Raw genomic sequence first — 94,265 nt, forward strand, 5'->3', positions numbered from 1 at the left:
CTACTCGTCTTTCGTATTGCGGTTGCAAATATACGGCTGGATTATTCGTTTTTCCAAACATACTTTACTTTTATTTTACATTCTAATCTTAAGTCGCTGGTACAATGGAAAATATTTTTTGTTTTTTTTAGATATGAGAAGTGAGATACGAGGTTTTAAAAGATAAAAGCCCGTTTTTACCGCAGAAAATGATTAGACGTTTTGCTTTTCTTGAACAAAAGAAAAGCAAAATGGATACTTTTGAAGGAACTACTCGGGAGAAATTCTACGAAGTAGAATCTATTTATAAATAAAAAAAGCTCGAATAAATCGAGCTTCATATAATTATTCATTCCATAATATTATACGAGATGTTCCAAAATTGTATTTAATTCTTGTAATTCGACCAAGAAACCATCGTGTCCAAAAATAGAATCAATTTCGATGAATTTTGCATTTGAAATATGATTCGCTATAAATTTTTGCTCACTTGGCGGAAATAATATATCCGAAGATATACCTATAACTATTGTATTGGATGAAATTTGAGCCAATGATTTCTCTAAAGACTCTCTCTTTCGAGCCAAATTTTGTGAATCCATCGCTTTCGAAAGTGTCCAATATGAATGTGCATTAAATCGATTTGCTAATTTTTCACCTTGATATTTTTGATAAGAAGACGCTTTGAAATCGTTGTAAACAGAATCCTTGTCTTTTTGCTTCTGTTCATATATAATATAGGTACGATAAGACAACATCGCAATTGTACGCGCCGCAATCAATCCATTTCTTCCTCCATCCTCAATTTTATCGTTAAAAGTTGAATCGGCTTCGATAGCCAAACGCTGCGATTCGTTGAACGCAATTCCCCATGGAGAATGTACCGCATTTGTCGCCAACAAAACCAAATTATCCACTTTAACTTGATCAAGTAACGTAAATTCTAACGCTTGTTGACCACCGAGTGAACCACCTATTAATAAATGAATAGTTGAAATTCCTAAATGATCTGCCAACAATTGGTGCGCATTTGCCATATCTTTTATCGTAATTGTAGGAAAATCTCGATAATAAGGCGAATTTGTTTCAGGATTTGTAGACAACGGATTTGTCGTTCCATAATTAGAACCAATCACATTGGCGCAAATAATAAAATGATCTTTTGGATTGAATAATTCATTTTCTCCAAAAAGACCAGCCCACCAATCAAAAACATCCGAGTTTGCCGTTAAAGCATGACAAACCCAGATGATATTATTTTTTTCGGGATTCAACGTTCCCGCTGTATGATAAGCAATGGTTAAATTTTCGAGAATTTGACCATTTTCTAATTGAAATGGCTTTGTATAATTATATTGATAAAAATTCACTGAATTAATTTATAGCTAATAATACTTTGTTTACTTAATTTTATCAAAAGCTCGCTGAAGATCATTTTTGATATCATCAATATATTCAATTCCGACAGAAAGACGCAATAAACCAGGAAAAACTCCAGCAGATTTTTGTTCATCATCGCTCAGTTGTTGATGAGTTGTTGCAGAAGGATGAATAATTAACGATTTTGCATCGCCAACATTTGCCAAATGACTAATCAATTCTAAACTATCAATAAATTGATTCGCTTTGTCTGCATCACCTTTAATTTGGAATGATAAAACAGCTCCGAAACCATTTTTCAAATATTTTTTTGCCAAATGATGACTTGGAGAAGTAATTAATCCAGGATAATTCACTTTTTCAACTTGCGGATGAAGTTCTAACCAACGCGCAATTTCTAACGTATTGTCCAAATGTTTCTGAACTCTTAACGACAACGTCTCTAAACCTTGTAACAATAAAAAAGAATTGAACGGTGAAATTGCTGGACCAAAATCGCGCAAACCTTCGACGCGGGCACGAATAATAAACTGAATATTACCAAAAGGACCATTCACTCCAAAAACATCGGAAAAAACTAAACCATGATAACCTTCTGATGGTTCAGAAAATTGTGGAAATCTACCATTACCCCAATTATAATTTCCACCATCCACGATAACTCCACCGATAGAAGTTCCGTGTCCACCGATCCATTTTGTTGCAGATTCTACGACAACGTTTGCTCCATGCTCTAAAGGTTTGAAAATATAACCGCCCACACCAAACGTATTATCCACAATAAATGGAATGTTATATTTTTGTGCAATTGCAGCGATTGCTTCAAAATCTGGAACATTAAAACTCGGATTTCCTATCGTTTCTGCATAAATCGCTTTTGTATTTTCATCAATTAATGATTCAATTTTTGCTGGATCTGCATCTTCAGCAAAGCGAACATCAACACCTAAACGCTTAAAACCAACTTTGAATTGATTATATGTTCCGCCATAAAGATTAGAAGCCGAAACAAAATTATCTCCTGATTCTAAAATATTATTTAAAGCAATAAATTGTGCCGCTTGTCCCGATGAAACAGCTAATGCCGCAACACCACCTTCCAGCGCAGCAATACGTTTTTCGAAAACGTCAGTTGTTGGATTCTGAATTCTTGTGTAAATATTACCAAATTCTTTCAAAGCAAATAAATTTGCTCCGTGTTCGGCATCATTAAATACATAAGAAGATGTTTGATAAATTGGAACAGCGCGAGAGCCTGTTGATGGGTCTACTTCTTGACCTGCGTGTACTTGTAAAGTATCGAAATGTAATTGTTTTTCTGTTGACATAATAAAATTGTTTTGAATGTGACTACGATTAATAAATAGTAGGGTAGGTTAGTTAGCTAAAATTAGCAGCTGCACATTCGAATTTTACTATTGATACAATTATAGATGCTCTGAAGCAGGACGCCGTGTCCAAAAGAATGTTTTTTAGAATTGTACTTCATCTTTAAAAAAATTATTCATTTCTAACTACACTTTGTAGTTTTATATTTTATGTGAAATTAGAATAATTTTCTAAATAATAAAATTTATAATTAGTTTTTAGAAAATAAATCTATTAAATTGATTTAAAAAGAATATTCATGCCAAAAAGTTAAAAATATTTCTTTCGAAATCTATAAAAAGGATTTAAACAGAATAAAATTTGAAGTAAAAAAGAGAATATTAAGTAGAAAACATAAAAAAAGGAGATCAAAATTGATCTCCTTTTAAGTTTTATGATAAAAAAGTAATTAGTTTGCTAAAACGATTACTTTATTATTGCTCATTTCAATTGTTCCTCCTTTGATATCTAACAATAATGTAGATTCGTTTGATGGAGAAGTGTAAACTTTGCCAGATTGATTATCGAAATCTTCGAAAGTTTTTGTGTGAACTTTAATTTTAATTGTTCCTTCACCTAAAGTTGCAACGATAGGAGCGTGGTTATTTAATAACTGAAATTCACCATCTTTACCTGGTAAAGTAACAGCATCTACTTCTGCATCGAAAACTACGAATTCTGGCGTAATAATTTGTAAGTGCATAATCCTATTGTTTTTAAAAAAAAGAGTACTTAGCAACTTTCAAACAGAAAAGAAACGTAAGCACTCTTTATATGGTTAAATTATATTATTTAGCTTCTGCTAACATTTTTTCTCCAGCTTCAATCGCTTCTTCGATTGTACCACGTAAGTTGAATGCAGCCTCAGGATATTGGTCAACTTCACCATCTAAGATCATGTTGAATCCTTTGATTGTATCTTTGATATCTACTAAAACACCTGGGATACCTGTAAACTGTTCTGCAACGTGGAATGGTTGAGATAAGAAACGTTGGATACGACGTGCACGGTGTACAACTAACTTATCCTCTTCTGATAACTCTTCCATACCTAAAATCGCGATGATATCTTGTAAAGCATTGTAACGTTGTAAGATTTCTTTTACACGTTGTGCTGTTTCGTAATGTTCTTTACCAATAATTGCTGGTGATAAGATACGAGATGTAGAGTTCAATGGATCTACCGCTGGGTAAATACCTAATGAAGCAATTTTACGATCTAATACCGTTGTAGCATCTAAGTGCGCGAAAGTCGTAGCTGGCGCAGGGTCAGTTAAATCATCGGCAGGTACATATACCGCTTGTACAGAAGTAATAGATCCGTTTTTAGTAGATGTAATACGCTCTTGCATAGCACCCATTTCAGTTGCTAATGTTGGCTGATAACCTACGGCTGATGGCATACGTCCTAATAAGGCAGAAACCTCAGAACCTGCTTGTGTAAAACGGAAGATATTATCTACGAAGAATAATACGTCACGTCCTTGACCTTGTCCATCTCCATCACGGAAATATTCAGCTAATGTTAAACCTGTTAAAGCAACACGAGCACGTGCACCTGGAGGTTCATTCATTTGTCCGAAAACGAAAGCTGCTTTAGACTCTTTCATGTTTTCACTGTTTACTTTAGATAAATCCCAAGATCCACCTTCCATAGAGTGCATGAAATCTTCACCGTAATTAATTAATCCAGCTTCAATCATCTCACGCATTAAGTCATTACCTTCACGAGTACGCTCACCAACACCAGCGAATACAGATAAACCTCCGTGTCCTTTTGCGATGTTGTTCATCAACTCCTGAATTAATACTGTTTTACCTACTCCGGCACCACCAAATAAACCAATTTTACCACCTTTTACGTATGGCTCTACTAAGTCAATTACTTTAATACCTGTAAATAAAACTTCTGCAGATGTTGATAATTCTTCGAATTTTGGAGCTGGACGGTGAATAGGTAAACCATTTTCTTTGTCTAAATTCCCTAAACCATCAATAGCATCTCCAACTACATTAAATACACGTCCTTTGATGTTTTCTCCGATAGGAACCATAATTGGTTTTCCTAAAGCGATAACTTCTTGACCTCTTTGTAAACCATCAGAACTATCCATTGCGATACAACGTACAGTATCTTCACCGATGTGTTGCTCAACTTCAAGAATTAATGTTTCTTTTCCTTGACGAGGAACCTCTAATGCATCATAAATATTTGGAAGGCCTTCTGCGTTATCAAAAATAACGTCAATTACAGGTCCAATAACCTGTGCAATCTTACCTTTCTTTTGATTTGCCATTATATGAAATGATTTAGTTTATTTTATTTGGGTGCAAAGGTAAGTTAAAAACATTGTATAATTTATATACTTTTTAAGATTTTTGTCATAATATTTTGATTAGTAATCAGAATATTACAATCAAAGGAAATTAAAAATAGATTTGAAGTTCGATTTGAAAGCCTTAATTTTGTGCAAAATCATTTTTAGTGAACGTTTATCAATCCTTAGAAGAAATCAAACCAATCAAACGTCCTGTCCTTACTTTGGGCATGTTTGATGGTGTGCACATTGGACACCAATCTATTCTAAAACAACTCAATACAATTGCAAAAGAAATTGATGGAAAAAGTGTTTTGATTACTTTTAATCCACATCCTCGAATGGTTTTACAACCAAATTGTGATCTTAAATTTTTGAACACTTTAGAGGAAAAAGAAAATGTTTTGCGTCAATTTGGGTTAGAACATTTGATTATTCAAGCGTTTACAACAGATTTTTCGCAAGTAACTTCTGTCGAATTTGTCAAGAATTTATTGGTTGATAAAATTAATATTGATACGCTAGTGATTGGCTACGATCATCATTTCGGGAAAAATAGAGAAGGAAATTTTGAACAATTACAAGTTCTTTCGAAAAAATATGGTTTCAATTTGATTCAATTGCAAGCTGTCGAAGAAAATGATGTGGCGGTGAGTTCTACAAAAATTAGAAATGCACTTATCGAAGGAAATATCGCGTATGCGAATAAAGCGTTGAACTATCAATATCCGCTTTCTGGAGAAGTTGTTCATGGTGACAAAATTGGTCGTACACTTGGTTTTCCTACCGCTAATTTACAAGTTGATCCCAATAAATTAATTCCAAAAGATGGCGTTTATGCGGTTGATGTTTTTGTGGATGATCAGAAATATTTAGGTTTATTAAGCATCGGATTTAGAGAAACGGTTACCAATTCTCGTGAACATCGAGTAGAAGTGAATATTTTGGATTTTGATCGAGATATTTATGGAGAAACAATTCGCCTTGAATTTTTAGGACATTTGCGAGATGAAAAGAAATTTGATTCGTTAGATGATTTAATCATCGCGATGAATCAAGACAAAGAAAATGCAATAAATTTATATGGAAATAATTAAAAAAAGGTTCGCTAAAAGCGAACCTTTTTTTAATCTCTATTTATTATAATATTTAAATATTTCTTTTTTATTTTTTTCCAAAACTCCCAAAAGCGTCGCATCAACCTTTGGTTCGTTTGTTATTAAAACAATCTTATCATTTACTTTCTCAAATGTAATGACAAGATTATTCGTTGTACTTTCAAACGAAATTTTATCTTTTAATTTCTTTTGTAATTTAAAATTAGTACGTAAAATATCCGATTTTACTGTAAACTTTAAAGGTTTATAAACAATTGCAGATTTGTCAATTACAGATTTTTTTGGCGAAACTTCCATCACCGAAGCTGTTTCTAACGAAGCATTTGCAGCACGTGTTTCTGCAACAACCGTCATTTTCATCACATCAGAAGTATCTTTTAGCTTAGCATTTTGTCTGCTTACACCATTTGCAACTACAATACCAGAAGCTTTTCCAGCTAACTTATCCGAAATAACTGAATCTTTTATAGAACCCAAATTCTGATTACTTGTTTTAGCATATTGTCTTTCTTTTTCTATTGAATCTAAAACCTTAGAACGAGCTTCCATCGCTTGCGGTGCTGATAAAGTAACTGGAGCATTCGATGCAGAAGCATTAGATAATTGAGGAAAATATCCTTCGTCAGCAATTACACTAGCAGAATGTCCTTCAATTACTTTATAAACAGGCTGTTTTGTAACTTTATCATTCTTTACTATTTCTAGAGGTTTTTCCAAATCTTTATCTTTCGATTCCAAAACCACTATTTCTTCTTGTTCAGCAGGCGATTGCTCGATAACTGGGACATTTGTTTTGACAATTTCAAGTGAATTTTCTCTATTTTCAGTATTAATATTCTCGATAAAAAGCACAAAGTAAGGAATCGCAATCAACGCGAAAACGGCAGCAGAAAACCATACACTCGAAACAAATTCGCGAATAGGTTTCTTCTTCTTTTCCTCCTTCTGCAAACCAGATTCAATACGTTTCCACACCAAATCACTCGGCTTTTCGCCGACTGTTTCGCTACTTCTTGATCGAAATAAATCTTCTATTGGATCGTTTGTGTTCACGATAAATTTGATTTTATATTTTCATTCTTACTTAACATATCCTTCAATTTCGTCTTCGCTAAATTAAGTTGCGATTTAGATGTTCCTTCTGTAATGCCCAAACTTTCGGCAATTTCTTTGTGCTTATATCCCTCAATAACGTAAAGGGTAAACACGAGACGACAGCCTTCGGGTAGATAATCGAGGAGTTTCATCACATCATCTTCTTCGATTTGTTGCGAAGCTTCTTGATTAGATGAAATAGAAGAGGAGTAATCGTCTACATTAAGGTGAAAAATTTTATTTTTCCGCAACTCCATCAAACATTCATTAATCATAATTCTTCGCATCCATCCTTCAAAACTTCCTTCGAACGAATAATTTTCAAGATTCTGAAAAATCTTCAAAAAACCTTTTACCAACGCATCTTCCGCTTGTTGTATATCGGTAAAATAACGTTTACAAACCGCAAAAAATCGCGCATCATATTTTTCGTAAAGCAGCCGCTGTGCTTTCGAATCATTGTTGATACAAGCTTTTATGAGTTGTTTTTCGTCCAAAATACTTTTTCTTTCTCAGTGTTTAGATGCGAAAATTACGCTTATGGTTGCTTTGATAGCGTAAAATATTTGTTAAAGTTCTGAAAACTTATTCATTAAACATAAAAAAGTCGCTACAAGAGCGACTTTATATAAGTTTTTAATTGAAAATATTATCCAACTAAATTGTGTTTTACTAGATATTCTGCAATTTGAACCGCATTTGTAGCTGCTCCTTTGCGTAAATTATCCGCAACAATCCAACAATTTAATGCATTTGGTTGAGATAAATCACGACGAATACGACCTACAAAAACATCGTCTTTCCCTTCTGAATAGAAAGCCATTGGATAAGTATTTGTGTCTGGATTATCTTGTACTGTTACACCTTCCTGTTCTGCTAATAATTTGCGAACTTCGGCTAAATCAAAATCATTCTCAAATTCAATATTCACCGACTCCGAATGTCCTCCTTGCACAGGAACACGAACCGCAGTAGCTGTAATATTCATTTCATCCACACGCATAATTTTACGAGGCTCACGAGTCAATTTCAATTCTTCTTTTGTATAACCTGTTTCTTCATCAAACACATCACAATGAGGCAATGCATTTTTGAAAATTTGGTATGGATAAACTTTCGCTACATCACGTCCTTCAATTTCTCCATTCAATTGCTCCACAGCATCTTTACCTGTTCCCGTAACTGATTGATAAGTAGAAACAACTACACGTTTAATTCCGTATTTTTTGTGTAAAGGATTAAGAACCATTACCAATTGAATCGTTGAACAGTTAGGATTTGCGATAATTTTATCATTTGTTGTTAAAATATCTGCATTGATTTCTGGTACAATCAACGGACGATCTGGATCCATTCTCCAAGCCGATGAATTGTCAATTACAGTTGTTCCGACTTCTGCAAACTTAGGCGCCCACTGTTTGGAAGTTTCTCCACCTGCTGAAAAGATTGCGATATCAGCTCGCATTTCTACAGCATCCTGCATTGATACAATTTTGTATTCTTTTCCTTTGTATTCAATAGTTTTTCCTATTGATCTTTCTGATGCTACTGGTATAATTTCAGTGATTGGAAAATTTCTTTCTTCCAAAACTTGGAGCATAACTCTGCCGACCATTCCGGTAGCGCCTACGACTGCTATTCTCATTTGTTTATTAAATAATATATTAAAAAATTTCGAATTGCTAATTTACAGATTATTTTGATACATTTTTCTCTATTTCATAGGTTTAGCAATCAATTTGATATGATATATTTTATGTTATGATGTTAATTCAGGTTTTTAAACTTTTCCTCGAATTAAAATTTATAAAACTCTTTTTTATAAGAATTTTGAACACAAAAAAAGTGGAACAAATTGCTCCACTTTTTAAAATATTTTTGAAATAACCTTCAAATTTAGTCTTAAGCAAACTCGTTGTAAGCTGCTTTTAAATTTTCTGCGATAGCTGCTGCAGAGTGTCCTTCGATGTGGTGACGCTCTAACATATGTACTAATTCACCATCTTTGAATAAAGCAACAGCTGGAGAACTTGGAGGAAATGGAGCAAAAAACTCACGTGCTTTTGCTACAGCATCTTTATCAAATCCTGCGAAAACTGTTGTTAAATGTGTAGGAACTTTATCATTATCTAATGACATTACAACTCCTGGTCTTGCAGCACCTGCAGCACAACCACAAACACTATTTACCATTACCAAAGTTGTTCCTTCTTGTTTGATTGCTGCTTCTACTTGTTCTGGAGTAGTTAAATCTTCAAAACCATTAGAAGTCAACTGAGCCTTCATCGGCATTACTATTTCTGCTGGATACATATTGTTCTTTTTTTGTTTTAAATAAAAATAAATTATTTTCAAAGTTACATAATTCTAAAACTTTTTAGAATACTTACTTTTGCAGTTACAAATTTACGTAGAATTTAGCAATATGAAATTGACTTTTGGTAAGAATGAGAAACTTAAAAGCAGAAAAGCATTCGATGAATTGTTTTCTGATGGAAAAACATTTGTTTCTCATCCGATTAGATTTGTCTACAAAATCAAACCGAAAGCGGATTACAATATAAGAGTAGGAGTAAGTGTTGGAAAGAAAAAATTCAAACACGCGGTTGATCGAAATTTATTGAAACGTCGTGCTAAAGAAGCTTACAGATTGAATAAATTGTTACTTGAACCTAATGAAAATTATTCGGTTGATTTGGTGATGATTTATACTTCTACAAAACATCAACCTTTTGAGGTGATAGAACAATCTGTCAAAACTTTATTAGAAAAATTAAACGAAGCGATACAAACAAAAAAAGATTAATCCTAGGATTAATCTTTTTCATTTATTATAAGTTGTAAAACTGTTTATTTCTTAAGATTTGCTTGCAATCTGAAAAAACTAAAGTATACAGATACTAAAATTAATCCACAAACTGATGCTCCAATTCCTAAAACGCTACGAAAGTTTTCTTCAGCCATAAAACCAGCTTTATAATCCATCTCATATAGGTTGTAACCTAAACCTATCAACAAAACGATTGTCGCGATATAAATATATGTTTTCATTAGATAATGAATTTTTAAATTTTAATTTCATTCATAAACAATGCACCGATATTTGACGTAAATAATTTGATTGCGATTGACAATAAAATTACTCCAAATACTTTTTTCAGTACCGATAAAACGCCAGGTCCCATCCATTTTTCGAGTTTTCCTGCGAATTTCAGCACCAAATATACGATTAACATATTTAATATAATCGCTATCACAATGTTAATATCTGCAAACTGCGAACGAAGCGAAAGTACAGTTGTCAACGATCCCGCACCCGCAACTAACGGAAACGCAATAGGAACGATGGATGCAGAGTTAGATTCGACTCCTTTCTGGATCTCAATTCCTAAAATCATTTCAATAGCGATGATAAAAATCACAAATGCACCAGCCACAGCAAATGACTGAACATCAACACCAACTAATTTCAAAATTTTTGTTCCGAAAAACAAAAACGAAATCATCATAATTCCTGCTGCAATCGAGGCTTTTTCGGACTGAATATGTCCAACTTTGCTCCGAATTCCTACAATAATTGGAATACTTCCTAAAATATCGATAACTGCAAAAAGTACGGCGAAAGTTGTTCCGATTTGATTGAAAGAGAATTTCTGAAAAAATGATATTATATTTTCCATTCGTATTTAGTTATAATTAATTGGTTGATGCAAAAATAGAAGTTTTTATGAACAATTTTTCATAAAAAAGCAATAAATCAATTCTTAATCCAACCAATTCTTAAAATCTGCCACTTTTTCGCGACTCACAATCATATCTTGTTCATTGTAAGTATTCAAAATTATTTTTAATCTTGAATTAGAATACATTGTAATTTCTTTAATCGAATCGATTTGGATGATTTGACTACGATTAATTCTAAAAAACTTTTTCGGGTCGATTTGTTCTTCCACTTTATCCAACGAAAAATCTACCAAATAATTTCGGTTTTCTTTTGTATGAATATACGTTGCTTTGTTTTCGCTAAAAAAACATTCGATATTATCGATTTCTATAATTTTGATTGATGTTCCTATTTTAATCGAAAAACGTTCTTTAAATTTTTCTGTTTGATTATTCGAAAAAAGACTTTTCAATTCATTTAGATTGAAACTTGAAGATGCTTGCTGAAATTGTCTTTCAAATTTTTCAATAGCAAACTTCAATTCCTCTTCATCAACAGGTTTCAACAAATAATCAACCGAGTTTAGTTTAAACGCTTTCAATACATATTCGTCATAAGCAGTCGTAAAAATAATCGCAGACGAAACATCTACTTGATTAAAAATCTCAAATGATAACCCATCTGATAACTGAATATCCAGAAAAATTAAATCAGGATTTGGATTCGTTTTCAACCACGCTACACTTTCTTCTACAGAGTGCAACATTTCGTGTATTTGATAACCCAATTTTTCTACACGTCGCTTTAATAAACGCGCTGCAGGCTTTTCATCTTCTATAATTAGTATTTTCATAGTTTTTTTTAAGTTAATTCACGAATCGGTTTTCTTTCAAAAATTTTGTTCCAAACAAATAATAAAGCAAGTATAATGACAAAAATGATCAATGTTGCAAGATTTGTCTTAGCCATTAAAGCGTGAATTGTAGCTGGAACGATAATCGATTTTGTTCGAATTGTTGAAAAAGTTAATACAAAAGAAAAAACAATGCACAATAACATAAAAATTCCAAAACCTCCAAACTGATCGAAATCTTTAAAAATAAATAAGTGCCAAACTGCCCAAAATATTCCCGTTATAATGCTTTTTATTATCCAAAATATATTGCCTAAAGCATCATTCAAATAACCTCGCCACGTATATTCTTCCATAATATCATAAAGCAACGTAACAGAAATAAAAATCGCTGCCCACAAATGTTTATTAATTCCGTAATCGTTATTTATCCCATAAATTGAATAACCAACGAGTAATATAAATGGAAAAATCAATGTTTTTAAACTTTCTTTTCCTAAAAGAGAAACTTCTTTTTTAACCTTAGAGAATTTATAGAAAAGTAAACTAATCAGAAAAATAATCAACCCATGATTCATATTCCAAGGCAGTTGAAAATCAACTAAACCTCCAAAAATCAATTGTATAAAATTAGGACATTTACGAATCAGAAAAGTTCCTATCAATATCAATCCATAAAAAATGATTATTCTAATCCAATTTGTTTGCTTTATTTGACTTATAAAATTCATTTACTGCCACTTTTTATTTTGCTCTTTCTCCAAGATTTCTTTCGCTTTATTTTCTTCCCAACCAGAACCATACGCAAAAACTTTGACAGCATTTAGCGCAACTCCCAATCCCCAACCTAAAACTGGCCAATAAAACCACCAATGTCCATTACTTGTAACTAAATTCAGAATAAAAAAGAATAAACTCATTACAACATAAGTTCCTAAATGCGCATAAAACTTTTTCAATTCTTTTGCGCGTTCAATTGCACGTAAATAAGCCTGTTGTTCGTCAAAATTTTGTGTATTCATAGTTGTATTTTTTTGTGTTAATATGGGAAGTTCTACACGAAATAGTTGTTCATTTTTTTCGATATTCACTTCTCGATTAGAAATTAATTGATAACGATTAATAATATTTTTCAGTCCAATTCCAGTTGAGTCTTTAATGGTTTCTTTTGGTTGGAAAGAATTTTCAATGATCAAATAATTATCTTTTTTATAAATTTTAATTTTAAGAGGTTTTTGATCAGATACAATATTGTGTTTGATTGTATTTTCTAATAAAATCTGCAAAGAAAGCGGCACAATAAATTCGGTTTCAGAAAAAGTTGTTTGCTCAATTTCGAAATCGATGCTATTTTCAAATCTTAATTTTAGAAGGTTGACATAAGTTTTTGCAAAATTTATTTCTTCTTGAATCGACACAACTTCTTTGTCTTTTTGTTCTAAAACATAACGATAAATCTTGGAAAGCGATGTTGTAAAATCTATCGCATTATCTGGATTTTCTTCGATCAAACCAGTTAAAACATTCAGACTATTAAATAAAAAATGTGGATCTAATTGATTTTTTAAAGTTTCGAATTGTGCTGTTGCTGTTTCCGCTTTTGTTGATTCGATAACAATTTTACGTTCTAATTTATTTTTCTTTCGATCGATAATAAAGAATAAAAACAAAAAGAAAATCGTGATAACTGCAACTAAAAGATAATTTATCGTTTGGTCGTAAAAAATGTCTTTTTGTAAAAGAGTATTAACAAATTTCACGAACACGAAATACAAAACCATTGTATAAAAAATAGAACGTAAAAAATACTTTCTTATCACTTTATCTGGCTTCGGAGAATCTGGAACATCAATTCGATAATCATTAAAAACACTTGTATTTACAAAAGATGCTGCTATACTGAACGAAAAATATCCAATAAAATATTTGATGGCTTCTGGATGAAAAAATTGATTGAATGTTACATTTGGTGACGTAAAAAATATCACACTATAAATCATCACATTTACAACGAACAAAATCAGTAAATTTCGTAGAATCAACTTTTTGTCAGAAACGATAATACCATCTAAAAACTTATAAAATACAAGACCCAAGAATAAAAAATGTAAAGAATATCCTATAACGAGTCCAAATTCAAAACTTGATTTAACAGGTAAAGTAATTTGCTCTTTATCAAAAACAATTACAAAAACAGCAAACGTAAATACTAAAGAAAATAGTCTTAAGTAATTTTTATAATATTTATCCATATCAAGCAATTAAATTAATAAGCCAATAAATAACTTCGTGAATAAATTGTGCAACTAAAGCTATCATTATAGTACGTTTTTACATTCGTTATTCAACAAGGCTTCGGCACGATCTTTTCCCCATTTGGGTTCGTTATTCTTTGGCTTTTCAGCATCAAATAAAGCTAAAGATTTTTTTACATTTTTACAATCTTGTGTAATATCCATTCCACTATATTTTGCAGCATTGATATTGAACTCAGACAAACCTAAAACAGAACGTGGATTAGTAGGGTCTAACATCAACGATTTTTGATAGATTTGTACTACTTCTGGATAATAAATTGCTCCATTTTGCATTGGATTCTGCACAATTTCTGCTGTTAAATACAACGCTTTTAAATTTAGAATTTCTACATTTAATGGATTATTTCTGACTAAATCATCGATTTGAGTTTTTACATTCAAAAGAATTTCTTCATTTTTAGTAATATCTTTTGATTCGAACGTTTTCAAAACTTCAGAAAAAGTCAAGTAATATTTAGGCAACCATTCATTTGGATAATCATTTATTAATTGCTTAAAATTAGCTTCAGAAGAATGATTTCCTTTGTTCCATTCCGTTAAAGTTTTATTCATATCTGATTCAAAATTCTTTTGTGCAAAAGTTGATATAGCGAATAAAATTGAGATTGTTAAGAAAATTGTTTTCATCATTTGTGTTTTTTTATTTGTTGAGTCAAAGTTCTTACAAACACTTCTTGTTTGAAATTATATGTTACCGAATTGTCAATTTTTGAGGATGAGTTGTAAGGACAAAAATAAAAGGGACAACTCAAAACTGAGATTGTCCCTTTTACTATCTAAAAAACTTGAAATTTATTTTCGTAATAATTCTTCGGAAATATTTTGCGTAGCTTCGAAAACTTCTTCTAAATTTTGATGCAAACCACCAAAGGCATATTTAGCTTGTCGTGCGTTGTTCAGCAATAATTTCCATTGTTCTACGGCTAATTCACTAACACCATTTTCGATCAATTTATTTGCAATCACCTCGTCAGAAAAATGAGCTAAATCTGTATTCGTTTTTAATAGCCCGGCATTACACAAAATATTTTCTTGTAATTGATAAAAATCTTTTTGGTCTTCAACATTTATTTTTTGCTTCAATTCATCTAATTCAGCAGAAATTTGACTCGAATTTATCGTTGGTTTTTCAACAAAAGTAAACTTTTGGGTTTCTGTTTTTGGTTGATATGATTCAAAATTATTTTGCTCGTTAAGAGGTTTTATTTTTGGTTCAATTTTTTGTTTTTGTGTCGGGTTATTTTTCTTTCTCATCAAAAATAAACTTCCGGTACTCAATGCAATTACACCACCAGTTAACCACAACCAACCGCTTTTTCCTTCTTTCATATCGTTCGTCATTTCTTCTATTTTATCAGAAATTGTCGAATCTGGTGAATTAGAAGCCACAGCCGTTGCAGAAGAAGTTTTAGAACCTGAAACAGACAAATTAATCGAATCTGATTTCAAGGTTACATATTTCTCTTTAACAGGATCGAAATAACTAAATTCTACAGGCGAAATCGTATATTCTCCTCCAAAATTTGGGACAAGAACTGTTTGCTCAGCAACTTTTCCTTTCATTCCTGTATCATAGGTTTTATATGCATCGCGTTTTTTCGGTGCGAATTTTTCTAAATTTTTTGGCGTCGTAATTTCAGGTAAATTAATCGTATTAAAGTTTCCTGTTCCAATAATTTCAACATCAAAATTCACACTTTCATTGGTTGCAACTTCTTTTTTATCAACCGAAGCGTTCATTTTAAATTGACCAACTGCACCGCTAAAATTCTTTGGCTTTCCTTCTTCTGGAAGTGCTTTTGCATTAATCACAACTGGATTACTACGCACTTCTACAGGTTCCGCACCATACGTTGTTGGCAATACCACATCTACCGAAAACGGATCTATTTCTATCTTTCCTGGTTTTTGAGGAAAAACATAATAACGTGCAATTTCTTCAGAGAAATATTGTTTTCCTCCAACAATTTCTTGCTTGATATTTTCGGGAGAGCTTTTTACAATTTTAGGGCTTAATCCGTCTAAATTTCCTTGACGAAAGTTTTGTTTACGATTAAGATAAGATAAATCTTTTACGTATAATTTTACTGATAAACCAACTTGTTCGTTCACATAAGGATTCGTTTTCGAAACTTTACTTTGTAGAAAAACAGGCTGCGAAGTATTGCTTCTAAAATTGTTGTGCGTCAACCCCGTTCCTTTCACTACAACATCGACAGGTTTTGATTTATAGGTTTTTCCATTAATCACAATTTTAGCAGCTCCAATGCGATATTTACCTTCTTTTTCAGCAACAAAAGCAAGGATAATTCCTTCTTCTATCACTCCTTTTCCATTCACATAAGAAACATTTTGCGAGCGTTGTTCACCTACAATTTGTAATCCATTATGTGGAGGATATTTCATTGGTTGATCAATCGAATAACTATCTGTATTAGATTCGATAAAAAAGCCCACGTTAAATGCTTCTCCTAAACTGACCTGTGTTTTATCTGCATCAGATTTAAAAGAAATTTGTTGTGCTAACGCTGTGATAGACGTTAAGGCAAACACTAAAAAGCTATTTAAAACGCTTGTCGTTGTCATTACCAATCCTTAGATGTTGTTGTTCGTTGTTTTTCTGCTTTTTGTTGAATAATTTTTCGTTGGGTTTTGGCTTCCTGATTTTGCAATGCTTTTAGCAAACCGTCTCCCAAATTATTCTTTGCATTATCTTGTTCTTTTCCGTCTCCATTATTTCCTTGTTTGATTTCTGGAGATTGATTATTTCCTTGTCCTTTATTGTTTCCATTTTCACCACCAGCTTTCGGATTTCCTCCTTGATTTTGCTGTTTCTGCTGATCAGATTGTTGTTGTTGAGATTGATTCTGATTCTGATTTTGCTTTTGGTTATTTTGGTTTTGTTGATTCTGTTTATTTTGCTGCTGTTGTTGTTTTTGCTGATTATTTTGATCTTGTTTGTTTTGATCTTTATTATCCTTATTATTTTGATCTTTTTGTTTCTCACGTTCTTTTTCTAACATTTTTTTTGCTAATGCATAGTTGTAACGTGTTGCATCATCTTTTGGATCATTTCGTAAGGCTTGTTTGTAATTATCAACAGCATTTTGATAATCTTTTTCCTGCATAAAAGCATTTCCTAAATTGTGATAAGCCAAATGTTTATCATTATTCGTTTTAGATACTTCAGCAGAACGTTTGTAATGCGCTATACTTTCTTTGTAACGTTTTTGTTGAAATAAAGCATTTCCTAAATTGTAATTTGCTTTGACAGAAGTTGGATCTTCCATGGTAGCTTTCTTGTAGGCAACTTCTGCATTATCAAATTTTCCTTTTTGATAATACTCGTTTCCTTCAATAATGTAGCTTTTCGCTTTCGATTGACTATAACCAAAAACGGATAAAAGCATTATTCCTAAAAATCCTATTTGTTTTAAAAAGTACATCATTTTACCATACAAACTTACTATTTCTTTTTGTTAAAAATCTTATATTCAGATGTTAATAATTCCACAAAAAGTAAACAAACCGCAACCGCTAAAAACCACTGATAAATATGATTCATATCTCTTGTTGTAGAGTTAGCAATTTCGTTTTTATCTAATCGGGCTTTATACATTGATAATGCGGATAATGCATCTTGCGTATTATCCAAATGAATGTAAGTTCCGTTTGTATCTTGTGCTAATTCGCGAAGATTTTTATCTTCTAATTTTGTAATAACTATAGAACCTGCTTCGTCCTTTTTATAGTCTTCGGCGTAGCCATTATAATACATCGGAATTGGAGCTCCTTTATCTGTTCCAACACCAACTGATACAATATGAATTCCGTTATCTTTTGCTATTTTAGAAGCTTGATTAACTGTATTTTCGTTATCTTCTCCATCCGAAATTAACACAATTAATCTACTTGTATTCGCCGATCCTTTGAATGTTTTTGCAGCTTCCTGAATCGCATTTAAGTAATTTGTTCCTTGACTCGAAATTAACTCAGTATTAACATTTTGCAAATAACTTTCGATTGCAGCATAATCATTTGTCAATGGAGAAATTGTGTAAGCATTCGCTGCAAACGCAACCAAAGAAGCTCGATCTCCGCCTAATTGATGTAATGTTTCTGTGATTAATTTTGTTGCTTTTTCTAAACGAGAAGGAGCGACATCTTGTGCATTCATCGAACTTGATAAATCTAACAAAAAAACCATATCAATTCCTTCGCGTTTTACTTGCACATCTCGTTCACCATAAAGTGGATCCATCAATGCAATGACCATTAAAAATAAAGCCACACAAAATGCAATAATTTTGAAGCCATAACGCTTTGAAGATGTGATTGGAAAAACAAATGGAAATAATTCTTTATCTGCAAATGTTTTCTTTACACGTTCGCGCCATTGAAATACTGTTATCGATAAAAATATAACGATAAACAATAAAATCATCAACCAAATATTATGTAATTCTCCCCACTGCATTAGATTAATTCTTTAAAAACGGTTCTTCGTAAAATGGCTTCTAATACCAAAATGATGAATGCAGGCAATAAGAATCGTGCAAACAATTCGGTATAATTATAATATTTGACTTCGTTAATTTCTGTTTTTTCAAGTTTGTCAATTTCGTCATAAATGTTTTTCAAACTTTCATTGTTTGTTGCACGGAAATATAAACCTCCCGTTTTATCTGCAACTTCTTCTAACAATTTTTCGTCAATTTGTACAGGACGCATCTCAAAAACATAATCACCTAACATATCGTAACCAACAGGCATAGGTGCCATTCCGTTTGTTCCAATACCAATTGTATACACTTTTATTCCTTTCTCTGCTGCAATATCAGCGGCTTGTCTTGGCGAAACATACATTAAATCTCCAGAAGGATTTACACTTTCAACACCATCTGTAATCAAAATAACTACTTTAGATTTTGCCTTACTATTTTTGAGATGATTAACAGCTGTTGCTAAACCAACTCCAATTGCTGTTCCATCAGCCAAACTACCTGAATGTAACATTTCAATTTCTTGCGTCAAAACATCACGATCTGTTGTTAATGGAACACGTGTCAAAGCTTCTCCAGAATATTCGACCAAACCAACTCTGTCCGTTTTTCTTCCAAGTGAAAAGTCTTTTGCAACTTCTTTTAACGCAGTTAAACGATCTGGTTTCAAATCGCGCGCTAACATACTCAACGACGTATCTACAGTCAATAAAATATCAACTCCTTCGTCCGATTTTACTTTTGTTGTAACATCTACATAACGCGGACGAGCCAAGGCAACAATGCACAAAGCCATTGCGATAATTCGCATCAAAAATAAAAGTGGTTTGTACGTCGCTAACGAACTTTTTGCACCTCCAAATGCTTTGAGCGAAGGTAATTTTAAGGATGCTTTTTTCTGGCTCGTTTTGCGAATTTCTCTGAAAATAAAGAAAGGCAAAGCAAGCAATAAGAGTAAGATCCAAGGATTTTGAAACTCAAAATTTAGCATTCCTAATTGTTATTAAACTGTTTATATTTTTCTCCCGTCACTTGATCTTTTTTCAAATCTTCGTTCTCCGGAATTTCTAATGGTTTTACACGATCTACAAATTCATCTACCCAATTTCGGTGCGAAATATTTGTTGGTTCATCAAATTCTTGTTTTGCGAATTTTACCAAATCAGCATCGAACAAAAATTGTTTAAATTTCTGCACATCTTCTGGTAAAACATCTGGTTTTGTCGCAACATATTTTACCAAATCATCCGACAAAATTTCTAATGCCGAAAAGTTATAAATACGTCCTAAATATCGTCTTACAATAAATGATAATTGCGTGTAATATTCTTTTTGTTCACCACGTTTCAAATATTTCTTAGCATCCAAGGCTTTCAGACTTGCTTTCGCTTCGTCATAAGGCGTTTTGTACGAATCTTTGCCAGATAATTTCGATTTTGCGCGAACATATAATACAACCAAAACAATTCCGATAATAAATAAAATCAACGCAATAATGCCGTACAACCAATATTTATTCCAATAATCTCCAATAGAATATTCTTCTTCCATTACAGGTTTTATCGGGAAAATTGCATTTTTCGTTGTATCAACTGCAATATCTTGAATATCAATTTCAAGTTGTTTTGTTGTTAAATCTTTTCCATTTTTCTGAATGATAAATGACGGAATATTAAATTTACCTGCATCATATCCAGTCAATTCTAAATGTTGAACAATTTCAGATTTTCCATCCGTTTTTACAGTGTCAATTTTTTGACCTAAAACTTCGATGTGATGATTAATTGAATCTGAAATCGTAGGAAAAACAACTTTATCTCCTTCTTTGTAATCAATTTTCACTTCATATTGGATTGGCTCGCCAATTTTGATTGTCGTGCGATCTAATTTTGGCGTAATTTCTTGCGCAAACGAAAATTGAAGGATAAAAAAACTTACTAAAAGCAATAAATTCTTCATTAGGCTTTATGACTTTTAAAGTAGTTTAACAATGGGCGAACATAATCTTCGTCGGTACGAATACTGATTGCGCCTGAATGATTTTTTTTGAAAATAGATTGATAACGTTGATCTAAATCGCGATAATATTGCGCATATTGTTGACGCAATTTCTTCGATGAAGTATCAATCAAGCGGATTTCACCTGTTTCGTTATCTTGCACATGAACCAAACCTACATCTGGAAAAGATTGTTCTTTTTCATCATAAACTCTAATTCCAGTCACATCATGTTTTTTTGCCACGATTCGCAATGCTTTTTCATAATCAGACGAATCAATAAAATCTGAAAGAATAAAAACATTTGATTTTCGGCGAACCAAATTCATAAATGTTTCCAAAGTCGCTGCTAAATCAGTTTTCTTGCTTTTTGGCTCATACGAAACAATTTCTCTCACCAAACGCAACACATGTTGTTTTCCTTTTTTGGGTGGAATAAATTTCTCCACTTGATCCGAATATAATATCAAACCAACTTTATCATTATAGGTAATTGCCGAAAAAGCCAATGTAGCGCTCAATTCAGCAATCGTTTCCATTTTAATTTGTTTTCGTGTTCCAAAGTTTTCAGAATTCGAAACATCAACCAATAAAAACATGGTTAATTCTCGTTCTTCTTCAAAAACTTTTACATAAGGTTCGCTGTATCGAGCCGTTTTATTCCAGTCGATATTACGAACGTCATCACCGTATTGATAAGGACGAATTTCACTAAAAATCATACCTCTTCCTTTGAATGAACTGTGATATTCACCCATAAAAAGGTTGCTCGCTTTGCGCTTGCTTTTTAGCTCAATACGTTTTACACGTTTGATGATTTCTTTTGCATCCAAAGTTTAAATGATTTTGAATAGTGGTTTAAGGAACTGGAACAACATTAAGAATATTGTCGATAATTTCTTCTGGCGTAACATTTTCTGCTTCTGCTTCGTAGCTAATTCCGATACGGTGACGCAACACATCTTTTGCCATTGCACGTACATCGTCTGGAATAACATAAGCGCGTTTGCGTAAAAATGCATACACTTTAGAAGCTTGTGCCAAATTGATTGATCCACGAGGTGAAGAACCAAACGAAATCATTGGAACCAATTTTTCTAATCCAACTTTTTCTGGAAAACGAGTTGCGAAAATAATATCCAAAATATATTTTTCAATTTTTTCGTCCATATAAACTTGTTTCACCATTTCGCGCGCATCCAACAATTCTTGAATAGAAATTACTTTCTCAATTTTTGGAAAAGATTGATTAATCGAATTTCTTAAAATCAAACGTTCTGCTTCAAATTCTGGATAAGTAATAACAGTTTTCAACATAAAACGGTCAACTTGCGCTTCTGGCAAAGGATAAGTTCCTTCTTGTTCCACCGGATTTTGAGTTGCCAAAACCAAGAAAGGTTTTTTTAACGGATAGGTTTCATCACCAATTGTTACTTGACGCTCTTGCATTGCTTCTAACAAGGCAGATTGTACTTTTGCAGGCGAACGGTTAATCTCATCAGCTAAAACAAAATTGGCGAATATTGGTCCTTTTTTGATTCTAAAATCGTTTTCTTTTACATTGTAAATAAGTGTTCCCACAACATCGGCAGGTAACAAATCTGGTGTAAATTGTATACGAGAAAAAGATCCATCAACAGCATCAGATAATGTTTTAATCGCTAATGTTTTTGCTAATCCAGGAACACCTTCTAATAAAACGTGTCCATTTCCAAGTAATCCGATTAATAGACTTTCAATCATTTTTTCTTGTCCAATAATCGCTTTATTGATTTCCGATGTCAACCTTGCAATGCTTTCGCTTTTTGCTTCTATTTGTTGGTTTAGTTGTTGTATATCCAAAATTTCGTTGAAATTAATGTTTATATTATTGATTCAAATTTCATCTAAAATTAACAAATACAATTGATTTAGAAATTAAAACTTTCATACAATATTGTTAAACTTTGTTAAGACAAAAGTAGTGTACCAAACGATTTGATTATTGTTTTTAGAAAAATTTATCCAAGACTTACAAACTATTTATAAACAATAAACGTTTCTAAATAATATTTATATTTTTACTGAAATCTATTAAAACTATTATGAAAAACTATTTATTATTAATCATTATTGTATTCGGTTCTAACATTTATGCTCAAAAAGAGAAAGTAAAATCTGGTACTGTTGATTTCTTAAAAGGACAATCTAAAATGAAAGTTATTTTTGACTATTCAAATCTAAAAATTAATGCAGATAGCATTACAGAAGCAGAATATGTTAAAAAAAAGATTGTTGATCTAAATGGCAAAAATGCTGGAAATGGAGATATTTGGAATGATAAATGGACTGGTGCAAAAGAGTCTATCTGGGAACCAAAATTTATGGAGTTATTAACTAAATATGGTGCAAAATCTACTGGAATTTCATTCTCTGAAAACGCTACAGATGCTCCTTACACAATGATTGTTAAAGTTGATTGGATTTATCCAGGTTGGGATGCATTTGTAATGAAACAAGCTGCAAAAGTATCTACTACTATTTCTATTGTTGATTCTAATAATTTTGAAGATAAAAAATTTGTTGTCAATTATAAAGAAGCTCCAGGAACTCAATTCGGTAATAATTATAGTGATGAATCGAGAATTGGAGAAGGATTCGCAAAAACAGCTAAAACTTTTTCTAAAATGTTAGAGAAAAAAATAAAATAATCTTTCAAAAAAATATATCAAAATCCATTCGATAAAGAATGGATTTTTTTATTCAATAAATTTGACAATTTTGTTAAAAACTTTAATAAATCCTTTATTTCACCGCTACTTAACACTCGTTTACCTCAATATTTTTGACGTCTTTTTTTTGTGTTGCAACTTTGTTTCAAGAAAAATGAAAAGAATATAATTCTAACATTTAGTTGTAAACAAAAACATAGATTATGAAAAAAGCATTTTTATTAGCAAATATAATGATGGTTATGGCAGTTTCTGCTCAACAAAGACCACAACAAGGTGAACGATCTGGAAATAGAAAAGAGCAAAGAGAACGTCCGACTGTAGATCAACAATTGAAAAAATTTGATCAATATAATTTGAGTTCTGCTCAAAAGAAAAAAGTAAAATCGTTGTTAGAAAGTAGAGATTCTGACATGAAAAAAGAATTTGCGAACAGAGGCAAAAATACTACTCAAAAAGGAGAAAGAGGTTCTCGACCAGAAAAAGGTACAAACGATTTTGAAACTAAATTAGAGAAAATTTTAGACAAAAATCAGTTCAATCAATACAAACAAGATCGTGAAAAACGTATGAAATCTGATAAATTTAGTATGCACAAAAAACGTGATGCAAAAGGAAATAGACATTCGTCTAAATGTGCATAAAATCATAAAAAATAGGGTTAACCTACAAATTTTGATGGTTAACCTCTATTAATTTAAATTTTGAAAGAATATTTTAAAATTTGTGTGAGTTTAAAAATTATTATTGAATAGCACAATGTGTTATTTCATTTCATAAGTAAGTTTTTTTAAAGTAGTTTTTAAAATTCATTTTCATTCAATTATCAAGTGAAAAGCGAGCCGATTTAGCTCGCTTTTCTTTTTTTATTCTTCTGGCATTGCTTGCCATTTTTTGTAAAAATTGATAATGAAATAAAAACTAATTAAATATAAAATTGGATTGATGTAAAGAAAAATTTCTGCAAATTCTTGTAACATCAATAATTCTTTATTTGTTTGTCTAAACTCATAAATATTCATATGTTTATTTGCTTCATATAGCATTTCTTCACGCAAATCTGTGTAAAAACTAAGCATCACAATTCCAATAAAAATATTGGTCGCAACAAACCAATTAAGATTAACACCTGTCAAAACTTTATATTTTTTGGAACGTAAGCCAATTAGTGTAATCACTATAAATGTAATGTAAAAAACAAATAAAATAATATAAGGTGTGAATTGGGTATAACCAATACTCGCATCGATAGAAATTCCGAAAGCACTTCCTAAAATTGCCAAAATTCCTGCGCCAATTAATGAAATTAACCAAACTTTGAACGAACTAAATCTGAATGTAATAATCAAAACTGTAATGATTAAAGCAATTAATAAATAGTACTGAATATGTTCTAACCAAGTGGAACTATATTTCGAAAACTCAATATTTTCATACACTTTGTTTAAACTTGATTGGTTGATATAATCATTCAATTTTTTATCTACAGTTTGATAAGGATCAATATAATTCAATTTATGATCAATGAAATAATACGGATATTGAGGCAAATAATCAATCCACTTTTTATGTTTGAACTGATACCCAATTTCTTGCTTTTTTAATAAATCGGTATAATTATTCAATAAATTTTCAATTGCTTTTCGATCATTTTTTTGCAACAAAGCAATCCATTGTTCATCGTAAAATTGATGATTTAAAGTAGAATCTTTCGGGTTGTTAAAAGCCAAAACACTATAATTATACAAACTTGCTAAGTTGAAATACGTTTGTGGTTTTTCTGAAGCGTTTACAGGACTTGCATACGAAGCTGAATCTATACCTATTGCAACCGAATCTACAGCTGCTACATCGGGATACGCCGCTTCTTCATAAAGCTGATTTGTAGACGAATTATTCTTTTTTAGAGGTTGATATGTTTGATTAAAATTAATTTTAGAATAACTAAATCTCTCGGGAAAATAATCTCTTAATAAGGTTTCAAACTCAGGATTTCTGAAATACGGCTCCAAAAAAGGATTATACGAATCATGTGGATTTTCTCTTAAATATTCTCTCTCATTTTTTTCATACAATTCTCTTGTTTCTTTCTCCGAAACCAACGAATCAAAAGCTAGAACAGGCAAATTTCTCGAATAATTATCGTAACCAAATTCTGATCGAAGTGTAAAACCTTGTGTTCTGTTGATAATGTCGATATCTTTCAAATACTGTTCTTCACTCATATAATTTGAAACCCGAAATTTAAGACCAGTTTTGAATGAATTTGGCACATAAAACATCAAAAATATAATAAAGAAAACGGCCAGAAATTCTTTGAATAAATAATTTCTTGAGGTTGGATAATTTGATTTGAAACGATTATTTTTAATATAGAAATACAGCCAAATAACGCAAATAATGACACCAATTAATAGGTAATAAATTGCAATTCCTGAGTTGAAAAACACTTCATAAAGTCCAGTTACTTGCAGTTGAGATTTTTTAGTAAAAAATAGAAATCCGTTGATAAATGCAATCAAGTTGAAAACTAAAATCGTCAACAAAATCCAAATAAATTTTAGATTCCAAATCAGCGGATATTTTGTAATTAAAGTTTGATTTATTTTTTTGAACATAGTTGGTTAGTTTTAATTGACAAAAAAGCGACGACTTGATTTCGAAATATCTCGAATGTATTTTATCTTCAATGATGATTTTCCGATTTCGGACAGAATCATATTCATCGAAATTTCATCATCAAAATATGCGATATACGATCCTCCATTAAATTTTATTTGCTTAATTTCGATGTTAGATAAAGCTGTTAATAACTCTTCTTTTGTGTTTTCCACATCAATTTCAACAATCGTAAAATTACCTTCCAAATCATTTGTATCTCCTTGTATTTTAAGCTTTCCTTGCTCTAAAAAGAGAACTTCTGTCGATACTTTTTCAACTTCGTACAATTGTTGAGAACTCAAAATAACACCAAAAGGATTTCGGATTGATTGTGATAAAAATTTCAAATCTTCAAGAATAATTTGTTGTGCCAAAATATCTAAATTAGCCAAAGGCTCATCTAACAACAATACTTTTGGACGACGCAATAACGTTCGCGCGAGCTCGAATCGCATTTTATAACCAGACGACAATTGTCGCCATTGCAAATCCTTGTAAGGCCAAAGCCCCAAACGCGCCAACATAACATTCGCTAATAACCTATTTTCTTCGTTGTAAATATCATAACATGTCAAGGTAAATTGCAGATTTTCCATCAACGTACCATATAAAACTTCGATTCGTTGCGGCACATAAACTAATTTTGTTTTCAGCTCAAAACTAAACGGTTTTGCTTTAGAAAAATGATAAATTATTTCGCCAGAAGTTGGTTTCAATTCACCACAAATTAAACGTAATAAAGTCGTTTTTCCATTTCCATTCTCTCCAACTAATCCAACAACTTCTCGTGATTTCAAATCAAAAGTAATGGGATGGAGTTTAAAATTTCGACGATGATAAGCTTTTTCAACATTGTTGGTTGATATCAATGTTTCTTCTTTCTGAAAGGGAGGAGGAGAAGCTTGTTTTAACTTTTCCACCAATTGTAAAGCCTGCGTTATTTTATTTTCGTTCGTAGAATTTTCGGTGTAATAAAGATCCGAATAGGAGATAATCTCTTTGTAAAAAGATTTCTCACCCAAATCCAACACGCAATCAATTAATCGGCGATAGCCCAAATCAAGATCATTGTGCTGCAAATGATTTTCTACTTCGTTTAGTCGTTGGTTAAATTCATTCATAGATTGATTATTAAATCATTACGAATATAACAATCCTTTTCTATAAATAAAATGGCTAATTGTAGGGAGATTTCAGTTTCAACAATTTTTGATAAACTTTCTTAATTACTTTTTAATTCATTATTTATCAAGTTTTTATAATTAACAATTTTAACTTTATTAAATCAATTTAGTTCTAAAATCATCATTATTCACAAGTTTTAATAAAGTTTATTCATAACTTTTTAATTCATTTATATTGAATAGTTTACTATTAACAATTTGAGTAATTAATCAAGCTATAAACATTCTTTTTATAACTCAGTTGAAAAGTAGTTAATTTATTAAATAACAAGTGATTAATATTAACAATTTTAGAATCATTGAGATTCCTCCTAACGTTGGAATGGCAGAAAATTTGATGCTAAAAAAAAATGTCATTCTGAACGAAACGACAGCAAAGTGAAGAACCTAATCATTAAGATGAGAAGTTGAAATAAATTCAACTCAACAATTAAGACAAAAAAAGTCGAGCAAATGCTCGACTTAATTTTTCTACTATTTTAAGTATTTTTTTCCCTTTCTTATTTTAAAATTGCGGCAACTCCTGGTAATTCTTTACCTTCTAAAGACTCTAACATAGCTCCACCTCCTGTAGAAACGTAGCTCACTTTGTCGTCGTAACCAAATTGTTTTACGAATGCAACAGAATCTCCACCACCAACAAGTGAAAAAGCGCCGTTTGCAGTAGCTTCAGCAATTGCATCACCTAAAGCGATAGTTCCTTTTGCAAAATTTAACATTTCAAAAACACCTAAAGGACCATTCCAAAGAATTGTTTTCGAATTGTTAATTACATCTGCAAAAACTTTTGACGATTTTACACCAACATCCATTCCCATCCAACCATCTGGAATTTGATCAGAAGAAACTGTTTGAGTATTTGCATCATTACTAAAATTATCAGCAATTACATTGTCAACTGGTAAATAAACTTTTACGTTATGTTTTTCACATTCAGCCAAAATTTCTTTCGCTAAATCTAATTTATCATCTTCTACCAACGAATTTCCGATTTTTCCGCCATTTGCTTTTACAAATGTATACGTCATTCCACCACCAATAATCAAGTTATCAATAACTGGTAAAATATTGTTGATAATCGTAATTTTAGAAGATACTTTAGCACCTCCAAGTACCGCTGTTACAGGTTTTTCTCCGTCTGATAACACTTTGTTAATAGCTGTTAATTCTTGTTCCATTAACAAACCAAAACATTTATTTTCTGGAAAAAATTCGGCAATAATTGCAGTCGAAGCATGTGCGCGGTGTGCTGTTCCGAAAGCGTCATTCACATAAATATCTCCAAATTGAGCCAATGCTTTAGCAAAATCTTTATCTCCAGCTTCTTCCTCATTATGGAAACGAACATTCTCCAATAATAAAACTTGGCCTGATTTTAGATTACTAACTTTTTGTTTCGCATCATCGCCAATAACATCATTCGCAACGATCACATCAACACCAAGAATTTCTGAAACTTTTGATGCAATATGTTTTAATGAATATTTATCATTGAATTCGCCTTTAGGACGTCCCAAATGACTCATTAATACAACAGCGCCACCATCTTTCAATATTTTGTCAATCGTTGGTTTTGCAGCTCTAATACGTGTATCATCTGTCACATTTAAATTTTCGTCTTGCGGAACATTGAAGTCAACACGAATCAATGCTTTCTTGTTTTCGAAATTGTAGTCGTTGATTGTTTTCATATTTTGATTTGAAATTTTGAACTACACAAAAGTAATCAAACTTTCATTTTGAGACTTAAAATCATTCAATACAATTTTCAACTATTAACAATTCATAATAATATATATAGTTTAATTAATTTTTAAATTTTAAAAAAAGAAAAAAATGTTACTATTATTAGCACTGTTAATATGTGGATAACTAAAGTGAGATAAATTTTATTTAATAGCAATTAACAAGCTATTATTTGTAATTTTGTTTTGTAATGAAAGAGTTAGATATTCTATCAACAATTTATCATTTTGGTTGATAAACAACTTTTGTTAAAAAGAAGTTTTGTGAAAACTATTCATAACGGTGTGTAAATCTTTTATGCCAAAATGAAAACTTTTACTTGACTTGTATTGATTTATTTCTAATTGATTTTTTGAATCAGATTTCCAAATTTTTCTCTCGAAAAGTTATTAGTTTTATTCAATCATCTTTTAACAAGTTGTTACTTTTACTTAACATTTGATTTACAATTATTTAAACAAAAACAACAAAAACACCTGTTAATTAAATGAAAATTGCAATCGGAGCGGACCATGCTGGGTTCGATTATAAGGAGAAATTAGTACCCTTTTTAACAAGTCAAGGATTTGAGGTTGAGGATTTTGGTACGTTCTCAACAGCGAGTGTTGATTACCCTGATTTTGCACACCCAACGGCACAAGCTGTGGAAGATGGAAAAGCAGATTTCGGAATTTTGATTTGTGGTAGTGCGCAAGGCGTTACAATGACTGCAAATAAACACCAAGGAATTCGTGCTGCATTATGTTGGATGATGGATATTGCCAAGTTAGCTCGTCAACACAATAATGCAAATGTGTTAACTTTACCTGCACGCTTTATTGCGTATGAATATGCAGAAGAAATTGTGAATACATTTTTAGCAACAGAATTTGAAGGTGGTCGTCACCAAGGACGCGTAGATAAAATTGCTTGTTCATACAACGGATAATTTTATACATCTATTATAAGATATAAAATCGGTCAATTCGTTAGAGTTTACCGATTTTTATTTTAAAAATTAAATTTAAAACTATTATAAAGTTTAAATAGTTAAGTATAAACAATATTTTATATTTAAAATTAAATATTTTTAAACCAATTTAAGTCAATAGTATATTTATTGATTTTAGCTGTTCTACTTTTACATCAGTTAAAAAAACAAATCATTTAAAGATTAAAAAGATGAGCAGAGCATTATTACGTAGAGAACAAGCAATCTCTTTTGTAAAAGAAGAATTTTCGAAAGGATTACAAAAAGAATTAAACATTATTCCAGTTTCTGGACCATTGGTAGTTTTGGATGGAACAGGTATTAATGATGATTTGAATAGTATCGAAAGACCTGTAAAATTCCCTATAAAATCTTTGAATGATAAAAATGCGGTAGTTGTACATTCTTTGGCAAAATGGAAACGTATTCGTTTGAAAGAATTAGAAATTGAGCCAGGCGAAGGAATTATAACAGATATGCGCGCTTTGCGTCCAGACGAAGATTATTCGCCAATTCACTCTATTTATGTGGATCAATGGGATTGGGAAAAAGTAATTGTGCCGCAAGATCGCCAATTGGATTATCTTTTTTCGACAGTAAAATCGATTTATGAAGTTATTAAAAAAACGGAGCAAAATGTAGAAGCAAAATATCCACAATTGAAAGCTGTTTTACCAGAACAAATTACATTTATTTCGTCTGAAGATTTATTACAGAAATATCCAACTCTTACGCCGAAAGAAAGAGAAAATGCAATTTGTAAAGAATTTGGAGCTGTTTTTATTTACGGAATTGGAGGAGAATTGAGTAATGGAGAATTACACGATGCACGTGCTGCTGATTATGACGATTGGAGTACAGAAAACAGTGCTGGTTTTAGAGGTCTTAATGGTGATATTTTAGTTTGGAACCCTGTTTTAGAATCTGCTTTCGAGTTATCCTCGATGGGAATTCGTGTAGATAAAGAAGCTTTGACCAAACAATTAGAAATTAGAGATTTTTCGGATCGTAAAAATTTATTATTTCACTCGATGTTGTTAGATGATCAGTTAACAGAATCAATTGGAGGTGGAATTGGACAATCTCGTATGTGTATGTTTATGTTGAAATCTCGACATATTGGCGAAGTACAAGCGAGTATTTGGGACGGAAAAGTAAAAGAAAAATTAAAAGAAGAAAGCATCGAATTATTATAAATGAAAAAGCAGTTTCAAAGTCTTGAAACTGCTTTTTTTGTATTTTATATCGAAATTAACAATGTTTATAACTGTTGATAAAGGTTGTAAATTTATTTTAATTCAGTAACTTAATAAGTGTAATAATTGTTGATTAAGAAATTCTTTCATTTTTCTTCACAATAAAACTATCATAGAATTTTTTGAAACCATGATGATTAATCAAATAGAAATATTTAGGAAATAATCGATTCAATTCGTATTGAATTTGTTTTGGAAATTTAGACTTTCTTAAACTGCGATTAATCTGAATTTGCGTTTCTACTGGAGCTGGTTTAACAAGCGATGGAAGAAGGTTGTAAATTCTTAAATCAAATTCCCAAGCATGCTGCAAATCACAATCAATTGGACGTTGAATCATAGGTAGTGGCGTTTTAATTTTATTCAAAAATTTTTCTGCGGCCTTTCTTGTCCAAATGGCTGCAATTGTTGTGATTGGAATACTCGTTCCACAAGCACCAATAATGTATTTATTATTCACATCAGCAATTTTTATATGTTTTCTTTTTCCGTTAAATAGCTTCAAAACATCCCATTTATGCTTGTTAGAAAGTTCTTCATAATTAGAAAGAGCATTTTCTACAGCAGATTTAAAATCATCAACCAAAATTGCATCATCTTCTATAATCAAAGCAAAATCATTTTCAGAAGCCAAAAAAGTTTCTAGCGTTTTCACATGACTCAAATAACAACCAATTTCTCCAGGAACTAAATCGCGGTCATATTTATTTTTTATTTTATAGGTTGACGAATCCAAAGTTTTGGCATCTACAGCAGAAATTCTTTCGTAAGTAATCTCACATTTTTCGAATTCTTTTTGCATCAATTCAAGCCGATCCGTAGCTCTATCAAGGTTAATCAAGTAAGTTTGATATAATGGTTTAGTTTTCATTCAATTAATTATCAATGCAAAAATAGCTTTTTTGGCTCAATTTTCGCAATAAATCAAAACGTTACAAGTAATCTTATCCTTTCCGTAACATAGAATTGGCTGTAAAATGTTATTTTAGAAAAAGGATATATTACCTTTGCAGTGGTTATGTTGTTTATTAACATCTTATCAATAGTTATTAAAAATAATTTAATAATCAAATAATTAAGATGTTTATTTATTAACTATTTTAAAATAAATCTCGAAAAAAAAAGAAGAGATTTGACAGAAAACAAATTATGCCAAGAAGAAATTTTAAAAATACAAAGGCGAAAAAAGACAAAAACATAACAAAGTTTACGAAGTCTATCATCGAAGTTTTATTTCAAAATCCGAATAAACCTTTAAATTATAAACAAATTGCAGCAGCTTTAAACCTAACAAATCGAATTGATACAGAATTATTGATTAAGAATTTGAATGTTTTATTAGCTGACAAAAAGATTTCTGAAGTAGAAAGAGGAAAATACAAAATCAATGCAACCAATGATTATATGGTTGGGATTGCGGATTTGACTTCTTCGGGAAGCGCTTATATTATGATTGATGGTCTTGAACAAGATGTCTTTGTACAAAAAGGAAAAACGCGAAATGCCTTAATGGGCGATACGGTTCGCGTATATGTTTATCCAAAAAAACATGCCAATCAATCGAGAGCAGAAGGAGAAATTGTAGAAATTATCGAGCGTAATAAAACTGAATTTACAGGTATTTTCGAGTTAGGAAAGAACGGAAATTTTGGTTTTGTAACGATGCAAAATGGTAACCACGATTTCTTTATTCCGAAAGAGAAAATTAAAAATGCTCAACCAGGAGAAAAAGTTGTGGTTCGATTAACAAATTGGCCAGAAGGATCTAATTCACCATTTGGTGAAATCACGCAAGTTTTGGGTAGTCCAGACGATACGGATGTAGAAATTCATGCAATTTTGTTAGAATACGATTTGCCAGCACAATTTCCAGAGGAAGTTGAAGAAGAAGCAAATCAGTTGGATACTTCGATAGATGAAGCTGAAGCTGCTCGTCGTAGAGATATGCGAAATGTAACGACATTTACAATCGACCCGAAAGATGCAAAAGATTTTGATGATGCTTTATCAATACGAAAATTAGAGAATGGAAACTGGGAAATTGGTGTTCACATTGCCGATGTTACACATTATGTTCGTCCAGGTTCGTTGATCGAGCAAGAAGCATACAAGCGTGCAACTTCTGTTTATTTGGTGGATAGAGTAGTGCCAATGTTGCCAGAAGTGTTGTCGAATGTTGCGTGTTCTTTGCGTCCAAACGAAGATAAATATACGTTTTCGGGAGTTTTCGAAATGGATGATAATGCGAAGATTGTAAAAACATGGTTTGGTCGTACTGTTACACATTCGGATAGACGTTTTACATATGAAGAAGCACAAGAAATTATCGAAGGAAAAGATGGCGATTTTAAAGATGAAATCTTGACTTTAGATCGTTTAGCCAAAACAATGCGCCAAAAACGTATGAAATATGGAGCGGTTAATTTTGATAAAGTTGAAGTAAAATTCGATTTAGATCAAGCGCATAATCCACAAGGAATTTTCTTCAAAATTTCGAAAGATTCGAATAAATTGATTGAAGAATTCATGTTATTATGTAACAAAAAAGTTTCAGAATTCATTAGTTTAGATAAACATGGAAAAGAGAATGCGAACACTTATATTTATCGAGTTCACGATGATCCAAATCCAGATAAACTATTAGACTTAAAAAATTTTATTCGTCAATTTGGGTATGAATTAGAGATTGGAGATCGTAAAACAACTATCAATTCTATGAATAAGTTGTTAGCAGAAGTGAAAGGAAAACCAGAAGAAAATATGGTTGAAACTTTGGCAATGCGAACAATGGCGAAAGCAAAATATACAACAGAGAATATAGGACATTACGGTTTAGCGTTCGATTATTACACGCATTTTACATCGCCAATTCGTCGTTATCCAGATATGATGGCGCACCGATTGTTGCAAGATTATTTAGATGATAAAAAATCTCCTGCAGCAGCTGTTTACGAAGATAAAGCAAAACATTGTTCTTCTCGCGAAAAAATTGCTGCAGAAGCAGAAAGAGAGTCAATCAAATATATGCAAGTAAAATACATGGAGCAATTTGTTGGCGAAACTTTTGATGCTTTTATTACAGGTGTACAAGATTATGGAATCTTTGTTGAAATCCCAGAAACGCGTTGCGAAGGTTTGATTCGTTCTCGTGCTATGAAAGGTGATCATTTTGTTTTTGACGAAAAAAATCATGCTTTAATAGGTAAACGCACACGTGTTAAATATCAGTTAGGAAGTCCGGTTAGAATCAAAGTTTTAAATGCTGATTTAATCAAGAAGCAATTAGATTTTGAATTAGTTGATGCTTAAGTTTCATATTTTAGACTTATCTTGCAGACCTTAATTATGTTATGGAAATAATATTTTCGGCCATACTAATAGGTTTTTTGTTAAGTACAATTCTTATTGGACCTGTATTTTTCTTACTTATTGAAACCAGTTTGCGTAGAAGTTGGAAAACCGCTGTAGTCCTAGATTTAGGGGTTATTGCAGCTGATATTTTGTGTATTGCAGCAGCCTATTACGGAAGTAAAGATTTTACAGATTATGTGACCAATCATCCAAAGTTTTACCGCATTTATATCATTGCAGGTTTCTTTGTATTGATTTACGGAATTTTCATGTATTTCTCTAAACCAAAGCTACATATAGAAGGCGAAGCGGGATTTGTAAGCAACAATTATTTGAGAACGTTTATCAATGGATTTATTATGAATTTGTTGAATATCGGTGTCATTGTTTTTTGGTTTGTAATTGTCTCTTCAATTATGATTCAATATCCAAATCCAAGCGATTTTATGCTGTATATGGGCGTTGTTTTGACGACCTATTTTGTAATAGATTTGGGTAAAATATTTTTGGCAGGAAAACTTCAAAAACGTTTTACCGATCAAAAAGTATTTATGGTGCGAAAAGGAGTTGGTATTTGTCTTTTAGTCTTTGGATTAATCATTATCTTAAAAGGTTTCGGATTCTTTAAAGAAATCGATCAAAAAATAGAGAATCAGCTCATTAATCAAGAACAAACAAGTTAGAAATATAAACTCCCATCAAATTTTTTGATGGGAGTTTTTTTATTTCTACTTTATAAAAATAATCTAATTGATTATTGATATCATGAAAAATAAAATAAATAATTAAGTACAAAATAAGGTTGATAATGATGTAATAAAATATGTATTTTAGCATTAATTACAATTCATAAAACCTGTTTTTTTTATTTCTTCTATCAATTTATCAGGATTAGAAACTCTGAAAATTATTTTTGAATCATATTTAGGATTTTTATGAAGAATTTTAATTCCTTTTTCAAAAAAATCGTTAGATGGAATTATATCTATAATATCTTTTTTTAAAAGGATTATTTTAAAGAAAAACAAATAATTTATTATTAACTTATCTTCATAAATATTTATTTGAGCAAGTAAACTTGACATTCTAATAGAGCCTATTATAAGACCTCCCGATTTTGTATAAAGATTGTTCATATTTTTTTAGGTTAAATTATTGATATTGTGAGAGTGAAGTTTTGAATAAATAATTTTACAGTTAGGAATGCTCTGAAAGGCATATTTTATCGTTTTAAACTGCATATCCAAAGCAGACAAATCTTACTTCAATAACGACTTCCCAGAATCCTTATAATTCCATGTTTTTACTTTCATCAAATCAGCAATTGTAGAGGCAATTTGATTGAGATAAGTTTGTTTCTGTTTGAATTTTTTAGGATTAATCCCATTTCCAATCATCAAAATAAAACCTTCGTCTGATCCAGGAATTTCATCATAATGTTCTGGCCATTGTCTTCCATTTCCACGTCCGTGATCAGTTGTTACAATAATAGTTGTTTGATCTTTATAGAATGGATCGCTTTGTACATAATTCCATAATTCCTCAATCATTCTATCATTGCGATTTATTGAAGTAATATATTGATCGTAATCTTCATCATGTCCGTAATCATCAGCTTCTCCATAACCAATAAAAAGTAATTTTGGCTTTTGATTTTTCATCGCTTCTAACGCAAATTCGTGCGTAAAAATATCAAATCTAGTTGCCCACCATTGTTTTGGTGTTTCTAATTGAAAACGTTCGATAAGCAATTCTCGTTCAGATTTGTTTTGATTAAAACTATCTTGATATCCAGCATTTACAAACAATTTAGAACGTTCTTGATTGAAAATATTTGTATACATTCTCCAGCTTCCAAAAGCCATTACCTTATTGTTTAAATTCTTTTGTTGATTTGCAATTTCAAAAACTGAAACATTAGGATTCGGAATATCTTTGTTATTTTTAATTCGCTCATCATCAGCTTTTCCTGTAATAATTTCGTTGTATCCAGGATAAGACCATAATCTTTTGTTGGTCAAATTAACAAAGTTTTGTTCATCACGATTTCCTAAAATAACTCCTTTGTCTTTAATCGTTTTCCACGTAAATGGCATCAATAATTCGCGACGTTTTATAGAATCTTCTGTCCAATATTTTTCATTAGTTTGAACAATAAGTGAGTTGTATTTTTTATCATTTAAAATTGATTTTTCAACTCCTCGGAAAACTTCTTTCCAACGAACACCATCCAGCGTAACCAAAATAACTTTCGGTTCTTGAGCAAATAAAAAATTTGAGAATAAGGCAAGAATAAGAAATGTATACTTCATGTGATTATAATTTCTTATAAAAATAGGAAAAGCATCGATATGATGCTTTTAAAAGTATTATTTTTCTAATTTATCGACGATTTGTTCATAAATATCTTCGGCACTCAAATTTTGAAAATAATCATAATTTTGAAACTTTTTTGGATCTTTTCCAAAGATAGAAGTTGGACGAATTTTCATCGTTTCGTCTTGTATCACATCATTCATAGATTGACCATAACCTAAAAATCCAGCAAATGGATGCGTTCCACCCCAAATAGAAATTGTGCGTGTTCCCATCAACGAAGCTAAATGCATGTTTGCGCTATCCATAGAAATCATTACTTCTAATTTAGCAATTGCTTGTAATTCTTCTTCAAAAGAGATTGTTCCAGCTAAAGATTTGATGTTAGGATTAAAACTTTCCCACGTTTTTAATTCATCAATTTCAATTTTTCCACCGCCAAATAAATAAATTTTGTACCCATTTTCAGCTAATTTCTTCGCAACGATTTTCATCTTTTCGATGGGATACATTTTACTTGTAAAGGCTGCAAAAGGCGCAATTCCAATTGATTTAGATTCTTTAATCGATTTTGGTTCGATTTTATGCTTTAAATTGACGTTAAAACTAAATTGACGCAAAACATCAGCATAGCGCTCAGTTGTTAATTTTAATTGCTTAAAAACGCGATTTTTTTGATTGACTAAAGCTTTTTTCTCCTCACGACCTTTATCTAAAGTAGCCGTTTCTGTTCCGTTAAGTTTGAATAGAGTTGTAATGACTTTTGATCGGATTACGTTGTGAAAATCAGCTACATAATCAAAATTATATTGTTTTAATTCTTTGTATAATTTGAACAAGCTAAAAAAGCTTTTGTAGTCTTTGTTCAAATCAACCGAAATAAATTTGATTTGAGGAAATTGCTTGAAAATATTTCCCATAAAAGGGCGCGAAGCAACATAAACTTCGATGTTAGGATTTTGTTCAATAAACTCTTGTAAAACAGGAGCAATCATTGTAACATCACCCAAAGCAGAAAAACGTAAAACTAATAGTTTTTTATGATTCGTTTTCTCCATTATTCCTATTGTTAATTTCTTTTGCAACCATTTTCATTTGCTTTTCAAATTCTTGCTTAGATGCTTCAAAATATTGATCAGAATTTTCGGCATGTTTTGCAATTTTACGCAACGATTTTCGGTCACTTTTTATGAAAATTTCTCCAATTTTAGACGCTTCTTCAGGTGAAAAACCATATTTTATAAGGATTTGTCTACCAACGTAAACAGATGAGAAAAAGTTTTCTCGATAAACTTCGTCTATACCATCTTTCAAATAATTATACGCATAACTACGATTTTTTGCACGAACAATAATTTCTAAATTCGGAAAGTTTTTACGAACAATATAAACTAATTTTTGATTAATTTCTGGCGGATCCAAAGCAGCTACAAAATATTTTGCATGTTCAGCACCAGCCGATTTTAGTAAGTTAACATTTGTTGCATCGCCATAAAAAACATTAAAACCCTGCTTGCGCATTTTCTCTACACGCTCACTATCATTATCCAAAACAATCGATTTTATTCCAGTGCTTTTCAAGACACGACTAATTGTGTTTCCAAAATCACCAAAACCAGCAATAATTATTTCACCTTCTGCTGAATGTGGATTTATTTTATCGTTTTCAATGATTGTTTTTACTTTTGTTTTTACACCAAAATATTTTAGAATTAATTTTTCATTTAAGACTAAAAGTAATGGTGTTATTACCATTGTTATCGCAGTTGTAGCTAACATCAAATCGTACCATTCTTTATTTAGAATATCTAAATTTCGAGTCAATGATAAGATAACGAAAGCAAATTCTCCGACTTGTGATAAAAGCAAAATGAACAACCATTTTTGATCAAAATCAAATTTATGTTTGATTCCAATAAACCATAAAACCAATGATTTTATTAACATTATTCCAAATGTTAATCCAAGAATCATAAAAGGTTTATCTGCAATTAATTTGAAGTTAATCGTTGATCCAACAGCAATAAAAAAGATTCCTAATAATAATGATTTGAATGGCTCAATGTCACTTTCTAATTGATGTTTATATTCGTTATTCGCCAAAACAACACCAGCAATAAATGCTCCCAAGGCAGGAGAAATTCCAACTTTTTGCATCAAAATTGAAACTCCAATGACTAAAAGTAGGGCAGAAGCGGTGTAAATTTCTCGAACTTGTAATTGTCCAACATACTTGAAATAAGGTGTAATAATGTATTTTGCAATCACATAAATAAATGTAATTGCACCAAGAATAACCAAGGTTTTCATGAACGCTGGTCCACCAACTAACAAACTTTTAGAATCATCTCCAATGGACTGAATCAAGGAATCTCCAACTAAAAGTGGAATAATTGCTAAGATTGGAATTACCATAATATCTTGAAACAACAAAACTGAAAAAGTTGATTTACCTATGTTTGTTTTGGTCAATCCTTTTTCGCTAAGTGTTTGCATAATAATGGCTGTTGAAGACATGGTTATTGCAAAAGCTATAGAAAGAGCCAAAGAAAAATCCATTTTCAAGGCAAATATTCCGACTAAAGTTGCAATAATTATTGTTCCCAAAACTTGCATTCCACCAAGGTTGATGATTTTATTTTTCATCTTCCAGAATTCCTTTGGATCAAGTTCTAATCCGACCAAAAAAAGCATCATAACTACACCAAATTCTGTGGCGTGCATAATGTCTGTACCGTCATTGCCAACAAATTTCAGCAGATAAGGTCCAATTAAAACTCCGGCAATTAAATATCCCAAAACCGAACCCATTCCTAATTTTTTGGAAATAGGAACGCAGATTACAGCGGAAAATAGAAAAATAAATGCTTGGCCTAAAAAGTCGTTCATTATTTTATAAGGTTGATTAGATGATGTGTCTAACTATTATTTTGTTTTGATTGAAATGCAATCGCATAAAATTTGAATTGTTTTATCATCGCTAATAATCCATTTGCACGAGTTGGTGATAAAAATTCTGATAAACCAATTTCGTTGATAAAATCTGTATCCGATTCTAAAATATCTTTTGGCGTTTGATGATTATACATTCTCACCAATAGTGCGGCAATTCCTTTTGGTAAAATAGCATTAGAATCAGCTTTAAATTCGATTGTATTACCATCCAATTCTGCATCTAACCAAACAGAAGATTGACAACCTTTTATGATTTTATCATCTGTTTTTGCTTCTTCTGGTAAATTATTTAAGCTTTTTCCTAACTCGATCAAATATTCGTAGCGTTGTTCCCAATCATCAAAAAATGAGAATTCGTCTACTATTTCGTTTTGAATTTCTTTAATTTTCATATGACAAAGTTAGAAAGTTTTTGATAGTTTTTCCTCAAAAAAAGACGTTAAATAGCTTGATTCTTTTAGATTTCTTATTTTTGTGTTTTGATAAATTTCAATTCCCAAAAAATGAAGTACACTTTCATTGTTAATCCTAATTCAGGAAACGCAAAACACGATATTTCGCTCGATTTTTTACAATCAAAATTTGATTCTTCAGACGAAATCGTTTTGAAAGAAACAGCTTATCAATTTCATGCAAAAGAATTGGTGAAGGAGGCGATTGCAGAAAATTCGGATGTTATTGTTGCATGCGGTGGTGATGGGACAATCAATGAAGTGGCGAGTGCTTTGGTGAAAAAAAATATTCCGTTAGGAATAATTTCTGCTGGATCTGGAAATGGTTTGGCAACAAATCTTAATATTCCGAAAGATGCTAACAAAGCGATTGAAATTATCAAATCAAATGCAGTTCATACGATTGATGTTGGCAGAGTAGAGGACAAGTATTTTTTTAGCAATTTAGGTTTTGGGATTGATGCAGAAGTTATAAAAACATATGAAGAAAATCAAAAGCGTACGATTACTGGATATTTTGATGCATCTGTGAAAACGTTGTTGAATTATAAATCGAAATTGTTTCGTCTTTATATAGATGATGTAATTATTGAGAAAAATTTTTATTATCTATTCTGCTCTAATTCTAACATTGCTGGTTATGGAATCTCTTTTACACCGAAAGCTGATTTGTCTGATGGTGAATTGGATTTATTGATGATAGAAGATTTGGATGTTTTCGAGCAATTTTATTTTTCTGTACTGGTTTTAGCCAAAAAGATTGATTTGTTGGACAAAGCAAAGTATCGAAAAGTGAAAAAGTTCAAGATTGAAAGTTTAGATAACAATCCTATTACGTATCAGCTTGATGGAGAGATTCATAATACCGATTCACTTCAAGTAAAAGTTAAGGTCATACCAAATGCTTTAAAAATCATTTTTTAAACTTCAATTATTATTTAATTAGCAATATAAATTATACAGTTTCAATAAATTAAAATATTATTAACGTAGTTATAAACGATTTGTTTGTAACCAATTTTATCTTCAATTTTATAATAATACTTGCATTCGTTGTAACTTTGATTAAAATTTTTGCAATGAATACGCCTTATAAAATTTTAGCAATTGATTCTAATCACGAATGTCTAAATAATGGACTTCGTGAAGCAGGGTTTATTGTTGATGAAGATTACACTTCACCCAAAGAAATCATCGAACAAAAGATCAATGAATATGATGGAATGATTGTAAGGAGTAGATTTCCAATTGATAAAGATTTTTTAGCAAAAGCAACGAATTTAAAGTTTATTGGTAGAGTAGGGGCAGGCTTGGAGAATATTGACGAAGAGTTTGCAGCTGATCATAACATTGTTTTATTCAATTCTCCCGAAGGAAACCGAGATTCTGTTGGTGAACATGCGATTGGTATTTTGTTGATGTTGATGCATCATTTGCGCAGAGCTGATAACGAAGTTCGTAATGGAATTTGGAAACGTGAAGAAAATCGTGGTGATGAATTGAAGGGAAAAACGGTTGGAATTATTGGTTATGGAAATATGGGAAATGCTTTTGCGAGACGTTTGCAGGGTTTTGAAGTTAATGTGATTTGTTATGATATTTTGCCAAATAAAGGAAATGAATTTGCGAAGCAAGTTTCGTTAGAAGAAATTTTTGAACAAGCTGATGTTGTAAGTTTACATACGCCGCAAACACCAGAAACGATGCAAATGATTAATGCAGAATTTATTTCTAACTTTAAAAAAACATTTTATTTTGTGAATACAGCGCGTGGTAAATCTGTTGTGACAAAAGATTTGGTTGAAGCAATGAAAACAGGAAAAATTTTAGGAGTAGCTTTAGATGTTTTAGAATTTGAAAAATCGAGTTTTGAGAAATTAGTTGCATCTGATTTACCAGAAGAATTTCAGTATTTAATCCAAGCGGATAATGTTGTTTTGGCGCCACATATTGCAGGTTGGACGCATCAAAGTAAAGTGAAATTAGCAGAGTTTATTCGTGATAAAATAATTGATTGGAAGAATAATCAGTAATGATTAATTGATATAAACTAAAAAGGTTCCGAAACTTCGGAACCTTTTTTCATTTTGTAAGTTTTTTGTAAACTTTATACAAAATAACTGCTACTATAATAACAAGAACGATTTGGAGTAGAATCCAAAGTATAACATTAAATGTTGATTCGCCTGAAATTGATAGCATATATATGTCTCATGTGTTAACTGAATGCTAAAATATAAATTATATTTAACATTTTGTTAATAATTTAAAAAAAGTTTTATTCATCTTCTAGGTGTGTTAATTGATAACTTATCACATGTCAATAGATAAGTTTTTTTTGCACCCTAAATTTGTATAAAAATAAATTACTATGAATTACCAAATATTTAAATCAGAATCAAGAGGTGGAGGAAATCATGGGTGGTTAGACTCTAAACATTCTTACAGTTTTGCAAATTATTACGATCCAGCTCGTATTCATTTTGGAGCTTTGCGTGTCGTAAATGATGATATAATTACCGGAGGAATGGGATTTGGAAAACATCCTCATGATAATATGGAGATTATTACAATTCCTACAAAAGGAGGAATTTCTCACGAAGATTCAATGGGAACTGGTTCTGTAATTGAGTTTGGGGATGTACAAGTAATGAGCGCTGGTACGGGAGTTTTTCATAGTGAAATGAATGCTTATGAAAACCAAGAAGGACATTTTTTTCAGATTTGGATTATTCCAAATAAAATGAATGTTGAGCCTCGTTATCAACAAATTTCTGTTCGTGAAGTAGCAAAAGAAAATGAATTATATCAAGTTCTTTCTCCAAATGCAGATGATCAAGGAGTTTGGATTCATCAAGATGCATGGATTTTTTTAGGAAATTATACAGAAGATAAACAAGAAACATACAAAGTACAAAAAGAAGGAAATGGTGTTTTCTTTATGGTTGTGGAAGGAGAAGTTGAATTTGATGGAAACAAATTAGGACGAAGAGATGTCATCGAGATTAAAGATACAAACGAGTTTTCGTTTAATGTAGCAAAAGATTCTCGCTTGATGTTAATCGAAGTTCCTATGGATATTTAGAATTTTTTTCAAGTTTTAGTTGTTTTATATATAGAGCAGATTTCAGAAATGGAATTTGCTTTTTTTTTGTTAAAAAAATACCATTATCAACACAAGTATTTAGTATATTTACTGCTTATAAAACTTTAACTCAAAACGTATTAATCTATACTATATGAAACGTTTATTCATCATTGCTTCTTTCGCTTTAATGATTATCAGTTGTAAAAATGATAACATTGAAATTGATTCTACATCTGCGCAAACTTTTAGTGAAACGGTAGACAAAATTTCGAAGGCTTTGCCTGTTATGCAACAAGATAAATTTAAGGAAGCTTTACAGATTATTTTCGAGTATAACACAAGTCAATCAATGGATAATGAATCGCGTTGGGGAATTGTGCGTACGTTGTTAGATGGTAAAACAGTAGATGAGGTTTTTGATATTGCTGAAAAAGTCGCGTTACAAAATAAATTTACATGGAATAGAAATCAAGTTCCTTTGGTGAATGGAATTCCAAAATCAGGTGCAATTGAAACTGTAGAAACGCCTGCTGAACCGACTTCTAATGTACAACGTTTCGATTTTAGTTTAAAACAAGATGATAGTGGAATCTCAATTTCTCCTTTTTTCTACAATGCGCAAGGAGAGGAAATTCAGTTGGATAAAGCTGTAACGGCAACGATAGAAGTGTTTAATTCAGGTAGTATTGTGTACACATTTCGTTCTACAATTGATCCAAATTCTATGGATGATTTGTACAGAAAAAATACAATTAATATTAAATATTCGTCATTAGATGCTTCTAAAATTAAGAGTGATCGATTAGATATTTTGGTTCGAATTCCGAATTCTGAACGATATTTAACGAATCGTAAAGCGGTAAAAGTTCCGTTGAATTTAGTTGGTGCTGCTGAGGTTGTAGATTCTCTTTTGGATGAAAGTACGCCTGCACATGTAAGTAAAGAAGCTGGAATGGTAAAATCTCTTTCGAATCGTTTTATGACAAATTTATCAAAGAAAAATTATTCTGGTGCTTTTGCGTTGACAAGAAGTGGCGAATGGAATACTTTCCAAAAATTTTCTTCTGATGAATCAATTAAGAATTTAGAGCAAGCAACAATTAATGATGCAAAAGTTTTGGATGCGGATGAAAAAGTAGCTTTGGTAGAAGTGCAAGCGAACTTAAAAGATCAATCATCTAAGACGTATCAAGTGACTTTAGAAAAGATCAATAATAAATGGTTTGTGGTTAATTTTAAATAATTCTCAAACTTATTAAACATAAAAAAAGCGTTCAGATTCTGAACGCTTTTCTTGTTTTATATTGAAATGAATTATTGTCCGTTAGCTTCTTTAGCAGCGTCCGCTTTCATTTTTTCGTTTGCAGTAATCGCAATTTCTACACGACGGTTTTGAGCACGTCCTTCTGCAGTTGTATTATCAGCAATTGGCTCTTCTAAACCTTTTCCTTTCGATGTTAAACGAGAAGAAGCAATACCTTTAGAAACTAAATAATCTTTTACAGATTGTGCACGTTTTTGAGATAATGGTAAATTATAACCTTGAGATCCTACGTTATCAGTGTGCCCAACGATTAATAAATCTGTATCAGGATATTCGTTGAAAACTTCTACTAATTTATCTAAGTTAGATTTAGCAACAGCAGTTAAAGAAGCTTTGTTGTAATCAAAAGTAACTTTAGAGTTTTCATCTAAAATTAAGTTAATCCCTTCTTCCGTTCTTACAACTTCTGCACCTGGTAAAACTTGCTCAATTTTTTGCGCTTGTTTATCCATATTGTTACCAATAACACCACCAGCAGCACCACCTACAGCAGCACCAATTACGGCACCTAAAGCAGTGTTACCACCTTTACCGATATTATTACCTAAGATTCCTCCAATAACACCACCAGCAACAGCACCAATACCAGCACCTTTTTGTGTATTATTTGCATTTTGTACAGCTGTACAAGAAGACATAATAAATGAACCTCCTAATACAATTGCGGCTATTTTAGTATTTATTTTTTTCATAATTTCTAAGTTTTTTAAATTGTTGATTAACGTACGAAGTTATAAATCACTTGAGCAATTTTTCCGTTTGCATTGATATCTTGTACCAATTTCATCGAATTTGCATCAACATAATCTACACGCATTTTATATCCTGCTGTATTTTGTTTCGCTTTGATTCCTGTAACATCTTTGAAGATGAAATAAGTTGTAGAACCATCTTGTTGTAAATCCCAAATAATGTTAGCCGTTCCTGAAGGACAATCTCCACCTGCATTGTTGAAAGTGTATGTTCCTTTTTTGTTGTTTTGAACTAAGTTCCAAGTAGAACCTTCATAACATTCTGGATTTGCTGTGTCAAAAACTTTCGCAACTGCATCAGTAACTTTTACATTACCTTGTACCTCGTTTGTTGTTAAACCTTGGTAGTCTACATTTGTCAAAGTCCATGCACCTCTTACTTCTTTACCTGTTTGTATTTCTTGTTTTGCAACGGTTGTAGATGCACAAGAAGTTAAAAATGCTGAAGCGCATATCCCAAATAATAAAATACTTTTTTTCATAGCTATTTATTTTATCTATTATTAATCTTAAAAAACGGCTTTTATAAATTAGATTTAATAAAGTTTTAGAAAAAAAACGATTTCTAATACGTCTGATTAGATAATCATTCTTTAAAAACGCTTATTTTAATTTTCAGCTTTAATAATATAGATTAAAGACGAATATTGACCTGTTTTTTTAGCTTGAGCATTAGACTTCAAACCAATTCTAAGCGCATTGATAAAACCTAACTTATTACCTTTATATTTTTCAGATAGTAGACTCACATAAAACGAATCTAATTTCATCGGGTGGATAGACTCAATTTTCATACCAAAGTTGCTAAATAACTTTCGCATGCTGGTTTCTGTGAAATGCCATAAATGACGAGGTACATCATAAGCCGCCCAATGTTCACCATAATATTTAGCATCATACGATTGGTGGTTCGGGACAGCTACTACTAAGATACCACTTTTTGTTAAATGTTTCTTTAGTTCTGTAATTATTTCTTTCAGATTAGGGATATGTTCTAAAACATGCCACAAGGTAATCACATCATACTTTTCTGTATTCTGTTCTAATTCTGTAGAAGTAACTTTTTCGATTCCAACTTTTGATTGAGCAATTCTTCTTGCTGAATCATTTGGTTCCATTCCCAAAACATCATAACCATTTTTTTGTAGGTGCTCTAAAAAATCTCCAACGCCACAACCATAATCTAGAATCTTTTTACCACTGCCAACTTTATTAATCAATTCTAATTTATTATTTAGATTGATTGATTTTGCCATTTGATAAAAACGTTCGAAAATTGATTTCTTTCCATCGGTATGGGAAATGTAATTTTTACTTTCGTAATACTTTCCTAAATTTTCGATAGGCTGGGGGAGAGTGTACAAAACTTCGGTTTCTGAATCTTCGTAAATCTCAAATTTTTCTCCTGTTAAAAAATAATCTTTTAAATCTAATTTCTTAATACCAGAAAATCCTTCTTTTGAAGGATTTTCTTGAGATGTTTCACGTGGAACATTTTCCATATTATCTTCCCATGTAAATTAATAATACACTTATATCTGCTGGCGATACACCACTAATTCTTGATGCTTGTGCTACCGTTGCAGGTTTTATTTTTGTTAATTTTTGACGAGCTTCTATCGACATCGAACCAAAGACATGATAATCGATGTCAGCCGGAATTTTTAGATTTTCCAAACGATGCAATTTATCTGCATTCTGTTGTTCTTTCTTAATATAACCTTTGTATTTGATCTGAATTTCTGTTTGTTCTAATTCTTCTTGATCGTATTCATTTGTTTCAATAAATTCTTTTACACGATCTAATTTCGTAAAATCAGAAAGTTTTAACTCAGGACGAGAAATAACCGAAATCATTTTGTTTGGTTGTTTCAAAGGTGTTCCTTCGCGCTCTTCAATTACATCATTTATTTCTTGTGGCTTGATGGAATTTTCTTCGAAATAATTAACAAGTTTTTCAGCTTTGTCAAATTTTTCTTCCATTCTTCTCAAACGATCTTCTGAAGCTAAACCAAGTTCAAAACTTTTTCTTGTCAAACGTTCATCCGCATTATCTTGTCTCAATAAGATACGATATTCTGCACGAGACGTAAACATACGATAAGGTTCTTCTGTACCTTTTGTAATCAAATCGTCGATTAAAACTCCTATATAAGCTTCGTTACGATTTAAGATAAATGGATCTTTTCCTTGAATTTTTAACACAGCATTTATACCCGCCATCAAACCTTGAGAAGCAGCTTCTTCATAACCTGTTGTTCCGTTAATTTGACCAGCGCAATATAAGTTATCAATTAACTTAGTTTCTAGCGTATGTTTTAACTGTGTTGGTGGAAAATAATCATATTCGATGGCGTAACCTGGACGTAACATTTTTGCATTTTCAAAACCAGGAACAGAACGTAAAGCTCTTGCTTGAATATCATCTGGCAAAGATGTTGAGAATCCATTTATGTAGAATTCCATCGTGTGCCAACCTTCCGGTTCAGCAAAAATCTGATGACGATCTTTGTCTGCAAAACGATTAATTTTATCTTCGATAGATGGACAATATCTTGGTCCTGTTGATTTGATTGTTCCGTTAAACATTGGAGAACGATCAAAACCTTCGCGCAATAGATCGTGAACTTCTTGATTCGTATAGGTAATCCAACAAGAACGTTGTTTCGTTAATTTTGGCGTATTTGTGTAAGAGAATTTTGAAGGATTTTCATCTCCAGGTTGCTCAACCATTTTTGTATAATCGATGGAACGACCATCTACACGAGGAGGAGTTCCTGTTTTCATTCGTCCAGCTTCGAAACCTAAATCAACTAATTGTTCCGTAATTCCGAAAGCAGCAGATTCACCCATACGTCCACCTCCAAATTGTTTTTCTCCGATATGAATCAAACCATTCAAGAAAGTACCATTTGTAAGAACAACAGATTTAGAACGAATTTTCATTCCCATCGCTGTAATTACTCCACAAACTTTACCATTTTCAATGATTAAATTTTTAACCATATCTTGAAAGAAATCAACATTCTCTGTTCTCTCTAAAGATAAACGCCATTCTTCTGCAAAACGCATACGGTCTGATTGCGCACGTGGTGACCACATCGCTGGACCTTTTGATTGATTCAGCATCTTGAATTGAATTGCAGTTTTGTCGGTAATAATACCAGAGTATCCGCCTAAAGCGTCAATCTCGCGAACAATTTGTCCTTTTGCAATTCCTCCCATAGCAGGATTACAAGACATTTGTCCGATTGTTTGTAAGTTCATTGTAACAAGAAGCGTTTTTGCTCCTAAATTGGCTGCTGCCGCTGTTGCTTCTGCACCTGCATGACCACCACCAACTACAATTACATCATATTCTGATTGAAATATCATTTGATTTGTAAACTTATTTTTCTTGTTAAAATAATAAATGTTCCACGTGGAACATTATTGATTTAGATAGCTACTAAACGTTTCTAAATATTGATTTTCTTTAGCAGTCATCAATTCTTTGTCATCTGGTTCTTTGTCCATATAACCAGCAAAATGTAATATTCCGTGGATAACAACACGAGCCAACTCGTTCTCAAAAGAAACACCATTTTGCTCTGCATTATCTTTGATTCGTTCGACGCTAATAAAAATATCACCCATCAATTCGTCTTCAATAGAATTATCGAAACCGATAACATCTGTGTAATAATCGTGGTCTAAATATTGTCGATTAATTTGAAGTAAGTATTCGTCATCACAGAAAATATAGTTTAAATCTTCTATTGTTTTCCCTTCATTCTTCATACTCTCTACGATCCAATCTATCCAAGTTTGAGCATCTTTTAGCTCAAAATCTGTTTCGTAAAATAATTCTATCATTGTTCTAAAACCAGTAACCTAAACTTAAATTAAATAACCCTTTTTTTGTGTAAGGCGAATAACTCCAAATAAAATTTAAAGGTCCTAATGGACTATCGTAGCCATAGGTAACGCCATACCCAAGATATTTGTAATCTGTTAAACTTAATTGCTCAAATCTATCTGTGATATTTGCAATATTCATAAATACACTTGTGTAATGATTTTTCAAAATTCGAGCTTGGATATGAGAGCCAAAAAGCAATTGATTGTCGCCAATCGCAGAGCCAAAAGGAAGCCCATAAAACTTGGTGTAATTTAAAAAATCTTGTTCAACATAACCTCCGATATAAAACTTCTGAGGCATTGTTACATTATCGTTGAAAAAGGTTCCAAAGTTAGCAGTAAATCTGTAACTTAGGAAATTATTTAACGGAAAATTTGCCTCTAAACTCGATTCTAACAAATAGTTATTTTCAAACCCAGTTACATTAGAATCAAACAAATACTTAAAGCTTCCATCAAATTTTAAACCACTACGCGCAAAATTTGCATTATTTCGATTATCTGCTTTGATATATCCATACGCTTTCCAATAATAACCTTCGGATTTTGCTGGAAATTCCTCATTAGAAGCAATAAAATTATTCGTGAAAACTTTTGTGTATTGATGCTCTAATCCAACGCCAATAGCAAATTTTTCTTTGATAGTCGATTGAATGTAGATTTGATTGATGTATTCTCTAAAGTTATAATTTACTTTTTTGTAGATATTATCCTGGCCAAAGAAGTTTCTTAGATCAATTTCTTTATCAAAATAATGTGAAAAAGAGTTGAAGCCGATACTTGGAAGATATCCATTATCAATGAAAAAATTGATGTTATATCGCGCATAATCACCAACCACAACATCAGCAGAAAGCACCGAGTTTTTGACAAATAAATTCTTTGAAGTGAAGTTTAAAAGTAATCCTGTTTTAAATAAATCATCGTAATGTAATCCAAATCGGATAGATTGTTTGGTCTTATTTTCTTGAACTTTTAACGTTAATAAATTTTCTTCATCGTTAATTTCTGAGATTTTATACGTGATATTATTGAAGTTTCCAGAAGCATATAGTTTCGAAATTCCAGCTTTTAAATCATCATATTTTATAATTTCAGGAGTACGAATTCTTAGCTTACCTTCGATATAATTTGTGTTGAAATTTTTCAATCCTTCAACCTCGATTTCTTTGACCAAAACATAATCATCAAGTTTGATTTCGTTTCGAGTTCTGTTCGAAGCATGCTGTTTTTTTGCAATTTCTTTAAGTTGATCATACACTTTTTCTGAAGCAACAAGTCCGCGATTATAAATAGAATCTACTTCATCAAAACTTGTAACTGTATATTCTTTTAGCTCCGGTTTAATCAATAAATCGACTAGTTTTTTCTGTTCATCTGTTTTTTTAACGATACTCATCGTCATAATTTGACTCAAAATATCAATAGCAGAATTTAGATCATCACGTTTTTGTAAACCATCACCCAATTCTACACCGATAATAATATCAGCACCCATATCTTTCACTTCTTTCACGGGGAAATTGTTGACAACACCGCCATCAACATATATTTTACCATCAATTGTGACAGGATCTAACATGGTTGGATAAGCGCCCGAAGCCAAAATAACGCGAGGTAAAAATCCTGAACGAAAGACTTTTTCTTCTCCAGTTTCGAGATCAGTTCCAATACAAACAAAAGGCGTTGGAAGTTTATTGAAATCATCAATATCATGAACTGGACGCAATAAATAGGTCAATAAATCAAGCGGACCTTGACCTTTTGAAATGGCATTTGGAATCGTTAATTTGAACTTATCAAAAGGTAATTCTAAGATGTATTTTTCTTTGTATGCTTTCTCGAAAAAAGGAATCTCTGCACGATCTTTATTTTGCGTAATCAATGAAGAAATATCCAATTGATGCATGATTTTCTCGAGTTCGTCAGGTGTATATCCAGCGGCATATAATCCACCGATAATCGCGCCCATACTTGTTCCTCCGATGTAATCAATTTTGATTCCCGCTTCTTCAATCTTCTTCAAAGCGCCAACATGTGCATAGCCTTTTGCGCCACCACCACTCAATACAACACCCACTTTTAGACGCGTTGAATCATTCTTTGTTTCTTGTGCAAAGGTCATGGTTGAAATAATGAAAATGAAAGCAAAAAGACTGCGCATAAATTGATCTAAATTGAGGAATAAAGATAGCAATTTTGAATCTAAGTTGTAGAATTGTTTAACTATTCTACATTATTTTCATAACAACTTAAATAATATGAAAACTTCGAAAAGTTGGGAGAAAAAGCTTTATTTAGTTTTAGAAAAGGCTTTAGTTTTTCTATTTGTGAAACAGAAAGTGGATATGAATCATAAATTTCTGTTGGATAATCATCCTCATTTAAGATAAAATCATTTAAATAAAAAAGAATCTGTTCAGATGTTATTTCTAATTCGAATTCATTGTTCAGAGAATCGTCAGAATTATTATACTCTTCAATTAATCTAATTATTTTATCCATTTATTTTTTTTAAAATTACAAAAAAAGAGCTACTATTCAGTAACTCTTTTCAATAAATTATTCTTTGTAATAAACGCGTTTTATACGTTGGGAAACCGAAGTTAAGACTTCATAAGGAATTGTTCCTAACCATTCGGTAACGTTAGCTAAAGTTGGCGAGTTTCCAAAAATAGTCACTTCGTCACCTTCTTTACATGGAATATCGGTAACATCAACCATCATCATATCCATACAAATGGTTCCGGTAATTGTAGCCAAATGCCCGTTGATACCTACTTTTCCTTTTCCGTAACCAAGTGAACGACGAATTCCGTCTGCATAACCAACAGGCAAGGTTGCAATTTTGGTATGACGCTCCGCTGTAAAACGACGACCATAGCTTACAGTTTCGCCTTTTTCAATCTCTGAAATCTGAGAAATTACCGTTTTGAAACGCACAACAGGTTTCAAATATTTCTCCATAAAATCGGTATATTCAGAGTAGCCATACATTCCGATTCCTAAACGAACCATGTCATATTGATGTTCTCCATACGCTACAATTCCAGGAGAATTTAACGCATGTTTGATTGGTTTTATGTTTAAAGCAGTTGTAATTGCCGCATAACTATTATCAAAACGTTCTAATTGATATTTCGCATATTCTTCTTCCTCAGGCATATCTGCAGTTGCTAAATGCGTGAAAATTGAGCGAACATAAACATGTGAATTATCTTTTAGAATTGCAATTAATTCTTCGAAATCATCTTCGTGAAAACCAAGACGATTCATACCTGTTTCCATTTTTAGGTGAATTGGATAAGGTGAAGAAATTTGTTTTTCTTGTAGTTTCTGAATGAATAATTTCAAAACACGTAAACTATAGATCTCTGGTTCCAATTGATAATCGATAACAGTAGAGTAACTACTTTGTTCCGGGTTCATGACGATAATTGGAATGGTAATTCCAGCTTCGCGCAATTCTTTTCCTTCATCTGCAATCGCAACGCCTAAGAAATCGACACCGTTATTTTGTAAGGTATTTGCTACCTCAAAACTTCCTGTTCCATAACTATTCGCTTTTACCATGCACATCAATTTTGTGGTAGGTTTTAGCAATGAGCGGTACACATTTATATTTTCGATCAGGTGTTGCAAATTAATTTCAAGAACAGAATCGTTGGAACGTGTTTCTAATTCACTCGAAATTTTTTCTAATTTGAACGGACGAGCGCCTTTTAATAAAATAGCTTCGTTGTCGACGTTTTGATGACGGAACTGCTCTAAGAATTCTTCAGTCGAATTGAATGAACGAACATAGGATTCAAATAAATGTTTGAACTGAGAAATTTTTTCTCCAATTAAAACTATCTCATCAAAATGATAAGGGTTGACTAAATTGGCTGCTTGTTGATATAAATCGTGGTCAGATAAGTTACTTTGTAAAATATCCGTCAACACCAACGATTTTTTGTCGCGTGGTTGTTGATTTAACACATTTAGACCAATTTTTAATGAATTTAGATCAGAATTGAATGTATCATTAATTAAAATTGAATGATTAATCGCTTCTTTAATTTCCAAACGCATTTCGATTGGTAGAAGTTGACTAAATTCGTTTTTAAGTTGTTTATAATCAATATTTAAACTAATTAAAGTCGTTAAGCAAATTAAACTATTTTTAATCGAAGCATCATCGATAAAAGGAATCGAATAGGTGAATTCTTGTTGATTATGTAAAATAGAAATTTGCGTATTAGTCTGATTACTTTGTATTTGCTTGATCTGTACAGTGGCAGAATTGGAGTAACCGTAAGTATATTTATCTGTTTTTGCTAAATGAGCGTTTTCAAGAATAGCTTGATGAACTTTTTCGTTTTCGATATTGAAAACTAATTTATCAACATGAGAAAATAGTTTCAGTTTTTCCTGAATCAATTCATCTTGATTTTTAAAATTCTCTAAATGCGCTTCTCCGATTTTTGTCAACACACCTATTGTTGGTTGAATAATTTCTTCGAGATTTTGCATTTCATTTGGCATCGAAATTCCAGCTTCGAAAATACCCAAATCGTTTTTCTCTTCCATTTGCAAAACAGAAAGTGCTGCTCCAAATTGAGAATTGTAACTTTTTGGACTACGAACAATCGAGAATTTTTTCCATAACAATTGATTCAACCACTCTTTGACAATCGTTTTTCCATTGGAACCGGTAATTCCGATCACAGGAAAATGAAATTGTTTGCGATGAATTTTTGCCCAATTTTGCAAAGCAAGTAGCGGATTTTCAACCTCGATAAAATTTGCATGAGGCAAATTTGTCAACGCTTTTTCTACGACAAAATTTCGAATTCCTCTTTGATAAGCATCTTGCAAAAACAAATGTCCGTCTTTTTGGTTTCCGTGAAAAGCAAAGAAAATTCCGTGAATTGGATTGACAATCATGCGCGAATCAAAGAAAATTTGATTGATGATTTCGTCTCCATTTCCAATCAAAGTACCGTTGATGATACTTGCAATTTGATTTAGATTATAAGTTTTCAACTTTATGTTTGTTATGTTCTTCCCAGAAAGCAACTCGGCTTAATGGTTCATATTCTAGTACTTCGCCAAGTTCTACAAGACGATCACTGTCAATTTTTCGGTGCGAATAATTGGCTAAATTTCCTGTACGAACGCAGATTGCATGCACTTTTGTTACATACTCGGCAGTCGCCATTAAATTGGGCATTGGACCAAAAGGACGACCTTTGAAATCCATATCCAAACCAGCAACAATAACGCGTTTGCCTTCGTTTGCCAATTGATTGGCTACGTCTACAATTCCTTCATCAAAAAATTGTGCTTCATCAATCCCTACCACATCGCAATCATCAGCCAATAATAAAATTGCTGAAGAATACTCAACTGGCGTTGATGTAATAGAATTTTGATTGTGTGAAACGACTTCGCGGTCCGCATAACGCGTATCTATCGTAGGTTTGAAGATTTCGACACGTTGTTTGGCAAATTCGGCACGTTTTAGACGGCGTATAAGTTCTTCGGTTTTACCAGAAAACATTGAGCCACAGATGACTTCTATCCATCCACTTTTTTTGTTATGATTAAAGGTATTTTCGAGGAACATAGTTCAAATAATTTAGATTAAAATATGAGAACAAATTTACGGAATAAATTAGTTGAATGAAGTAAAAAATTAAATGAAGATAGAGATATAAGAAAAGTTAAATAAATGCGTTCTAAACTTTAATGTTATAACAACAACACTTATTTATTTTATGGAAACTCAACAAGAAAATAATAATCAAGAAATTGATTTGGTTTTTTTAGCGAAGAAAATTAAAGGTTTTTTTCTATCAATAGGTTTTTTAATCCTACGATTAATCAACTTTATTATTCGAAACAAAATAATAGTAATTATCTTGTTCATTTTAGGTATATCTCTTGGGGTTTATTTTGATAAAAAATCAAAAAATAATTTTAAAACAGAAGTTGTTGTTGTTCCTAATTTTGAAAGTGTTGATTTACTTTATGCAGAAGTAGAAAATTTTAAATCGAACTTAAATTCGAACAAATCTAAATATGACTTTTTGAATGATGTTGTAGATTTAAGAATAGAATCTATAGAAAATATAAATAGTATTCTTACAGATAAGGATAATTTGGAAATTTTTAAAGTATTAACATCAAATGGACAAGATTTATCTAAAATTTTGAAAAATGAAGAGTTTAAAAAGAATTATAAATATCATTTAATCACGTTGAAAACAAATTCATCGGTGAATTCTCAAAAAATCATTGATTTTTTATTAAATACTATTAATTCTAAACCATATTATAAACAAAGGTCTGCTTTCGCAATTAAAAATCAAACTAATGCTAAACAACAAGCAGAAAAGAGTATTGAACAAATTAATAAGATTCTAGAAAATTTAGGAAATGGAAGTGTTTCTGTTGTTGGTAAAGATTTGAATATTAATAGTTATGATCAATTATCTAATGTAATTGAGATGAAAGATTATTATATGAAAAAATTAGTTGATATTAATACTAAGTTAATTGAGTATAAATCTACTATTTATCCTGTTAATACATCTTTTAACAATAAAATACACCAAAAGATATATGAAAAAATGGTAGTTATTTTACCACTTTTTTTGATTGGTTTCTACTTGTTTTTGTCTTATATCAAATATTTGTATGCGAAGTACAATAATCTATACCAAAAGACAAAAATTACAAATGCTTGAAAAGAGCAAAAATATTATCAAAAACAAGGAAATTAAACAAGGTTTAATCACACTTTTTTTAAGAGGAATTGGTGTATTGACGTTATTTGGTTTTACTATTTTTTTTAATCGAAATTTTGATTCTTCTGTGGTGGGCGATTACGAGTTTACTCGTATGTTTTTACTCGTATCAGGAAGTATTTGTTTGTTCGGCACAGATATCTCTATTTTATATTTCGCAGGAAGATTGAAAAGCGAAGAAAGATTTTATGAACTAAAAAAATTGTATTATAAAATATCAATTCTAAGTTTTCTTTTTTGTTTAATAATAGGACTTATTTTTTTTATTTTTTTTGATTCAACTTTTATTAATTCTTTTTTTGGTTCGGAAAACTCATATAAAATAACATCTTATAGTATATTGTTTTTATTTTTTAATGTTTGGACTCTTTTTAATACGGAGGTTTTGAGAGCTCTTGACCAAATTGTTTGGTCTGAATTATTTCGAAATACATTCAAGTTCTTTCCTGTTATCTTTGGCGCAATCATTTTATATGGAAGTGAAAAAGAGGAAAGTATTGTCTTTTATTATATTTTAGGTTTTGTAATTCTAGGTCTTATTACTTCAGTTTTTGTATTAGTCCTTTTGAGTAAAATTCCGAAATCAAAACATAATTATTCATCAATAACTTATCGCGAAATAATAGATTATTCTTTGCCAATGGGAATAAGTAGCTTTGCAGTTTATTTATTTTCTACAATTGATATTATTATTTTGAGAAACTATTTTTCGAGTTCAGATGTGGCTTTATACGCTTTGGGAATAAAAATAATGGCAATTTTGAGTATGGTAATTTTAAGCATCAATGTTAATCTTTCGCCACAGATAGCTGAACTTTATTTGAAGAATGAGTTAGACGAGTTAAAGAAGGTTTTAAGACATTCGAGTCGATTTATTTTTCTGTTAAGTGTAACAATAGGCTTAATAATTATTTTATTTTCTGATTACATTTTACCAATATTTGGAGCAGAATATATTGCAGCGAAAACAGCTTTATTAATTCTTGTTATTGGACAAATTTTAATTTCAAGTTTAGGAAGTTCGGCTGCTTACTTGAATATGACAGGAAGACCAAAAGTTTTTCGTAGTTTTCTATTGATTGCTTTGCTAATTAATCTTTCCTTGAATTTAATTTTGATTCCTAAATTTGGAATAATAGGAGCGTCTATAACGTATGTTTTAACAATTCTTTTTTGGAACTTATGTGCTGTTATATATATTTACCAAAAGGATAAAATAAAAATTTATATCAATTGAAATGAGAGTTACTCTACAAAAAAATAAGTTAACATTTATACTTCTTTTTTTATTGTCAATTCTTATCGCATTGATAGGAGAGAAAGTATTGCCACAGAAGTTCTTTATAGATGCTAATACAATTGTTTTTGATTATTATAATGAAGCAGGTTTCAAAGGAAGTTATCCGCTTACAATGTCTTTTTATAAATATACTCAGTTAGGTAAATTACCTTTTAATGTAGTAGGTGTTTTTCAGTTGTTTTTTTATTATATTATTTTATTCAAAATAGGTGTACCAAAGGATTTTCATATCCTTACTATAAAAAATATAATTGTTTACTTAGCTTTTTTGATGATAGGAATTTTTATCTCAATGCCTTCAAAAGAGTTTATTACATTTCTATTTATTTCACAAATTGTTTTCTTATTTCAATCTAAAAAAATAGGGTTTGATTTATCACTTTTATATTCTTTTTTAATATTAATAATATTTGGAATATTCTTCAGGTCTTATTTTGCATTAATACCTGTTATATCTATTTTATTATACTTTATTTCGAAAATAAAGTATACAAACAGGACATTCGGAATAATAATAATAAGTGTATTAGTAATAATTCTATTTTCAGCGTTACATTATTTAGCAAAGGGAGAATTTTTTTCTGATTTAGCAAGAAATTCTGTAAATGAAGTTAGACAAGGCTCTGAAGATGCAAACTCTATGATAATTCCTCCATTAGAACCTACAGGATTATTAGCAGAGTTAGTGAATACTTTTTATAGTTTTTTATCAGTTAATTTCCCAATTGTAGAATATAAGCATTTATTATCACCTCGAATTTTTCTATTTATTATTTGGCAGATTTTATTTACAATAATTTTTATAGTTCGTTTTTCGTGGGCCATAAAAGATCCGATAAAGAATAATAGAATATTATGGATATTTTATTTTCTGTTTTCTTATCTAGCAATCCAAAGTGTTTTTGAGCCAGATTTAGGTTCAGCAGTTAGACACAAAATTGGAATTTTACCATTGTTTTATTACGTTTTCTACTATGATAGTTTCTCTAAAAAAGTATAATCAAATTAATCAGTTATTGATTCTACTAATTGCATGTACAATCGTTTTTAGGAGTATTTGTACACCTATTATTATATTTTTTTTAGTGTTTAATTTATTTCATTACAAGTTTGTTAGCATTGAAAAAAAACACTTTAAAGATATTCTTATCATTAGCTCACCGTTATTAATTAGTATATTGTTTTTTTTTAATAATGATACAATTTCAGGAGGATTCAAATCTGTAGAAAAATTATTGACATTAATTATTTTTCCACTTTTTGTATTAACGAATAAAAACTTAAATATCAATTTTATTTTAAATCAATATAGGATTTGGTTTCTCGTTATCTTATTAGGGTTTTTAGTAAGATTTGTTTTAATTTTTCCTGAGAAAATAACGAAATATATTAATGGAATTGATTTGATAGAAATTGGTTATCAATTTGCAATTTCATTAGGCTCGCATGCACCATTACTTAATTTACAGGTTGGATTTTTGAGTGTAGTTCATTTTTATTTTTTGATTCAATCAATTGTAAATAAACAATTTTCTAAAATATTTTTTAATATCATTCTATTTTTCCTTTCATTTTCTTTGGTGCTAATTGTAAATACTCGTATTACGTTATTAGCTGTTATTCTTTGTGTAATTGTTATTTTGATTAGAGAACTTATTTCTTTGTATTCACTAAAGAAAACAATGATTGGTTTATTCTTAGGATTAATGATAACAGCCGCAATAATAGGAGGTTTTGTTAAACTTAATCCCTATATGTACGAGAAATACTCCTCGGTTACTTTTATACATATGGATAAAGTTGGAAAGCTTGATGAAATTAAAAATCCAGAAATTGTAGTGTTTAATGCTTTGGTGACAAGAGTCTCTATTTGGAAAGCATCTGTAGAAGTCGCAAAAGAAAATTTACCTTTTGGAACAGGAGCTGAGATGGGTAAAAAAGAACTTTTTGATTATTATAAAAAGACAAATCAACATTTCTTAGCTAAATACGAATTTCCAGTTCACAATCAATTCTTAGATTTCTCAATAAAATTTGGTGTTATAGGCTTCATAGTTTGTTGTATTTATATATTTTTTCCGTTTTATAAAAGCTTAGATTTACTCGATTTCAAATCACTATTTATTTGTTTTGGAACGTTGTTCTTTATTTCGAATTTAACGGATGATTTTTTAATTCGATTTGATGGAATTGTTTTTAGTGGATTATTTTATTCATTTTTTAGTAGTATTTCAACCTTTAAAAAATAATAAATGAAAAAAGCTATAATTATTGATTGGCTTGATAAATATGGAGGAGCAGAAAGAGTAATCGCAAAACTTAATCAAATTTTTCTTTTTGACGAGGTATATACTTTGACTAATATTATGAAAAAAGAGGAGTTTTTGGAAATTTTTCCTCAAAAAAATATACAAGTTCACGACACTTTTCTTAGAAATTTAAAAAATAAATTTAGATTTCTTTACTTCATTTTCTTTTGGGTAATAAACCGAATGAAAGTTTCTCCAGAAATTGATTATTTTATTTCTTCCTCTCATTCTATAGCAAAAGGTGTTACAAAAACTCGAAAAGACCAAATTCATATAAGTTATTTTCAGGCGAGAAACTCAAATTATATCTGGGACGAAGTAGACTTATATCTTGGTAAAAGTAAATATCTATTCTATCCTTTATTATTGATTCTTAGAAAAATTGATGTTAAACAAGCTCAGAAACCTGATTATATAATTTCTAATTCTAAGTTTGTTCAACAATGGATAAAAAAAACATATAATAGAGAGTCTATTGTAATTTATCCACCCGTTAATTTCGAAAATTTTGAACTTGTAAAACATAAGTCAGATTATTACGTTATTGTAGGTAGAATGGCTTCAATAAAAAGATTTGATGTTGTTATAAAAGCATTTAATCAAAATAAAAAGAAATTAATAGTTATTGGAGATGGAGAAAAGTTAGATGACCTAGTAAAGCTATCTACCTCAGATAATATCCATTTTTTTGGTTTTTTAGAATCACAACAAGTGGGTGAGTATATCAGCAGAGCAAAAGCATTTATACAAGTTGGAGTAGAAGGTTTTGGGATAGCTCCGTTAGAAGCACAAGCATGTGGAACACCAGTTATAGCTTACGCAAAAGGAGGTGTTTTGGAAACTGTAATTGATAGACAAACAGGTGTTTTTTTTAATGAACAAACTGAAAAAAGTTTAGATTTTGCAATAAATGAATTCGAGCAATTACAGTTTGATCAGACTTTAATGAGGAATCATGCATTAAGTTTTTCTCAAGAAGTTTTCGAGAAAAAAATGAGAGATTTCGTAGAATCAATAATAAAAAAAGTATAACGTAAATTTTATAATGGGTAATCTTAATAAATTTAACTTTTCAATAAAGATAGGATTTTATATTTTAGATGCATTGATTATTTTTTTTGGTTTACTTTTTTTTATTTGTAATCAATATCAATATTTTTATCATACTAAGTTAGCTAGACTTCCTTATTTTTCTGAATTACTCGACGCTCATTACAAAGCAATTTTACTATTATTATTCGCTTGGTTTGTTATTTCAGATTATGTAAAACTTTATTCTATAAAAAGAGTCAATTTTCTTAGAGAAATTCTTCGAAAAATAGTGTTGCAAACATTTTTCTTTTGTTTGATTATTTTTACAATTTCTGGAATAAAAAAAGAGGAACTATTAGCGAATCAGTTAATTGTTTATTTTGTTTTCATTTTATTTGCTTATCTAATCTTTACACGATTACTTGTATTTTTGGTTAGTCGCTATAATTTTCAAAAGGGCAATGACGTAAAGAATGTTATTGTTTTGGGAGAGAATAGTAATACACCACGTTTTAAATCGATTATAGAGAATAGAAAACATTATGGCTATAGAATTATCAAAACAAATAATATTATTGATAATGATTCATTAGAAACAGTTTTATTATCAAATAAAGTTAAAGAAATATTTATATCTCAATTAGGATTACCTATATCATTACAAGAACAAAGTATTGTTAACTTTTGCGAAGATCATCATATAAAAGTAAGCTATATACCTTATTCGTTGAACACGGAATTAATAAGTTTAGATGTTGTATACATTGATACTTTACCAATTTTTAGATTTAAAAAATTTCCTCTAGAAAAAGCGGAAAATAAATTGATCAAATCCTTATTTGATGTTATCATTTCTTGTTTTGTTTTAATTTTTATAATGAGTTGGTTGTTTCCGATAATTGCAATTTTAATTAGGTTAGATTCGAAAGGGCCAATATTTTTTAAACAAAAGAGAAGAGGAATCAATGGAGTAGAGTTTGACTGCTATAAATTTAGAACAATGCGTAATGATGGAACAAATTCCATTAAAGCTACAGTAGTTAACGATAATAGAATTACAAAAATTGGAAAGTTTCTTCGTAAAGCAAGTTTAGATGAATTGCCGCAATTTTTTAATGTACTGAACGGAGATATGTCTATTGTAGGTCCACGGCCACACATGATATCACAAGATATACATTACAGTGAAATTATAAGAAAATATAATCTTAGAAATTATGTCAAACCAGGTATTACAGGTTTAGCACAAGTAAAAGGTTATCGTGGAGCTATAGATTGTGATAAAGATATGGAAGATCGTATACGAACGGATATCTTTTACGTACGTAATTGGTCACTTCTTTTAGATTTACAGATTATTTATCAAACGATAGGTTTAATAATAAAAGGAGATAAAAATGCTATATAAAAGATAAAAAAACCTCTTATAAAATTTATAAGAGGTTTCTCGAATTAATTCGAAAATATATTTTATACAATATAAGATAAATTATCTTTCGTATCTTTTTTCATTTTCGGTTCCAAAGCTAGCGATTTTATATAACCACCATCCCATCAATGCGCATCCGATGAATGTAAATAACCATCCAAAGATAACACCAATTGGAGATAATAAGTTTTCAAAAGTCCATTTGAAAATATCACCAATCGCAAAAAATAAATCAGTTATAACTCCCATATTCTAGTTTATTGCTTAATTTGCATCAAAGTTAATAAAATGTTGGTTAATCTACTTGACAAAAGGAATTTTTTTATACAGATTTTTATCATTGTGCTGTTTACATTGCTTGGAGCAACGAATTTTAACAGTATTGATCTGAGTAATTTAGAAAAATTAGGGGTAATCCTGACGATTTTGACGATTGCTTTTGTGGGGTATATCGACAATACAAATGATTTAATTTCGACTTCTTCCTACCCAACTTTTACTTACATTTTGTGGATAATGCCTTTTATTTCAGGTTTATCAGATTATAGAATTGCTGGAAGTTTGTTGCTTGTGACTTATGTAACAGTGCAATTACTCTATTTTGAGTCCGAAAAAAACGATACGTACAATGCTTTTGATATAGGCGTTTTTATGAGTTTTGCAATACTATTAAGTCCGCCACTTATTTTCTTAGGAATTGTAGTTTTTACTTATTTCTTGACTTTAAGAGTTGTAGAACCAAAAATTCCTATTCTAGGTTTTCTAGGATTTATTCTTCCAATATTAATCGTTGCTCAAGTTAGTTTTCTGCTCGATTATTACTTTATGTTCGATTTTTATAAAGAACAATTAATGTTTACAATGGTTCATTTCGAATGGAAACAATTGTTTTTAGTTCCAATTGCAATTATTCTAATTTATTCAATTATCAATCATTTCAAGAATGTGAATAAATTGACAGCGCAAAAGAAACGAATCTTTTTGTTGATGCATTTTATGTTTGGAACAATGCTGATTACGTATATTCTTTACGGAGGAAATAATGACGCTTATCTTGCCTTCTTAGGTTTTAGCATAATGTTGATGTTAACAAGATATTTTAGCGAAAGCAAACCCAAAATAGAATGGCTAAAAGAGGCATTTCTTTGGGTTTTTATGATTTGCTTGCTAATCTATAATTTTTATGATAGAATCCCGAGATTCTTCTCCTTGATTACGGAGGTAAGTTTTTAATTCGAATTCTTTTCCATCAAAAATACCATAAGTAAAGTAGTTAATCCAATCACCAAGATTGATATGACGCGCTTTGCCTATAGCAATTTCCATTGGTAAATGTCGATGTCCATAAATTAGATAATCGTAGTATTTTCGATGCAATTGTTTGCGGCTATACATGATTAACCATTCGTTGTCAACGCCCAAAAAATTAACATCTTCATCACCCGAAATCATTTTATTTTTTCGAGAAACTGTAATTCCTAACCACATTGCCAAATCCGGGTGAAGTAGATAAAAAAGAAATTGACAAACTTTGTTCGTAAAGACCTTTTTCATGCGTTTATAACCTTTATCTCCAGGACCTTTTCCATCGCCATGAACAATAAAAAATTCTTTTCCATTGATGATAAAATCCTGTTTATCTCGAAAAACAATCGCATTGATTTGTTCTTCCAAATAATCTTTCATCCATAAATCATGGTTTCCGACAAAGAAATAAATAGGAATTCCACGATCAGAAATTTCGGCTAATTTTCCTAAAATACGCACAAATCCTTTCGGAACAACGTGTTTATATTCGAACCAAAAATCGAATAAATCGCCAATCAAAAACAAAACACCACAATCGTCTTTTATTTCGTCAAGCCATTTTACAAACAATTTTTCGCGCACCAAACTATCTTTTTCATTCGGAGCACCAAAATGATGATCCGAAGAAAAATAGGCTTTTTTACCAGCTTCTAACTGAATGTTTATTGGTTGTCCTCCGCTAACCATTCTGCATAAGAATTTTCAGTTTCGTGTAATTTCAAAGCAACCAAATCGATATTCGTTGGTAAAAGAGGCTTGATTTTATCCACAATCCACAAAATCATATTTTCAGCAGATGGTTGATAATCTGTAAAAACAACATTGTGTCCTTCTGCTAATAATTTTTCTCCCAATGTTTTGTGAGGCGAATTTTCGTTCAATAAAATTGCGTGATCAAAAAGATTAACAATTTCTTTGTTCACAATTTTTTTCAAATCCCCAAAATCCATCACCATTCCAAGTTTCACATCGTTGCTGTCCTCAGAAGGCGTTCCTTTCACAGTTACAAATAATTTGTACGAATGTCCATGTATATTTTTACACTTTCCGTCATAACCATGCAAAGCATGTGCAGTTTCGAACGTAAAAGCTTTTGTAAGTCGAATGATTTTCATTAAATTTAGTACTAAACTTTAATTTGCAAAGGTAATGGAAATCAAAACAATCGTAAATTCTTTGGTTGATTTATTTTTTCCGATGCGTTGTTTGGATTGTCAAGACGTCATTCAACCTTCGCAATTTCTGTGTGTTTCGTGCTCAACCAAACTTGTTTTTACGCATTTTAATTTTGATCAAAATAATCGCGCTTATGATAAATTGAGAAATTTTTGCGAGGTGGAAAATGCTTTTTCTTTGTTAGAATTTAAACATCATAACACAACGCAAGCCATTTTACATGAAATGAAATATAGGAATCGCCCAGAAATTGGAATTGATTTAGCGCAGATGATTAAGTTTGATTTGAGTGATTATGACGGAATTATTCCGATTCCTTTGCATCCAAAAAGATTGAAAACAAGAGGCTACAATCAAGTCGAAGATTTTGCGCTCGCGTTGGCTGAAATTAATCAAATCAATTATTTTTCGAACGGATTAATTAGAACAAAATACAATTCTTCTCAAGTAAATGAAGACAAAAAACATCGATTAGAAAATTTGAAAGATGCGTTTGAAATCAATCCAAATCTTAAACCTGGACATTATATATTGATTGATGATGTGTTAACAACTGGCGCAACGATTGCATCAGCAATAAAAAAGTTTAATCTTTCTCAAAATTTTAAGATAAGTGTAATTACCATTGCTTGTGCTTAATAACAAGCTTTTTCTTAACTTGCGCCCATGAATAAGACGACACGTTTTTCGCTTTTGATGTTAACCATTTTGACGGTTATTTCTTGTGCAAGACAAGGTTCACCAACGGGAGGACCTAAAGATGAAACTCCGCCAGTTTTCCTAAAAGCTGATCCAGATACGTTGGCAACAAATGTAGATGTCAATTTGCAAGAGGCAATAATCAACTTTGATGAGTATATTCTTCTAAAAGAGTACAGCAAAAATGTGGTTGTTTCGCCATCGTTTCAAATTCCGCCAATTGTGACGCCGCAAGCTTTAGCGAAGAAAAATATTTCGATTAAATTTCAAGAACCATTGTTACCAAACACGACGTATAGTTTCAATTTTGGTGATGCGATTCAAGATTTTAACGAAAATAATAAGTTGTCAAACTTTCAATATGTTTTTTCGACAGGTAGTTTTATTGATTCGTTGAAGGTGACAGGTCGAGTAAATGCGTCTTATGATTTCAAGTTACCAGAGAAGATATTGGTTGGGCTATATAAAGTAGACAGTGCTTACAAAGACAGCATTATTCTGCAAAAGAAACCATATTATATTGCGAGAGCCAATGATAAAGGAGAATATCAATTAAATTATTTGGCTTCGGGCAAATATAAATTGATTGCTTTTGAGGATAAGGTAGAAAATGTGATGTACGATTATGGGAAAGAGCGTTTGGCTTTTTATAACGAACCAATTGAGTTGAATGCGAATCAACAAATCAACTTGAATTTATTCAATCAAAAACCAGCTTATCGTAAACCCGAAGCGAGTTTTAAACAAGAAGGTTTAATTGTTTTTAAAACGACTGGCGCAACGGATGATGTAACGATAACTCCGGTTGGAAAAGAATTTAAAACAGCTTATATTCAGAAGTTTCCAAAACAAGATTCGATTAATTTTTGGTTCAATCCAAAGGTGGATACAATTGTAGGAAGAAGTGCAAAATTGAATTTCAAGGTTCAACATAAAGATCAAATTGATGAAGTAAGTGCATTATATTCAAAATCGAATACAGAACGAAAATTAGAATTTAAAGCATTAAATGATCAAAAATTACCACCAAATAAACCATTTAAAATTCAGGCAAATGCACCAATAAAATCATTGGATTTATCTAAAATTTATGTGTTTAAAGATACAGTTTCAATTCCATTCAAAGTTTCGATTGATACAGTGAATGCTCAGAACTTGAATTTTGCTTTTGAGAAAAATTTAGACGAAAAATTTGAAGTTAATATTTATCCAAATGCGTTGACAGATGTGTTAGGAGAGAAGAATGATACGCTTGCTTATCCAATAAAAATGGGAACGAGAGGCGATTTTGGACATTTGAAATTAACACTACAAAATACTCCAAGCAAACCATTTATCCTACAGTTTTTAAAGACTGATAAAGATTTTACAGTAATTGAAGAAATTTATAATCCAGCAAATAAAAACTATTTTGAGTTCAATTTTATTGAGCCAGGAGAATATTTGTTCCGTTTATTGGTTGATGAAAACGAAAATGGAAAATGGGATACAGGCGATTATTTATCAGGTAAACAACCCGAACCAATTTATTTGTATCCAGAGCCAATCAAAATTAGAGCGATGTGGGATGCGACCGAAACATGGGTTTTAGGAGAGACAAATCAACCAGTTTCTTTACCAAATGATAACAAAGATTCGGACAAAAATAGAATACGTCGAGGAGAATTGAAAGAAGGCGAGGAGCGTCAAAATCCACGAACAACAAATAAGAAATCAGAGGAATAGTTCTCTGATTTTTTTATTTAATCAATTCGCAAATCTTTTGTAATACTTGCATATGGTTGTATATCATAAACAGGACAGCCTATTCTGTCCAAAATAATACTTCCTACAATTAAATAAACTTGATATCGATTTTTAGGTAAATTATTATCAAAAAGATGTTTACAATTTGTAATTAATATTGCATTGATAAATTCTTCAACAGTAAGATTTTCCCATTTTATAAAATGATAATCTAAGAAAACATATTTTAATAGATTCGTGAAATTTTTAATTTTTAGATTTAAAAAATCACTTAACTTTTGGAAGTTATTTACTTGTAAGTAATTAGATATTTTATCCGTTAGTTGAATATGATGTCCAAAGTAATTTTGAAACGTTATGTAAAGTGAATTAAATTCTTCTTTGTTTTCGGAAGTAACATCAATCATTTGACAAATTAGGTTTGAAATTTCCCCAACTCGACTTACTTTTTGAATATCTTCATCTTTAAAATGAATTTTGAAATGATTTTCAAATTCCATGATTAATTCAACATTATCTAATCCCATATTTCTAACTTTCTGGAGCCAAATATATAAAAGGTGAAAGAGGAATATTTCTTAAAATAGAATAAATCAAAAGGAAGATTAAGAAATTTCGCGCAAAACTTGCGGGAAGATGTAATTTGCCTGACATTGGTTTGCCTAAAAAAATATTTCCAACAATAGCATAATACAATTGTATACAAATGTAAAGTGCAAATGGTAAAATAAGATTGTAGCGTAACGATTGTAAAAAATGTCCGTGAACTAGCAAGGAAAAAGCACGTTGACCGCCGCAGCCAGGACACCATAATCCTGTTATTTCATGAAATATACATTTGATAGAAAACGGACTTTGGTTGCTGTAATAACTATAAAAATAGACGATTACCAAAATAGGCAAAAGCGTAGCTAATCCATAAACCAAAATCCGTTTTATCATATGATTAATTTCCGTTAGAGCTTTCTAAAATACTTTTATATTGCTCCATATAAGCATCCATACCTCCTGTAATTAACATCACAACATTTATAATAACACCAATTACGCCTAAACCAATTGCAACATAAGCTAATAATTTAGAATTCTTAGCTGCTTGTTCAGCACCTGTATAATCGCCAATATTGTGTTTTGTATTCACTTGATTTGCAAAAACAATTGCAATAATACCCACAATAGTACCGATGCAACAAGGAGAACAAAGCCCTAAAACAGTACCAATGATTGCTAAAACAAGGTTGTTTTCTGGTTTTGGTTTAATTTCTTCAAAAGAAGATTGTTGTGGTTGATTAAAATCTTGAGTAGATTGGTTAGAATAATCCATAATTAGAGTGTTTTTAGTTTCGAATAAAAATAGAAAAAATAATGTATAAATCAAGTGTTTATAAAATATTTAATATTCTATTGAAATAACATTCGATATAAATCTTCAACTTTAGATATTCTAACGATTCGAATTCCAAAATCTGTATCTTTTATTTTATTGTATTTTGAAACAAAAATTGCATCAAAACCTAATTTTTCAGCTTCGGTAATGCGTTGTTCAACACGATTTACAGCTCTTATTTCTCCACTCAACCCAACCTCTCCAGCAAAACAACAATTATCAGGAACAGCAGAATCTTCGCTTGACGAAAGAATTGCCGCAATAACAGCTAAATCAATTGCAGGATCATCCACTCGAATTCCGCCTGTAATATTCAAGAAAACATCTTTCATATTCAGTCTGAACCCAGCACGTTTTTCTAAAACTGCCAACAACATATTCAATCGTTTGGCATCAAAACCAGTAGCAGTACGTTGTGGAGTTCCATAAACAGCAGTAGAAACTAAAGCTTGAATTTCAATCAACATCGGGCGAACACCTTCCAAAGTTGCTGCAATTGCATTTCCGCTTAGTAATTCATCTTTTTTGGTAATTAATACTTCTGACGGATTTGTGACTTCACGCAAACCAGCTCCTTGCATTTCATAAATTCCGATTTCTGCAGTCGAGCCAAAACGGTTTTTGTTTGCACGTAAAATTCGGTAAATATGGTTGCGATCGCCTTCAAATTGCAACACAACATCTACCATATGTTCCAAAATTTTTGGTCCAGCAATTACACCTTCTTTCGTAATATGACCAATTAAAATAATCGGTGTGTTGGTTTCTTTTGCGTATTGAATCAGCTCAAAAGTTGTTTCTCGAATTTGCGAAATACTTCCTGGAGATGATTCTACATAAGTGGTTTGAAGCGTTTGTACAGAATCGACAACAATCAGTTGAGGTTGAATTTCTTTGGCATGCGCAAATATTTTTTGCGTATTAGTTTCGGGTAAAATAAAACATTGATCCGATTCAATTCCGATTCGTTCGGCACGAAGTTTTACTTGCGAAACAGATTCTTCTCCAGATACATATAAGATTTTAATCGTATCTAACTTTAAGGCAACTTGCAACATCAATGTCGATTTTCCAACACCAGGTTCTCCACCAACCAAAATCACTGATCCAGGAACAATTCCGCCTCCTAAAACCCTATCTAATTCTTGGTTTTTCGTTGAAATTCTTATTTCTCCTAATGGATTTATTTCGCGAATATTCAGGGCAAAAGTTTTTTCTTTTTTGTCCGATTTATCTTTCCACGATTTTTTTTCGTCGCCTTTGTCTACAATTTCTTCAACAATGGTATTCCATTCGCCACAACTTTTGCATTGTCCCATCCATTGCGCGGTTTGCGTGCCACAGTTTTGGCAGAAATATGTAGTTTTTGTTTTAGCCATAGTTTCAAATTTAGACAAAAATAATGTTTTATCGCGACAAGATATGGAGTTATAAGTGTGAAAAATTTTAATACAACAACTAAAAAACGTTAATAATAATTTACTTTTTTAACAAATTATCAACTTTAGATAAAGTTGAGTTAAATATTGATTTTCAATCATTTTCTCGATTATTTTTAATCATGTTTTAAAATGCCAATGAAAAGAACTTTACTTCTTAGCTTTTTTTATATTTTTTGTATTTCTGTCTATGCACAATCGACTTTAATTTCGGGAAAAATTATGGTGGATAATGCGGATGAAATCGTTAATCTAGATGATTTTGTAATCGAAAATCTAACATCAAACGCACGAACAAAATCAAATGAAAAAGGTCTTTTTTCGATTCGAGTTCAGCCAAATGATGTTTTACTTTTTAAACAAATTGGGATCGAAGAACGTCAACTTAAAGTCTCCGAATCAATGATTAGAAAAGGTTTTATTGAAGTTCATGTAAATGTTGAAGTGATAGAATTATCTGAAACAAAAATAAAACCACTAAAAAAGGATTGGAAAGAAAACATTAGTAAAGAAGAAACGCAAAGTGAAAAAATCAATAAAAGTTTAGGCATTAATGAGGATTTTAAAAATGATATGATAAAATACGCTAAGACAGTTGATTATCTTAGGGTATTTGGTGTCGCGATTCGGTACGAGAATGTTATGGCTTTATTAGATCAAGTCTCGGATAAGGATGTACAACGATATAAATATTTCCTAAAAAAGAAGAATGTTGATAAATATGATAAAATCTTCCTGCTCAAAGATTATTTTACCGAATATTATTTTGAGCATGATTTGAAAATTCCGAAAGGAAATATTCTTGATTTTATTCATTATTGCTTTGTTGAGTTTAAGTTAGAACCACTTTTAAAAGCAAATAATTACGATCAAATTACTTTGATTTTCGAAGAACAATCACCAAATTATCTTTCAATTATCAATCAAAAACCAATCGAACATGAGTAGAATTTTATTCTTTTTATTAATCATTTCATCAAGTTATCTTCAAGCACAAAGCACTTTAATTACGGGAAAAATTATTGTGGATGATGCAGAAGAAGTTATTGATTTGGAAGGAACTTCGATTGAAAATTTAACGACAAAAGCTAAAACAAAAGCAAATAATGTTGGTTTATTTTCGATCAATGTGAATTTGAATGATGAATTGTTAATCAAACATACGGGAATTGAAGAAAGAAGATTGAAAATTTCGGAAAGCATGATTAAGAAAGGTTTTGTGACGATTCACGTAAATATTGAAGTGATTGAATTGAAAGAAGCAAATATCTCGAAATTGGATAAAAATTCGCTCAAAAATTTGGGAAAAGAAAAATCATTTCAAGAAAAATTGAATGATGAAGCGGGTTTTACTTCTCTAGAATTTAAAGCGGAACTGAATCTTAAACATGATGAGGAAAGAGTGAATAGAACGATTAAACAAGTTGGTGGAGTTAATTTGCTTGGGTTGTTAAATGTGTTCAAAAGTCCAAAAAAGCGAATGAAAAATCCAGTTCTGATAAAAGTTGTGAAAGAAGATCAATTGTCGGCGTTGCATAAATTTTTTACGACTTATTATTTTGTGAATGATTTGAAAATTCCAGAAGGAAAAATAAACGAGTTTTTGGATTATTGTTATTCAAATTTTGATTTTCCGAAATTGTTACGAGATAATAATTTTGATGAAATTCTTTTTGTAATTGAAGAACAAGCGCCGATTTATTTAGCAAAAATGAAGAAAAATGAGTAGAATAAAATACATTATATTATTGAATTTGTTGAGCGTTTTTACATTTGCGCAGACGACTTTGATTACCGGAAAAGTGGTGATTGATGATGGAGTTGCTGGGCAAGATGCGGTTGACAATATTTTGGTGACAAACGAATCGACGAATGCGAAAGCGTTTACAAATGCGAACGGAATGTTTTCGATTAAGGCGTCTGTTGGAGATGAATTGATTTTTACGCACGACTTTTATATCGAACGAAAAATCAAAATTACATTGGATATTTTAGCAAAAGGAATGTTGACGATTCATTTGAATATTGAAACGATTGAACTTGCTGAAGCGCGAATTAATACGTTAGACAGGAACTTTAAGAACAATATCAAGCTCAAATATGACCAAGTTGATGAAATGTACAAACAGTTGAATTTGGGAATTGATCCGAATTTGCGCTTCAGAAAAATCGATCCTAATGCGACATCAAATATTGGAAGTTTTGGATTATTGAATCCTGCGGCTTGGATTACTGCGATTTCAGGCCAACGTAAGCGAGAAAAAAATCAATACGAATATTTCAAAAAAGAAGATAGAATCAAAGATTTGGAGAATTATTTTACATCAAATTATTTCATCGAAACGTTGAATATTCCAGAAAATAAAGTCAGTGAATATGTAAAGTATTGTTATATTAATTTTGAATTAGATAAATTGGTCACAGCAAATAATTACGACAAAATTACTCAGATTCTAGAGGAACAAGCGCCGATTTATTTGTCAAAAATCCAAAAGAATGAATAAAATTTTATACGTTATAATTTTCGGTTTGATAAGCACTTTTTCTTTTGCGCAAACAACTTTGATTACTGGAAAAGTGGTGATTGACGATGGCGTTGTTGGACAAGATGCTGTGGATCATATTTTGATTATGAATGAAATGACTAACGCCAGAGTTTTGACAAACGAAAATGGAATGTTCTCGATCAAAGCGTCTGTTGGAGATGAATTGGTGATCACACATGATTTTTATATCGAACGAAAAATAAAAATCACATCGGATATTTTAGTAAAAGGAATGTTGACGATTCACTTGAATATTGAAACGATTGAACTTGCCGAGGCGCGAATTAATACGTTAGACAAAAATTTTAAGAATAACATCAAGTTAGAACATGGAAAAGTTGATGAATTGTATGATAATTTGAACTTGGGTTTTGATCCAAATTTGCGTTTCCGAAAGATAAATCCTAACATGACTTCTACAATTAATAATAATGGATTGTTGGATCCTTCTTTGTGGATAGCATCTATTTCTGGACAAAAGAAAAAAGATAAAAAACAAAACGAATATTTCAAAAAGGTAGATAAAATCAAAGATTTAGAGAATTATTTTACCTCAAATTATTTCATCGAAAGTTTAAATATTCCAGAAAATAAAGTCACCGATTATGTGCGATATTGTTATGCGAATTTTGAATTAGAGAAACTCGTAAAAGAAAACAAATACGATAAAATCACAGAAATTTTAGAGGAACAAGCACCTAAATATTTGGAAATGATAAAGAAATAAAATGTATATTTAATAAAAACTTATTCGCTATGGAATTACTTTTTGTACTGTTAGTCAATCTTATTTTCTTTATAATTATGAAAATATTTTATAAAATAAATCCTTGGGAAATCAATAAAATGGTAAAACTTTGGAATCGTAGCTTTGGAGGTATGTAACTATTGTGTAGAATCTCGACGAATTCGTGCGATTTTGTAAATAGCAATTAGTCCAAAACTAATCATTGATACAACTTGAGCTATATAAAGGATTAATCCAAAATAATCTCCAATTGCTCGTCCTTCGTGCTGATCTCCGCCTTTTGCTAAATAAACTGCCGAAAATGCAATCGACATAATATACGGATAAGCCAAACCGCCCGAAACAGGTAAAATCATTCCCAGAGATCCTGCAATCAATAGGAATAAACCTTCTGGTATTCCAAAATTTTTGGTGTCCGGAAAAGCGAAGAAAACAAGAAAAGTCATTAGGAAATAACAAATCCAAAGTGCGAAAGAATAAAAGATGAATAAACCTCTTTTTTCTAATTTCGAGATTGATTTTATACCTTCCCAAAGTCCAAATAGAAAGGTTTTGATTTTTTCAAAAAACTTTAATTGACTAATTTTTTTCCAGAAAATAGCGATTAATCCAATTCCTAAAACAAGAACTCCAATTGTGATGTAGTATTTTAAGAAAGAAGGTTCTGCTGTTGGTTGATGTGCTTTTTCTTTGTTTCCTAATTCTACAAATTTGATGAATGTTTCATAATTGAAAATAAGTGTTAAACCGAAAAATAATCCCAAAAATAAAACGTCAATTACACGCTCTAAAACTACTGTTCCGAAAGATTTCTCAAACGGGACTTTTTCCATTTTATAGAAACTTGTTGCACGAGCCACTTCGCCACTTCGAGGAATGGTCAAATTCATAAAATATGCAAATGCAATTGCCCAAAAACCAGATGAGGTTTGTGTGTTGTAGCCCATTGGCTTTAGAAGAAGATTCCAACGAGCGGCGCGTATCCAATACGTGAGAATACTGATTGCCATAGATGCAAAAATCCAAAAATAATTGGTTTGTTTTAAAACTTTTGCAACTCGTTCGAAATCAATTTGCTTCACTGTTACCACGACAAAAAATACGGCTAACAATGAAGCAGTGATTAAGAAGAGCGATTGTTTGATCTTACTCTTCATATAAATTGTTGAAAATTAATTTCTTAATCTAAACGATTGTTCTCGTTAGGGAAAACAATTGTTGGTTCGTATGTTTTGGCTTCCTCAAACTCCATCATCGCATACGTAATGATGATAACTGTGTCACCAACTTGTACTTTACGCGCTGCAGGTCCATTCAGACAGATTTCGCCACTTCCACGTTTACCTTTTATAATATAAGTTTCAAATCGTTCGCCATTCTCTTGTACCACGATTTGTACTTTCTGACCCACAACCATATTGGCAGCATCTATCAAATCTTCGTCGATTGTAATACTTCCGATGTAGTTTAATTTTGCGTCTGTTACCTTAACTCTATGTATCTTAGAGTGAAAAACTTCTACCATCATAATCTTGCAAAGTTACACTGAACTTATAAATTTCAAAACCTGTTTCAATATTTTTCTATTGATTTGAGAAATTTATTATATTTAATTAAAACTGAATATTATCGATTAAACGTACATCACCTGCATAGGCAACGACAAATCCACGAATATTATAGGCCTCAGAAAAATGTTCGATAGACAACAAGGTTTCTTCATCTGTTATTTCAAAATATTCTAATTCGAAGGGTGAATTTTTGAATTCATTTTCGACGAAAGCTTTTACTTCAGCAACATCTTTTCCTTCATTTTTTAGCGTTACAGCTTGCGATAAAATTGAATAAATTTGAGGGGCATCCGAAGTTTGTTGCGTTGATAAACGTGCATTTCTTGAACTAAATGCTAAACCAGAATCTGCTCTGTGAATTGGCATAGGAACAATTTCAACATCTAAATTCTCTTGTTTTACCATTTCTTGAATGATACGAATTTGCTGAAAATCTTTTTCTCCAAAATATGCTCTTGTTGGTTGAACTGCTTTGAATAATTTGCAAACAATTGTAGCTACTCCATCAAAATGTCCAGGGCGAGAAGTGCCTTCCATCACTTGGTCTATTGTACCAAAATCGTAATGTTTTGCACCTTCATTTGTTTCATATAAATCTTCAACAGTAGGCATATAGACAAAATCACAGCCATTTTTCATTAACAATTCTTTATCATTTTCCTCAGTTCGAGGATATTTTGCTAAATCTTCTGCATTATTAAATTGTGTCGGATTGACAAAAATGCTGACGATTGTGTAGTCGTTTTGAGCTTTAGAAGCTTTGACCAAAGACATGTGACCTTCGTGTAAAGCGCCCATTGTAGGGATAAAGCCAATGGTTTTGTTTTGGTTTTTTAACTCGACGATTGCGGGAGTTAATTTTTCCTTTTCGTTAAATATAACCATAACACTGATTTGTTAAAAAAAAACTAATATCTCGCAAAGCTACTATAAGCAAATAATATATCAACATTTTTTTGTAAATTTGTGCCTTATTATTCATTAGGAAAAGAGAGTAGAAATTATGGAAGGAAAGCGCATATTGTATGTAACAACAGAAATGGTACCTTACTTTCCTGAAAATCCGATGTCTTCACAAGCATTAGATTTGCCAAAAATCATGCAAAGTAGTGGCGCAGATGTAAGAATCTTTATGCCAAGATTTGGAGCAATTAACGAAAGAAGACACCAATTACACGAAGTAATACGACTTTCAGGTATGAACATGATTATTAATGATTTGGATCAACCATTAATCATTAAAGTCGCTTCTGTTCCAGGAGAAAGACTACAAGTGTATTTTATTGATAACGAAGAATATTTCAAACGTAAAGAAGTTTATGGAGAAGATAATGGATTATTTTCTGATAACGACGAGCGTTCTATTTTCTTCGCAAAAGGAGTTTTAGAGACAGTAAAAAAATTAAACTGGAAACCAGATGTTGTTCACGTAATGGGTTGGATGTCTAGTTTAGTACCATTGTATCTAAAAAAATATTATTCTGACGATCCTTTCTTTCAAGATGCAAAAGTTGTTGTTTCTTTATTTGACAACGGATTTGAAGGAGAATTAGATAACGAATTAGTTAAAAAATTAGCTTTTGATAAAGTAGAAGCTGATGTACAAACATATTTAGAAAAACCTACACATTTGGGTATGATTCAAGCTTCTTTACAATATGCTGATGCAGTTGCGAAAGGAGAAGAGATGATTCCAGAAGATGTGAAAAACTATATCAACCAACAAAATATTCCTCTATTAGACTATTGTTCTAAAGAGCAAGCAAAAGAAGTTTACAACAACTTCTATATTGAGGAAGTAATGAACTCTAATTAAAATCTGTTTAGATTAATGAAAAAATTTTTGAATGTCCTTTCTGTGTCTGTTGCAATGATGATTGGAATGGGAGCAATTGTTTCGTGTGAGAATGAAACACTAGGATTAGATAACAATGTGATTGGAGGTGAGGCAGAAGGAAATGTAAAATCCTTAGATGTTATTGCTTTTAATGCCAATTTTGATACGCTTCGTACAGATAAGTTTGTACTTCAAAATGGAGCTTTTGGTGTGTACAACGAACCAATTTTTGGTTCTACGTCTTCTAAGTTTTATACACAAATTAGACCTTCGTCTTCAAATGCTGGTGATCAGGATTTTGGAACTGAACCTAAAGTAGATTCTGTGAATTTGGTAATTCCAGTTTATTACAGTACAACTAAAGATCCAATTTCTAAAGATACGATCAATCTTTCTAAACCAGGAGAGAAACCAAAAGATACAGATACAATCCAAATTACAACAAAGTATGCAGTAGACTCTTTGTATGGGAATAAGGATTTAACAATGACGTTGAAAATTAAAGACATTAATACAGTTTTATATAAAGACACAAAATATTTTTCAACATTAAGTGGACTTGAATCTCCAATTTCTGTTAATTCAAGAGTAATCGGAAAAGCAACAATTGGAAAAACAGTAACAGGAAAAGTTGTTAAACAGAAAACTGGAACTTCTAATATTTCTGAAGTTGTTCCTGGTTACAAAGTTTCTTTAGATCCAGATTATTTTGACGAAAAAATTATTAAAAATGCAAAAACAGGATTACTTTCTGATTACGCAACATTTATTCGTGAAAATATCAAAGGTTTAGAGTTTTCTGTTGAAGAATCAAATGGATTTATTGTCAATTTTAATCCAAATAAAATTGACTTGAAGATGTATTATTCATATAAAAATCCGACAGCAAAAACAAGTTCAGACACAAATTATAAAGAACGTTTGAGTGCTACTTATGCTTTTGATATGACAAATCAGTGGAATTCTGGTACTGCAAATAATGCCAATATTATTGCTTCTCAAATTGTGAATAATGCAGTAGGTTCTACTTATTCTACAATCAAACCCGATGAAGTGAATGGTGACGCGAGATTGTATTTAAGCGGAATGAGTGGAAATTATGCAAAATTAAAATTCAATCAAACGCAATTAGATGAATTAAAATCTGAGATGACAAAAAGTAATATTGTGATTCTTGGAGCAAAATTAAAATTCTATATTGATGGTTCAACTAGTTTTCCAAAACCGCCTTATTTAGTAGCTTGGAATAACTACAAAAAAGATGATAAAGTTATAAATGAATTGTATGCAGACGTTTTAGAATTCTATAATTCATACCCTACATCAGTTCACTTTAATCCTATTGTAAAAGGAGATACGGATTATTATACAATTGATATCACGAAACATCTAAAAAGCATGTTAGAGAAAGGAAATGAGTTTAAAGATCAAACGATGTTTATTACAATAGGTAATTTTATAACATCTGTTAGCGATGCAACTACGATTAATAGTACAAATCCTTATCAAAATGATAGAGCTTATAATCCATACAGAATTGTTTTACATGGAAATAATTCGGAAGTAGCGGATAAAAAGCTGAAATTATTGGTATATTACTCTCAAAAATAGGGCGTATTATATTTAACGAATTTAACTAAAATACTATAAAATATTATGTGTGGAATTGTAGGATATATTGGACATCGCGAAGCGTACCCAATTATTATTAATGGACTAAAAAGACTAGAATATCGTGGATATGATAGTGCAGGTTTAGTTCTTTCTACTGGTACCGATTTTGAATTGGTAAAAACAAAAGGAAAAGTTTCAGATTTAGAAGATAAATCAGCAAATTTAGATAAAACACCTCATTTAGGAATTGGGCATACACGTTGGGCAACACATGGTGTTCCAAATGATGTAAACTCTCATCCTCATATGTCTAATAATGGACGTTTGGTATTGGTTCATAACGGAATTATTGAAAATTATGAATCAATCAAACAATTATTAAAAGACAAAGGGTACGTTTTTCATAGTGATACGGATACAGAAGTTTTAGTAAACTTTATTCAATTATTTCAAGAAGAACAAAACTTAAATTTAACTGATGCAGTTCGTTTAGCTTTGAATGAAGTGATTGGAGCATATGCGATTGCAGTTTTAGATAAAGAAGAAGCAAATACAATTGTTGTAGGACGTTTAGGTTCTCCATTGGCAATTGGTATTGGAGAAAACGAATTTTTTGTAGCTTCTGATGCTTCTCCGTTTATTGAGTTTACAAAAGATGCGGTTTATTTAGAAGATGGAGATATGGCAACAATTACTTTAGACAAAGAAGTAGATGTACGTACAATCCAAAATAACGAAGCAGTTTCTTTAGATGTTCAAGAGTTACAATTAAATATCGAAGCGATTGAAAAAGGTGGTTACGAGCATTTCATGTTAAAAGAAATCAACGAACAACCTCGTTCTATTCGTGATACAATGCGTGGACGTTTATTAGTAGACGAAGGCGTTATTAAAATGGCTGGTATTTGGGATCATCAAGAAAAATTCTTGAATGCAAAACGTATCATCATTGTTGCATGTGGAACTTCTTACCACGCAGGTTTGGTTGCAGAATACATGATCGAAGATTTCGCTCGTATTCCTGTAGAAGTAGAATATGCATCAGAGTTCCGTTACCGCAATCCAATCATCAATAAACACGATGTCGTGATTGCAATTTCTCAATCTGGAGAAACAGCAGATACATTGGCAGCTCTTAAATTAGCGAAAGAAAATGGAGCATTTATCTTTGGAATTAACAATGTTGTAGGTTCTTCTATTGCTCGTATTACAGATGCTGGTGCTTATACGCATGCAGGACCAGAAATTGGTGTTGCATCAACAAAAGCATTTACAGCTCAGTTAACAATTTTAGCGTTGATTGCTTTAAAATTAGGTAAACAAAATGGTGAATTATCAACAGAGAAATTTACATTGTTAACACGAGAATTAGAGCGTATTCCAGATTTAGTTCAACAAATTTTAGACAACTGTGAAGGGGTTATTGATCAAATCGCAGAAAAATACAAAGACAACAGAAATGCAATTTATTTAGGACGTGGATACAACTATCCATCGGCTTTAGAAGGCGCATTAAAATTGAAAGAAATTTCATATATCCATGCAGAAGGTTATCCAGCAGCAGAAATGAAGCACGGACCAATTGCCTTATTGGACGAAAATATGCCAGTTATTGTTATTGCAACGAAAAAAGGTTATTACGAGAAAGTAGTTTCTAATATTCAAGAAATTAAATCACGTAGTGCTAAAGTAATTGCAATTGTTAACGATGGTGATGATCAAGTAACTGCTATGGCAGATGATTACGTAGTAATTCCAGAAACAGCAGAAGAATTCTCTCCAATCCTAACAGCTATTCCATTACAATTATTATCGTACTGGATTGCCGTTAAATTAGGTAAGAATGTAGATCAGCCTCGTAATTTGGCAAAATCTGTTACTGTAGAGTAAAAAATTATTACAGCGTTTATATATTTAAGGGATGATGTTTTAAAATCATCCCTTTTTCATTTTATAAGTTTAATTTAATTATTAATTTCACCAAAAATAACATCATGTTTACAGGAATCGTAGAAGGAGTAGGAAAGCTTATTAAAGCGGAAAAAGATCAATCTAATTTACATTTATGGATTGAAGCTGATTTTTGTGATGAATTAAAAATTGATCAAAGTGTTGCACATAATGGAGTTTGTTTAACAGTTGTTGATTTCAAAGATGGACTTTACAAAGTCACTGCTATAGAGGAAACCTTACAAAAAACAAATTTTAACACTTTAAAAGAAGGTGATTTGATCAATTTAGAACGATGTTTGCAATACAATGGTCGTATCGATGGTCACATTGTGCAAGGACATGTAGATCAAACCGGAAAAATTGTTTCGATAGAAAACCAAAATGGTAGCTTTTTTGTTACAGTAGAATATGATGAAGCATCGTCTGGAAATGTTACAGTAGAAAAAGGTTCGATTTGTCTTAACGGAATTAGTTTAACAGTTGTTGACAGTAAAGTAGGGCAGTTTTCGGTTGCAATTATTCCATATACTTGGGAGTTTACAAACCTTAATCAAGTGAAAGTTGGCGATACAATGAATTTAGAATTTGATATCTTAGGAAAATACGTCAAAAGATTATTCCAACAATAAAAATGATTAGAAAAAAAAATAACCTATCGCTACCCGTTCGTATTATCATTTATATGGTATCGATTTTGTTATTTACAGCAGGCGCTATTTTGCTGATTACTGCTAATCATTTCAATCAACAAACTAAACAATACCACGAAGATATTCTCAAACGAAAAGTTAGAGCGGTAGAGTCTGCAATAGATTATGAAATGGATAATTATCCTGGAATTGCAACCCAAGATAATATTCATGCAATTTTAGAAGATAGTTTTCTTCGCATTGGAGATATCAATAAAACCGATATTGTAATTTATGATTTACGTGGTAATAAAATTTTAACCACACAGCCCGTTTCGACGACTTACAATGTTTTACCTCAGAAAATATTAGATAAACTGCAAAAGTCAAATGATTTTATCGTAACGAATAAAGATACAGCTGACGATAACAATGTTTATTCGTCTTATAGTCATATCAAAAATTATTACAACGAAAACATTGCTGTTCTCTGTCTACCTTATCAATCTAACCAAGATTTTTTACAACAAGACATGTTTACATTAATTGGTAGTTACGGATTGGCTTTTGGTGTTATTCTTTTGTTCGGAACGTTGGCGGTTTATTTTGTTACAAAACGTACGCTGAATAAACTTTGGTCATTTGCAGATCGTATTCGCGAAACAGAAGTTATTGCGAACAATATGCCTATTCGTTATGATGGTAATGATGAAATAAAAGTTTTGGTAGATTCTTACAATGATATGTTGAACCGATTGCGGGAACAATCAGATTTATTAGCTAAGCAAGAACGTGAAGAAGCATGGCGAGATTTTGCAAAACAAGTTGCGCATGAAGTCAAGAATCCATTAACACCAATGCGATTAATGATTCAGAATTATATGCGAAAATTTGATGTAAATGATCCAAATCTTGAAGAAAAGACGATGCGAACAACTAATATTTTATTGCAACAAATTGATACCATCTCTGCGATTGCTGAAGCTTTTTCAGATTTTGCTAAAATGCCTTCTCGTAAAGATGCAAAAATTGATGTGGTGGACGTCATAAAAAATGCGCTATATGTTTTTCCATTGGAGTTTATCGAATTTAATTATTCTCCCAACATCATCATGATGACTTTTGATAAACAATATTTGAATCGAATTATCACCAATATTACAAAGAATGCGTTTCAATCTATTCCGAAATCTCGTATTGCGAAAGTTAAAGTAGATGTGTTTTTAGTGGATGGTTTTTTGCATATAACCATTCAAGATAACGGGAATGGAATTCCTGTCGAATCACAAGATTCTATTTTTGTTCCAAAGTTTACAACAAAGAATAGTGGAATGGGAATTGGTTTGCCAATGGTGAAAAAAATTATTGACGATTACGATGGAACAATTCGTTTCGAAACTGAAATTTCTGTTGGTACAACATTCTACATTTTGATTCCTTGCAATGAATAGAAAACCTTTTCGATTCAAACAATTCGAAATTTTTCAAGACAAAACCGCAATGAAAGTAGGCACAGATGGTGTTTTACTTGGTGCATGGGCTACTTTAAAAAGTGGAAATACTATTTTAGATATTGGTACAGGAACTGGATTACTTTCGTTGATGTTAGCGCAACGTTTTCCTCTTGTTACGATTGATGCAATAGAAATTGATAACGATGCTTTTTTACAAGCAAAAGAAAATTTCGATAATACACCTTTTTCAGATCGATTAACCATTTTTAATTCATCGCTTCAAGATTATTCAACCAATAAAAAATATGATTTGATTGTCAGTAATCCACCTTTTTTTGTGGTGAATGATACGGTTGATTTTGACGCGCGTAAACAAGCACGGCAGCAAGAAACATTGACTTTTGAAGAATTAATCAAAAAAACTGCTGAATTACTACACAAAGACGGTTTAGCGAGTTTTATTATACCTTACGATCAAATGGGTAGTTTTAGTGAAATAGCTATTCAAAACGCTTTAAAACTATCTAGAGTCGTTTATATCAAAGGGAATTCGACAACGGTTACAAAACGTGTGTTGTTAGAATTTAGTTTTCATGACAAGAAATGCCTTGAAAATGAGTTAATCATCGAAGTCGAACGTCATCAATATACCGAAGATTACATTAATTTAACAAAAGAATTTTATTTGAAAATGTAATATGAATGCTTATCAACAATATCAAAATACTTTTTGTTCAGAAGAAATAAAATCAGTAGTAAAATTAATAAATCAGATTAATTTTAAGGATTTAGGAATTAATGAATATAATATAGATTATATCGAAAATATGCAACCTACGTTATTTTATTACTTTCAAATGTTTGATTATTCTTTGCAAAAACTGATCAATTTTGCACCTATTAAAGGTGAATACATTGTTGACTTTGGTGGTGGTCATGGTTTTTTAAGTCTGTATTTAAAACAAAAAGGATTTAAAGTGATTTATTGCGATTTTAATCCGAGTTCTGTTTCAACAATTCAGAAAATAAGTCAAAAAATAGGTTTTGGTCCCGATTATTATATTGAAGGATCTTATCAAGAATTGTTACAATTTATCAAGGATAGAAATATCAAAGTAGATTATTTGATTTCGACAGATACAATAGAACATATTCATGATTTGGATGAAATGTTTAATTATTTCAGTCAGCTTAATTCTTCAATAAAAATGTTATTTACAACAGCTTCTAATCCTAAAAATTTCATTAAAGCGAAAAGATTAAGAAAATTAATGGAGAAAGATGAAATTGAAGAGTACTGTCCAAAGAGAAAGGAATATCTAAAGAAAATAGGTCCAGAATTAACAGAAAAGGAATTAGAATTATTAGCAACTAAATCTCGTGGTTTGCGTTATGTGGACTTGATTGATTTTTTGGAATATTACCGACAAAACCAAGCTGTGATGCAGGTTGATGTTGATCAATATAATTGTTGTGAACCCGATTTTGGTAGTTGGATGGAACGTATATTACCATTGTCTGATTACCATCAATTGGCAAAAAAATATAATTTTAGCTGTACGATAGAAAACGGTTTTTATTGCGATGTTGATAAAAAAGGCTTTAAGAAAAAAGTGGTTTCTTTAGTTAATTTCAGCGCTTTAAAAACGAGTCAATTAGGGTTGATTTTATCTCCGTTTATAACATTAAAGTTTGCTCCAAAATAAAATTCTGGATTACAATTGCAATCCAGAATTTATATGATTTAATTTTAATCTTAAATTGTTGGCCCTCCAGCTAATAAATCAGCAGTTGCAAATTCTTCGAATTTCTTGAAGTTCGCTTTGAATTTATCTGCTAATTCTTTCGCATTTGCTTCGTATGCTGCTGTAGAATCAAAAGAAGTCGCTGGACTTAATTTTTCTGAAGCAACACCTTCGATTGCAACTGGAACTTCAAATCCGAAATAAGGATCTTTTTTGAATTCTACGTTGTTTAAATCTCCGTTCAAAGCTGCATTGATAACTGCACGTGTATCTTTTAACGACATACGTTCTTTTTTACCATTCCAACCTGTGTTGATTAACCAAACATTTACACCAGTTTTCTCAACTTTATCGCTCAACATTTCAGCATATTTAGTTGGGTGTAACGGCATGAATGGTGCACCAAAACATGTAGAAAATGTAGTTTGAGGCTCTGTAACACCAGCTTCTGTACCAGCAACTTTAGATGTATATCCTGAGATAAATAAGTAAGCCGCTTGATCTGGGTTTAATTTTGCAATTGGAGGGAAAACTCCGTAAGCATCAAACGATAAGAAGAAAATATTTTTAGGATTCTTTCCTACAGAAGGAACTGCAATATTTTCGATATAATCAATTGGATAAGAAACACGTGTATTTTCTGTGATAGATGTATCTGTAAAATCAACCTCGTTAGTACCTGGAATTAATTTACAATTTTCTAATAAAGCTCCGTCTTTGATTGCTGCAAAAATTTCTGGCTCACCTTCTGGAGATAAGTTGATAACTTTTGCGTAACAACCACCTTCAAAATTGAAAACTGTATTGTCTTCTGTCCATCCGTGTTCATCATCACCAATTAAACGTCTGTTTTTGTCTGCCGATAAAGTTGTTTTTCCTGTACCAGATAATCCAAAGAACATTGCTGTATCTCCGTTTTCACCTGAGTTAGCAGAACAGTGCATTGGTAAAGTATTTCTAAATACTGGCATGATGAAGTTCAAGGCAGAAAAAATACCCTTTTTCATTTCTCCTGTATAACCAGTTCCTCCGTTTAAAACGATTTTACGTTTAAAATTTAAGATAGAGAAATTGTGTTGTCTTGTACCATCTTCATTAGCATCTGCAACAAAAGTTGGTGCATTGATAATTGTCCATTCAGCATCACCAAAGTTTTTTAATTCTTCTTCTGTTGGACGAATAAACATGTTATAAATAAATAAATTAGCAGCAGGCGTTTCTGTAATTGCTCTAATTTTTGTTTTGTAAGCATCGTCAGCACAAGCAAAAGCATCACGTACATAAATTTCGCGGTTGCTTAAATGCTCAACAACTTTATCGTATAAAGCGTCAAATTTATCAGAATCGAAAGGAATATTGATGTTTCCATCCCACCAAATGTTTTCTGCAGTGATTTCGTCTTTAACAATAAAACGATCTTTAGGAGAACGTCCTGTAAATTCTCCGGTTAACATATTTACTGCTCCAGAAGATGTAATTTCTCCTTGTCCTAATTCTATCATTTTCTCTGTAAGCTCTTGAGGAGATAATTGATAGTTAATTTTGGAATTTTTTATTCCGTAAGATGCCAATTCTATGCTCATTTTTGTGATTTTTATAGTATTTTTAAATATTAAAGGTAAAAACTTTGCACAAAGTTACAATAAAAAGAAGCGTGAAAAATTTGACTTATGTCATTCGCTTAAACGTTTTCGTGCATATTTATTTACCATATATTTCCAAGTTCTTATGCGTGCATGTAAAAAAAAACTTGTATTTAATATAAGTTTTATATTTTTGCACTAGTTTACAACAATTAAAATTAGAAAATTATGTCTGACATTACATCAAGAGTGAAAGCGATTATCGTAGATAAATTAGGAGTTGACGAAAGCGAAGTTACGCTAGAAGCAAGTTTCACTAACGATTTAGGAGCTGATTCATTAGACACAGTAGAATTAATCATGGAATTCGAAAAAGAATTTGATATCCAAATTCCAGACGATCAAGCAGAAAAAATTTCAACTGTAGGTCAAGCTGTAACATACATCGAAGACTTAAACAAGTAATAGTTCCTATTTTATGGAATTAAAAAGAGTAGTAGTAACAGGTTTAGGCGCGCTAACACCAATCGGAAATACATACCAAGAATATTGGAATGGATTAGTGAATGGTGTAAGTGGCGCTGCGCCTATTACGCTTTTTGACGCAACTCTTTTTAAGACACAATTTGCTTGTGAGATCAAGAACTTCAATATCGAAGATCATTTTGATCGTAAAGAGGCAAGAAAAATTGACCGTTGTGCCCAATTGGGAATTATTGCAGCTAGAGAAGCAATAAAACACAGTGGAATCTTAGAAGATACAAATGTAAACAAAGAGCGTATCGGCGTTATATGGGGATCTGGAATTGGTGGAATTAAAACTTTTGAAGAAGAAGTTTCGAATTACGCAACAGGAAATGGAACACCACGTTTCAATCCTTTCTTTATCCCTAAGATGATTGCAGATATCACGCCTGGTCATATTTCAATGGAATTTGGTCTTATGGGACCTAATTATACAACTGTTTCGGCATGTGCCTCTTCTACAAACGCAATTATTGATGCTTACATGTTATTAAGACTTGGAAAAGCTGATGCAATTGTTGCAGGAGGGTCAGAAGCTGCGATTACAGCTGCAAGTATTGGAGGTTTCAATGCATTACATGCGTTATCTACACGAAATGATGATCCAAAAACTGCTTCTCGTCCATTCGATAAAGACCGCGATGGTTTTGTAATGGGAGAAGGAGCTGGAAGTATTATTTTAGAAGAATACGAACATGCAATTGCACGTGGAGCTACCATTTATGCAGAATTAGTAGGAACAGGAATGACAGCAGATGCTCACCATATTACAGCACCACATCCAGAAGGATTAGGCGCGCTTAATGTGATGAGAGAAGCTTTATTAGATGCCAATATCAGCGTAGAAGATGTAGATCATATCAATATGCATGGTACATCGACTGGATTAGGAGATATTGCAGAATCTAAAGCAATTCAAAAATTATTTGGAGAACATGCTTATAATATTCAAATCAATTCAACAAAATCTATGACTGGTCACTTATTAGGTGGTGCAGGGATTGTTGAAGCGATTTCGGCTATTGGAGCAATCAATAACAGTATCGTTCCACCAACAATTAATCATTTTACGGATGATGAGAATCTTGATCCTAAAATTGATTATACATTTAACAAAGCAAAAGAGAAAAATGTAGAATATGCATTGAGTAATACTTTTGGTTTCGGTGGTCACAATGCTTGTGTGATATTTAAGAAGTATAAGTAATGTCTTTCTTAAAAAAATTATTTTCTTTTAAAAATCATCGTGATGATTCAAATTCATCTGATCCTTTTTTGAAATTTTTGAAGTCGATTTTGGGTTATACTCCTCGCAATGTTGAGGTTTTTAAAGAAGCATTTACCCACAGATCTGCACAGAAAAAAGATGAAAATGGAAACAGTATAAACTTTGAAAGATTAGAGTTTTTAGGAGATGCATTACTTGGTGCTTCTGCAGCAATGTACTTATACTACAAAGCGCCCGATCAACAAGAAGGTTATTTGACAAAAATGCGTTCTAAAATTGTTTCGCGTAAACAATTGAATGCCGTTTCCAAACAACTTGGCTTGTTAGATTATTTGGATCCAATGAACAATCACAACAATTTAGGTGAAGACGTAAATGGCGATATGTTGGAGGCGTTGGTAGGTGCAATTTATGTTGATGGAGGTATAGCTGCAGTACAAAAATTTATTCAAGTCAAAATTATTGACCCTTATGCGGATTTAGATCGTTTGGAACACACGATTACAAGTCACAAATCGTTGATTTTGGAATGGAGTCAAAAAACGAGAAATACGATAAGATTCAATACATTTGAGGAGCAAAACGCAGAAGATTTGCAGGTTTTTGTGTCAGTAATCCGTCTCAATGATAAAGTTATCTCGAAAGGGAGAGGAACTTCTAAAAAGAAAGCGGAGGAAAGTGCAGCAAAACGCGCGTACTATTCGTTACAAAAGAAAATAGAAAAAGTTTAGAAACATGGCAGAATTACTCTTATATGATGATTGGATAGATTTTCATCTCATAGGCGTAAATTCTAGTTTTAACACTTCTATACAATTTATTTTCCATCTCAACTCTACTTTTGATACGCGTTTTGAGCGTATTCACGATTTGGATATTCTGTTAGATGAGCATACTTATTTTTTCGAAACCTATCAATGGTTAGACGAAGCAAATAAAATAGATTATCATATCATTAAAAATACACCAAATCAATCCGATTTTAAAAAAAATGAAGTAGATTTATCCAATCTTTTCAAAGGGAGCGTTATTCTTGTGCCAAATTACAAGGATTGCAACTATGTTGTAAAAATCTCTGGTTGGGAAGATGAACTACAATATCTTCAACTACCATTTGTAGAAAAAGATTTTATAAAAACGATCAAAAAAATAGATATCGATTTGATTAGCAATGCAGATCAATTGGTTTTCTAACAAAATATTGTGCATAAAAAAAGGGAAAAATTATGATTTACGATAGACAATATCTTAAAAAGACAAAAATTGTTGCGACTTTAGGTCCGGCAACCGATAGTCCAGAGATTTTATTAGAAATGATGAGAAAAGGAACAGATGTGTTCCGTATCAACTTTTCGCACGCAGACTATGCGGATGTGAAACGTAAGATTGAAACAATTCATCAATTAAATAACGATCATGGCTACAATACAGCAATTTTAGCGGATTTACAAGGTCCTAAGTTGCGTATTGGAAAAATGGAACACGAAGATTTCGTAATCAATCCAGGAGATATTTTAACTTTCACAAACGAGGATGTTGTAGGAACGAACGAAAAAGTTTTTATGACGTACAAAAAGTTTGCGCAAGATGTGCAAGTGGGAGAAAATATTTTGATTGATGACGGAAAATTAATCTTCAAAGTAATCGAGACAAACGGAACAGATACTGTAAAAGCAGAAACGATTCAAGGAGGTCCGCTACGTTCTAAAAAAGGAGTTAACTTACCAAACACCAATATTTCTTTACCTGCTTTAACAGAAAAAGATAAAGAAGATGCAAAATTCGCAATCGAAAATCGTGTCGATTGGTTTGCATTATCTTTTGTACGTTCTGGACAAGATGTAAAAGATTTATCAGAATTTATCAAAGAACATGGAACAGTAAAAATTCCAATTATTTCTAAAATTGAAAAACCTGAAGCATTAGAAAATATAGATGATATTTTAGAATTTTCGGATGGATTAATGGTTGCTCGTGGAGATTTAGGAGTTGAGGTTCCGTTTGAAATCGTTCCAAAAGCGCAAAAACAATTAATTGACAAAGCGAAATTATCGCGTAAGCCAGTTATTGTTGCAACACAAATGATGGAAACAATGATTTCTAGTTTGACACCAACTCGTGCTGAGGTTTCTGATGTTGCAAATGCAGTTTTTGATGGAGCAGATGCCGTGATGTTATCTGGAGAAACTTCTGTAGGACAATATCCTGTACAAGTTATTGAGAAAATGACGAAGATTCTTCAAACTGTTGAAGATGATGAGCACGTACATGTACCTGAGCACAAACCAAAGATCAAAAACGAACGTTTTGTAACCGATATGGTTTGTTATAATGCAGCTAGAATGGCAGAAGATACAGGAGCGAAAGCAATTGCCACTTTAACATATTCTGGTTATACCGCTTTCCAAATTTCTTCTCATCGTCCAAATTCATTTATTTTGGTTTTCAATCCAAGTAAACGTATTAACCGTATGTTGAATTTGTTATGGGGCGTAAAATCAATTAACTACGATCCAAGAGATACTTCTACCGATCAAACGGTAACGGAGGTCAATATCTTGGCGAAAAATGAAGGTTATGTAGAATATGGTGATTATATCATCAATCTGAATGCAATGCCAGCATTTGAGAAAGGAATTACAAATACATTACGTATTTCGATGATTTAAGAAAATCAATACCAATACTTTAAAGCGTTCAATTTTGAACGCTTTTTTTGTGTTTAAAAGAAAAATCATAATAGCATGCTATGATATAGTAGTTTTTAATAACTTTGCAAGTTCGAATTAGAAGAATTTATGTGTATTTATAACGTGATATTATCTGGAGGAGTAGGAAGTCGTTTATGGCCACTTTCTCGTAAAAGTCATCCAAAACAATATTTACCTTTGTTTAATGAGCAATCATTATTTGAGTTAACGATTCAACGTAATCGTCCAATTGCCGATAAATTAATTGTGATTGGGAATAAAGATAATGACCATTTAAGTCAAGAAGCTTTAGATAAGCTCGATGTAGAATACACGAAAATTGTAGAGGCTGTTCCACGTAATACTGCAGCGGCGATTGCATTTGCAGCTTTAGCAGTTGAGGATGATGATATTCTAATTGTCACACCATCTGATCATTTGATCGAAGATATGGAAGCTTATCAAGACGCGATGAAAAAAGCGATTGCGTTAGCCGAAAAAGATTATATCGTCACATTTGGCGTTCATCCGACTCGTCCAGAAACGGGTTACGGCTATATTGAGCACAAAGGAGATAATGTACTTTCTTTCCGCGAAAAACCCAATCATATTACGGCGCAAGATTTTATCGAGCAAGGAAACTTTTTATGGAATAGTGGAATGTTTTGTTTCAAAGCGAGAGTTTTATTGAAAGAATTAAAGAAATTTGAAAAAGAAATTTATGAAACTTCAAAAATTGCTTGGGCAGATAATATCAATGGGGAGTTGAACGAAGAACTTTCAATGAATATTCCTTCAAACAGTATCGATTATGCCGTAATGGAACGAAGCAAGAAGATAAAAGTAGTTCCAGCAAAATTTGTTTGGAATGATTTAGGTTCTTTCGAATCCTTGTATGATTATTTTGTGATGAACGGCCATTATGTCGATCGTAATGGAAACATGGTGATTGGGACAGATGTTTATACTTCTTTTGTTGGTTTACAAAACACCATTTTTGTGAATACCCCAACCGCGAATTTAATTCTACAAAAAGAATATTCACAGGAAGTAAAGAATGTTTATACACATTTAGAAAAAAGAAATTCTGAATTAATTTAAATACTTAGCACTCGATTTGAGTGCTTTTTTTATGTCATAAAAGCTTAAAATTAATTCAATATAAATCCTTAAATTTGTTGCTCCAACAATATTATTATAAATGACAACAGGAATTACATTCGGTATATTTGACCTTCTTCATGCAGGTCATGTGATGATGCTCGAAGAAGCCAAAAGACAATGCGACTACTTAATTGTAGGGCTTAATACAGATCCTGCAGCAGTAGACCCTTCAAAAAATAGCCCTACACAATCCATCGTAGAATGCTATATACAGTTAGAAGGTTGTCGATATGTCGACGAAATTATTCCTTACGAAACCGAACAAGATTTGTTTGATATGTTAAGTGCTTTACCAGTAAATATTAGAATTATAGGGGAAGAATACCGAAATATCGACTTTACGGGAAAACAATATTGTTTAGATAATCATATTCAAATTTACTACAACAAACGTACTCATCGTTTTTCTAGTTCTGGACTGAGAAAAGTAGTTGCGACTTCTGAAAAGGAGAAATAATGAAAACAGTATTCATAACTGGCGTAGCTGGTTTCATAGGTTATCATTTAGCTGAAAAACTAATCGGAAAAAATATTCAAGTTGTTGGAATTGATAACATTAACGATTATTATGACATTCAGTTAAAATATGATCGATTAAAAGAATTAGGAATCGATCAAGAATTTGCTTCAAATTTTGATCAAAAAGTCATTTCTTCTAAACATGAAGAAAAAATGATTTTTTATCGTATGAATTTAGAAGACAAAGAAACTTTGTCAGATTTATTTCAGCACTATTCTTTTGATGCTGTAATCAATTTAGCAGCGCAAGCCGGAGTTCGTTATAGTATCGAAAATCCAGATGCTTATGGACAAAGTAATTTGGTTGGTTTTCTAAATATTTTAGAATGTTGCCGAAATTATAACGTCAAAAAATTACTGTACGCAAGTAGTTCAAGTATTTACGGAAACTCTTCAGATGTTCCTTTTTCAACAAATCAAAATGTTGATCATCCTATTAGTTTATATGCTGCAACCAAAAAAGCAAACGAGCTAATGGCGCATGCGTATAGCCATTTGTACGATTTCCAAACGATAGGTTTACGCTTTTTTACGGTTTATGGACCGTGGGGACGACCAGATATGGCGATGTTTTTGTTTACAGATGCCATTTTGAATCATCAACCCTTAAAAGTATTTAATCACGGCGATTTGTCACGAGATTTTACGTACATTGATGATATTATTCAAGGAATTGATAAAATACTTGAAGATAAAAATACAAACGAAAAATACCAATTATACAATATAGGAAATAGTAAGCCAGTTCAGCTGATGGATTTTATCAAAGAAATTGAAAAATCGACAGGCGAAAAAGCTATTTTAGAAATGTATCCGATGCAAGCAGGAGATGTCAATCAAACATGGGCCGATGTCCAAGATTTGAAAGATAAATTTGGTTATAATCCTAATTATCCGGTTGACAAAGGAGTGTATAACTTTGTACAATGGTACAGAAAATATTATAATAAATGAATCAACAACATAAAATAGCAGTAATTGGCTTAGGGTACGTAGGTTTACCATTAGCTCGATTATTTGCAACAAAGTACCCTGTTGTCGGGTTTGATATCAATCAGAAACGTATTGCTGAATTAAATAATGGAGTAGATTCAACTTTAGAAGTTGAGAATAATGTTTTACAAAATGTTTTAGTTAAACAAAATCCTTTTATTCAAGTAGAAAATGGATTGTTTTGTTCATCAGATATAACGGATATTGAAGATGCGACAATTTATGTGGTAACCGTTCCTACGCCAGTGGACAAAAATAATCGACCAGACTTGACTCCTTTGAAAAAAGCTTCGGAAACGGTAGGTAAAGTGTTGAAACCAAATGATATTGTTATTTATGAATCTACAGTTTATCCAGGTGTTACAGAAGAAGAATGTATTCCAGTATTGGAACATTCTTCGGGATTGAAGTTTAACCAAGATTTTTATGCGGGATATTCACCAGAGCGAATTAATCCAGGCGATAAAAAACACACGGTTGAGAAAATCTTAAAAGTAACATCAGGTTCAACGCCAGAAATTGGAAAAATTGTTGATGATTTATATAAATCAGTAATTGTTGCTGGGACTCATTTAGCACCTACAATCAAGGTTGCAGAAGCATCAAAAGTGATCGAAAATTCGCAGCGTGATATCAATATTGCATTTATCAATGAATTATCGAAGATTTTTTCGCTAATGGATATTGATACAAACGATGTTTTGGAAGCTGCTGGAACAAAATGGAATTTTTTACCATTCAAACCAGGTTTGGTTGGAGGACATTGTATTGGTGTTGATCCATTTTATTTGGCTCAAAAAGCACAAGAAATTGGTTATTATTCTGAATTGATATTAGCTGCAAGACGATTGAATGACTCGATGGGAGCGTTTGTGGCTTCTCAGGTTGTTAAATTGTTAATAAATAACGATATCAAAGTAAAGGGCGCAAAAATTCTCAATTTAGGAATTACCTTTAAAGAAAATTGCCCTGATATTCGTAATTCGAAAGCAATTGATGTGATTCATGCTTTAGAAGAATATGGAATTGAAGTTTCTACTTTTGATCCATGGGCGAATCAAAAAGAGGTTGAAAAAGAATATAAAATAAACATCATGAATGAGTTGTCAAACCAAAGGTATGATGCCATTATATTAACCGTTTCACACGACGAATTTTTAAATCTTCAGTTAACTGATTATTTAAAAGAAAATGGTGTGATTTATGATGTAAAAGGGGCTTTGCCAAAAGAAGAAGTTGATAAACGACTATAAAATACTATGAAAACTATTTTAATTACAGGTGGAGCTGGATTTATCGGTTCTCACGTTGTAAGAGAATTTGTCTTAAANNTATGCAGGAAATTTAGAAAATTTAAAAGATATTCAAAATCAGCCTAATTATACATTTGTAAAGGCAGATATTACGGATGCGAAACATATTTTAGAGATTTTTGAACAGTATCAACCAGATGGGGTGATTCATTTAGCTGCCGAATCTCATGTAGACCGTTCGATTACAAATCCATTAGAGTTTGTGATGACGAATGTGATTGGTACGGTTAATCTTTTGAATGCTGCAAAAACGATTTGGAACAATAATTTCGAAG

91 protein-coding genes and 1 pseudogene are annotated in these 94,265 nt (G+C 31.5%); 42 read left to right on the top strand and 50 right to left on the bottom strand.

The window, feature by feature from the left end:
* Positions 1–341 precede the first annotated feature (341 nt).
* From B4L98_RS08020 to atpD, 4 genes are all read right to left on the bottom strand, one after another.
* Complete coding sequence (locus tag B4L98_RS08020; RefSeq protein WP_038336140.1) at positions 342–1,349, bottom strand: homoserine O-acetyltransferase family protein; 1,008 nt, start codon at positions 1,347–1,349, stop codon at positions 342–344.
* A gap of 30 nt (positions 1,350–1,379) precedes the next feature.
* On the bottom strand, positions 1,380–2,687 hold the full coding sequence (locus tag B4L98_RS08025; protein ID WP_291047430.1) for an O-acetylhomoserine aminocarboxypropyltransferase/cysteine synthase family protein: 1,308 nt from the start codon (positions 2,685–2,687) through the stop codon (positions 1,380–1,382).
* A 449-nt stretch (positions 2,688–3,136) separates the two neighbouring features.
* Entirely contained in the window at positions 3,137–3,430 is a 294-nt protein-coding gene (locus B4L98_RS08030; protein WP_280038257.1) for a F0F1 ATP synthase subunit epsilon, read from the bottom strand.
* 85 nt (positions 3,431–3,515) lie between these two features.
* Positions 3,516–5,024, bottom strand: coding sequence for a F0F1 ATP synthase subunit beta (atpD, locus tag B4L98_RS08035; protein WP_114998651.1), 1,509 nt, complete (start codon positions 5,022–5,024; stop codon positions 3,516–3,518).
* Positions 5,025–5,212: 188 nt separating this feature from the next.
* On the opposite strand from atpD, the gene B4L98_RS08040 reads away from it, so the two are divergent.
* On the top strand, positions 5,213–6,142 hold the full coding sequence (locus tag B4L98_RS08040) for a bifunctional riboflavin kinase/FAD synthetase (protein ID WP_286495649.1): 930 nt from the start codon (positions 5,213–5,215) through the stop codon (positions 6,140–6,142).
* Between the two features lie 36 nt (positions 6,143–6,178).
* Here the strand turns inward: B4L98_RS08040 and B4L98_RS08045 are convergent, their stop codons facing one another.
* The 4 genes from B4L98_RS08045 to B4L98_RS08060 all read right to left on the bottom strand — a co-directional run bounded on the left by B4L98_RS08045 (position 6,179) and on the right by B4L98_RS08060 (position 9,571).
* Complete coding sequence (locus B4L98_RS08045) at positions 6,179–7,216, bottom strand: hypothetical protein (RefSeq protein ID WP_291047426.1); 1,038 nt, start codon at positions 7,214–7,216, stop codon at positions 6,179–6,181.
* Entirely contained in the window at positions 7,213–7,755 is a 543-nt protein-coding gene (locus tag B4L98_RS08050; RefSeq protein WP_291047424.1) for an RNA polymerase sigma factor, read from the bottom strand. The genes B4L98_RS08045 and B4L98_RS08050 overlap by 4 nt, the downstream gene beginning before the upstream one ends.
* 152 nt (positions 7,756–7,907) lie before the next feature.
* Positions 7,908–8,903 (bottom strand): aspartate-semialdehyde dehydrogenase, encoded by a 996-nt coding sequence (locus B4L98_RS08055; RefSeq protein ID WP_038336152.1) that lies wholly within the window; start codon positions 8,901–8,903, stop codon positions 7,908–7,910.
* A gap of 257 nt (positions 8,904–9,160) precedes the next feature.
* Positions 9,161–9,571 (bottom strand): BrxA/BrxB family bacilliredoxin, encoded by a 411-nt coding sequence (locus B4L98_RS08060; RefSeq protein WP_038336154.1) that lies wholly within the window; start codon positions 9,569–9,571, stop codon positions 9,161–9,163.
* A 112-nt stretch (positions 9,572–9,683) separates the two neighbouring features.
* On the opposite strand from B4L98_RS08060, the gene rnpA reads away from it, so the two are divergent.
* A complete protein-coding gene (rnpA, locus tag B4L98_RS08065; RefSeq protein ID WP_125350577.1) occupies positions 9,684–10,064 on the top strand; it encodes a ribonuclease P protein component in 381 nt (126 codons plus the stop codon).
* Positions 10,065–10,108: 44 nt separating this feature from the next.
* Here rnpA and B4L98_RS08070 read toward each other — a convergent pair whose 3' ends face one another.
* From B4L98_RS08070 to B4L98_RS08130, 13 genes are all read right to left on the bottom strand, one after another.
* Positions 10,109–10,309, bottom strand: coding sequence for a hypothetical protein (locus tag B4L98_RS08070; RefSeq protein WP_125350576.1), 201 nt, complete (start codon positions 10,307–10,309; stop codon positions 10,109–10,111).
* A gap of 14 nt (positions 10,310–10,323) precedes the next feature.
* Positions 10,324–10,938: a MarC family protein gene (locus B4L98_RS08075; protein ID WP_125350575.1), complete on the bottom strand. Its 615-nt coding sequence runs from the start codon at positions 10,936–10,938 to the stop codon at positions 10,324–10,326.
* An 84-nt stretch (positions 10,939–11,022) separates the two neighbouring features.
* Positions 11,023–11,775 (bottom strand): LytR/AlgR family response regulator transcription factor, encoded by a 753-nt coding sequence (locus B4L98_RS08080; protein WP_219034073.1) that lies wholly within the window; start codon positions 11,773–11,775, stop codon positions 11,023–11,025.
* A gap of 8 nt (positions 11,776–11,783) precedes the next feature.
* Entirely contained in the window at positions 11,784–12,506 is a 723-nt protein-coding gene (locus tag B4L98_RS08085) for a CPBP family intramembrane glutamic endopeptidase (protein ID WP_291077949.1), read from the bottom strand.
* Positions 12,507–14,027: a histidine kinase gene (locus tag B4L98_RS08090; protein WP_291077951.1), complete on the bottom strand. Its 1,521-nt coding sequence runs from the start codon at positions 14,025–14,027 to the stop codon at positions 12,507–12,509.
* A gap of 66 nt (positions 14,028–14,093) precedes the next feature.
* Positions 14,094–14,720 carry a hypothetical protein gene (locus B4L98_RS08095; protein WP_291077953.1) on the bottom strand — a complete coding sequence of 209 codons (627 nt, stop codon included), beginning with the start codon at positions 14,718–14,720 and terminating at the stop codon, positions 14,094–14,096.
* 165 nt (positions 14,721–14,885) lie between these two features.
* On the bottom strand, positions 14,886–16,679 hold the full coding sequence (locus B4L98_RS08100; protein ID WP_291077955.1) for a BatD family protein: 1,794 nt from the start codon (positions 16,677–16,679) through the stop codon (positions 14,886–14,888).
* On the bottom strand, positions 16,679–17,542 hold the full coding sequence (locus B4L98_RS08105; protein ID WP_114998633.1) for a tetratricopeptide repeat protein: 864 nt from the start codon (positions 17,540–17,542) through the stop codon (positions 16,679–16,681). Before B4L98_RS08105 ends, B4L98_RS08100 begins: the two co-directional genes overlap by 1 nt.
* Before the next feature lie 17 nt (positions 17,543–17,559).
* Positions 17,560–18,570, bottom strand: a complete 1,011-nt coding sequence (locus tag B4L98_RS08110; RefSeq protein ID WP_291077957.1) for a vWA domain-containing protein — start codon at positions 18,568–18,570, stop codon at positions 17,560–17,562.
* Positions 18,570–19,586, bottom strand: coding sequence for a vWA domain-containing protein (locus B4L98_RS08115; protein ID WP_280062594.1), 1,017 nt, complete (start codon positions 19,584–19,586; stop codon positions 18,570–18,572). Before B4L98_RS08115 ends, B4L98_RS08110 begins: the two co-directional genes overlap by 1 nt.
* A gap of 2 nt (positions 19,587–19,588) precedes the next feature.
* A complete protein-coding gene (locus B4L98_RS08120) occupies positions 19,589–20,554 on the bottom strand; it encodes a BatD family protein (protein ID WP_291047413.1) in 966 nt (321 codons plus the stop codon).
* On the bottom strand, positions 20,554–21,426 hold the full coding sequence (locus B4L98_RS08125; RefSeq protein WP_286478586.1) for a DUF58 domain-containing protein: 873 nt from the start codon (positions 21,424–21,426) through the stop codon (positions 20,554–20,556). Before B4L98_RS08125 ends, B4L98_RS08120 begins: the two co-directional genes overlap by 1 nt.
* A gap of 25 nt (positions 21,427–21,451) precedes the next feature.
* Complete coding sequence (locus B4L98_RS08130) at positions 21,452–22,453, bottom strand: AAA family ATPase (RefSeq protein WP_409557892.1); 1,002 nt, start codon at positions 22,451–22,453, stop codon at positions 21,452–21,454.
* A 224-nt stretch (positions 22,454–22,677) separates the two neighbouring features.
* Between B4L98_RS08130 and B4L98_RS08135 the strand changes: the two genes are divergently transcribed.
* Together B4L98_RS08135 and B4L98_RS08140 are read left to right on the top strand one after the other, a co-directional pair.
* A complete protein-coding gene (locus tag B4L98_RS08135) occupies positions 22,678–23,283 on the top strand; it encodes a hypothetical protein (protein WP_291077961.1) in 606 nt (201 codons plus the stop codon).
* Positions 23,284–23,507: 224 nt separating this feature from the next.
* Positions 23,508–23,948 (top strand): hypothetical protein, encoded by a 441-nt coding sequence (locus B4L98_RS08140; protein WP_291077963.1) that lies wholly within the window; start codon positions 23,508–23,510, stop codon positions 23,946–23,948.
* 222 nt (positions 23,949–24,170) lie between these two features.
* Here B4L98_RS08140 and B4L98_RS08145 read toward each other — a convergent pair whose 3' ends face one another.
* The 3 genes from B4L98_RS08145 to B4L98_RS08155 all read right to left on the bottom strand — a co-directional run bounded on the left by B4L98_RS08145 (position 24,171) and on the right by B4L98_RS08155 (position 28,840).
* A complete protein-coding gene (locus B4L98_RS08145) occupies positions 24,171–25,922 on the bottom strand; it encodes a hypothetical protein (protein WP_291077965.1) in 1,752 nt (583 codons plus the stop codon).
* Between the two features lie 12 nt (positions 25,923–25,934).
* Positions 25,935–27,086, bottom strand: a complete 1,152-nt coding sequence (locus B4L98_RS08150; RefSeq protein WP_291077967.1) for an ATP-binding cassette domain-containing protein — start codon at positions 27,084–27,086, stop codon at positions 25,935–25,937.
* Between the two features lie 563 nt (positions 27,087–27,649).
* Complete coding sequence (locus tag B4L98_RS08155) at positions 27,650–28,840, bottom strand: phosphoglycerate kinase (protein WP_038336191.1); 1,191 nt, start codon at positions 28,838–28,840, stop codon at positions 27,650–27,652.
* A 542-nt stretch (positions 28,841–29,382) separates the two neighbouring features.
* On the opposite strand from B4L98_RS08155, the gene rpiB reads away from it, so the two are divergent.
* Both rpiB and asnA read left to right on the top strand, forming a co-directional pair.
* Positions 29,383–29,823, top strand: a complete 441-nt coding sequence (gene rpiB / locus B4L98_RS08160) for a ribose 5-phosphate isomerase B (RefSeq protein ID WP_038336192.1) — start codon at positions 29,383–29,385, stop codon at positions 29,821–29,823.
* Between the two features lie 233 nt (positions 29,824–30,056).
* Positions 30,057–31,061 carry an aspartate--ammonia ligase gene (asnA, locus tag B4L98_RS08165; protein ID WP_038336194.1) on the top strand — a complete coding sequence of 335 codons (1,005 nt, stop codon included), beginning with the start codon at positions 30,057–30,059 and terminating at the stop codon, positions 31,059–31,061.
* 133 nt (positions 31,062–31,194) lie between these two features.
* Here the strand turns inward: asnA and B4L98_RS08170 are convergent, their stop codons facing one another.
* On the bottom strand, positions 31,195–31,992 hold the full coding sequence (locus tag B4L98_RS08170) for a glycosyltransferase family 25 protein (RefSeq protein ID WP_291077969.1): 798 nt from the start codon (positions 31,990–31,992) through the stop codon (positions 31,195–31,197).
* Between the two features lie 278 nt (positions 31,993–32,270).
* On the opposite strand from B4L98_RS08170, the gene rnr reads away from it, so the two are divergent.
* Both rnr and B4L98_RS08180 read left to right on the top strand, forming a co-directional pair.
* Complete coding sequence (gene rnr, locus B4L98_RS08175; protein WP_286495668.1) at positions 32,271–34,430, top strand: ribonuclease R; 2,160 nt, start codon at positions 32,271–32,273, stop codon at positions 34,428–34,430.
* Between the two features lie 41 nt (positions 34,431–34,471).
* The gene (locus B4L98_RS08180) at positions 34,472–35,155 is read left to right on the top strand and encodes a LysE family translocator (RefSeq protein ID WP_125349109.1); all 684 of its coding nucleotides are present in this window, start codon (positions 34,472–34,474) and stop codon (positions 35,153–35,155) included.
* Positions 35,156–35,308: 153 nt separating this feature from the next.
* On the opposite strand, the gene B4L98_RS08185 is transcribed toward B4L98_RS08180, so the two are convergent.
* From B4L98_RS08185 to B4L98_RS08205, 5 genes are all read right to left on the bottom strand, one after another.
* The gene (locus B4L98_RS08185) at positions 35,309–35,608 is read right to left on the bottom strand and encodes a hypothetical protein (RefSeq protein WP_219034088.1); all 300 of its coding nucleotides are present in this window, start codon (positions 35,606–35,608) and stop codon (positions 35,309–35,311) included.
* A 123-nt stretch (positions 35,609–35,731) separates the two neighbouring features.
* Positions 35,732–36,784: an alkaline phosphatase family protein gene (locus tag B4L98_RS08190; protein WP_219034089.1), complete on the bottom strand. Its 1,053-nt coding sequence runs from the start codon at positions 36,782–36,784 to the stop codon at positions 35,732–35,734.
* Positions 36,785–36,841: 57 nt separating this feature from the next.
* A complete protein-coding gene (locus tag B4L98_RS08195) occupies positions 36,842–37,846 on the bottom strand; it encodes a glycosyltransferase family 9 protein (RefSeq protein WP_219034136.1) in 1,005 nt (334 codons plus the stop codon).
* On the bottom strand, positions 37,827–39,677 hold the full coding sequence (locus tag B4L98_RS08200) for a monovalent cation:proton antiporter-2 (CPA2) family protein (protein ID WP_219034090.1): 1,851 nt from the start codon (positions 39,675–39,677) through the stop codon (positions 37,827–37,829). The genes B4L98_RS08195 and B4L98_RS08200 overlap by 20 nt, the downstream gene beginning before the upstream one ends.
* A 29-nt stretch (positions 39,678–39,706) precedes the next feature.
* Complete coding sequence (locus B4L98_RS08205) at positions 39,707–40,135, bottom strand: SufE family protein (protein ID WP_219034091.1); 429 nt, start codon at positions 40,133–40,135, stop codon at positions 39,707–39,709.
* 111 nt (positions 40,136–40,246) lie between these two features.
* Here B4L98_RS08205 and B4L98_RS08210 point away from each other — a divergent pair, with 111 nt between their 5' ends.
* The 4 genes from B4L98_RS08210 to B4L98_RS08225 all read left to right on the top strand — a co-directional run bounded on the left by B4L98_RS08210 (position 40,247) and on the right by B4L98_RS08225 (position 44,526).
* Positions 40,247–41,119, top strand: coding sequence for a diacylglycerol/lipid kinase family protein (locus tag B4L98_RS08210; RefSeq protein WP_286495672.1), 873 nt, complete (start codon positions 40,247–40,249; stop codon positions 41,117–41,119).
* Positions 41,120–41,274: 155 nt separating this feature from the next.
* A complete protein-coding gene (locus tag B4L98_RS08215) occupies positions 41,275–42,228 on the top strand; it encodes a 2-hydroxyacid dehydrogenase (protein WP_291077972.1) in 954 nt (317 codons plus the stop codon).
* A 338-nt stretch (positions 42,229–42,566) separates the two neighbouring features.
* Positions 42,567–43,280, top strand: coding sequence for a pirin family protein (locus B4L98_RS08220; RefSeq protein ID WP_291077974.1), 714 nt, complete (start codon positions 42,567–42,569; stop codon positions 43,278–43,280).
* A 154-nt stretch (positions 43,281–43,434) separates the two neighbouring features.
* Positions 43,435–44,526, top strand: coding sequence for a hypothetical protein (locus B4L98_RS08225; RefSeq protein WP_291077976.1), 1,092 nt, complete (start codon positions 43,435–43,437; stop codon positions 44,524–44,526).
* Between the two features lie 71 nt (positions 44,527–44,597).
* Here B4L98_RS08225 and B4L98_RS08230 read toward each other — a convergent pair whose 3' ends face one another.
* The 9 genes from B4L98_RS08230 to B4L98_RS08270 all read right to left on the bottom strand — a co-directional run bounded on the left by B4L98_RS08230 (position 44,598) and on the right by B4L98_RS08270 (position 54,870).
* The gene (locus tag B4L98_RS08230; protein ID WP_291066137.1) at positions 44,598–45,299 is read right to left on the bottom strand and encodes an OmpA family protein; all 702 of its coding nucleotides are present in this window, start codon (positions 45,297–45,299) and stop codon (positions 44,598–44,600) included.
* Positions 45,300–45,325: 26 nt separating this feature from the next.
* Positions 45,326–45,841 carry a lipocalin family protein gene (locus B4L98_RS08235; RefSeq protein ID WP_114998594.1) on the bottom strand — a complete coding sequence of 172 codons (516 nt, stop codon included), beginning with the start codon at positions 45,839–45,841 and terminating at the stop codon, positions 45,326–45,328.
* Between the two features lie 126 nt (positions 45,842–45,967).
* Positions 45,968–46,861, bottom strand: coding sequence for a class I SAM-dependent methyltransferase (locus B4L98_RS08240; RefSeq protein WP_286478544.1), 894 nt, complete (start codon positions 46,859–46,861; stop codon positions 45,968–45,970).
* A gap of 1 nt (position 46,862) precedes the next feature.
* Positions 46,863–48,734 carry a tRNA uridine-5-carboxymethylaminomethyl(34) synthesis enzyme MnmG gene (gene mnmG / locus B4L98_RS08245; RefSeq protein ID WP_291077978.1) on the bottom strand — a complete coding sequence of 624 codons (1,872 nt, stop codon included), beginning with the start codon at positions 48,732–48,734 and terminating at the stop codon, positions 46,863–46,865.
* 54 nt (positions 48,735–48,788) lie between these two features.
* Positions 48,789–49,214 (bottom strand): rRNA maturation RNase YbeY, encoded by a 426-nt coding sequence (ybeY, locus tag B4L98_RS08250; RefSeq protein WP_221854019.1) that lies wholly within the window; start codon positions 49,212–49,214, stop codon positions 48,789–48,791.
* 4 nt (positions 49,215–49,218) lie between these two features.
* Positions 49,219–51,384 (bottom strand): patatin-like phospholipase family protein, encoded by a 2,166-nt coding sequence (locus tag B4L98_RS08255; RefSeq protein ID WP_291077980.1) that lies wholly within the window; start codon positions 51,382–51,384, stop codon positions 49,219–49,221.
* A 101-nt stretch (positions 51,385–51,485) separates the two neighbouring features.
* The gene (locus B4L98_RS08260) at positions 51,486–51,764 is read right to left on the bottom strand and encodes a DUF7683 domain-containing protein (RefSeq protein WP_221854021.1); all 279 of its coding nucleotides are present in this window, start codon (positions 51,762–51,764) and stop codon (positions 51,486–51,488) included.
* A 57-nt stretch (positions 51,765–51,821) separates the two neighbouring features.
* Positions 51,822–54,287, bottom strand: coding sequence for a bifunctional UDP-N-acetylmuramoyl-tripeptide:D-alanyl-D-alanine ligase/alanine racemase (locus B4L98_RS08265; RefSeq protein ID WP_291051321.1), 2,466 nt, complete (start codon positions 54,285–54,287; stop codon positions 51,822–51,824).
* Complete coding sequence (locus B4L98_RS08270) at positions 54,274–54,870, bottom strand: thymidine kinase (RefSeq protein ID WP_038336222.1); 597 nt, start codon at positions 54,868–54,870, stop codon at positions 54,274–54,276. Before B4L98_RS08270 ends, B4L98_RS08265 begins: the two co-directional genes overlap by 14 nt.
* Positions 54,871–55,021: 151 nt before the next feature.
* On the opposite strand from B4L98_RS08270, the gene B4L98_RS08275 reads away from it, so the two are divergent.
* The 6 genes from B4L98_RS08275 to B4L98_RS08300 all read left to right on the top strand — a co-directional run bounded on the left by B4L98_RS08275 (position 55,022) and on the right by B4L98_RS08300 (position 62,102).
* Positions 55,022–55,993 carry a hypothetical protein gene (locus tag B4L98_RS08275; RefSeq protein WP_125349122.1) on the top strand — a complete coding sequence of 324 codons (972 nt, stop codon included), beginning with the start codon at positions 55,022–55,024 and terminating at the stop codon, positions 55,991–55,993.
* A complete protein-coding gene (locus B4L98_RS08280; protein ID WP_280035022.1) occupies positions 55,986–57,290 on the top strand; it encodes an MATE family efflux transporter in 1,305 nt (434 codons plus the stop codon). The genes B4L98_RS08275 and B4L98_RS08280 overlap by 8 nt, the downstream gene beginning before the upstream one ends.
* A gap of 1 nt (position 57,291) precedes the next feature.
* On the top strand, positions 57,292–58,353 hold the full coding sequence (locus tag B4L98_RS08285; RefSeq protein ID WP_280035024.1) for a hypothetical protein: 1,062 nt from the start codon (positions 57,292–57,294) through the stop codon (positions 58,351–58,353).
* 178 nt (positions 58,354–58,531) lie between these two features.
* The gene (locus B4L98_RS08290) at positions 58,532–59,602 is read left to right on the top strand and encodes an O-antigen ligase family protein (RefSeq protein WP_291071720.1); all 1,071 of its coding nucleotides are present in this window, start codon (positions 58,532–58,534) and stop codon (positions 59,600–59,602) included.
* Positions 59,603–59,605: 3 nt separating this feature from the next.
* Complete coding sequence (locus tag B4L98_RS08295) at positions 59,606–60,694, top strand: glycosyltransferase (RefSeq protein ID WP_291071722.1); 1,089 nt, start codon at positions 59,606–59,608, stop codon at positions 60,692–60,694.
* A 13-nt stretch (positions 60,695–60,707) separates the two neighbouring features.
* Positions 60,708–62,102 (top strand): exopolysaccharide biosynthesis polyprenyl glycosylphosphotransferase, encoded by a 1,395-nt coding sequence (locus B4L98_RS08300; protein ID WP_291077982.1) that lies wholly within the window; start codon positions 60,708–60,710, stop codon positions 62,100–62,102.
* Positions 62,103–62,183: 81 nt separating this feature from the next.
* On the opposite strand, the gene B4L98_RS08305 is transcribed toward B4L98_RS08300, so the two are convergent.
* Positions 62,184–62,372: a hypothetical protein gene (locus B4L98_RS08305; protein WP_125349128.1), complete on the bottom strand. Its 189-nt coding sequence runs from the start codon at positions 62,370–62,372 to the stop codon at positions 62,184–62,186.
* A 93-nt stretch (positions 62,373–62,465) separates the two neighbouring features.
* On the opposite strand from B4L98_RS08305, the gene B4L98_RS08310 reads away from it, so the two are divergent.
* Positions 62,466–63,356 (top strand): DUF6427 family protein, encoded by an 891-nt coding sequence (locus B4L98_RS08310; RefSeq protein WP_291077984.1) that lies wholly within the window; start codon positions 62,466–62,468, stop codon positions 63,354–63,356.
* Here B4L98_RS08310 and B4L98_RS08315 read toward each other — a convergent pair.
* Both B4L98_RS08315 and queD read right to left on the bottom strand, forming a co-directional pair.
* Positions 63,291–64,118: a UDP-2,3-diacylglucosamine diphosphatase gene (locus B4L98_RS08315; protein WP_291059859.1), complete on the bottom strand. Its 828-nt coding sequence runs from the start codon at positions 64,116–64,118 to the stop codon at positions 63,291–63,293. The two genes, B4L98_RS08310 and B4L98_RS08315, sit on opposite strands and share 66 nt — an antisense overlap.
* A complete protein-coding gene (gene queD / locus B4L98_RS08320) occupies positions 64,094–64,546 on the bottom strand; it encodes a 6-carboxytetrahydropterin synthase QueD (protein ID WP_291077986.1) in 453 nt (150 codons plus the stop codon). The genes B4L98_RS08315 and queD overlap by 25 nt, the downstream gene beginning before the upstream one ends.
* Before the next feature lie 34 nt (positions 64,547–64,580).
* On the opposite strand from queD, the gene B4L98_RS08325 reads away from it, so the two are divergent.
* Both B4L98_RS08325 and B4L98_RS08330 read left to right on the top strand, forming a co-directional pair.
* A complete protein-coding gene (locus tag B4L98_RS08325) occupies positions 64,581–65,246 on the top strand; it encodes a ComF family protein (RefSeq protein ID WP_291077988.1) in 666 nt (221 codons plus the stop codon).
* A gap of 27 nt (positions 65,247–65,273) precedes the next feature.
* Positions 65,274–67,031 carry an Ig-like domain-containing protein gene (locus tag B4L98_RS08330; RefSeq protein ID WP_291077990.1) on the top strand — a complete coding sequence of 586 codons (1,758 nt, stop codon included), beginning with the start codon at positions 65,274–65,276 and terminating at the stop codon, positions 67,029–67,031.
* Between the two features lie 17 nt (positions 67,032–67,048).
* Here B4L98_RS08330 and B4L98_RS08335 read toward each other — a convergent pair whose 3' ends face one another.
* The 4 genes from B4L98_RS08335 to radA form a co-directional block, all read right to left on the bottom strand.
* Positions 67,049–67,579 (bottom strand): hypothetical protein, encoded by a 531-nt coding sequence (locus tag B4L98_RS08335; protein WP_291059861.1) that lies wholly within the window; start codon positions 67,577–67,579, stop codon positions 67,049–67,051.
* 4 nt (positions 67,580–67,583) lie between these two features.
* A complete protein-coding gene (locus B4L98_RS08340) occupies positions 67,584–67,994 on the bottom strand; it encodes a DUF2752 domain-containing protein (RefSeq protein WP_291059862.1) in 411 nt (136 codons plus the stop codon).
* 4 nt (positions 67,995–67,998) lie between these two features.
* Positions 67,999–68,376 (bottom strand): CD225/dispanin family protein, encoded by a 378-nt coding sequence (locus B4L98_RS08345; protein ID WP_114998540.1) that lies wholly within the window; start codon positions 68,374–68,376, stop codon positions 67,999–68,001.
* A 77-nt stretch (positions 68,377–68,453) separates the two neighbouring features.
* Positions 68,454–69,818 (bottom strand): DNA repair protein RadA, encoded by a 1,365-nt coding sequence (gene radA, locus B4L98_RS08350; protein WP_125349136.1) that lies wholly within the window; start codon positions 69,816–69,818, stop codon positions 68,454–68,456.
* A 198-nt stretch (positions 69,819–70,016) separates the two neighbouring features.
* Between radA and B4L98_RS08355 the strand changes: the two genes are divergently transcribed.
* Genes B4L98_RS08355 through B4L98_RS08370 form a run of 4 tightly spaced genes read left to right on the top strand, consistent with a single transcriptional unit; the run spans position 70,017 to position 73,151 of the window.
* Positions 70,017–70,826, top strand: coding sequence for a hypothetical protein (locus B4L98_RS08355; protein WP_291077992.1), 810 nt, complete (start codon positions 70,017–70,019; stop codon positions 70,824–70,826).
* A complete protein-coding gene (locus B4L98_RS08360; protein WP_291077994.1) occupies positions 70,819–71,607 on the top strand; it encodes a hypothetical protein in 789 nt (262 codons plus the stop codon). Before B4L98_RS08355 ends, B4L98_RS08360 begins: the two co-directional genes overlap by 8 nt.
* Positions 71,600–72,382, top strand: coding sequence for a hypothetical protein (locus tag B4L98_RS08365; RefSeq protein WP_291077996.1), 783 nt, complete (start codon positions 71,600–71,602; stop codon positions 72,380–72,382). Before B4L98_RS08360 ends, B4L98_RS08365 begins: the two co-directional genes overlap by 8 nt.
* Positions 72,375–73,151 (top strand): hypothetical protein, encoded by a 777-nt coding sequence (locus B4L98_RS08370; RefSeq protein ID WP_291077998.1) that lies wholly within the window; start codon positions 72,375–72,377, stop codon positions 73,149–73,151. Before B4L98_RS08365 ends, B4L98_RS08370 begins: the two co-directional genes overlap by 8 nt.
* Before the next feature lie 158 nt (positions 73,152–73,309).
* Here B4L98_RS08370 and B4L98_RS08375 read toward each other — a convergent pair whose 3' ends face one another.
* The 3 genes from B4L98_RS08375 to panC all read right to left on the bottom strand — a co-directional run bounded on the left by B4L98_RS08375 (position 73,310) and on the right by panC (position 75,628).
* Positions 73,310–74,329 carry a lysylphosphatidylglycerol synthase transmembrane domain-containing protein gene (locus B4L98_RS08375; protein ID WP_280035043.1) on the bottom strand — a complete coding sequence of 340 codons (1,020 nt, stop codon included), beginning with the start codon at positions 74,327–74,329 and terminating at the stop codon, positions 73,310–73,312.
* A 23-nt stretch (positions 74,330–74,352) separates the two neighbouring features.
* A complete protein-coding gene (gene panD / locus B4L98_RS08380) occupies positions 74,353–74,700 on the bottom strand; it encodes an aspartate 1-decarboxylase (protein ID WP_038336011.1) in 348 nt (115 codons plus the stop codon).
* 85 nt (positions 74,701–74,785) lie between these two features.
* Positions 74,786–75,628: a pantoate--beta-alanine ligase gene (gene panC / locus B4L98_RS08385; protein WP_038336010.1), complete on the bottom strand. Its 843-nt coding sequence runs from the start codon at positions 75,626–75,628 to the stop codon at positions 74,786–74,788.
* A 118-nt stretch (positions 75,629–75,746) separates the two neighbouring features.
* Here panC and B4L98_RS08390 point away from each other — a divergent pair, with 118 nt between their 5' ends.
* The 7 genes from B4L98_RS08390 (at position 75,747) to B4L98_RS08420 (ending at position 83,936) form a co-directional block, all read left to right on the top strand.
* Entirely contained in the window at positions 75,747–76,559 is an 813-nt protein-coding gene (locus B4L98_RS08390) for a glycogen/starch synthase (RefSeq protein WP_286486645.1), read from the top strand.
* Positions 76,560–76,574: 15 nt separating this feature from the next.
* Entirely contained in the window at positions 76,575–78,191 is a 1,617-nt protein-coding gene (locus B4L98_RS08395) for a DUF4270 family protein (RefSeq protein ID WP_291077999.1), read from the top strand.
* Between the two features lie 45 nt (positions 78,192–78,236).
* Positions 78,237–80,084 carry a glutamine--fructose-6-phosphate transaminase (isomerizing) gene (gene glmS, locus B4L98_RS08400; protein ID WP_291078001.1) on the top strand — a complete coding sequence of 616 codons (1,848 nt, stop codon included), beginning with the start codon at positions 78,237–78,239 and terminating at the stop codon, positions 80,082–80,084.
* A gap of 104 nt (positions 80,085–80,188) precedes the next feature.
* Positions 80,189–80,776, top strand: a complete 588-nt coding sequence (locus B4L98_RS08405; RefSeq protein ID WP_291078003.1) for a riboflavin synthase — start codon at positions 80,189–80,191, stop codon at positions 80,774–80,776.
* A gap of 2 nt (positions 80,777–80,778) precedes the next feature.
* On the top strand, positions 80,779–82,227 hold the full coding sequence (locus B4L98_RS08410) for a sensor histidine kinase (RefSeq protein ID WP_291078005.1): 1,449 nt from the start codon (positions 80,779–80,781) through the stop codon (positions 82,225–82,227).
* A gap of 49 nt (positions 82,228–82,276) precedes the next feature.
* Complete coding sequence (locus B4L98_RS08415) at positions 82,277–82,927, top strand: tRNA1(Val) (adenine(37)-N6)-methyltransferase (RefSeq protein WP_291078007.1); 651 nt, start codon at positions 82,277–82,279, stop codon at positions 82,925–82,927.
* 1 nt (position 82,928) lies between these two features.
* Entirely contained in the window at positions 82,929–83,936 is a 1,008-nt protein-coding gene (locus tag B4L98_RS08420) for a class I SAM-dependent methyltransferase (RefSeq protein ID WP_188319451.1), read from the top strand.
* A gap of 50 nt (positions 83,937–83,986) precedes the next feature.
* On the opposite strand, the gene pckA is transcribed toward B4L98_RS08420, so the two are convergent.
* Positions 83,987–85,558: a phosphoenolpyruvate carboxykinase (ATP) gene (gene pckA / locus B4L98_RS08425; RefSeq protein ID WP_291078009.1), complete on the bottom strand. Its 1,572-nt coding sequence runs from the start codon at positions 85,556–85,558 to the stop codon at positions 83,987–83,989.
* Positions 85,559–85,786: 228 nt separating this feature from the next.
* Here pckA and B4L98_RS08430 point away from each other — a divergent pair, with 228 nt between their 5' ends.
* The 10 genes and pseudogenes from B4L98_RS08430 to B4L98_RS08475 form a co-directional block, all read left to right on the top strand.
* Positions 85,787–86,023 carry an acyl carrier protein gene (locus B4L98_RS08430; protein WP_038336002.1) on the top strand — a complete coding sequence of 79 codons (237 nt, stop codon included), beginning with the start codon at positions 85,787–85,789 and terminating at the stop codon, positions 86,021–86,023.
* A gap of 13 nt (positions 86,024–86,036) precedes the next feature.
* Positions 86,037–87,290, top strand: a complete 1,254-nt coding sequence (gene fabF / locus B4L98_RS08435) for a beta-ketoacyl-ACP synthase II (protein WP_291078011.1) — start codon at positions 86,037–86,039, stop codon at positions 87,288–87,290.
* Positions 87,290–88,042 (top strand): ribonuclease III, encoded by a 753-nt coding sequence (gene rnc, locus B4L98_RS08440; RefSeq protein ID WP_219034125.1) that lies wholly within the window; start codon positions 87,290–87,292, stop codon positions 88,040–88,042. The genes fabF and rnc overlap by 1 nt, the downstream gene beginning before the upstream one ends.
* Positions 88,043–88,046: 4 nt before the next feature.
* A complete protein-coding gene (locus tag B4L98_RS08445; protein WP_291078013.1) occupies positions 88,047–88,505 on the top strand; it encodes an IPExxxVDY family protein in 459 nt (152 codons plus the stop codon).
* Between the two features lie 32 nt (positions 88,506–88,537).
* The gene (gene pyk, locus B4L98_RS08450; RefSeq protein ID WP_291078014.1) at positions 88,538–89,980 is read left to right on the top strand and encodes a pyruvate kinase; all 1,443 of its coding nucleotides are present in this window, start codon (positions 88,538–88,540) and stop codon (positions 89,978–89,980) included.
* 129 nt (positions 89,981–90,109) lie between these two features.
* Positions 90,110–91,102: a mannose-1-phosphate guanylyltransferase gene (locus tag B4L98_RS08455; RefSeq protein ID WP_291078016.1), complete on the top strand. Its 993-nt coding sequence runs from the start codon at positions 90,110–90,112 to the stop codon at positions 91,100–91,102.
* 100 nt (positions 91,103–91,202) lie between these two features.
* Complete coding sequence (locus B4L98_RS08460) at positions 91,203–91,622, top strand: adenylyltransferase/cytidyltransferase family protein (RefSeq protein WP_291078018.1); 420 nt, start codon at positions 91,203–91,205, stop codon at positions 91,620–91,622.
* Complete coding sequence (locus B4L98_RS08465) at positions 91,622–92,638, top strand: NAD-dependent epimerase/dehydratase family protein (protein WP_291078020.1); 1,017 nt, start codon at positions 91,622–91,624, stop codon at positions 92,636–92,638. The genes B4L98_RS08460 and B4L98_RS08465 overlap by 1 nt, the downstream gene beginning before the upstream one ends.
* A complete protein-coding gene (locus B4L98_RS08470; RefSeq protein ID WP_291078022.1) occupies positions 92,635–93,930 on the top strand; it encodes a nucleotide sugar dehydrogenase in 1,296 nt (431 codons plus the stop codon). Before B4L98_RS08465 ends, B4L98_RS08470 begins: the two co-directional genes overlap by 4 nt.
* A 6-nt stretch (positions 93,931–93,936) precedes the next feature.
* Positions 93,937–94,265: pseudogene (locus B4L98_RS08475) on the top strand (GDP-mannose 4,6-dehydratase); the annotation flags it as partial.

The organism is Empedobacter sp. UBA5528, assembly GCF_002426075.1.
GTDB lineage: Bacteria > Bacteroidota > Bacteroidia > Flavobacteriales > Weeksellaceae > Empedobacter > Empedobacter falsenii_B.

What these genes read in the sequence shown, in the direction of transcription:
- B4L98_RS08205 (WP_219034091.1), bottom strand. Translation starts at nt 40,135, where the DNA reads ATGAAAATTAAAGAAATTCAAAACGAAATAGTAGACGAATTCTCATTT.
- B4L98_RS08445 (WP_291078013.1), top strand. Translation starts at nt 88,047, where the DNA reads ATGGCAGAATTACTCTTATATGATGATTGGATAGATTTTCATCTCATA.
- B4L98_RS08285 (WP_280035024.1), top strand. Translation starts at nt 57,292, where the DNA reads ATGAGAGTTACTCTACAAAAAAATAAGTTAACATTTATACTTCTTTTT.
- B4L98_RS08360 (WP_291077994.1), top strand. Translation starts at nt 70,819, where the DNA reads ATGAGTAGAATTTTATTCTTTTTATTAATCATTTCATCAAGTTATCTT.
- B4L98_RS08395 (WP_291077999.1), top strand. Translation starts at nt 76,575, where the DNA reads ATGAAAAAATTTTTGAATGTCCTTTCTGTGTCTGTTGCAATGATGATT.
- pckA (WP_291078009.1), bottom strand. Translation starts at nt 85,558, where the DNA reads ATGAGCATAGAATTGGCATCTTACGGAATAAAAAATTCCAAAATTAAC.
- ybeY (WP_221854019.1), bottom strand. Translation starts at nt 49,214, where the DNA reads ATGATAGAATTATTTTACGAAACAGATTTTGAGCTAAAAGATGCTCAA.
- B4L98_RS08255 (WP_291077980.1), bottom strand. Translation starts at nt 51,384, where the DNA reads ATGACCTTTGCACAAGAAACAAAGAATGATTCAACGCGTCTAAAAGTG.
- rnpA (WP_125350577.1), top strand. Translation starts at nt 9,684, where the DNA reads ATGAAATTGACTTTTGGTAAGAATGAGAAACTTAAAAGCAGAAAAGCA.
- B4L98_RS08220 (WP_291077974.1), top strand. Translation starts at nt 42,567, where the DNA reads ATGAATTACCAAATATTTAAATCAGAATCAAGAGGTGGAGGAAATCAT.
- B4L98_RS08465 (WP_291078020.1), top strand. Translation starts at nt 91,622, where the DNA reads ATGAAAACAGTATTCATAACTGGCGTAGCTGGTTTCATAGGTTATCAT.
- B4L98_RS08305 (WP_125349128.1), bottom strand. Translation starts at nt 62,372, where the DNA reads ATGGGAGTTATAACTGATTTATTTTTTGCGATTGGTGATATTTTCAAA.
- B4L98_RS08340 (WP_291059862.1), bottom strand. Translation starts at nt 67,994, where the DNA reads ATGATAAAACGGATTTTGGTTTATGGATTAGCTACGCTTTTGCCTATT.
- B4L98_RS08280 (WP_280035022.1), top strand. Translation starts at nt 55,986, where the DNA reads ATGCTTGAAAAGAGCAAAAATATTATCAAAAACAAGGAAATTAAACAA.
- B4L98_RS08025 (WP_291047430.1), bottom strand. Translation starts at nt 2,687, where the DNA reads ATGTCAACAGAAAAACAATTACATTTCGATACTTTACAAGTACACGCA.
- B4L98_RS08405 (WP_291078003.1), top strand. Translation starts at nt 80,189, where the DNA reads ATGTTTACAGGAATCGTAGAAGGAGTAGGAAAGCTTATTAAAGCGGAA.
- B4L98_RS08215 (WP_291077972.1), top strand. Translation starts at nt 41,275, where the DNA reads ATGAATACGCCTTATAAAATTTTAGCAATTGATTCTAATCACGAATGT.
- B4L98_RS08365 (WP_291077996.1), top strand. Translation starts at nt 71,600, where the DNA reads ATGAGTAGAATAAAATACATTATATTATTGAATTTGTTGAGCGTTTTT.
- rnc (WP_219034125.1), top strand. Translation starts at nt 87,290, where the DNA reads ATGTCTTTCTTAAAAAAATTATTTTCTTTTAAAAATCATCGTGATGAT.
- B4L98_RS08030 (WP_280038257.1), bottom strand. Translation starts at nt 3,430, where the DNA reads ATGCACTTACAAATTATTACGCCAGAATTCGTAGTTTTCGATGCAGAA.
- rnr (WP_286495668.1), top strand. Translation starts at nt 32,271, where the DNA reads ATGCCAAGAAGAAATTTTAAAAATACAAAGGCGAAAAAAGACAAAAAC.
- queD (WP_291077986.1), bottom strand. Translation starts at nt 64,546, where the DNA reads ATGAAAATCATTCGACTTACAAAAGCTTTTACGTTCGAAACTGCACAT.
- B4L98_RS08455 (WP_291078016.1), top strand. Translation starts at nt 90,110, where the DNA reads ATGTGTATTTATAACGTGATATTATCTGGAGGAGTAGGAAGTCGTTTA.
- B4L98_RS08195 (WP_219034136.1), bottom strand. Translation starts at nt 37,846, where the DNA reads ATGGAGAAAACGAATCATAAAAAACTATTAGTTTTACGTTTTTCTGCT.
- B4L98_RS08180 (WP_125349109.1), top strand. Translation starts at nt 34,472, where the DNA reads ATGGAAATAATATTTTCGGCCATACTAATAGGTTTTTTGTTAAGTACA.
- B4L98_RS08230 (WP_291066137.1), bottom strand. Translation starts at nt 45,299, where the DNA reads ATGAAAAAAATAAATACTAAAATAGCCGCAATTGTATTAGGAGGTTCA.
- B4L98_RS08410 (WP_291078005.1), top strand. Translation starts at nt 80,779, where the DNA reads ATGATTAGAAAAAAAAATAACCTATCGCTACCCGTTCGTATTATCATT.
- asnA (WP_038336194.1), top strand. Translation starts at nt 30,057, where the DNA reads ATGAGCAGAGCATTATTACGTAGAGAACAAGCAATCTCTTTTGTAAAA.
- B4L98_RS08420 (WP_188319451.1), top strand. Translation starts at nt 82,929, where the DNA reads ATGAATGCTTATCAACAATATCAAAATACTTTTTGTTCAGAAGAAATA.
- B4L98_RS08335 (WP_291059861.1), bottom strand. Translation starts at nt 67,579, where the DNA reads ATGGGATTAGATAATGTTGAATTAATCATGGAATTTGAAAATCATTTC.
- B4L98_RS08080 (WP_219034073.1), bottom strand. Translation starts at nt 11,775, where the DNA reads ATGAAAATACTAATTATAGAAGATGAAAAGCCTGCAGCGCGTTTATTA.
- B4L98_RS08070 (WP_125350576.1), bottom strand. Translation starts at nt 10,309, where the DNA reads ATGAAAACATATATTTATATCGCGACAATCGTTTTGTTGATAGGTTTA.
- B4L98_RS08355 (WP_291077992.1), top strand. Translation starts at nt 70,017, where the DNA reads ATGAAAAGAACTTTACTTCTTAGCTTTTTTTATATTTTTTGTATTTCT.
- glmS (WP_291078001.1), top strand. Translation starts at nt 78,237, where the DNA reads ATGTGTGGAATTGTAGGATATATTGGACATCGCGAAGCGTACCCAATT.
- fabF (WP_291078011.1), top strand. Translation starts at nt 86,037, where the DNA reads ATGGAATTAAAAAGAGTAGTAGTAACAGGTTTAGGCGCGCTAACACCA.
- atpD (WP_114998651.1), bottom strand. Translation starts at nt 5,024, where the DNA reads ATGGCAAATCAAAAGAAAGGTAAGATTGCACAGGTTATTGGACCTGTA.
- B4L98_RS08155 (WP_038336191.1), bottom strand. Translation starts at nt 28,840, where the DNA reads ATGAAAACAATCAACGACTACAATTTCGAAAACAAGAAAGCATTGATT.
- B4L98_RS08085 (WP_291077949.1), bottom strand. Translation starts at nt 12,506, where the DNA reads ATGAATTTTATAAGTCAAATAAAGCAAACAAATTGGATTAGAATAATC.
- B4L98_RS08235 (WP_114998594.1), bottom strand. Translation starts at nt 45,841, where the DNA reads ATGAAAAAAAGTATTTTATTATTTGGGATATGCGCTTCAGCATTTTTA.
- B4L98_RS08240 (WP_286478544.1), bottom strand. Translation starts at nt 46,861, where the DNA reads ATGGAAAATGTTCCACGTGAAACATCTCAAGAAAATCCTTCAAAAGAA.
- B4L98_RS08060 (WP_038336154.1), bottom strand. Translation starts at nt 9,571, where the DNA reads ATGTATCCAGCAGAAATAGTAATGCCGATGAAGGCTCAGTTGACTTCT.
- pyk (WP_291078014.1), top strand. Translation starts at nt 88,538, where the DNA reads ATGATTTACGATAGACAATATCTTAAAAAGACAAAAATTGTTGCGACT.
- B4L98_RS08185 (WP_219034088.1), bottom strand. Translation starts at nt 35,608, where the DNA reads ATGAACAATCTTTATACAAAATCGGGAGGTCTTATAATAGGCTCTATT.
- B4L98_RS08260 (WP_221854021.1), bottom strand. Translation starts at nt 51,764, where the DNA reads ATGGATAAAATAATTAGATTAATTGAAGAGTATAATAATTCTGACGAT.
- B4L98_RS08100 (WP_291077955.1), bottom strand. Translation starts at nt 16,679, where the DNA reads ATGACAACGACAAGCGTTTTAAATAGCTTTTTAGTGTTTGCCTTAACG.
- B4L98_RS08275 (WP_125349122.1), top strand. Translation starts at nt 55,022, where the DNA reads ATGGAAACTCAACAAGAAAATAATAATCAAGAAATTGATTTGGTTTTT.
- panC (WP_038336010.1), bottom strand. Translation starts at nt 75,628, where the DNA reads ATGGTTATATTTAACGAAAAGGAAAAATTAACTCCCGCAATCGTCGAG.
- B4L98_RS08370 (WP_291077998.1), top strand. Translation starts at nt 72,375, where the DNA reads ATGAATAAAATTTTATACGTTATAATTTTCGGTTTGATAAGCACTTTT.
- B4L98_RS08345 (WP_114998540.1), bottom strand. Translation starts at nt 68,376, where the DNA reads ATGGATTATTCTAACCAATCTACTCAAGATTTTAATCAACCACAACAA.
- B4L98_RS08375 (WP_280035043.1), bottom strand. Translation starts at nt 74,329, where the DNA reads ATGAAGAGTAAGATCAAACAATCGCTCTTCTTAATCACTGCTTCATTG.
- B4L98_RS08075 (WP_125350575.1), bottom strand. Translation starts at nt 10,938, where the DNA reads ATGGAAAATATAATATCATTTTTTCAGAAATTCTCTTTCAATCAAATC.
- B4L98_RS08145 (WP_291077965.1), bottom strand. Translation starts at nt 25,922, where the DNA reads ATGTTCAAAAAAATAAATCAAACTTTAATTACAAAATATCCGCTGATT.
- B4L98_RS08105 (WP_114998633.1), bottom strand. Translation starts at nt 17,542, where the DNA reads ATGATGTACTTTTTAAAACAAATAGGATTTTTAGGAATAATGCTTTTA.
- rpiB (WP_038336192.1), top strand. Translation starts at nt 29,383, where the DNA reads ATGAAAATTGCAATCGGAGCGGACCATGCTGGGTTCGATTATAAGGAG.
- panD (WP_038336011.1), bottom strand. Translation starts at nt 74,700, where the DNA reads ATGATGGTAGAAGTTTTTCACTCTAAGATACATAGAGTTAAGGTAACA.
- B4L98_RS08390 (WP_286486645.1), top strand. Translation starts at nt 75,747, where the DNA reads ATGGAAGGAAAGCGCATATTGTATGTAACAACAGAAATGGTACCTTAC.
- B4L98_RS08460 (WP_291078018.1), top strand. Translation starts at nt 91,203, where the DNA reads ATGACAACAGGAATTACATTCGGTATATTTGACCTTCTTCATGCAGGT.
- B4L98_RS08190 (WP_219034089.1), bottom strand. Translation starts at nt 36,784, where the DNA reads ATGAAGTATACATTTCTTATTCTTGCCTTATTCTCAAATTTTTTATTT.
- B4L98_RS08170 (WP_291077969.1), bottom strand. Translation starts at nt 31,992, where the DNA reads ATGAAAACTAAACCATTATATCAAACTTACTTGATTAACCTTGATAGA.
- B4L98_RS08090 (WP_291077951.1), bottom strand. Translation starts at nt 14,027, where the DNA reads ATGGATAAATATTATAAAAATTACTTAAGACTATTTTCTTTAGTATTT.
- B4L98_RS08110 (WP_291077957.1), bottom strand. Translation starts at nt 18,570, where the DNA reads ATGCAGTGGGGAGAATTACATAATATTTGGTTGATGATTTTATTGTTT.
- B4L98_RS08120 (WP_291047413.1), bottom strand. Translation starts at nt 20,554, where the DNA reads ATGAAGAATTTATTGCTTTTAGTAAGTTTTTTTATCCTTCAATTTTCG.
- B4L98_RS08270 (WP_038336222.1), bottom strand. Translation starts at nt 54,870, where the DNA reads ATGTTCCTCGAAAATACCTTTAATCATAACAAAAAAAGTGGATGGATA.
- B4L98_RS08115 (WP_280062594.1), bottom strand. Translation starts at nt 19,586, where the DNA reads ATGCTAAATTTTGAGTTTCAAAATCCTTGGATCTTACTCTTATTGCTT.
- B4L98_RS08315 (WP_291059859.1), bottom strand. Translation starts at nt 64,118, where the DNA reads ATGGTTAGCGGAGGACAACCAATAAACATTCAGTTAGAAGCTGGTAAA.
- B4L98_RS08055 (WP_038336152.1), bottom strand. Translation starts at nt 8,903, where the DNA reads ATGAGAATAGCAGTCGTAGGCGCTACCGGAATGGTCGGCAGAGTTATG.
- B4L98_RS08415 (WP_291078007.1), top strand. Translation starts at nt 82,277, where the DNA reads ATGAAAGTAGGCACAGATGGTGTTTTACTTGGTGCATGGGCTACTTTA.
- B4L98_RS08300 (WP_291077982.1), top strand. Translation starts at nt 60,708, where the DNA reads ATGGGTAATCTTAATAAATTTAACTTTTCAATAAAGATAGGATTTTAT.
- B4L98_RS08470 (WP_291078022.1), top strand. Translation starts at nt 92,635, where the DNA reads ATGAATCAACAACATAAAATAGCAGTAATTGGCTTAGGGTACGTAGGT.
- radA (WP_125349136.1), bottom strand. Translation starts at nt 69,818, where the DNA reads ATGGCTAAAACAAAAACTACATATTTCTGCCAAAACTGTGGCACGCAA.
- B4L98_RS08150 (WP_291077967.1), bottom strand. Translation starts at nt 27,086, where the DNA reads ATGAATGAATTTAACCAACGACTAAACGAAGTAGAAAATCATTTGCAG.
- B4L98_RS08200 (WP_219034090.1), bottom strand. Translation starts at nt 39,677, where the DNA reads ATGAACGACTTTTTAGGCCAAGCATTTATTTTTCTATTTTCCGCTGTA.
- B4L98_RS08325 (WP_291077988.1), top strand. Translation starts at nt 64,581, where the DNA reads ATGGAAATCAAAACAATCGTAAATTCTTTGGTTGATTTATTTTTTCCG.
- B4L98_RS08295 (WP_291071722.1), top strand. Translation starts at nt 59,606, where the DNA reads ATGAAAAAAGCTATAATTATTGATTGGCTTGATAAATATGGAGGAGCA.
- B4L98_RS08135 (WP_291077961.1), top strand. Translation starts at nt 22,678, where the DNA reads ATGAAAAACTATTTATTATTAATCATTATTGTATTCGGTTCTAACATT.
- B4L98_RS08095 (WP_291077953.1), bottom strand. Translation starts at nt 14,720, where the DNA reads ATGAAAACAATTTTCTTAACAATCTCAATTTTATTCGCTATATCAACT.
- B4L98_RS08330 (WP_291077990.1), top strand. Translation starts at nt 65,274, where the DNA reads ATGAATAAGACGACACGTTTTTCGCTTTTGATGTTAACCATTTTGACG.
- B4L98_RS08430 (WP_038336002.1), top strand. Translation starts at nt 85,787, where the DNA reads ATGTCTGACATTACATCAAGAGTGAAAGCGATTATCGTAGATAAATTA.
- B4L98_RS08210 (WP_286495672.1), top strand. Translation starts at nt 40,247, where the DNA reads ATGAAGTACACTTTCATTGTTAATCCTAATTCAGGAAACGCAAAACAC.
- mnmG (WP_291077978.1), bottom strand. Translation starts at nt 48,734, where the DNA reads ATGATATTTCAATCAGAATATGATGTAATTGTAGTTGGTGGTGGTCAT.
- B4L98_RS08225 (WP_291077976.1), top strand. Translation starts at nt 43,435, where the DNA reads ATGAAACGTTTATTCATCATTGCTTCTTTCGCTTTAATGATTATCAGT.
- B4L98_RS08140 (WP_291077963.1), top strand. Translation starts at nt 23,508, where the DNA reads ATGAAAAAAGCATTTTTATTAGCAAATATAATGATGGTTATGGCAGTT.